A 115,343-nucleotide genomic window follows, 5' to 3' on the forward strand; every position below is an offset into this window, starting at 1 on the left:
AAACGCTACGCACAACGAGGCGTATCAGCATCTAAAGAAGATGTTCATAATGCAATAAAAAATATCGATAAAGGATTATTTCCAAAAGCCTTTTGCAAAATCGTACCTGATTATTTAACCAATGATGAAGATTATTGCCTAATAATGCACGCCGACGGAGCAGGAACAAAATCTTCGTTAGCCTATATGTACTGGAAAGAAACAGGTGATATCTCTGTTTGGAAAGGAATTGCACAAGATGCTTTAATCATGAATATTGATGATTTATTATGTGTTGGAGCTACCGATAATATACTGCTTTCTAGCACAATCGGACGTAACAAAAGTAAAATTCCTGGTGAAGTTTTAGCAGCAATTATCAACGGAACGGAAGAGTTAATCGAAGATTTAAAAGGTTTTGGTGTAACAATTCATTCAACAGGTGGCGAAACTGCCGATGTTGGTGATTTAGTTCGTACCATTATTGTCGATTCGACCGTAACAGCACGCATGAAACGTAGCGATGTTATCGATAATGCAAACATTAAAGCTGGTGACGTAATTGTTGGTTTGGAATCTTTCGGACAAGCAACTTATGAAACACAGTACAATGGCGGAATGGGTTCTAATGGATTAACATCGGCACGTCATGATGTTTTTGATAACTATTTAGCAACCAAATATCCAGAGAGTTTTGACGATGCAGTTCCTGCAGATTTAGTGTATTCTGGGAAAATGAAATTAACAGATGCTGTTGAAAATTCTCCAATTGATGCTGGGAAATTAGTGTTATCGCCAACAAGAACATACGCACCAATTATTAAAGAAATTTTATCAAAATTTAATGCCGAAACCGTTCACGGAATGATTCATTGTTCTGGTGGAGCGCAAACTAAAATTTTGCATTTTGTTGATGAATTACATATTGTAAAAGAGAACATGTTTCCAGTTCCGCCTTTATTTAAACTGATACAAGAACAATCGAAAACAGATTGGAAAGAAATGTATCAGGTATTTAATTGTGGACACAGAATGGAACTTTATGTATCGCCAGAAGTTGCCCAAGATATTATCGCAATTTCAAAATCATACAATGTAAACGCACAAATTGTAGGACGTGTAGAAGCATCAGCAACTAAAAAATTAACCATAAATAGTGAATTTGGAACTTTTGAATATTAATTTTTTAGCTTATTAATAAGCTAATTTACTAAAAAAAACTTCTAGAGAAAATCTAAAAAAACCCAAAACCCAACAATTATTAAACTTAGTTGTTGATTTTTGGGTTTTTTAGTATCAAAAATTATCAACAAAATAGCAATAGAAAATTTAAATAGATAATTTAGTAAAATGAATTTTAGAATTAATTCCGATAAAATCCGTAAATTCGCACACCAGAAAAGCTAGAAGATGTTAGACAAATTAAGAATTATAAAGCAACGTTATGACGAAATTTCGGATTTAATTATCCAACCAGAAGTTATAATGGATCAAAAACGCTACGTTGCGTTAAGTAAAGAATATAAAGATTTAGGTAAAGTTGTTAAGAAAGGAGAGGAGTATCAAAGCTTAACCGATGCAATTGAAGAAGCAAAAGAAATTATAGCTGACGGAAGTGATGCCGAAATGACCGAAATGGCTAAAATGGAAATGGATGAGGCTAAAAAACGTATTCCTGTTTTAGAAGATGAAATTAAATTCATGCTTATTCCTAAAGATCCTGAAGACGCTAAAAATGCCGTTGTCGAACTTAGAGCAGGAGCAGGAGGAGATGAAGCAAGTATTTTTGCTGGTGAATTATTTAGAATGTATACCAAATACTGCGAAGGTAGAGGATGGAAAGTATCAACAGTAGATTATTCTGAAGGAACAAATGGAGGTTTTAAAGAAATTCAGTTTGAAGTTTCTGGTGATGACGTTTACGGAACACTAAAATTCGAAGCAGGAGTACACCGTGTACAACGTGTGCCACAAACCGAAACACAAGGACGTGTACATACTTCAGCAGCTACCTGTATGGTTTTTCCAGAAGCAGAAGAATTTGATGTAGAAATTAATCCAAAAGAGGTACGTATTGACTTTTTCTGTTCATCAGGACCTGGAGGACAATCGGTAAATACAACGTATTCAGCAGTGCGTTTAACACATATTCCTACTGGTTTAGTTGCGCAATGTCAAGACCAAAAATCACAACATAAAAATAAGGAAAAAGCCTTTAAAGTATTGCGTTCTCGTTTATACGAAATGGAGTTAGCAAAGAAAAATGCTGAAGATGCCTTAAAACGTGGAACAATGGTTACTTCTGGTGATAGATCTGCAAAAATTAGAACCTATAATTTCCCGCAAGGACGTATGACCGATCATAGAATTGGTTTAACGTTATACGATTTATCAAATATTATGAATGGCGATATTCAGAAAATTATCGACGAATTAATGCTTGCCGAAAATACATCAAAATTAAAAGAATTAGGAGAAACTATTTAATAAAATAGTACTTACTATTATATATAAAAAAACACGTAATCAACTTGATTACGTGTTTTTTTTGGAAAATAATGATACAATACTTAAAATTAGTATCGAGAATTTGAGTTTCTCCGCAAAGTTCTCGATACCGTTTTGAAAAAAACTAGCACTAATAATTTTTATTTATCGGATTATAGTTCTTCAAAAGAATCTTCATCTTCTAAATAATCTTCCATAGTTTGTTCTAACATTGCACTGATTTTTACAAGATATAGTGTATCATCAGTTTTAACTTCTACCGCTTTTGTAGTTTCTCCTTTGCTGTTTTTAAAGGAAATAATATCACTATAATCATAACCGTCAGGATATTTTTCAATTAATAAGTCTAAAATATCTCGGGTTAATTTTTTATAATCTACAAGTATACGTTTCATGCTTACATTTCTAAAAGATACGCGAAAATTAATGGCGCAACAATAGTCGCATCACTTTCAATAATAAACTTTGGCGTGTCAACATCTAATTTTCCCCAAGTTATTTTTTCATTGGGAACAGCACCAGAGTATGAACCGTAACTTGTTGTTGAATCTGAAATTTGACAGAAATAACTCCAAAAAGGCGTGTCTTCTCTTTCCATATCTTGATATAACATTGGCACTACACAAATAGGAAAATCACCAGCAATACCACCACCTATTTGAAAAAATCCGATACCATTATCAGAATTATCAGTATACCAATCAGCTAAAAAAGTCATGTATTCGATACCTGATTTCATCGTACTAGCCTTTAATTCGCCCTTCATCACGTAAGAAGCAAAAATATTTCCCATCGTAGAATCTTCCCATCCAGGAACAACAATCGGTAAGTTTTTTTCGGCAGCAGCATACATCCATGAATCTTTTAAATCGATTTCATAATACTCTTCTAATACGCCTGAAAGTAATAATTTATACATGTATTCATGTGGAAAATAACGTTCATCATTATCTTCGGCATCTTTCCATATTTTGAAAATGTGTTTTTGTAATCTTCTAAATGCTTCATCTTCAGGAATACACGTGTCTGTAACTCTGTTTAATCCTTTTAACAATAAATCCCATTCATCTTGTGGGGTTAAATCACGATAATTAGGAATGCGTTTGTAGTGAGAATGTGCAACTAAATTCATCACATCTTCTTCTAGGTTTGCACCTGTACACGAAATAATATGTACTTTTTCTTGGCGAATCATTTCGGCAAATATTTTACCTAATTCGGCAGTACTCATTGCACCAGCTAAGGAAACTAACATTTTTGAACCTTCTGCTAATTGTGTTTCATACCCTTTGGCAGCATCTACTAAAGAGGCTGCGTTAAAGTGTAAAAAGTATTTTTCTATAAAATTTGTAATTGGTTTTTGCATTTTTTTAGTTGTTTTTTTGAAGTTTACGTACCTCAAATATATCTGTTCTTCTATCTTTTAAATTTCGTACACTACCAAATTTATTTAAATCTTTTAATAAATCTAAATCGACATCAGCAATTAAAATCATTTCGGTATTTGTGGTAGCTTCGGCTTTTATTCCATTGGCAGGAAATGAAAAATCACAAGGTGTAAATACCATAGATTGTGCATACTGAATATCCATATTATTTACTTTTGGTAAATTTCCTACACTACCTGCAATGGCAACATAACATTCATTTTCAATCGCTCTTGCTTGTGCGCAATGTCTTACTCTTGAATATCCGTTTTGTGTATCTGTTAAAAAAGGAATGAATAATATATCCATACCTTCTTCGGCTAATAATCTACTTAATTCAGGAAATTCAGAATCATAACAAATTAAAACACCTATTTTTCCACAATCGGTATCAAATGTTTTAAGTTCATTTCCACCTTGCATTCCCCAAACTTTTGCTTCATCAGGAGTTACGTGTAGTTTTTCATAACGTTCTGTAGTTCCATCTCTTTTACATATATAACCTACATTGTACAATAATTCACCTTTAATCTCTGGCATACTTCCAGTAATAATATTGATGTTGTATGTAATTGCCAACTCCGAAAATTTTTGAACAATTTTAGGCGTATACTTTGCTAATTCTCTAATTGCTTCGGATTCAGGCAAGTGATTATTATCAGCCATTAAGGGAGCATTAAAAAATTCTGGGAACAATGCAAAATCAGATCTGTATGCCGAAACGGCGTCTACAAAATACTCTGCTTGTTGCATTAATTCTTCTAAGTTTTTATACAAACGCATTTGCCACTGAATTAATCCTAAACGAACAACTGTTTTTTTAGTCGTTGCTTTTTTTGATATTTTCTTGTAGTAAATGTTATCCCATTCTAATAGTACTGCAAACTCTCCAGAATTATTATCACCTTCTAAATAACCATTTAAAATTTTTGTTGGATGAAAATCATTTGAAATTTGAAAGTTTAAAACAGGATCATAAATTTCTTTTCGTTTTACTTTTGTTATGTATTCCTTTGGTGATAAGGTTGCTGCAAACTTATGATAATTAGGAATCCTTCCTCCAAAGGCAATTCCTCTTAAATTTAATTTTTCAGCAAGTTCTTTTCTATAATCATATAGTCTTCTCCCTAGGCGTAAGCCTCGGTATTCTGCTTTTATAAAAACATCAATTCCGTATAGAACATCGCCGTCTTCTTTATGAGTATCAAAGGTGTATTTTCCTGTAATATCTTGATATGTGTGTTTGTCATCAAAACTATCATAATCCACTACAATCGATAAGGCACAACCCGCTAATTCACCATTAATTTTGATAACAACTTGTCCTTTAGGAAATTTATCAATCAATCGTTTTATTTGTGATTCTTTCCAGTAAGAATCAGGCATGGTTGAATAAGCTTCAATCATTGCTTTTTTTAAAGCTTTGTAATCATCAAGCGTTAAAAACTGAAGTTCTATATTTTCTATATTTTGAATCATTTGTAACGTTTAAAAACTTATTAATGTGCTAGATAGTTTCGTTATCATCATGATTTTTAAATTTAGCAATCTTAAAAGTACGTTGTGTATTGGTGTCTTTTTCGTTGTCTTCATCAATATCATTTGAAGAAAATTTATAACTCAACATTTTATAGTACAATTTAGCGGCTAAAAAATCTGATGATTTATCAATTGTATTAGGGCATAATTCTACGATATCAAAACCAACAACATTTTTCTCTGTAAATACTTTTTTCAAGAACTCTAGTGTTTCATAATAAAACAATCCTCCAGGTTCAGGTGTTCCTGTACTTGGCATTATTGATGGGTCTATGGCATCTAAATCAAAAGTAATAAAGACATTTTTTGTTAATTGATCGATAACATCTTCCATCCAATATTCATTGACAGCCATATCATGAGCAAAAAAAGTTTTATCCATGTTCATAGCTGTTTTTTCTGAAGCGTCCATACTTCTGATACCCACTTGTACTAAATTGGTATTTTGACTAGCCTCGTAAACAGCACAAGCATGATTGCATGATGAGCCTTGATATTCTTTACGTAAATCAGCATGTGCATCAATATGTAATACCGTTAAGTTGTTGTAACATTCATTAAAAGCTCTAATTGTTCCAATAGAAATTGAGTGTTCTCCGCCAAAAAGAGTTACAAATTTATTTTTATTGATGTACTTTTTAGTTGTTTGATGAACCGCTTCTACCATTTTTTCTGGTGATGCGTTTTCAAGTACAGCATCGGCTAAATAAATTCCTTCTTTATAAACTTCGCTATCAGTTTCGATGTCGTATAATTCCATATTTTCAGAAGCTTTTAAAAATGCTTCTGGTCCTTTATCGGCACCTTTTTGCCAAGTACTTGTACCGTCGTAAGGCACAGGAATTAAAACGATGTTTGCTGTTTCTAATTTTGCGTAGTTTTCAGGAATCCCTGCGTATGTTGTTTTATTTTTCATATCCTAAAATAGCAAGTAATGCTTCACTTTTTTGTTGTTCTTTAAATAATTTAGTTGTTATATTTCCGTTGATATCTTTTGAAATTAACAGGTGTTTTGGATGTGGAATTAAGCAATGTTGTAATCCGCCAAAACCACCAATAGTTTCTTGATAAGCACCTGTGTTAAAAAATCCGATATATAATGGATTTTCTTTTTCGTAAGCAGGCAGATAAATACCGTTTACATGTTGTTCAGAATTGTAATAGTCATCACTATCACAAGTTAAACCACCTAATAAAACACGCTCATATCTATGATTCCATTTGTTTAAAGGAAGCATAATAAAACGTTTGTTAATCGCCCAAGCATCAGGTAAAGTGGTAATAAAAGAGGAATTAATCATGTTCCATTTTTCACGGTCGTTTTGTTTTTTCTGATACAATATTTCATACACAGCACCTCCAGCTTCTCCTACTGTGAAGCTTCCGAATTCGGTAAAAATATTAGGAACATCTACTCCAGCTTCTTTACAGGTAAGGTTTATCTGATTTATGATTTCATCAACCATATATTCATAATCATACTCAAATGCTAATGAATTTTTAATAGGAAAACCACCACCGATATTTAAACTATCTAAAGTTGGACATACTTTTTTTAAAGCAGTATAAACGTTTAAACATTTTAATAATTCGTTCCAATAATAGGCGTTATCTTTTATACCTGTATTGATGAAAAAATGTAGCATTTTTAATTCTACCTGTGGATTTTTGGCAATTTCACGTTGATAAAACGATACAATGTTTTTATATCCAATTCCTAAACGACTGGTGTAAAATTCGAATTTTGGTTCTTCTTCTGAAGCAATACGAATTCCTACTTTAAAGTTGCTTTTAGTTTCTTTTAAAAGTAAACTTAGTTCTTCATAATTATCAATAATAGGCACACAGTTTTTGTGTCCTGAATCAATTAAATTCGCAATATTTGTAACATATTGATCTCTTTTAAAACCGTTACATAACACAAAAGCATCGTTGCTTAACTTGCCTTCTTTCTTTAGATTTTTAACAATATCGATATCAAAAGCCGATGAGGTTTCTATATGGATATCATTTTTAAGAGCTTCTTCCAATACATATTTAAAGTGCGAACTTTTAGTACAATAACTGTAATTATAAGTTCCTTTATATTGGTGTTTTTCCATTGCTTTATGAAACCAATTTTTTGCTTTATGTATATTTTCTGATATTTTTGGCAAATAAGTAAATTTTAATGGCGAACCATATTGCTTTACTAAAGCCATCATATCAATATTATGAAAAAATAAGTTATCATTTTTAGTATGAAATTCTTCTTGCGGAAAATCAAAAGTTTGTTCGATTAAATCTTTATATCTGGTATTCATTATCTTTGGTTTGGCTGTGTTTTAAGCACAGCAGGATTTGTTCAAAAAATAGTAACAACAAAATGCTGTAACTTTTTCAAATTAATAAAATTTTAAAAAACAAATAATACGGCTATCTTATAGCGAATTTGTTAGACCAAAAAGAAAATGAATAGTTAGAGTCTTAACGCAAGACAATCACCAGACTGATTATGAAAATTCAGTGGTAATGAATAATTGTACGAAGAGGAAGAAACCTTAATTTTTCCGTTGTGTTTCCAAAACACAAAATAACCTTTTATCTCCCAACAAAAGTTATTTTCGAAATAAGTAAAACGTTGCATTGAACCTATCTAATAAGATGTGGTAAATGTAAACTTTTTTTTAATATGACAAACTTTTTTTTATTTTTTTTGATAAAAATAATGCTATCTTTTTTTTGAACTACTTTTTATATCTAAAATATTGATTAGTAATTGTTTAATTTAGGTTTATTTTACAGATTACTACGCTTTAAATAATTTACTGTTGCTGTATTAAAGACATTATTTAATCAATTTAACTACTTTTTAATGATGAAAAGAGCTGGAAAATAGTATCAAAAATTTTTTAATATTTCTGAAAATCATTTTGTAGCTTGCCAATACAATTGAGTATTTTTTTCAAATTTAAAAAACAATGAATTTAATCTCTATTAATACTATTTTCAAAAATACTACTAGTAGTTATAAATATTACTGGTGGTTATCTATCATAGAAATATCTTTTTTAGAGGATAAAGAAAACATTTCTTATAATGAGATTATATTTAAAATTAATTAATAAACTATGGAGTTTTCAGAGACAATGTTAAAAATACTTTTAAAAAAAGCAATGTTAATTTTCGTAATTGTTGTAGCATATTCTTTATTAAAGGATAATACTAAAGAAAATTATGAAGATTATTTGCGTATGTATGAAAATGACTTTTATGAAGGGGGTGTTATTAAAAAAAGTAGAGATAAAAAAAATCATAATACAGCTATATTAATACTTAAAAATAAAAGAAAAATTGCTATGGAGGAAGAGTTTTATGAGAAAATAAAAGTAAATGATTCTATTGTAAAAAAGAAAGGATCTTTATCAGTTAAGGTATTTAGTAATAAACATATATATGAATTTAACTTTGTTACTCCTCCTAAAGTAGATACTTATAAAGCGTTTAATTTTTAAAATATGATTTCAGAAAAAAAATATGATTTTTATTTAGAGATTCTTTTAGGAGTAGTTTTTTTTTGTATTATTGGAGGGTTTCTTTATAAAGAAAATTATCCTAATAAAATAATTAATGAACTTCATCAAGAAGCTTTAGTTTATAGTAGTAATATGGAATTTAATGGAATTGTTGTTAAAAAAAGTGTAGATGAATTAAATAATAATAGTCCTGTATTAACACTTAATAATGGAAAAAGAGTGTATGTTTATAATTATTTTTTTCAAAAAATAAAATTAAAAGACTCAATAGTGAAAAAAAAGCACACACATAAGTTCAAAGTTTTTAGAGGAGTAAAAGTATTTAATTTTAATATGAAAGAATTTATAGATTTACAAAAACAATTAAAAACAAAAAAATGAAATATTACTTTTTTAGATTAGGAAGGTTTAGTTAAAATTTATTTTTGCTCTGAATCTTTTGGTTTTTGAATATGTTTTTATGGACTGAGATATTATCTCTCTCTTGGAAGTAAAAGTTTTAAAAAATAAAAAGTTAGTAAATTAGTAAAATTGTCAGTATAAAATAACAAACCCTGTAAATATAAAATTTACAGGGTTTGTTATTTGTGGAGACGCCTGTTTGTATGGTAGGTAGAGGACACATTAATAATACGTTTTCAAGAAATGTAGGTTTAGTTAAAACGTTTCTTTTCTGGGCATTAAAAAATGGATATACTTATAAAGCTGATTTTATAAATTTTAAAAAGAAACCAAAAGTAATTACAAATCAAATAGCACTTAGAAAAGAGGATTTAGAAACGTTATTAAAAGTAGAAATGAGTTCTGAGAAATTAGAAAAAGTAAAAGATGTTTTTATTTTTTCTTGTGTTACAGGTATGAGGTTTGGAGAACTAAAGTTTGTTTCTAAAAATAACATAAATGGAAAAACATTATTACTTAAAGAAGAAAAAGGATCGGGTAAAAAAAGTAGAGAAATTCCTTTAAGTGGTATTGCGTTATACATTTTAGAAAAATATGATTACAGTTTACCTTTAATAGCAAATCAAAAATATAACGATTATATAAAAGATGTTTTTGAATATGCTGGTTATACTCATAATGTAGAGAAAACATCTACTAGAGGTAAAGAAGTAATAAGAGAAGAAATTCCTTTTTATAAAAGAATAAGTTCTCACACAGCTAGAAGAACATTTATTACGATGATGAAAAGAAAAGGTAAAAGTGATAAATTAATTGCAGAAATTTCTGGTCATAATGATATGAAAACATTGAATCAATATTATCAAGTTACAAATGAAGATGTAAAAGATGCTGTTAATGAAACTTTTGATTTAATTATTCCTGAAAAAAATAAATCTTAAAAAAAAATAAAAATGAATTACGGAGAAGAATTTGTTAAATTATTTAATGATAAGTTTAAGGAGATACTTTCAGAGTCTACTATTCAGTTTGAAAGTTATTATAGTACTAATTATTCCTTTAGAAAAGCTAAAGAATTAATTGAAGAGCCTTTATTGAAAGAGATGGAATTAATTATTAAATCATTAAATAATAGGTCAGATATATTTGAAAAAAGTCATAAATTTCTAAATAATTATACTTTTGATATAACAACTTCATTGATTAATGATGAAATAAAGGAAGGTTTTATACTAGAAAAAGAAAAAGGTAATCTAAAAATAAGTTATTTAGATTATCTCATTTTATTTTCTGAATGGGAAGCAATTCGTCGTTATTTTACATTTATAAGAAGTAATAATAAAGCATTAAATAAAGGGTTTCTTTCAAGGAATATTGGAGATTTTTCAACTATTGTAAAGAAAAAAAAAGAATTACATACTTTTACTAATATTAAAAAAACTAAGACACAAATTGAAGTAAGAAAAGAATCAATGTACGGTTTAACTGAAAATGAAAAGATGATTATTTTACATGTATTATTACATAGATTTAAAGATTCAGGCTTACATCGATTAAGTACAGAGTATTTAGGGTTTTAGCTTTAACATCGGGTTCTCTTATAGAAAAAGCAAATACTAATTATACAAAATACATTTATTTTTATAAAGGAGTTAATGCTTCTGATAAGCCATCTTTTGAAAAAGTTAAAATGATTGAAGATATTTTAATTAAAATAGAGAGTTTAAAAACGATAAAAAAGTTTAAACAAGCATTAATTAGATATAAAAACTTAAAATAATCTCCATTAAGAAAACACTATATAAAAAGTATGACGGATTTACTACTATTCCTGCACATCAAAATTATAAACAGGAAATAAATTCGTTTTATAATCAGTATGAAAAAATAGAGCATAAATTAGTAAAAGGTAATTTTGATAAAACCGAAGAATTTTTAAAACATATTTTTAAAGAACAGTATGAATTAGGGTTAGATTATTTGACCATATTATGGCAACAACCAACGCAAATTTTACCAATTTTATGTCTGGTTAGTAATTCTAGGAATACAGGAAAAACATCTTTTTTAAATTGGTTGAAATTGTTGTTTCAAGGAAATATGACAATTAATAAAAATGAAGATTTTCGAAGTCGATTTAATAGTGATTGGGCATCTAAATTAATTATTTCTGTAGATGAGGTTCTTTTAGATAGGAGAGAAGATAGTGAGCGTATTAAAAATCTTTCTACAGCGGGTTCATATAAAACAGAATCTAAAGGAAAAGATAAAGTTGAATCTAATTTTTTCGGAAAATTTATATTGTGTTCTAATAATGAATAAAATTTTATTCAGGTAGATGAAAAAGAAATTCGATATTGGGTAATTAAAGTAAATTCTTTTAAGGAAGAAGATGTTGATATGCTAAAAAAACTTAGCAATGAAATTTCGAGTTTTTTATATTTTTTAAATAATCGAAAAATTATATCAGAAAGAAAAACAAGAATGTGGTTTACAAGGCAACAAATTTATACACCTGCGTTAGATAAAGTTGTAAAAGGAAATAAAACATATTTAAGTCAAGAAATTAGAGAGATTTTAATGGATGATTTTATCACTTTTGAAGTTGATGTATTAAAATACACCGCAACAGATTTATTTGATAAATTAAGTAAAGGTTTTAAAACTACTCGTTTTAAAATTACTAAAAGTTTAAAAGATGATTATAACTTAACTTCTTTAAATGGAAGTTATCAAAAGTATTTTCTTTCTTTAAATACGTTGCAAAAAACAATGGTAAATTTTGAAACTAAAAAAGGACGATATTACGAGTTTCAGAAAAGTGATTTTATAGAAATGCCGTTGATTGTTGACAAATACCAATAATTAGCATATACAGAAAGAGTTTTAGTAGATAACAGTAGTTCAACAAACTGTCAACAAGTTTAAATTATTTTATTGTTGACGGATTGTTGAACTACTGTTTTTAGCTTGCGCCCTTTTGTAGTATTGGTTTTAGTGATTTATTCAACAGTACAACATGAATTTTAGTTTATCTATTTTAGTGTTGTTATTAAATAGTAATTTCCCGAAAAAGCAGAATTTATCTAAATTTATAGAAAATAGTATAAAAAAGATACATTAAAAATTAAACTTATTCTAATAGAAATATTTTGACATCTACTTACTATTACTTAGATTTATAGACTTTATCATAATTAAACTACAATTTTTTGGATTTACTAGAAAACGAAATAACATATTTAGATACAGCATCAACAACAAAAACAGATGCTAGGGTACTTAAAGAAATGATTCCATATTTCACTGAATATTATGGTAATTCCTCAAGTAAGCATCATTTTGGTGTAAAAGCAAAAAATGCGATTGAAAAAGCTAGAGTTCAAGTTTCAAATATTCTTAATTGTGATAGTAAAGAAATAATATTTACCTCTGGAGCAACTGAGTCAATAAACCTTGCTATAAAAGGGTTTGTAGAATCTAATTCAGATAAAGGAAATCACATTATTACTGTAAAAACAGAACACAAAGCGGTGTTAGCTACTTGTGAATATTTAGAAACTAGAGGATATGAAGTTACGTATTTAGATGTTGATGAAAACGGTGTTATTTTATTTGACCAATTACAAGAATCTATAAAAGTAACCACTTCGCTATTAGTAATTATGTATGTAAATAATGAAACAGGAGTAATTCAACCTATCAAAAAAATAGGGAAGTTTGCTAACGATAATAATATCACTTTTTTCTGCGATGCCACGCAAGCAGTCGGTAAAATTAATATTGATGTTGAGAATCAATATATTGATATGCTTTGTTTTTCTGGGCATAAAATTAATGCACCAAAAGGTATTGGTGTTCTTTATAAAAGAAAAGAAATAAGATTAACGCCTTTATTTCACGGCGGTAGTCAAGAGAACGAATTAAGAGCAGGAACATATAATACACCTTCTATTGTCGGCATAGGAAAAGCATGTGAAATTGCTAAATACGAAATGAAAGAGGTTCATTTACATATGAATAAATTAATGGAATATTTGATACATAAACTAAGTGAAATCACAAATTTTTCGATAGTATCAAGTGAAAAATTAAGAGTTCCAAATATTATAAATTTAATTATTCCTGAATTAGAATCGGATATTTTTATTGGTCGTTTTAAAAATATTTCAGTAAGTAATGGCTCGGCTTGTAATTCTGAATTATTAGAGGAATCACATGTGTTAAAAGCGATGAAACCTAATGGATTTAATAAGAATAATTCGCTAAGAATATCAATAGATAAATTTTGTTCAATAGAAAATATTGATTCATTTTGTTTTGCTTTGAAAAGATATTTAAAAAATGCTTAAAAAAGTAAATTGGGCAATAGATAGAGATTATAAAACAGGAAGCGAAGACGAACCGTTACAATTTTATTTAGATGCCTTATGTAATAGTACAACTTTTGATTTATTATTAGGATATTTTAGTTCTTCAGCTATTAAATTATTGTCATTAGGATTTGCTAATTTTATTTATTCTGGTGGTAAAATGCGAATAGTTATTAATAATGTACTTTCAGAAGTTGATAAAAATGCCATTGCTAATGGACAAAATAAAGATTTTATCTCTACAAGATATAATCTTGAAAATATTAAAGATTTACATAAGTCTTTAGACGAAAATAGCACGCATTTTTTTGAGTGTTTTTCTTGGTTAATTCATCAGAATAAAATAGAGATTAAAATTATAAAACCTAAAGGAACTAATGGAATTTCTCATTATAAATCAGGAGTTTTTTCAGATGGAAAAAATAGCATAGGATATAAATCTTCTTGTAATTTTACGTATTACGGTTTTATTGAAAATTTAGAAGAATTAGATTGTCGTATGTCTTGGGATGATGAAAGGTCTAATAAAGTAATAGTAAAGCAAATTAAATATTTTGATGAGGTTTTTTCAGGGAATTCTAAAGAAGTAGAATATCTAGATATTGAACAAGTAAAAATTGCTATAATGGATGAATTTGGAAATAAAAATATAAAAGAATTATTAAAGAAAGAAAAAGAATTATTAAATAAAAAAGATAAAATTTTTAATAATCCTAAAATAAAAGAGTCTATGAATTTTGCTCTTGAAAAAATTAATAATTTCGAAAGAGAAGAGGATTTACCGCATTTTCCATATTTTGACAACAAGTTAAGTAAGCCTAGAGAATATCAACAAAAAGCATATGAAAAATGGGTTGAAAATGATAGGAAAGGGCTTTTTGCAATGGCTACAGGAACAGGTAAAACAATTACGTCTTTAAATTGTGTATTGAATGACTATACAATAAATAATTATTATAAATTTATTGTATTAGTTCCCACAACAGCATTAGCTAAACAATGGATTGATGAAACAAAACGTAAATTTAATTTTTCGGAGACAACTATTTGCTGTAGTATTAATAATAATTGGAAAGATGAACTCAAAGCTATAGGTAAAAATGTTGTTTTTCAGCGAGAAAGGAATTACGCTATCATAACAACTTATGCTACTTTTAAAGGTCTTAATTTCCAAACGATATTCAAAGATTATTTTTTAAATGATTTTGATAAAATAACAATGATAGCAGATGAAGCACATACGATGGGGTCTCAAGGTTTTTTTAAAGTCTTGCCTAATTATTTACAGAAACGTATTGGGCTATCAGCAACACCAGAAAGACAGTTTGATGAGGTAGGTAATCTAACTTTAAATAAATATTTTTCAGTTTCTCAAGATGAATATACTTTTGAGTATAATATGAAAACAGCTATTGAAAATAAAATATTATGTAAATATTATTATTATCCAAAAATAGTTAGTTTAGAGCAAAGTGAGCAAGATGAATATTTAAAAATCTCTAAAAAATTACTAAAATATATAGATCCTAAAACTGGTAAATATAGGGAGTCAGATTATGTAAATAGTTTATTGATTAAGAGAAAAAATATAATACATAAGGCATCTAGAAAAGTGAATGAACTTGTTTCGGTAATTGAAGAAATAGGTTCAGAAAATTTCAATAATGCATTTATTTACGTACCAGAAGGTATAGAGGTAGATTATGTTGATAATGATGAGTCTTTTGATTTAGAAATTGATAATGATAGATTAATAGATAAATATATTTCTGTGTTATATAATAGGTTTCATTTAAGGATGGCTAAATTTACAGGTGAAACTAAAAATAGAGATCAAATATTTGAACAATTTAAAGCTGAAAAAATAGATGCTTTACTTGCTATGAAATGTTTAGATGAAGGTGTAGATATACCACAAACTAAATATGCTATTTTTTGCTCTTCTACAGGAAACCCAAGACAATACGTACAAAGAAGAGGTAGAGTACTACGTAATTTTAAAGGTAAAGATTCTGCAATAATTTATGATTTAATTGTAAAACCAACTTTAGATTATACGAATACTGATGAAAAACTTTCTAAAATAGAAAAAAATATATTTAAAACAGAATTAAGACGCTTAGTAAATTTTGCGGTATTAAGTGAAAATAAAGACTCTTGTCTAAAAAAACTTGAAAAAATGTGCTATGACTTAGATATAGATATTTATGAATTAGCGAATAAAGAACTTGAAAATTATAAATGAAAATGAAATCATTAAACGACTCATTAAGAGAAGAATTTAATAAAATTTTAAAAGAAGACACAATAAATGAAAAGGTAGAATTAGATAAATTAGATCCTATAATTTTAAAGAAAGCTTTTGATGTTTTATTATTATTTAAATATAAATCAGACTTAAAAGACAAAGCACGAGGTGAATTTGAAAATTATTTAATTAACGACCTTAAAACTTCTAATTAAAATGATAATTAATAAAGTAGAAATAGAAAACTTTTTTTGTTTTGTAAACCATAATGAATTTCTTTTTGAAGAAGGTCTAAATATAGTTTCTGCAAAAAATTCTGGAGGTAAATCTCATTTGTTTAATGCTTTTCATTGGACATTTTTTAATAACGTGTACGTTGATAAAGAAGATGATTCTACAAAAAAAGAATGGAGGTCAGCTGATAAAATTATAACATTACCTGACTCTATTATATCTGAATCAAATATTGATGACTTAAATAAAACAGCTATTAAGATTACACTTACAGCTGAATATCATCAAAATGAAGAACCAAAAGGAGAGCTTGTAGAATATCATTTTGAAAAAGAAGTTTCTTTTAGAAAAGGAACAGATAATATTTTTCCTATATCAAAACCTGAATTACAAATTTGGTATGTGAAAGACGGTGAGACAAATTATCTAGATAAAGGTGAACATAAGTGGTTTTTAGACCATATATTTCCTGTTAGTATAAGAAAATTCATGTGGTTTCAGGGAGAAACAGTTGATGAATTATATGATTTTAGTAATCCTTCAACTTTAAATTATGCTATAAAGGAAATTTCTTATTACCCTATTTATGAAAATCTTGTAAATGTAACAAAAGCTTCAGTTACTAGTATAGAAAAGAAGGTTGATAAAGAATTAACAAAAGCAAAAAAGTTTACTGTAGTACAAGAGAAAATCATTTTAGATATTGATGAATCAAAAAGGAAGATTTCATCTTATGATGATAAATCTATAGAGACAAAACAAGAATTATTAGATTTAAAGGAATCAATTTATAAGGAAGAGAATAAATTAAAAGGGTTTGAGAAATATTCAGAATTAAAAATTAATTTAAATAAATTAGAATATGATATAAAATCTGTTAATGATAAAATAGATTATTTATCTACTTCTGGTAAAGAGAAGTTTATTTCAAAATGGATGCTAAATAAATGTGATGACTTAATAAAAAACTCATCCAAAAATCTAGATGTTTTAAGTAAAGAGATTAAATCATTTCAAAAATCAGAAAACCCAGTTCCAATTACTTTACCTGGACCTGAATATGTACAAAAAATGTTAGATGATAATATTTGTTATATATGTGAAAGAGCTGTAGAACATGATACTTTAGCATATCATGCATTAGAGTCACGAATGGAGGATTTTAAAAATAATCAAATTCAAAAAACGCTATCAGATAATTTTACTGAACTTAACCGATTTAAACGAAACTTATTAAGTGAACTACCAAATATCTCAAAAGAAGCTAAAGAAAATGATAATGAGATAGAGAAACTTATAGAAAAAAGAAAAAAACTAGTTAAACGTAAGGACAATCTTTATATTGAATCGGGAATTGAAAATCGTTCTGAAATTACTACTGGGTCAATAAATGCTGAACAAGTATTGAATAAAATTAGAAGTTTAAATTCAAGTAAATCAAGTACAGAAAGAAAGGTTTTAAATTACAATAATGAGAAGATTTTTGAAGAAAGGAATCTGCAAGAATTATTAGAGCGTAAAGCTAAAATTATTCAAATTGATGACTCAACTAATATTCCTGAAATTCAAGCAAAAAAATACATTAATGTTATTAATATAGCTTTAGAAAGATTAAAAAACAAAGCTTATTCTAATTTAATAACAGAGATAAGTAAAGAAAGTAATATACTATATTCAAAATATTTAGGAGGAAATCCTCAAGGGGAGATTGAAATAGATAAAGGTGTTAGAATCATTGATAAAGAGACAAGAAAATTGTTAACAAATTTAAATACAGCAGAACTTACAGCTCATAAACTAGCAGTGGCGAATGCTTTTTTATCTTTGAGTGAAAAAAAGATGAATCGTTCATTTCCTTTATTGGCAGATGCACCAACCTCTCAATTTGATGATGAAAATACATTATCTTTAACTAAAAATCTTTCAGATTCATTTGGTCAAATTATAATAATGTCTAAAGATTATAATAAACTTAAAGGAGAAAATAGGAATAAATTTATTACTGAGGCTAAAATTAGTAAATATTATGAGTTAAATAATGACCTAATTAATAAAGCAGGTGTAGATTCTAGAATAAATAAAAAAACTTATATCAATACAATTAAATAATGGAAAAGCTATTTGTAGAAATTAATAAGAGAAAGGTTCATTATGGCAGTTATGTTGAACAAATAAGAGATTTATTTGCTCGTAAGCAGGAATCTTTAAAGAAGAACGATGATAAATTCTTTTCAAAATATTGGCAAGTGTATGCTTGGTCAGCTATTATTGGATTTATTAATGATAAGAGAGAAATAAAGGCTAATTTACACAATAAATCATCCTTTGAATATCAGATGATAACTAATGGTTCTGATTCGATAGCTCATGCGCTATTATTAATGGCAATAGGGAAAATTGATGCTGAAAAATCTGAAGACTTTTTAAAATCGCGTGAAATTCTAACAATTATAAGTGAATATGCTGAAGGCGGAGCAAAGCATATATTAGAAATACGACAGACTCCTGGATATGAGAGGAAATTCAACAGTCCAGATGATTTTTTAATGGAAGTTGTACAAAGAGATAAAGTAAAAGCATCTTTGGTTGCTCATTAAAATATCTAGTCTTTTATAAAAAACATACCTATATTTAATTAAATAGAGGTATGTTTTTTATATTAAATAAAACAACTAGCACAGCCTTCACCTTCAGCGTCTAATATTTCATCTTGCCAAGACTGTCCTGTTCTAGATTTCTTTTTTTGCCTGTTCATTCTTAAAAAATGTTCTTTTTTTATAGATGCAACACGCTCGGGTTTATTAAGAACCTCTAAAGATTCTGCCATCCAAGTATATCCTTCTTTTTCATATTCAATTGCTTTTGCATATAATTCAGGATGTTGCTCTAATAACCAAACCCATTCTATTTTTTGCTGATAAAAACAAAAGAAACAACCAGAACGACTTCTAGAATACGTTCCTTTTTTTATTTCTCCATCAATTTCAACTTGATATTCAATAGGTTTGTAATAAGCAGGAATACCAACTCCTGATTCTTCCAAAATTTGAAAAACATCATCAATCCCAATAATTTCATCATTTTCAATTAAAGGAAATACCTCTAATTTACCAATTGGATAATCGGTAGTTTTTAGAAATTCAAAAACTACTTTATTGAACAATTTTAAATCGACATCCATTAAAGCATTTAGCTTCTGTGTTTGCGTAAATTTAGGAGAAATAGGTTGCTCAATATATTGTAATGCATTCGCTAATACATTTTCTTCTGCATAATTATTATAATAACCTTTAAGGGCTTCTATATTTGAATTAGATAATAATTTTTTGATAACATCTTCACTCCAAATATTCTTTCTAAAAGGAAATATAGTTTGTATATTTTCTTTTTTAGAAATATAACCCTCTCTATTTTCATCGCCTCTAATTCCAACATAAGAAATAGTAGGTTCATCTCCAACATAAGATTCAAAAGGTTGTAATTTCATTTTATTAGTACACCATCTAGCAGTTGCAGAAGGTAAGTAGCCTCCATACATTGCTAAAAAATGGTCAAAAGGATTTTTCATTGGAGAATTATCCTCATTCATAGATTTGTATAACTCAATATCTTTACCTAAAACAGAATTTAACCGACCTATTAAATCATAGGTTTCTTTGAGCTCTTTTCCAGTATCACAGGTGTAATATTCTGTATCAAGTTCTGGATATTTTTGACTCATATAGATAGCTAAAGCAGCGCTGTCTTTACCGCCTGAAATACCTAATAAATGTTTTACCTTTTTCATTGTTAAATATGCATTTCTTTAGATAATAATTCAATTAAAAGTTCTTTTCTTTTAGCTATATCTAATTTGTTAATAGTGTCACTTATCGATTTTTTGATTGATTTAAACTCTTTAGAAGTATTTGTATTTACAACTAATGTATTATCAATAAATTCTCCTGTTTCGCCAAAAAATCGAATAGAATATAAAGTTTCTTTATTAGAGTTACTATTAAAATCACGAATTTCAGAAGCTTTTATCAATCCTAAAGATAAATCTTTTATTGAGTTCATTAATAAAGGCTCTTCTTCATCGATTAATGTATCTAAACCTTTACCTAAAGCAACATCAGCAACCGATTTAATCCAACTTATTCTATCATCTAAAGGAGATATTAGTCGCTTATAAAAAACATTCTGTGTTTTACCTAAAGTAGCAGGGTTAATTCCATTAATTTTAGCTTGAATTTCATCTTTATAAACATCAAAATTAGATGATTTACAATAAAAAGAAGCTGTTATTGTTTTTTCTACTCTATTTAACAATTCACCATAAGCATTTCGTATTTCTCTAATGGCATCTTGTGTGTGATTAGTAAAAGATTGAAGTACTTCGGTGTCTTCTTTTATAGCTAAAGAGTGAAATCCTAATGCGGTAGGAAATAAATTAAATAATGCATCTTCTGGGTCTTTTGCAATTAGAATAGCTTCTCTTAATTTTGTAGCTTTTATTGATAACTTGCTTGTTTTTAGTGTGTATTTATTTAATCCTCTTTGAAATTTTAAAAAGTTTCCAAAAATAGCTAAAAAAGTAGATTGTGTACCTTTTAAATTTGAATCACCAATTTGAACTAATTCTTTATAACTTTCTAATAAATTAACTTTTAAGCCAGAAACATCGTAGCTTTTAATTAAAAAATCTTGTGGTTTTTTATAGATTAAATCGATAGTATCATCTGTAATGAAAGGGACAAATCCTCCGTTAGTATGAAATAAAGCATAATCTTCTTTTTTAGCAATTAAAAAGATAGGAATCCAAAAAGTTATAAATCCTTTTTTTAGCTTGTATGGCTTTTGTTCTAGTATTTCATAAAACTCAAGCAAGTTTCTTTTATTAGATAACGAACTTTTTAAAAACTGTTCAGATAAATTCCATAAATCATATAAATTACTATTTTTATCTGGTTGATTTAATTCATAATAACCTAATTTTTCATTTTTCTGATGAATACCTGACTCTTTCAATAAGCTAATATAAATTGCTTTTTGGGGAGGGAATTTATCTGTTGGGAAATTTAAATCTTTTAGGTGTTTATTTGCAAGTAAACTTCTCGTTAAGTATTTTCTTGCAGTATTGATAGGAGTACTTAGAAATTCTTTATTTATAAGTTCATTATTGAAAATTGGTGTTTTTTCATAAATTTGGTAACATATTTTAGTTAGCCATTCATACAATTTATGTTTACTTACAATTGGCATTATTTCGCCATTATTAATCCAAATATTTTTATCATTATTAAATAATTGATTAATAACAAGATTTTCTAGTTGCTGTAAATGAAATTTACGTTCAGAATTTAAAAGTTCTAAAGCATTTTTATCATTTTGATGTTTTTCTAATAAGTGATTAAACTTAAGAATCATCAAAATTTCATTTTTAATTTGTGATGAGTTTTTATATAAAACAAAAATGTTAGCAACAAATTCCTTTGATTTATTTTTGACATCAGAAATATTCAAGTCATCAAAAACTAAATTAATATAACCATCGATAATACCTTCAGGTTTTGTTATTTCTTGAAATCTATTAAATATTCTATATTCAAAAAAACGTCTTGTACCTGTTTCAAAAGAATATCTTTTAACAAGTAAAACAGGTAAGTTTATAAGGTTTTTAATTTCTGAACTAATAGAAAAGTTTGGGTTAATTTCTCGACTAACAGTAATTAATTCTTGTTCAAGGTCTAAATCTGTTCCTTCTAAGAAATTTATTTTATTACTATGTTTATAAAATCTAATTATCCCAGCTTTTTCTAGTTTTTCTAAAGAAGATGATACATTACCATTTTTAGTTAAGCTAAAATAATTAGTTATAAACTCTTTGTCAAAAAGCCCACCTATTTTAGAAAAAATATTTACTAACCCTATAGTTTTTATAACTTTAGAAACCTGTAAATAATCTTGTTTAAAGATTAATTCGGCTCTTTCTAAAGCTCTAAACGTTGTTAGCCATTGAGTTCTGTGTGGGTTGTTAGAATTATTAATTTCTGTTGATAAAGTATTTACTAAATAATCATATACATTAGAAACAGTATAAAAATCGTCATCTAATTTATGAATAGAATAGTCTGTCGTATCATTTAAAAATGAAAATAAAGACCGTTCATTTTGACCGTAACGTTGCAAAGATTTAACAAGAATATTTGAAGATAGCCAATCTAGTGGATATAAAGATGCTGTTAATTTTTTATTTACTAATTTATTATGACTAACGAGTTTAGAATCTTGAATTAATAGCGATAATTTTTTAAAATCACCTTGAATACTCTTAGGTAGTGAAATTTTTTTTAATTTTTTACTAGCAAAATAAATAAGTTGTTCTACGGGTTCATTAAAAACTAAATCAACAAAACGACCTTTTACTTTTTCCCATTCAGATTTATCTTGACTAGACAAATCATTACCATAACTAGCAAAATTTTGATGTAATGTTATTATAAAATAAGTATCATTTAAGTCATTATTTGCCCATTCTGAAATTTGTTGAAGTAAAAATAATTCATCTAAAGAATTATTTTTTGAGGCATATTCTAAGAGTTTTCCAAATTCATCTATAACTAAAACAATACCCTTTTTAGCTGTTTCTGCTTTTTTTCTTATCTTTTCTAAAGCAACAATTATTTTAGAGTTATTAATAACTCCATCAATTTTTAATTTCTTACCTATTACATTTAAAAGAGAATCATTTTCTCCTATTATTTTAATGAAATCATAATCTATTACATTATTTTTTTCAGCGTCTATATTATTAAAAAATATTTTTTCTCGCTTTAAATTTTTTTCAAGAGCCCAGATAAAAGTTGATTTACCTGTTCCATAATTACCAATTAAATTAAATGATTTATTTGCACTGTGATTATTAATAAAAATTCTATCAAAAATTTCTTTAGTATTTGGTGTAACTACGTAATCTATTAGTTTAGATTCGTCCCTAACGATATTGGTTGAAATATTATTACTGTACTCCATAGTGTTTTTTCAAAAGTTCATTTTTAAACTCTACCGAGTTATTTTTAAATTGTATTTGTCTAATTCCTGCATCATCTTTATAAATAAATTCTTTATGTTTTTCACATAATTTATCTATAATAATTTCTAAACCTTCATTAGATAAACATAAATAAGCTCCAACTTCTTTTCTGATATTGTCATAACTTACAGAGCTTTCATTGTTGAATTCATTTAATAAACAGTATCCAAAAATTTCACAAGAAAGACTATCGTGGTTATTTCTATTTAACCTGTAAACGGTTTGATTTGCATTATTTTTTCTGCCTGTATCTACGACTAAATTTAGGCTAAGTAGCGGGGTATTAAAATCATCTTCTATTGTTTTGTCATTTTTAATAGGCGAAACGTATGTTCTAATAAATACTTTAAAATCTGAATTTAAAGTTTTTTCAGCGACTTCTTTTAGGTTTTTATCAATAAGTATTCTATTGATGAAATTAAAAATCTGATATTCAGAAAACTCTAAAGTAGCTTTGTCTGAAAAGTAATTAGAAAATATTAATTTAAAAATTGATGCGTGATTTGTTTTGCATAAATAATATTGTAGTAACCATAAAGAACCATCATTTTCTAAATAAGGGTCTAGTTTTTTTGTTACAAAAAGCAAGTTAGCAAATTCACTTAGATTATTTTCTTTATTTAAAATACCAAAAGCTTTTAGCCAATGATGAATTGATCTAACCATATTTTTACCAACACCTAATAAAGGTATTGCTTTTTCTTCGTTTGAAAAACCCTCAATCTCTTGATTTTTAATTAGTTCTATTCCTTTTAAAATCCATTGTTCTTTACAATGAAAAGTGTCATGTCCTGAGAATCTATAAGACTTTTGATTTAAAATCATATATTTTAATATATATTAATTACAGTGCAATTTAATATATATAATTGAATATGGATGAACTTATCCATATAGATTTTTTTTGTAATTTTTTTAGACTAAAGTCCCTTAATAATATATCAAATACTTTTTAAACTTAGTTAGATATGAGGCTGTTTTAAGATTTCCCTACACAAAAACACTACTTAAATAGTACTAAGAAAAGAGTTTAGTTAGTATTTTTTTTGACACCTAAATTGACACCTAAAAATAAAAACCCTGTAAACACAAGGCTTACAGGGTGTAATTGTGGAGACGCCGGGAATCGAACCCGGGTCCAAACAAGCAGTTCAAATGCTTTCTACATACATATTTCTTTCTTAGTTTTCGACTAGTAACTGATTAAGAACAATCTGTTAAAAGCTTATCTTCTTTAGTTTCAAAAACCTGCCGAAGCTTCAGGTTTTCTATATTTACTTTTACGATATCCAAAAGTGAAGCGCCGTAAATCAAGGCTATTCGTGGACATAAAGCTTGCACACCTTGTGTGCCTAGGCCAATCCTACTGTGATTCGGATTAAGCAGCTAAAGCGTAGTTATTCTCGCCGTTTAAAAAGTTGAAATAAAGATTAACGAGTTTCTATTCACTGCTCGGCATGCTTACATTATCGCTGATCTCGCTGTCAAAACCAGTCGTCCCCAAAATGTTAAAAAGTATACCTTTAAATATACCTTCAAAAATAATATTATTATTAATATCTTTGAGCAAATAGTTGTTTTACAAGGTGAAAAACAAATTTAGTAATCCAAATTATTTAATAAAAATACATTTAGGAAATGCAAAGATAACAAAATACTATTTGTACAATACATTTAAATCAAGTATTTTCGCTTAAATTGTTATATTTTTAACAATTATAGTTTATTTGTTTAATTTTACACAAAATACATACATGAAATTCGGAATTATTAAAGAACGTAAAAATCCACCAGATAGAAGAGTTGTTTTTTCACCTGAAAAATTACAAGAATTTAAAGAGCAATTTCCATCCGCTGAAATCGTGGTAGAAAGTTCCGATATTCGTGTTTTTAGTGATGAAGCGTATCAAAAAGTAGGTATAGAGGTAGTTACCGATATGTCAGATTGTGATGTATTATTAGGTGTCAAAGAAGTTCCTTTAGAGGCTTTAATTCCGAATAAAAAATATTTTTTCTTTTCACATACAATTAAAAAGCAACCTTACAATCGCAAGTTGTTACAAGTAATATTATCCAAAAATATTCAAATGTATGACCATGAAACCATTATCAAAGAAGATGGAGCTCGATTAATTGGTTTTGGTCGTTATGCAGGTTTGGTCGGCGCTTACAATGGTTTTAGAGCTTTGGGTTTACGTGAAAAATTATTCACTTTACCAAAAGTAGAAACACTTACCGATTTAGATGCTGTAAAATCGGAATTAGATAAAATTACGGTGCCAAATATCAAAATTTTATTAACAGGAACAGGGAAAGTAGCACAGGGAGCAAAAGAAATTTTAGAGCATCTGAACATAAAACAAGTAAGCGATGCTTTATATTTAACGGCGGATTTTACCGAGCCTGTATATTGTATTTCTGATGTGATGGAATACAGCAAGCGTATCGATGGAAAAGTAGGGAATAAGTTTGCTTTTTATAAAGATGCAACGGGTTATGAAAGCAATTTTATGCCGTATGCGAAAGTAACAGATTTCTTTATCGCAGGTCATTTTTATGGCGATGGCGCGCCGTATTTATTTACTCGAGAAGATGCAAAAAATCCTGAGTTTAATATTAAATATGTCGCTGATATTTCTTGTGATGTCGATGGTCCAGTAGCTTCAACAATTCGTTCTTCAACAATTGCCGAGCCTATTTATGGTTACAATCCTCAAACAGAAAAAGAGGTTAATTTCACTGATGAAAATGCTATAACGGTAATGGCGGTGGATAATTTGCCGTGTGAATTACCAAAAGATGCGAGTGAAGGATTTGGAGAAATGTTTTTAAAAAATGTAATTCCAGCTTTTTTCAATGATGATAAAAACGGTGTTTTAGAACGTGCAAAAATGACGACAAGCGAAGGGAAATTAGCTGAACGTTATGCGTATTTACAAGATTATGTAAACGGAATATCAGAATAATAAAAAAGCATAAAAAATAAGAATAAAATCCCGCAATTGCGGGATTTTTTATAAGTAAAAAAAGTAAAATAGATGTTACCAGATAAACAATTTTTAATGGATACTGCTCAAATGAGAATGCCTTTTGGAAAATATAAAGGCTATTATTTAGATAATTTGCCCGAACATTATATTGTTTGGTATAAAAACAAAGGGTTTCCTGCAGGAAAATTAGGTAAAATGATGGGTTTGGTTTATGAAATGCAATTAAATGGTTTAGAAGATATTTTACGAAAAATCAGAAATTAATTTTTGATAATTAATCATAATAAAACTTAGAAGAGAACATTTTTTTGGCATTTTCCAGCATTTTTTGTTGATTATTTTTATCGTTTACGGGCTTGTTAGATAGTTTTTCAATATCAATATTAGGGTTTTCAAAAAGTTTCGCTAAATCAACATTAATCGTAGCGGTATTTACAAAATACCAAATTTCAAAAGTATCGAATGTAATTTGTATTGGATTAATTTCATCATTTTTTATCGGTGCGATATCGTATTTAAAAGCGGTTTCTGTGTTTATTTTAGTGTTTATTTTTTTAGTATTTCCTTCAATTTTAAAAGAAGATTTTTCAAAGACTAAATTAAGTCCTAAATTAAATTGCAGGGTATAATCTCCGCCTTCCAAATCATCGGCGTATAAGTTGTTATTTCTTTCTTTTACAGGTATTTGTATTGTTTTTAGACTGCTGATATCAGTCGTATTTTTACTCTTTTTATGTATTAATTTCACATTCGAAATAGTATATTTTATGTTTTCAAATTTAATACTATCAATAACATTAGGAGTATTTATATTTGTTTTTGGGTGTTGAAATTTATAGTATTTATTGAGTTCTATTTCTTCACCGTTCCATTGGTGTTCAAATTCGATACTTGCCTCATGTTTTGTATCAGGAGAATCAAAAATATTACAAGAAGTAAGCAAGATACTATTAAAAATCAGTAGTATTATTCCAATTTTTGACACATTTTTTTTGATAATAATCATTTTCATTTTTTTTTGGAGCTATTTCCCGCTTTCCGCACTCGCTTTTTTTTTGAAGAAAAATCAAAAAAAAGAGCTCAAACAATTGCTTCAATCGGGGCTAAATAAACCTCACAGGTTTTAAAAAAACTGTGAGGTTTGAGATTAACTAAAAAATTCAGGTTTTTTCTATCTTTTTGAAAATAAAGTTGCTTTATATCAAGTATTTAAAACAACTTTATTTATAGTTATCAAATTATAAATTATTCACCGTTTTTCTGATTGCGACTAAGTTTGTCAATAATTTTTCTAAATAATCGAGATGTAACATATTTGCGCCATCGCTTTTTGCGTTTGCGGGGTCGAAATGTGTTTCAATAAATAAACCATCGACATTATTAACGACTCCAGCTCTTGCGATTGTTTCAATCATATCGGGTCTTCCGCCAGTAACACCGCTTGTTTGATTGGGTTGTTGAAGTGAATGTGTCACGTCTAAAATGGTCGGAGCAAATTGACGCATGGTTGGGATTCCTCTAAAATCGACAATCATATCTTGATATCCGAACATCGTTCCACGATCGGTAATCCATGCTTTTTCGTTTCCTGCATCGTGTACTTTTTTCACGGCGTGTTGCATTGCTTCAGGACTCATAAATTGTCCTTTTTTCAAATTAACGACTTTTCCAGTTTTGGCGGCGGCAACGACCAAATCGGTTTGACGCACTAAAAAAGCAGGAATTTGTAAAACATCGACATATTCGGCGGCTTTGTAAGCGTCTGAAACTTCGTGAATATCGGTAACGGTTGGCACATTAAAAGTTTCGGAAACTTTTCTTAGAATTTTCAAGGCTTTTTCATCACCGATTCCTGTAAAACTATCGATTCTACTTCGATTTGCTTTTTTAAAACTTCCTTTAAAAATATACGGAATTGCTAATTTATCGGTAATTGTAAGTACTTTTTCGGCGATTCGCATTGCCATTTCTTCACTTTCGATAGCACACGGACCTGCTAAAAGAAAAAAATTATTAGCCTCGGTATGTTTTATATTTGGGATATGTTGTAAATCCATGATTGTAAGTTGTGGGTTTTTAACAAAATTAAGAAATTAAATTGGCTATATTTAGCCTTTATAATAAATAACATCAAATGAAAATCAATATTAAAATAAATTTCAAAAATAATTTCAAAAAAATAATCTATATATCGGCATTTTTGCCAGTGTTTTTGGTATCCTGTAAAACGGTAAAATATCAAGAAAAAACAACTTCAAAAAAAGCGTTTATTATCGATAGCGTTCTTGTAAAAAAACATTTATATACGTTGGCTTCGGATGAAATGCAAGGGCGAAAACCTGGTACAGAAGGTATGGAAAAAGCGACGGTTTATATTGAAAATGAATTTAAGCGTATTGGGTTAAAAACGTATGCTAATTTAGCGACTTACCGCCAGAATTTTACGCATGAAGGCATCAAAATGAGCAATATTATTGGCGTTTTAGAAGGAAAAAGTAAAAAAGAGGAGATTGTAGTAATATCGGCACATCACGACCATTTAGGCGTAAAAAAATCAGGAAAAGGCGATGTTATTTTTAACGGTGCAAATGATGATGCTTCTGGCGTTGTTGGCGTGTTAGCATTGGCGGAATTTTTAGCGAAAAAAGGTACGAATGAACGTACTATTTTGTTTGTCTGTTTTACGGCGGAAGAGATGGGTTTAATCGGTTCTAATTTTTTTGGAAAAGGAATTGACCCAACAAAATTTGTCGCAGGAATCAATTTAGAAATGATAGGGAAAACACCAAGTTTCGGGAAAAATACGGCGTGGCTAACAGGTTTTGAACGTTCTGATTTTGGTAAAATTATTCAAAATAATTTAAAAGGTACAGATTATCAATTATTTGCGGATCCGTATGAAAAATTTAATTTATTTTTTAGGTCGGACAATGCGTCTTTAGCTCGTTTGGGAGTTCCTTCGCACACATTTTCGACCACGCCAATTGATGTTGATAAAGAGTATCATAAGGTTTCTGATGAAGCTGAAACTTTAAATATGAGCGTAATTACCCAAACAATTAAAGCCGTAGCAAAAGGAACAGAAAGTATCATTAATGGAAAAGATACGCCGACAAGAATTGTGTTAAAAGAGTAAATGTTATAAACAATTTCTAAATGATGAAATACGTACAAAATAGTTCAATATTATTAATTTTAGTATTCTCTATAATTGGTTGTTCTTCTTCCAAAGTTGTTTATGATTATGATACGAGTATCAATTTTGAAAATTATAAAACATTTCAGTTTTTTGAAGATGCAGGAAAAGGTTTAAATGCACTCGATATTAAGAGAGTTACGGGTGAAATAATATTTTTATTGGAGCAAAAAGGTATGAAATTATCCGATAATCCTGATATGTATATTGATGTTTTATCCAAAGAAAGTATTGTTGAAAATAATAGTACCATCGGTGTGGGAATCGGTGGAGGCGGTCGTGTTGGTTTTAATATTTCAGGAGGAATCCCTCTTGAAACCAGAAAAATAAAACAAGAATTAACCGTTAATTTTATTGCTGGTAAAAATGATGCGTTATTATGGCAAGGAATCGCCAATACGAATATCAAAAAAAACCTAAGTCCGCAGGAAAGAACAGCGTATTATCAGAAAATAACAGCTAAAATTCTTGAAAAATATCCGCCAGAAAAATAATAGTAAAAATTAAAAAAAAATACTCGAATTGACAGAAATTATAAAAAAGATAAAACTGTCAATTTGAGTAAATTCGAGTAAAATTGTTCCTGAAAATTTGAGTGAATTTTTACTTTAAAACCTCTTCAATAACTTTTCCAGTTGTTCCATTTGGAAATTCAATTTGCAATAAATTCGCCAAAGTAGGAGCAATATCAATAATTTCATATTTCTTTTTAGAGTTTCCTTTTTGGATACCATTTCCATAAAAAATTACAGGAATATGCGTGTCATATGAATATCCAGAACCGTGCGTTGTTCCTTTTTTAGGATAACTAACCGTTGATGGATTTGGAACAAGTAACACATCGCCTGAAAATTTTTGATTATAGCCATTTTGTAATGAGTTTAAAATCCCTGAAGTAAATGATGTTGTTTGCAAGGTTCTTGCCGTTGCTGATTTGTAAATTCCTGGGTAATTAATTACTTCATCGGCTATTTTTTGAGCAACTTCATTTTTACTTAAATTTAAAGATTCAATTTTATTTTTATCTAAAAAAATCTGAAAGTTTGAAATATTTTCAACCAACGCATCTGACTTAAAATATTTTTTAGTGATGTCATTTACAAAAGTTCTGAATTTTGTATAACTGAAATAATTTGCAGGAATTTTAACCGATTGCAAATAAGCAGGAACTTGAACAGCAGCGTGGTCGGCTGTTAAAAATAAGGTGTAATTTCCTTTCCCAACTTGCGTATCTAAAAAATTGAAAAGTGTTGCTAAATCTTTATCCAAACGTAAATAGGTATCTTCAATTTCTTTGGAAGCAACCCCAAATTGATGTCCAACATAATCGGTTGAAGAATAACTAATCGCTAAGAAATCGGTATAGTTAGTGTTTCCTAAATTTTCGCCAATAATAGCCGATTTTGCAAAATCCGTAGTTAAAGAATTTCCCGCAGGAATTGCTTTTATAATACTATAATTGTTGTTTTTATGTCTTAATTCAGGAATATTATGCGGAAAAACAGGCGTTTCCTCTCCTTTAAAAGGTGCTTCAAAATTATTGTTATCAGCAATACTTTCGGTGTAAGAATTGATGTTGTGTAAGGTTTTCCAAGGTTTACTTAAATAAGTATCTACAATTTTTGCGTTGTTAAAATCTTGCACCCATTTTGGCAATTTTTTCATATAATACGACGAAGTAATCCAATCGCCTTTACTACCGCCATCAAACCAATATGCACCGTTTGCGGTATGTCCAGCAGGTAAAATTGCCGAACGGTCTTTAATAGCAATACCAATTGTTTTCCCTTTCATATTTTGGGCTAATCTTAATTGGTCGGTAATGGTGGTGGTTAGCATTCTGTGGGGCGATTTTTCACCACCTTTTCCATCGTTTCCAACGGTTTTATAATTCGTATCATCAACACAATAAATTGTTTTTTTTAAGAATTTATCGTACCAATTATTACTGATAATCGCATGATTTACAGGTGTTGTTCCTGTGTAAATCGACGTATGTCCAACAGCGGTATAGGTCGGAATGTAATTATAATGTGCGTTTTCAAGTGAAAAACCATCTTTTAATAAACGTTTAAAGCCGTTATTTCCGTATTTATTGGCAAAACGAATTAAGTAATCATAACGCATTTGGTCAATAACAATGCCGACAACGAGTTTCGGTTTTTTAGGTGGATTTTTTTTCTTCGCAGTTAATGAAGTAAATCCTGATAAACAACATATAGCAAGAATTGCTAAAGGAATAATTTTTTTCATTATTTTTTTTTACTATAAAATTAAGAAGGTTTTTAATCAAAATAAGTTCAAAGATACTCATCTTAAGAGTAAAATAGGTGTCAAAAAATATTAAAAGAATATTAAAAGAATGTCAAAATACATACTAAAAGCGATAAAAAAGCCGAGAGTTAATCGTTTTTTAATACTTTAGCCAAAAGAAAAACAGAGTATTTAAATGAACTACATTGAGCATATCGGTAAGTATTTTTTGATGCTAAAACAAGTTTTTACAAAACCCCAGCGATGGCGTATTTTTCGGGAGGCTTTATTTACTGAAATTGACGAACTTGGGCTTAAATCATTAGGGATTATTTCTTTTATATCTTTTTTTATAGGAGGCGTAATTTCCTTACAAACTGCTCTTAGTTTAGACAGTCCTTTTATTCCAGATTCCTTAATAGGATTCGCGGCAAAACGCTCTATGATTTTGGAATTTGCACCTACTTTTTGTTCCATCATTTTAGCGGGAAAAGTAGGTTCTTATATTACGTCAAGTATTGGTTCTATGCGTGTTACCGAACAAATTGACGCACTAGAAGTTATGGGAATTAATTCCTTAAATTACTTGGTATTGCCTAAAATAATTGCCACTGTATTTTTTTATCCATTTTTGATAATTTTAGCCATGTTTTTAGGGATTTTTGGCGGTTGGCTTACAGGGATTTTATCAGGATTATTTGCTGGAGTTGATTATATTACAGGAGTACAAATGGATTTCGACCCGTTTTTAATAAGTTATGCCATGATAAAAACATTAATTTTTGCTTTTATAATTGCGACAGTTCCTGCATATCACGGATATTATGTAAAAGGCGGTTCGTTAGAAGTAGGGAAAGCAAGTACGCAATCGGTAGTTTGGACAACGGTTCTTATTGTAATTGCGAATTATTTATTAACGCAAATGTTATTAACATAAAATGATAGAAGTAAATAATTTACATAAAGGATTTAATGGCGTTGAAATTTTAAAAGGAATTACGACTTCTTTTCTTCCAGGACAAACGAGTTTAATTATCGGTCAGAGTGGTTCAGGGAAAACGGTTTTTTTAAAATCATTAATAGGATTGCACATTCCTGAAAAAGGAACAGTTACCTATGATGGTAGAGTAAATACCGAAATGACAATTGATGATAGACGAAATTTTCGAAAAGAAATCGGCATGGTTTTTCAGGGAAGTGCTTTGTTTGATTCGCAAACTGTAGAAGAAAATGTAATGTTTCCTTTGAAAATGTTTACCAAACAATCACAAGCGGAAATGTTAGAAAGAGTAAATTTCGTGCTAAAACGAGTAAATTTAGAGAATGCGAATAAAAAATATCCTGCGCAATTATCAGGAGGAATGCAAAAACGAGTAGCGATTGCTAGAGCCATTGTTATGAAACCTAAATATTTGTTTTGTGATGAGCCAAATTCTGGATTAGATCCGCAAACTTCGATTGTAATTGATAATTTAATTAAAGAAATTACTCATGAATATCAAATAACAACGGTTATCAATACACACGATATGAATTCGGTAATGGAAATAGGGGACAAGATTGTTTTTCTTCAAAATGGAAAAAAAGCGTGGGAAGGTTCTCATAAAGAAATTTTTAAAACCGATAATAAAGCTGTTGTCGATTTCGTGTATTCCTCAAATTTATTTAAAAAAGTACGAGAAGCCTATTTATTAGACGTATAAAATTATTTATTTTGAAGATTTTTGAAAAATAAATAAAAGATAAGTTTCTGTAAAATAGCGAACTATAAAAAGTGATTAAAATTATTATAATTTTTTCAATAAAAAATTTTGCAGAACTCTAAAAACCTTGTATATTTGCAACCGCTAAGGAGAAAATAATAAATGACCTGGTAGCTCAGTTGGTAGAGCATCTCCCTTTTAAGGAGAGGGTCCTGGGTTCGAGCCCCAGCCCGGTCACTAAGCTTTTCTTGTAATTAAGAAAAGCTTTTTTATTTTTTTCGAAAGCTTTGGGGAGATACCAAAGCGGCCAACTGGGACGGACTGTAACTCCGTTGTCTTACGACTTCGCAGGTTCGAATCCTGCTCTCCCCACAAAACCTCTGTCTTTTGATAGAGGTTTTTTTGTATTTTAGCCAGAAATTAAGCTCGCTATTTTATGAAAAAGATATTCTTAAATTTATTTTTATCGTTATTTTTATTGATACTTTTACTACAAGTATCTACTGTTGTAAGTCAAAATAACGATGAAAATCAAAATAAAGGCGTTGTTTCAGGGAAAATAATCGATGCCAATACAAGAGAAGCCATTCCCTTTGTAAACATCTTAGTTTACGGAACTTCTATCGGTAGTGCTTCTGATGAAAATGGTACGTTTACAATTGCAAATATCCCGCTAGGATATAATAAATTACAAATCTCATTTATAGGATACGAAACCTTCATTTCAGATGAATATTTAGTAACCAACGGTAAAACTACTTTTATAAATATCGAACTAAAAGAACGAGAAACAACCCTGAAAGAAGTAGAAATAAAAGCAAGTTTGTTTAAAAAATCCGTAGAAAGTCCACTTTCTTTACAATCCTTAGGCGTTGCCGAAATTGAAAAAAATCCCGGAGGAAATAGAGATATTTTAAAAGTTATTCAATCGTTTCCTGGCGTGGCTTCTAATCCTGGGTTTAGAAATGACATTATAATTAGAGGAGGGGCAACATCTGAAAATAAATTCTATTTAGATGGCATTGAAGTTCCTGTAATCAATCATTTTCAAACCCAAGGCGCTACGGGAGGTGCTGTCGGAATTATGAATGCCGATTTAATCCGTAAAGTTGATTTCTATTCGAGTGCTTTTCCCGTAAATAGAGGAAATACATTGAGTTCCGTTATCGAATTTACCCAAAAAAGAGGAAATCCAACCCAGCTTAAAACAAGAGCAACGCTAGGAACTTCCGATGCTGGAATTACTTTAGATGGTCCGTTGGGAAAAAATACTACTTTTATGTTGTCTGTTCGGCAATCATATTTACAATTTTTATTCAAATTGATAAAATTACCCTTTTTACCAACTTATAATGATTTTCAATTAAATGTAAAATCACAATTATCAAAAAATAGCGAATTATCAATAATTGCTTTGGGAGCAATCGACAATTTTAAATTGAATGAATCTGTAAATGATAGCGAAACAGACCAAGAAACTCTAAAAAGAAATAAAATAATTTTAAATACCGTTCCCGTAAATAGTCAATGGAACTACACCGTTGGAGCTAGTTATAAATATTTTGCAGATAAATCGACACATTTAGTAGTGCTTAGTCGAAATGAACTCAAAAATACAGCAGAAAAATATTTTTTGAATCAAGAACAACCCGAAAATTTATTGTTAGATTATAGTTCAAAAGAAATAGAAACCAAATTTAGATACGAGAATACTTTTAAAACGAGCAATAATTATAAGTTCAACTTAGGAACAAATGTTGAAGTAGCGACCTATTTAAATGATACGTATCGAAAAGTAGCCAATTCACAAGGACTTTTTGAAGATACGTTTAATGCTAATATTGATTTTGTTAAATATGGCTTTTTTGCCAATGTATCCAAAGAATATTTAGATAATAAATTAGGGGTTTCCTTCGGATTTAGAACCGATGGTGTTGATTATAATCCGCAGATGAAAAATCAATTACATCAATTTTCACCAAGACTTTCATTAAATTACAATCTAAATGATAAGGTTTCATTAAGTGCATCGCTAGGACGTTATTATCAATTGCCGTCTTATACCGTATTAGGATTCAAAAATAATACAGGCGAATTTATCAACAAAAAAGGATTGAAATATATACAAGCCGACCATCTTGTGAGCGGTTTTGCATACAAACCCAATACAAGTGCTAAAATTACCTTAGAAGGATTTTATAAAGCGTACAAAAATTATCCATTTTCAGTTCGAAACCAAGTAAGTTTGGCTAATTTAGGCGATGGTTTTGGGGTTGTTGGTAACGAAGAAGTACTTTCAAATTCAAAAGGAAGAGCCTACGGAGTTGAGATATTGGCTCAAAAAAAATCGTATAATGGTTTGTACGGATTGGCTTCATATACTTTTGTACGCAGTGAATTTAAAAATGCCTTAGGAAATTACATTCCATCGACTTGGGATAATAAACATCTGTTAACGGTAACGGCAGGGAAAAAATTAAAGAAAAATTGGGAAATAGGCGCAAAATTCCGATTAGTTGGCGCAAGACCACATACGCCTTATGATACCAATGCTTCTTCTTTAAAAGTAAATTATGATATCGTAAATGGCGGTATTTTAGATTATACAAAATTAAATCAAACACGTTTTAGCACTTACACGCAGTTAGATGCACGACTCGATAAAACATGGTTTTTGAACAATGTTGCTATTAATTTGTATCTTGATATTCAAAATATATATGGAAGTAGTGCGGAACAAAATCCGTTTTTATTAGCCACTGAAGATGCTACAGGAAGAATTACCGATCCAAACGATACTTCAAGATATGTTTTAGAAGAAATCGAAAGTAGTAAAGGAAGTGCCTTGCCAAGAATAGGCGTAATTATCGATTTTTAAAATATTTTTAGAAGATATTTTAGATGATATTTAACGTAAATTTAAAATAAAATAAAAGACTTTTAGAAGATTTTAACTTTTAAAATGATGCTAAAAATAATCAAAAAGAATATATTGCTGATTAAATTAAAATATACCACTATACTATATGAAAAATTTGTTGATAGGTGCCATTTTTGCCTTTTTAAGTATCGGTTCAATAACTGCTCAAAAATATAAGTTTAAAACCGTAAAAGATATCGAAAGTAGTCACGTTAAAAGTCAAGGAAATACAGGAACTTGTTGGAGTTTTTCGACAAGCTCTTTCTTAGAGTCTGAAATTATACGATTAACAGGTAAAAATATCGACCTATCTGAAATGTATACTGTACGTAATACTTATTCAGAAAAAGCTGAAAATTATGTATATCGTCAAGGGAAAGCGCAATTTAGTCAAGGCGGTTTGGCACACGATGTTTTAAATTCAGTAGCAAATTACGGACTCGTGCCAGAACAAATTTTCTCGGGATTGGATGCCGGAAAAGATATTCATAATCATGCAGAATTAATAGCGGTTTTAAAATCGATGTTGGATACGTATATCAAAAATCCAGCAAAACAATTAAGCCCGAAATGGAAACAAGCAACACAACGAGTTTTAGATGTGTATTTAGGTGAAAATAAAAATGAATTTAGCTTCGAAGGAAAGAAATATACACCGAAAAGTTTTGCAGAATTTACCAAAATAAATCCTTCAGAGTATTTAACGATTACTTCTTTTGAGCATCAAAAAATGTATGATAAGTTTATTTTAAATATTCCTGATAATTTCTCAAATGGTTCATTTTACAATGTATCTTTAGATGAATTAACAGAACTTACGCAAAGAGCTGTCGAAAAAGGCTATACTTTAGCGCTAGATTGTGATGTTTCTGAAAAAACATTTTCAGCAGAAAACGGTGTCGCTTTTATTCCTGCAAGTAGCTCAGAAAGTGAAAAAGGATTGACTGAAATCGTAAAAGAAAAAACAATAACACCTAGTTTTCGTCAAGCAGAATTTGAAAATTTCAATACCACAGATGACCATTTAATGCACATCGTAGGATTGGTAAAAGATCAAAAAGGAAATAAATACTTTAAAGTAAAAAATTCTTGGGGAGCAAAAAAAGGAAATAACGGTTATGTATATATGTCTGTTCCGTATTTTAAATTGAAAACGATTTCGGTTTTAGTACACAAAGATGCTGTTACAAATAGTTTGAAAAAGAAATTAAACATTAAAAAATAAATATTAAAAACTAAATATTATTTTAGTATTAATTTAAAAGCTTGAAGAAAATATCTTCAAGCTTTTTTAATTTAATAAATCAAGAAATTCAATAAATTCAACAAATTGAGTAATAAGGAATTTCGTATCTTTCGCCCATTATTAATAATTAATTTAGATGGAAGAAAAGATAAAAAAAGAGCAAGATGTTGCACAATCTAAACAAGCTATTCAGGAAGATGCTAAAGGATTATGGGAAAGCATCAAAAAATTTCTAGTAGAATTATTAGATTTCCGAGAAGATACCGATCAGGAAGCAACCATAGAAGCCATAAAAGTCGATATTCCGTTTAAAGGAGCTACCGCTTGGATTTTAATTTGCTCAATATTTGTAGCATCAATTGGATTAAATGCCAATTCAACAGCCGTGGTTATTGGAGCCATGTTAATATCTCCTTTAATGGGACCTATTTTAGGAATCGGAATGTCATTAGCAATTAATGATATTGATACGTTGAAAAAATCAATGATAAACTTAGCAACTATGATTGTTTTGAGTTTATTAACCGCATTTTTATTCTTCTTTTTATTTCCTTTAAAAGAAGAAACTTCCGAATTATTAGGAAGAGTAAAACCCGATATTCGAGATGTTTTAATTGCTTTTTTTGGTGGTTTAGCCTTAATTATCGCCCGAACAAAAAAAGGAACTATAGCATCTGTAATATTTGGAGTTGCTATTGCAACTGCCTTAATGCCACCTTTATGTACCGCTGGTTATGGCTTGGCAATCGGTAATTTTGACTACTTTTTTGGAGCGATGTATTTATTTACAATCAATACTATTTTTATCGCTTTAGCTACTTTTTTAGTGCTTAAATTATTAGGATTTACCATGATTCGATATGTAAATTCTGAAAAAAGAAAAAGAATCGCACAGATAGCTTCTTTTGTCGGTTTCTTAGTGATGGTTCCTGCCATGTTCACCTTTGTAAATGTTTATAAAGAAAGCGTCGTTACTGCAAATTATGATAAATTTTTAAAAGAAGAAATTCTAGCGAATAAAGATTTATGGTTACAAAGAGAAAATATCGATAAAAAAAATAAAAAAATTAGCCTGTTTTTTAATGGTGATGTAACCGATGCTACCGAAACTTTTTTAAGAAATGAACTAAAAACATATCCTAAATTAGATGTTTATGAGTTATTTATCAATGAAAATAAAGCTAGAAGTGTCGATAGAGTCGTGGATGCCTACGATAGAGCAATTGTTGATTTAGATTTAAAAGATAATATCATAAAAGGATTACAGAAAGAAATTGAAGATTTAAAACTTACAATTTCTAGTCTAAATAATAATATAGAGCAAAATGCTTTAAAAAGAGATGAAAATAGTATTCCGTTTAGTAAAATAGCGAAAGAAGCTAAAATCAGATTTAATGATATTAAAGGAATTAGTTTTTCTAAAAAATTATCTTCTACGGATTTTATAAAAATAGATACAATTCCTGAATTATCAATAGTTTGGAATAAAAAATTAGCAGATTCAATAGTTAAAAGAAAAGAAAAAGAACTTAAAAGTTGGTTCGAAAAAGAATTGAAACTAGAAGTTGTATTACTTAAATAAGTGTTTTTTTTAAATTAAAAATATCCTCTATAAATCTAAGATTTTCTTATTTTATAGAGGATATTTTGTTTGTATATGAAAAGTACTGTTTTGTTTATGAGGATTTTTCGCAGGAAAATTAGATGTAATAAAATGGCACTGACTTTTGTTTTTAAGACTAAACTAAACATTTTTTATAGATGTTTTTTAAGTAGTTTGTTTTAGTTTATAATTCTGATTTAATTTTCTATTTTTTAATTCAACATTTGAGTAATTTTGACAAGTTTTTCAATTCTTGTTTTCTGTTTTGCTCAATTCTACGAACGTTATAAATTTAAATTTCACGTAATAATTCGGTCAATTTTATTTTCAGATTTAAAGTAAATTAAAGTATTTTTAAATTTCTTTTTTTTGAGAATTACTTACAACGTTTAGAAATGTTTACCAACGAGTATATAAGTTTAAAATTTGTCTTTAATTTATCTTGAGGATTGTATCGAAAAATAATTATCTGATTATCCAAAGTTTAAAATCACTCGAATTGATATAGAATTAAGAAGCTAAAAAATTAAACTTCATCAATAGTGAAAATACAAATTAAGATGCTAAGAGCTTGTTTAAAAATTAAATAAACTGTCAGTTCGAGTGATTTTTTTCCTTCAAAAAATTGTATCGAGAACTTTTTTAGCATCAAAATCAATCAAAATTCATCAACATAAAAGAATTCAAATTCTCGATACAATTTTAATTCCTTTTAGTCATTAAAATCACTCGAATTGACAAGAATCATCAAAAAAAGCTAAAAAAAACACATAAAATCAGGATACGAACCTGAAATAAATTCAGTTTGACGGATTCTATTTCTTATTTTTCTGTGATGTTTTTTTCAGATGAAATTTAAACAGGCTCTAAGCTGATATAAAATTTCTTTGAGGTGGTTTGATCTATTTTTACTTTTTTTAAACAATAGTTTTTTTAATCTCTTGCCGTATTTTAATATTATTTTAGATTGCTTTATATCATTCTATAAAAGCAGAAAACCGAGCAAAAGCTCGGTTTTCTTATTTTAAAAATACTAATTAAAAGTATGTTTAATCAATAATTATTTTTGATTAATTACTCTAAAAGTAGTTCTACGGTTTGCAGCATGCTCACGTTCTGTACAAGAAACGCCATCAGCACATCTGTTTGTTAATTTAGTTTCACCATAACCGTTAGCTGTTAATTGACTAGCATTAACTCCTTTCGAAATTAAGTAGTTTACTACTGAACGAGCTCTTCTTTCTGATAAAGATTGGTTGTTTACGTTACTACCTCTAGAATCTGTATGAGATTCAACGGCTGCAGCTACACCAGTTTTTAAAATTGGTAATAATCTAGTATCAATTAAACGTTTAGCACCTGAAGTTAATGTTGAACTTCCTAAATTCCAGTTAATTGGTAATGGAGTGTTTACTGTTAATTTACATTCTACTTCTTTCCAAGATGTTAATCCACCTTTAGATACTAATACTTCTTTAGTAATTGTTTTGTATTTAGCTGCTACAGGAACTTCTTCTTTCCAAGCATCTTTTTCTAAAACAGTTTTCTTTAAAGTTCTGTAAACAGGCTCTCCTTTAATCGCTCTAGATGTTGGAGGAGTTGCCATTACAGTTTTTGTTAAAGTTGTCGTTACTTCAGGAATAGCGATCACTTTTGTTGTTGTAACTGCAGGAATAACTCTTGTAATAGTTGTCGTTACTTCAGGAATAGCGATAACTTTTGTTGATGGAGGTGTTGCCATTACTCTTTTCTTGATAACTTTCGTTACTTGAGGAATATCAATTGTTCTAGTTGATGGAGGCGTTACCATTACTGTTTTCTTAACAATTTTCGTTACTTCAGGAATTGCTACTACTCTAGTTGATTCTGGAGTAATTACCGTTCTTTTGATAGTTTGAGTTACCTCAGGAATTGCAATTTTTCTAGTACTAGGAGGTGTAGTCATTACACGTTGTTTGATAACTTTCGTTACAGCAGGAATATCAATAGTTCTTGTTGTAGGAGGAGTTACCATTACTCTTTTCTTAACTACTTTTGTAATTTCAGGAATTGCTACAACTCTTGTACTTGGAGGAGTTTTAACAACTCTTTTTGTATAGGTTCCATTACCACATCCATTAGGTGAAGTACTTTCATTACATTCAGGAGTAGAAACAATACTAGCATCTTTTTCTAAAACAGTTTTATTAACCGTTTGAAATTGTGCAGGGATTTCTTTATAACACCAGTAACGACAGTCGTTAGGATCAGAAGATTCACAATCAGGCGCTTTTTCGCTCATTTGCCATCTTGCCGATTTTGCTTTTACTTCAATAGTTTCACTATCGTTATTAAAAGATGCAGGAATTACACTTAATTTATTTCCGTAATCTCTTTTCTTATAAGAAATAGTTTCAGTTCCATATACTGCAGGAACGACAACTAAACGTTGCGATGCTTCTTTTACCATTACAGTAACGTCACGCATTTCGTATTTTGCAGGAACAACTTCAATACGTTGTGATGCTTCTTTTACAGTAACAACAACATCACGCATTTCATATTTTGCAGGAACAACTTCTAAACGTTCAGCTGCTTCTTTTACAACAATAGTTTCAGTAACTACACTTGAAGTAGCAGGTACTTTTACTAAACGTTGCGATGCTTCTTTAACAACTACAACAACATCTTTTATTTCATATTTTGCAGGGATAATCTCTAAACGTTGTGTCGCTTCTTTGGTTACTACAGTAACGTCACGCATTTCATATTTTGCAGGAATTACAACTAAACGCTGAGCAGCTTCTTTTGTAATTACCGTTTCAGAAGCGGTAGAAGGTTTTGATAACGATCTTTCAATACGTTGGCTAGCTTCTTTAGTAACGATTGAATAGGTTTGAGGTTCATATTTAGCAGGTACAACTACTAATTTTTGACTTCCTTCATCAACTAAAACACTTTCAGTAACGGTTTTATATTGAGTAGGGTGCGTTACAATTCTTTTGTAAGCAGGAGCAATTTCAATAGTTACATCTTGATTTTTCCATAAAGCAGGAGTTTTACAACGGACATAACATTTTCCGGGTTCTGCATTGGTAGGCAAATCCTGTGCCGATGCAGTAAAATAGAAAGCTAATAAGGCTCCCGTTAATAGTAATTTTTTCATAATAGATAAAAATTTGTTTATGATTACTTAGTTTAATTATATGACACACTTTTTTTATGAAAGTCACACCTAAACAAATATAAGTATTTTTCTATAGATGTTAATGAAATGTTAAAAGAATATTGAGAGTTATAAATTATTGAAATATAGGCTTTTAATGATCCCGTCAGAAAGTCCTATTTTAGGAACAAATATTTTTCGAGCACCGCTCCATTTCATTGCTGATAAATAAATTTTAGTAGCAGGAACAATAACATCGGCTCTATCGGGGTTTAAGCTTAGTTCCGAAATACGTTGTTTATAGCTCATTTTTTTTAAAAACTGATATTGAGCATTTAAATAAATATAAGAAATTGGTTTTCCAACTTCTCTGCCCGACATTTTAAAAATTTTATTGATATTTCCTCCAGAACCGATTAAGGATATACGTTTATAGTTTTTAGTATTTTCTTCTACCCATTCTTGTACTTGTTTAAAAATGGCATTATTTTCAGTTTTTTTATTATTGATTAGTCGAACGGTACCTATTTTAAACGATTTTGATTTTACAATTCGTCCTTTAGAAAACAAGGTAAATTCGGTACTACCACCGCCAACATCTACATAAAGATATGTAAAATCAGAATCAATTAAATGATGTAAATCAGTAGAAAATATAATTGCAGCTTCTTTTTTACCATCAATAACATCAATAGCAACATTGGTTTCTTTTAAAATAGTACTAACAACTTCGGCGCCATTTCTGGCTTCTCTCATGGCAGAAGTAGCACAGGCTTTGTATTTTTCAACACCGTGAACTTTCATGATTAATTGAAATGCCTTCATGGCATCAATCATTCGACTGGTGTTTTCTTTGGATATAATTCCATTAACAAAGGCATCGGTTCCTAATCTGATAGGAACTCGAACTAAGGATGATTTTTTAAATAATGGTTCTTTATTTTTTTCTTCAATAACATTTGCTACTAAAAGTCTTACAGCATTAGAGCCGATATCAATAGCGCCATATTTTTTTATTTTCAAAATACTATAATTTTATCTATGATTTTTTGGGAAATCGACTAAAATAGTGCGTCCCTTTTTTAAGTTTTTCCAGTGTTTGTCTTTAAATTCGATGCCTATAATTCCGCAAGTAGGCACGTGAGCTATTGGTTTATCGCCAAAATTATTTACAAAACTATTAATACCGTGGTCGTGACTAAATATAATAGCACTGCTAAAATTATCATCTAAAGCATTTACGGTTTTGACTAAATAACCATCACTAAAATTATATAATTGACGTTTTATTTGCAGGTTAGAAAGCGGATATTTAAAATTTTCACAAAAAATAATAGCTGTGTGTAACGCTCTATTTGCACTGCTGGAAACAAATACATCTGGCTTTACTATTTCTTGGGATAGAAACTTAGAAAAAAGATGTGAATCTTTAATACCACGCTCTTTTAAAGGTCTATCAATATCTTTAATACCTTGGTATAGCCAAGAAGATTTTGCGTGACGAACAATATAAAGTGTTTTCATTTAAATTATTAAAATGTATGTAAATATAAAATTATGGGGCTAAACGTGCTAATTTCCACGAAAAATCTTTTTCTAAAGTATATCGTATTCGGTCGTGCATTCTGTTGGGGCGACCTTGCCAAAATTCAATAGAAGTAGGTTTTACCATAAAACCTCCCCAGTGTGGCGGACGTGTAATTTCTTTGTCTTTAAATTGATTGGTTGTTTTTTGAAGTTGTTCATCGAGCACTTCACGAGAAGCAACAACTTCACTTTGGTTAGATGCCCAAGCACCTAATTTGCTACCATCGGGTCTTGATTCAAAATAACCATCAGATAAATTTTCGGCTAATTTTTCAGCTTTTCCTTTGATGATTATTTGTTGTTCTAATCCAGGCCAAAAAAAAGAAAGACATACTTTATTGTTATTTAGAATAGCTTTTCCTTTTTCTGAATGATAGTTTGTGTAAAAAATAAACCCTTCCCAAGTATATTTTTTTAACAATACAATTCTGTTTTTAGGAAAACCGTCAAGTCCTATTGCGGAAACATTCATAGCGTTTGTTTCCTCTACTACTTCAGAGGCGTCTGCTGTAAGAAACCAGTTTCTAAATAATTCCATCGGATTTTCAGGACAGTTCTTTTTAAGTAACTCCTTTTTCTCGTATGATTTTCTATAATCGCTTAAATCGTGTGACATAATGATTTTTTATACCCCGTAAAAGTACATTTTTATCAAATGTTTTAGGCTATTTTATCAAAAGAATTCCCAAAATATTTAATCAAAATATAAATTACAGCGTGCTTATTTTTTGATAATACTAAATTTTTAAATTCTTAAAATAGATTGTTAATTTTATATAAATAGAAACGAATCATAATGTTAAAATTAAAAAAATAGTAGTATTATTACTGCAATAATACACGAAAAAGATACGTAATATATCGCTAAAAAACAAGAAGCAAAAAATAATCAAAAAAAGGATATATAATAATGAGTTGTTTTTTACGTTCAAATAGCAATCAAAATCAATCAAAAATCAATCAAAATAATTTATAACAAGAAGAAGTATGCTCCACTATATCTCTAAAATAATTTTAATATTCGCTTTCTTTTTTAGTAATATAGCAATGATAACATCACAAGAAAAACACACGCTTACTTTGGGTTTTGAAGGAATGAAATCATCAAAAGGAAATTTATATATCGCACTTTATAATGCCGAAAAAAGCTTTTTGAAAACACCTTTTAAAGGAGTAATTGTAAAAATAATAGCTAAAAAAGCATCCGCAGAAATAACAAATATTCCCACAGGAACGTATGCTGTATCGGTTTTTCATGATGAAAATGAAAATGAAAAAATGGATACCAATTTTTTAGGAATCCCCAAAGAACCTACAGGAATTTCGAACAATGCAAAAGGATTTATGGGACCTCCGAAATATAAAGATGCAAAATTTGATATAATACAGCCGATGAAAATGAGTATCCGTATAAAATAAATTTCACAAAATAATTCATATAAAGTGATGCTTAATAATTGCAATCAGTAAAGGGCAATTGATTATTTTTGTAGGAAAATAGAAAATCATTATTATGGCTTTAAAAGCAGTTTTATTCGATATGGACGGCGTAATTGTAGATACCGAACCGTTACACAAAAAAGCATATTTTTTAATGTTTGAAAAAGTCGGGATTCAGGTTTCACAGGAACTTTACAATTCGTACACAGGGCAATCAACCTTAGAGATTTGTAAAGATTTAGTGGCGAAATTTGATTTAACACTTCAGGCAACCGAATTGGTAGATTCTAAAAGAGCTTTTTTTAAAGAACTCTTTTTTTCTGATGATAATGACTTAGCATTATTAACAGGAGTGTTAGAATTGATTAAAAATTATTATGAAAATGGTGTTACTTTAGTTTTGGCATCGTCGGCATCGATGGTTACTATTGATAATGTTTTTAATAAATTCGATTTAAATAAATATTTTAAAGGAAAAATTAGCGGAGCCGATTTAAAAGCATCAAAACCACATCCTGAAATATTTTTAAAAGCAGCCGATATTGCTGGTTTTGATAAAAAAGAATGTTTAGTAATTGAAGATTCTACCAACGGAATTAAAGCCGCTTACGATGGCGGAATTTATTGTGTTGCTTATAAAAGTGAACATTCAAAAGAACAGGATTATTCGTTAGCGCAAAAAGTAATTTCTAATTATGATGAAATAAAATACGACTTAGTAAAAGATGTTGTGTAAAAATCAGATTTTCGTCATGCTGAATTTATTTCAGCATCGCATCAACAGGAAAACTACGGAAAATCAGGATGCGAAACTGAACTAAATTCAGTTTGACGGATTCATATTTTAATAAAAAACTCGTTACAACAATTGTAACGAGTTTTTATATATTTAAAAAGAATTATTGTTCTTAAAATATTTTTAGAACATCTCTCTTCCTGAAAAGTGAAAAGCACCTTCGATAGCAGCGTTTTCATCAGAATCAGAACCGTGAACAGCGTTTTCACCGATAGAAGTAGCAAACATTTTACGGATTGTTCCTTCAGCAGCATCAGCAGGATTTGTAGCACCGATTAAAGTTCTAAAATCTTCAACAGCGTTATCTTTTTCTAAAATAGCAGCCACAATAGGACCACGAGTCATAAATTCAACTAACTCTCCGAAGAAAGGACGTTCGTTATGTACCGCATAAAAAGCTTCTGCATCACGAGTTGTCATTTGAGTTTTTTTCAACGCTACGATTCTAAAACCTGCAGCATTAATTTTGTCTAAAATTGCGCCAGTGTGTCCGTTTTCAACACCATCTGGTTTAATCATTGTAAAAGTTCTATTTGTTGCCATTGTAATTGAGTTTCTAATTAATAAATGTAAGTGCAAACTTCGCACAAATCGGCGCAAAAATACACTTTTTAATGTTATTACAAAATTAAGGATATACTTGGTTGATTTCCTGTAAAATAACCTTGTTTTTACCACGAATCTGAAAGGTAACTTCGTTTGATTTTATATCAAAAAATAACACGCCATAACTCAAATCACTTATAACTTTACCAATTCGATACTTATTTTTTTCCGAAGAAAAAGAACTATAAGCATGCGTTAATCCGCTTGACGTAAAATCGATAATAGGATACGAAATAGTATTTAGATTTGTTTTTGAAAATTCAGAAATGTGTCTATCTCCAGAAAGAATAATGACATTTTTTGCTTTTGAAGTTTCAATCAATTTAAAAAATTTATGTACTTCATTTGGGAAATTTCCCCATTTTTCAAAACCATGCTCTTTCGAAAGTACTTGAATACTGCTCACAATAACAGTAAAATTTGCTGTAGAATTTGTCAATTCTTTTGCTAGCCATTTCCATTGTGCAACGCCTAAAATACTTCCTGTTAATTTTTTTGTAGGTTGATACCTATTTTTACCAGTACCTTTTGTTAAAGCGGTTCTAAAATATCGCGTATCTAAAACAATTATTTTGATGCTTTTATCTTTAATTTTAAAGGTTTCGGAATGATAAATTCCTGCTTGCTTTCTTCTAGGAGAATTTTTAGGAACGTTTAGAAAATCTAAAAATAATTGCTGACTTTCTTCTTTTTTTACGTGTTCAATTCCTCCATCATTTATGCCGTAATCATGATCGTCCCAAGTAGCTAAAATAGGCGTGTTTTTTATCAGTTTTTGATACGAAGTATCTCTTTTTTGTTGCTGATAAAATCGCGCCATTTTAGTCATATTATTGGTGTCAGCATAAATATTATCGCCGCCCCAAATCCAAACGTTGGGTTTTAAAGAAATAATATCTTCCCAAAAAGGGTTTACTTTTCTCTGATTATCACACGAACCAAAAGCTAACGTAAACTTTTCTTGACCATAACAATTATCAATAGAAAGAGATATCAAACTAATTAAAAACAACAAAATATAAATAGAAAATTTACTAAAAATCATGAATGTAATTTTTAGTAAAAGAACAAAAATAAAAGCATAAAAAGATTAATAAATCATTAATTTGTATATTTGTCATCTATGATTTTAAAACACTTTACACAGCTTCAAGAATTTTTATCACAACCCAAAAATATTGTGATTATAGGACACCGAAATCCTGATGGAGATGCCGTTGGTTCAACCTTAGGATTGAAACATTATTTAGATAAAAAAGGACATACTGCGCAAGTTGTAATGCCAAATGAATATCCCGATTTTTTACATTGGATACCAGGTTCTGAAACGGTGTATCGTTTTGACCGTCAAAATAAACAAAGTGTTCGTGCTTTAGAGAAATCAAATATTGTTTTTCTGTTGGATTTTAACGCCTTACATAGAGTCGGTGGCGATATGCAAAATACCTTAGAAAAATATAAAAATGAGTTTGCTTTAATTGACCATCATCAACAACCTGATGATTTTAAGTATATGTATTCGGATGTTTCGATGTCATCAACCTGTCAAATGGTGTATAATTTTATTGAAATGATGGGCGATGTTGCCTTGATTGATGAAAATATTGCGACCTGTTTATACACAGGAATTATGACCGATACAGGTTCTTTTCGTTTTCGTTCAACCACAAGTAAAACGCATCGAATTATTGCCGATTTAATTGATAAAGGTGCGCAAAATGATAAAATCCACAGTAATGTACACGATTCAAATTCGTATAATCGCTTATTATTATTAGGACAAGCCTTGAGTAATATGAAATTATTACCCGAATATAAAACCGCTTTTATTACGTTATCCGAAGAAGAAAAGAAAAAATTTAACTACGAAAAAGGGGATACCGAAGGCGTTGTAAATTATGCACTTTCGCTAAAAGGAATCGTATTTGCGGCTATTTTTATTGAAGATAAAGAACAAGGAATTGTTAAAATGTCGCTTCGTAGTAAAGGGAATTTTTCGGTAAATCAATTTGCCAGAAATCATTTTGATGGTGGCGGACACGATAACGCCGCTGGAGGAAAAAGTGATGTTTCCTTAGAAGATACTATTGCTACTTTTACAGCGTTATTACCTGAATATCAAAAAGTATTAGAAACGTCTTATGAAGGATAATCGTATTGTTATTAAATTTTTTAAAGTGTTTGTTTTTTTGATGATTTCAACCTTGTTTTCTTGTTCAGAAAACCAAGCGAGAAGACCCAAAAAACAAGGAACAACTAATTTTTATAAAGAAGTTATCGCTAAAAATAAAAAGTTAAACGCCTTAGAGAAAAAACGCCTAGAAAAATGGATTTCCAAAGATACACTCACTAAATATGAGGTTTCTCAAAGCGGTTTTTGGTATACTTATCTTGTGAAAGATTCTATAAATAATCCTGTAAAGAACCCAAAACCAACGCTTGAAAATACCGTGGTTTTTTCTTTTGATATTTCAGATATTAACGGAAATATCATTTATCAAAAAGAAGAACGAAGCTATAAAATAGATAAAGAAGATTTTATTCCCGCATTACAAGACGGAATAAAGTTGATGAAAAAGGGAGAAATTGTTACTTTTGTAATTCCGTCATATCGCGCTTTTGGCGTTGTGGGCGATGGAAATAAAATAACCGTAAATCAACCCATAAAAAGTACCGTTGCATTACTAGAAATTAAATAATAAATCAAAATAAACAACTAATATAATTAAAATGAAATTAACTAAAATTTTAGCAGGAGCTGTTTTAACGTTCTCTGTAGTATCGTGTGGAAATAGTCAATTTAAAACTAAAAGTTCATTAGCTACAGAAATGGATTCTGTAAGTTATAGTTTAGGGTTAGATATGGCAACTAAAATTAAAATGAATTTAGATGATGTCGATCAAGATTTATTTGTTCAGGGATTTAAAAATGGAATGGATTCGACAAACTTTTTAGTAGAAACGAAAGATGTCAATACTGTTTTAAGAGTGTTTTTTCAGAAAAAACAAGCTGAAAAAATGAAAGAACAACAAGAAGCACAAGCTGAGAAAGCAGCAGCCGATTTTGGAGATTATAAAAAAGAAGGAGAAAAATTCTTAGCCGAAAATAAAACGAAAAAAGGAGTAAAAACAACTTCTTCAGGATTACAATATCTTATTTTAAAAGAAGGAAAAGGAGAAGCACCAACTAAAGAATCACGTGTAAAAGTGCATTATCATGGAACGTTAACTGATGGAACTGTTTTTGATAGTTCTGTGAAAAGAGGAACTCCTAGTGAATTTGGCGTAGGTCAAGTTATCAAAGGTTGGACAGAAGGATTACAATTGATGAAACCAGGAGCAAAATATAAATTTTTCATTCCGCAAGATTTAGCCTACGGAGCACAACAAAGAGGTCAAGATATCAAGCCTTTTTCGGCATTAATCTTTGAAGTAGAATTGCTTGAGGTTAAGTAGTTTTTCGAAAATTACTTTAATTCATTACTTCAATTTATTCCGTTAATTATCTTAAAGAATCTATGGAGATAATTAACTGAAATACAATTAGGTTAGCGCTCGTTGCTAACCTAATTGATTGTTTATAAGCGTATCTAAAAGAATAAATAATAAATATCAAAATAATGAAGTTTTATAAAATTTTAATAGCCGTTATTGTATTGTTTTCAGCGTGTAAATCGGTTAAATATCCCGATTTAGAAAATGGATTATATGCCGATATCCAAACCAATAGAGGCGATGTTTTAGTGAAATTACACGCAAAAGAAGTGCCAATGACCGTGGCAAATTTTGTGTCGTTAGCAGAAGGAAATCACCCTAAAATAGCCGATTCATTAAAAGGAAAACCGTATTATAATAACACCGTATTTCATCGTGTAATTAAAGATTTCATGATACAAGGTGGCGATCTAACAGGTACTGGTAGAGGAAATGCAGGATATAAATTTGCAGATGAATTTCCAGTTGATGAACAAGGTAAATTACTTTATAAGCATGATAGTCCAGGGATTTTATCAATGGCAAATTCTGGAAAAGCAACCAATTCAAGTCAGTTTTTCATCACGCATAAAGCAACGCCTTGGTTAGATGGAAAACATTCGGTTTTTGGTAAAGTATTGGTCGGTCAAAATGTTGTTGATGCCATCAAACAACGTGATTTTATCAATGAAGTAGCAATTATCAGAATTGGAAAAGATGCTAAAAAATTTAAAGCAGCAACTGTTTTTGAAACTGAATTGGCCAATGTAACAAAAAATCAAGCGGAACGCATAGAAAAAATTGAAGCCCTAAAACGTAAATTTCAGCAAGAAAAAGGAATTGAGAAGGCTGTTAAAACAAATTCTGGTTTGCAAATTTTACAACTAAAAAAAGGAACAGGTAAAAAAGTAAATCCAGCAATAGCAACCACGGTTCATTATTCGTTATTTTTAACTGATGGAACAAAAATAGATTCAAGTCTAGATAAAAAAACTCCTTTTACATTTACGATTAATGATCCAAATTTTCCGTTGATAGCAGGTTGGAAAGAAGGTGTACAAACCATGCAAGAAGGCGAAAAATCTAGGTTTTTTATTCCTTATTATTTAGGATATGGCGAAAGTGGATTAGGACCAATTGCACCAAAATCAGATTTAATTTTCGAAATTGAAGTATTGAAAGTAGGAAAATAAATCAACAAGAATCAACAAGAATTAATAAGAATCAGTAAGAAAAAAGTAAGCGGGCAATTTTATGGAAGATTTAATGCAAGAAATTATACAAAAAGACCAACAACTTCTCATTTATTTAAATAATTTAGGAAGCGAAAAATGGGATTGGCTTTGGTTAACAATAACGAATCAATTTAATTGGATTCCTTTATTTATTTTTTTAATTATTCTGATTTTTAAATATCTAGGATGGAAAAAAGCCGTATTTACCTTGTTGTTTATTGCTCTTTTAATTACTTTTTCAGATCAATTTACAAACTTAATTAGACGTACTTTTGAAAGATTACGACCAAATAATAATCCTGCAATACAAGATTCTTTAAGAAGATTAATAAATCCTAGGAATTATAGTTTTACCTCTGGACATGCTACAACTTCTACAGTTATAGCTGTTTTTTTAATCATGTTGTTAAAAAAACACGTGCCAGCTATTAAATATTTAGCATTATTTCCCTTAGTTTTTGCATATAGTCGATTGTATTTAGGCGTGCATTTTCCAATCGATATTTTATGCGGTTTTATAAACGGAATGATTATTGGTTTTTTAGCATCAAAATTATACGAATTTTTATCGAGTAAAATATTTAACGAATTAAAAATTTTATAACAGAAAAAAGAGGGTGGCAAGAGTTAAAACCCTTGTTAAAAATAGCATTCAATCCTGACTTGCCGAAGTTCTTCTATTTGTGCGATGCTGAAATAAATTTAGCATGACCAAAATATATAAGAAATATCAGAAAATAAAAAGACTATCCATTTTTAAATAAGTGGATAGTCTTTTATTTTGATAATTATATTCTTTTTTATAAAAAAAAAGTCCTACCGAAGCAGGACTCAAGATTTTCATCTACGGCATATAGCCTTATTGTGATAAGATTAAAAGATTAGAGTAATTTTTTCACATTTCAAATATAGTGAAATTTTGCTGATTATCAGAATAATATCTTAATTTAGAGCAAAATAATAATTGCTAATTATGTCAAAAATACTTGGATTAGATTTAGGAACAAATTCATTAGGTTGGGCTATTGTAGATAATAATAATGAAGACAATAAAGAAACTTTTGAATTAAAAGATAAAGGAGTTGTCATTTTTTCGGAAGGAGTGAAATTAGAAAAAGGAAATGAAATTTCAAAAGCAGCAGAAAGAACTGCTTTTAGAGGAACAAGAAGGTTGAAATTTAGAAGAAAACTCCGCAAGTATGAAACTTTATTAATTTTATCTAAAAATGGAATGTGTCCTTTAAGCGTTGAAGAAGTTATTGCTTGGAAAAAATCTGGTTTTAAAAAATACCCTTTAAATGAAGATTTTTTAAACTGGCTAAAAACTGATGATGACAAAAAGAAGCATCCTTACTTTTTTAGAGATAAAGCAAGTAAAGAAAAACTAAATAAATTAGATTTAGGTAGAGCCTTTTATCATTTGGCACAACGCAGAGGTTTTTTAAGTAACCGTTTAGACCAAAGTGATAAAGGTGCAATAGAAAAACATCAACCAAGAATTTCTGAAATTCTGGAAGAAAATAAGACTAAAACAGGTTTAATTATTGCTATTGATGAGTTTTTTAAAGAAGAAAGTATTATTGACTTTAAACTAAAAGAAATCAAAGATTTAGATGCAGGAGGAAAAGAATTATTAAAACTTTACAAGGCATTTAAAAGGATTATTAAAGAAAATGATGATTTAAAAAGCCTAAAGATTAATATTCACGAAAGGCTTAATAAAAAGGGAAATTCAGGAGCTGTAAAACAAGGAATTGAAAATTTAGATGACAATATTAAAAATGGGAAGTTTGAAACATTAGGACAGTATTTTTATTCTATTTATGGTAAAAGTAATCAACGTATTAGAAACCAATATACCGCTAGAGAAGAGCATTATTTAGATGAATTTGAACAAATATGTACCATTCAAAATTTAGGCGAAATAATTGAAAAAGAAAATGAACCAAATAAAAAATACAAAGGTTTAACGCTAGATTTATACAAAGCTATTTTTTATCAAAGACCTTTAAAATCTCAAAAAGGATTGGTTGGAAAATGTACTTTAGAACCAACAAAATACCGTTGCCCAATTTCTCGACCAGAATTTGAGGAATTTAGAATGTATCAATATCTGAATAATTTTAAAATTAAATTTCCTGAAAATGAAAAACTAAGAGCTTTAACTGTTGATGAAAAACAAAAAGTTGAATATCTATTTTACAGAAAAACAAAAACAAGTTTTGATTTTGAAGAAATTGTAAAAAAACTAATTCCTAAAAATGAAAAAGCTGTTTACTATAAAAATAAAGACGCTAAAACGGCTAATTATGTAGTGAATTTTAGTTTAAATACTTCGTTGAGTAATTGCCCTAGCATTGCTCATTTTAGAGCTGTTTTTGGTGAGGATTGGAAAAACCTTAAATACACTTACAAAACAATAGACACAAAAGGTGTAGCAAAAACAAGAAGTGTAAATTATCAAGATATTTGGCATGTTTGGACAACTTTTACAAGCAATCCTAAATTATATGATTTTGCAATTACAAAATTAGGTTTAACAGAAAAAAAAGCAATAGAGTTTTCTAAAGTAACCTTAAAAAAAGACTACTCATCTTTAAGTTTGAAGGCTATAAATAATATTTTACCGTATTTAGAAGCTGGTTTAATTTATTCGCATGCTGTGTTTATGGCGAATATGAAAAATGTTGTAAATGAAAAACATTGGAATAATCAAGAGGATAAAAAATTAATACAATCAGCGGTTAAAAAAATAATAGATACGCATCAAATAGAAAATAAATTACAATTTGTAATTAATGGCTATATCAAAAAAAATATTAAAAGCTCCTATTCTAAAGAAGCAGATTATATTTATAGAAAAGAATTAGAGCAATCTTTTGAAGATGAATTTGGAAAAAAGAAATGGCAAACTTTAAATACCAATGATATTTTTGAAGACAATTATCTTCTTTTTGTAGAAAAATTTAGTACTTCAGAAAATAGGTTTCTGAAAATTAAACGGATAGATGAAAAAGTATTGGATTTTTTAAAAGGTGAAAATGAAACTGGAGAAGTTTTTTTAAGCGATGAAAAAAAGTTATATCATCCGTCGGATATTGAAAAATTCAAATTAGAAGAAGCCAAAAATAAAGAAGGTATCACATTTACAGTTCTTGGAAGTCCATTATCTAATTCTATTAAAAATCCTATGGCAATGAAATCATTGCACAAGATTCGAGAACTAATAAATACCTTAATTTTAGAAGAAAAAATAGACGAAAACACCAAAATACATATTGAACTTGCTAGAGAATTAAACGATGCCAATAAAAGAATGGCAATACAAAAATGGCAATACGATAAAGCAGAAGAACGTAAAATATATCGTAAAAAAATACAAGAATTATATAAGCCAGATTTTGAACCTACTTTAAACGATTTAGAAAGGTTTAAAATGGTTTTAGAGCAACGAGAAGATAAAAAAATTGTTTCAAAAGACGATGTTTCAAAATATAAACTTTGGACAGAACAAAGACATATTTGTTTATATACAGGAAATACAATAAGTTTAACGGGGTTTTTGAGTGAAAATCCAGCTTATGATATTGAACATACCATACCAAGAAGTGTTTCTATTGATGATTCGCAAATGAATAAAACCCTTTGTGAAAAGAAATTTAATAGAGATATAAAGAAAAATAAAATCCCTTTTAAATTAGTTAATCATGCTGAAATAATGGGTAGAATTTCGCATTGGAAAGATAAATATGAGAAATTAGATTCCGAAATAAAAGGATTGCTAAAAGCATCTAAAACAGCCACAGATAAAGAAGCAAAAGACAGAATTATACAAAAACGCCATTATTTAAAAATGGAGTATAATTACTGGAAATCAAAATATAATCGGTTTGAATTAGAGGAAGTAAAAGCAGGTTTTAAAAACAGCCAAATAACCGATATTGGTATTATAACAAAATATGCACAACAGTATTTAAAATCATATTTTAAAAGTGTATATTCTGTAAAAGGTACAATGGTTGACCAATTTAAAAAAGCATGGGGAGTTAAAAAAACCATTATAGATGAAGATGGCATAGAAAAGAAAGACCGTTCTAATCACATACATCATTGTGTAGATGCGATTACTATTGCCTGTATGACCAAAAATAAATACGACATTTTGGCAAACGCTTGGGGATTAGATGAGAAGGCACAATTTAACAAAGCCAAAAAAGAACTGGAAAACAGTAAGCCTTGGAAAACATTTTCTAAAGATGTGAACAATATACAAAATGAAGTTTTAATTGTACATAGCCACAAGGATAAAGTGCCTATTCAAAGTAAAAAGAAATTGCGTATTCGTGGTAAAATACAGTATCGTGTAACGTATAAAAAAGATGCTCAAGGGACGTTTGTTAAAGATAATAGTAATCAAAAAATTGTTGAAAATTATCATTATTTAAAAGATATACAGGAGAATAAAATTCCCGTTTTAGGTAAAAAAGATAAAGATAATCCTGATTTTATCTTACATACATTTTTAGATGAAAATTCAAAAGAAATAAAACAAGAAGTTTTAAAACCTGATTTTCAAATTATAAAAACAGATAAAACCAAAGCGATTGAATATCGAAAATATGTAATCAGTAAAAAAAACAACGAAATAATTTATCAAAGACAACCGCTATTTATACAAGGAGATACCGTTAGAGGTTCATTACATAAAGATACTTTTTATGGCGCAATATTAGAGCAAGACTTTGAAAATAACAAAACTTTTGCAGAAGATAAAGAAGGTAATGGTATTGTGAAATATGTAGTTAGAAAACCTTTAGATGGCATTAAAAAAAGTGATGTAGCTAAAATTGTTGATGAGGTTGTAAAAGGAATTATTCAACAAGCCATAACGGATAAAATTTTAGTAGCCAAAAAAGATGTTTATAAAATTGAAACGGATAAAACCGTTTGGATGAATGAAAAAAAGCAAATACCAATACGTAAAGTTAGGGTTTATACTCCTTCAATTAAAAACCCATTAAACGATTTTAAAAAACACGCTCTAAAAGATGTGTCTAAACATCCGCATAAAAGAGAATATTACGTGCAAAATGATGAAAATTATTGTATGGCTATTTATGAAGGAAAAAACAAGAAAGGAGAATTAAAAAGAGAGTTTGAGATAGTTAATCTGATGGATGCTGGAAATTATTATAAATTAAGTAATGCTACTTTTAACAAAGAAAACCCAATTACTCCAATAAACAAAAACAAACTACCTTTAAAAACGAACCTATTAAAAGGTCAAATGGTTTTATTTTATAAAGATAACCCTTTAGAATTATGGGAATTGTCTAAGTTAGAAATTTTAACACGCTTATATAAAATAAAAACGATAAATAAAGATGGTAGAGTGAAGTATGTATATCATCAAGAAGCAAGAAATGAAGAAAGAGTAAAAGAAGATTATTTTACTGCAAAAAACATTAAACCTCCAAAATCACTAACTAATGGGTTTTCTGAATTTAACTTTATAAATATTGATGAAAAATATTTACCTTTTTTATTATTGAGCAAAGAAAAACATAGATACCTTATTGAAAATGTTGATTTTAAAATTACAACCATAGGTAAAATAGTAAAGTTATGAAATGTAATGAGTTTATAAAAGGATTCGGTTTGGGTTCACTATCTTTAACTCAAATTTATGACAACTATTTACGAGGTTGGTTGGTTGTGGTTTGATTAAAGATTAGAGAAAACGATATTCGTAAGCAAATGAATGAAGTAGTTAGCCTTGTTGTGGTTTGATTAAAGATTAGAGAAAACGATATTATATGCACGTCCAACTGGGTGTGATTCATGTTGTGGTTTGATTAAAGATTAGAGAAAACGATATTAAATAGACTTGTCGCTGCGAGATATGGACAGTTGTGGTTTGATTAAAGATTAGAGAAAACGATATTAAAGAACACAAATTGACCTCCTTTATTAAAGTTGTGGTTTGATTAAAGATTAGAGAAAACGATATTGAATATGCTTATTTTAAGATAACGGCATGGTTGTGGTTTGATTAAAGATTAGAGAAAACGATATTTAAAAAAGGATTGGTAAACTGGGACAAATTGTTGTGGTTTGATTAAAGATTAGAGAAAACGATATTCAGATAGTAGTGGGCTTAAAAGTGGTGTAGGTTGTGGTTTGATTAAAGATTAGAGAAAACGATATTTTTCTACAAAGGAACAGGAACGTGCAAAGTGTTGTGGTTTGATTAAAGATTAGAGAAAACGATATTAGATAGAGTTGCTACTCAATTAGTAAATAGGTTGTGGTTTGATTAAAGATTAGAGAAAACGATATTTCCGAAGTCTTTAAATATCTCTTTTGATGGGTTGTGGTTTGATTAAAGATTAGAGAAAACGATATTTTTTACAGCTAAAGAAACTGTAGCCTTAATGTTGTGGTTTGATTAAAGATTAGAGAAAACGATATTAAATGAAGTATAAAAAACTTTTATCAAATAGTTGTGGTTTGATTAAAGATTAGAGAAAACGATATTTTTCGGTGGTATTTCTACAGACGTATTTAGTTGTGGTTTGATTAAAGATTAGAGAAAACGATATTGATGGATTTGTGGTGCGAACTAACCGAAAGTTGTGGTTTGATTAAAGATTAGAGAAAACGATATTATCAATCCAACAGATGATTGGACGATTAAAGTTGTGGTTTGATTAAAGATTAGAGAAAACGATATTTTTTTTTAACATACACAATACCAAGTATTAGTTGTGGTTTGATTAAAGATTAGAGAAAACGATATTAGATGCTATTTTTCGCTTTCCAATTTGGATGTTGTGGTTTGATTAAAGATTAGAGAAAACGATATTGTGCCAAACAACTCTTTTGAACCGATCGTAGTTGTGGTTTGATTAAAGATTAGAGAAAACGATATTACTTGGTCATATATTTTAATAAATAGCTACGTTGTGGTTTGATTAAAGATTAGAGAAAACGATATTCAATTCCTTTTTCATTCTGTTGTTTAGCAAGTTGTGGTTTGATTAAAGATTAGAGAAAACGATATTAGCAACTTATGTAACCATTGCTAATACTCGTTTTAGCAAGAAAATATCGTATATAAAAATGCTTCTTATAAAGACATAATAGCTTTATTTGAAGCATTTTTTCATTCCTATTAGAATAATTCTAATTGAGAAGGGCTTGGTTCTTTTGGCGTTTGAACCTTGCCCCAAAAATTCATAATATTACCAAATTGTTTATCGGTAATTCTTAAAATACTTACTTTTCCAAAAGGAGGAAGTAAATTTTTTATTCTTTTTTCATGTACATCAGCACTTTCACTACTCGCACAATGTCGCATGTAAACAGAAAATTGCATCATTGTAAAACCATCTTTTAAAAGGTTTTTACGAAACTGTTGCGCATTTCTTCTGTCTTTTTTTGTTTCGGTAGGTAAATCAAAAAACACAAATAACCACATAATTCTATAAGCGTTTAAATCCATAATTTTGGATAGATTAGTTTTCTGGTTTTTCCAGAAAAACATTGTTGTAAAGAGTTTGTTGTTGAGGTTAAACCAACCATTAAAGGGCTTTTTTTATCTTCAAAATAAACCGTTTGTGTTAGTGTTTTTAAAAGTTCGGCTTTAATAGGAGTAATTAAATCGTGTTCATCATAATTTTTTATAATTGCTAAAACTTTTATGTCAATTAAAGATTTGTTTCCGAAGAAAAGAGTTCTTTTTAACATTATTTTTGTTTTAAAAAGAAATAATTAAATGATAATGTAATGTGTTGGTTTACAGTTTTTTAGTAGATAAAATAAAGTTTTATATTTGTTGAAAATAAAATAGGTGTAGAACCTGTTTAAAAATTAAATAAACTGTCAGTTCGAGTGATTTTTTTCCTTCAAAAAAATTGTATCGAGAACTTATTTAATATTTAAAGTTAATTAAAAATCATCAACATAAAAGAATTCTAATTCTCGATACAATTTTAATTCCTTTTAGTCATTAAAATCACTCGAATTGACAAGAATCAGGATGCAAAACTGAAATAAATTCCCTTTGACAAATTCGATTTCTTATTTTTCTGGTACAATTTTTTTAAATGAAATTTAAACAGGCTCGTAGAATGATTATATGTAAAAAAAACATTAGTAAGACCGCTGAAAAAGTAGTAATTTTATCGGTCTAAAAAAAAATACCTAAAAATGGCATTTAAAAAATTCCAGCGATACAATCTGACAACAGAAAAAATTACGATTGTAGTAAAAAATTAATGTATGGAAATGATAACAGCATATGATTTTGAACTAAATCTGGAATTAAAAGGAATTAAAAATCCATCAAAAGTATTCAATCATTTAGCCGATTTTTATGACAAATTACTAATTTTAGACAAACACATTGTTTATAATATTTCTGTAGATACTTCCGTGGAATATAATTTAGTAGCGGTAGATTTTGAAACAATGACTACTAAAATAAAGCAAGTATTTTTAAATGTGCCTGCTAGAAATCAGAGAGATATCGATAATGTAGCTTGGTTAGGAGCTTTGTTGGTTTATATAAAATACAAAACTTTAAAGGCGATAGAATTACAACAAATATCTTCTAAAAAAGGTTTAGACAAACTTACTGATGAAATAAATCGAAAAATAAAAAAAGAAGCGCCAAGTCATTTATTATTATTTTCAGTAAATAATTATTATGTTCTAAATTGTGTAAAAGCCTTTTCTGTGCAAGCAAGTAAATTGAAAAGAGGCGAGTATTTTTGTTTTAAAATAGGTAAAAATAAAGCAAAATTGACCAGTAAAAGTTTTATCGATGTACCAAAGATTTTAAACGAATTAGGCGATGGAACTATTGCACAAGAACGTGTAGAGGTCTTAAAAATAAATACGATGGATTTATTATCAGACAGTTCTTGTTGGACACTAAAAAGAGAAGGTACGCCTATTGATGTTAAAATTACAGATGAATTTTGGTTATCAGAATATCACGCTCGTAAATTTGTAATTCAACCAAATGATTATTTAAAATTTAATTTAAAAATAATTCATACAACCTCGTCCAATACTCAAAAACCACAGATTCGTTATGAGGCGACAAAAATAATGGGAGTTATTCCGCCAAGTCATATCGAAAATCACGGACAATTAGAGATTCCATATTAATTAAAATATTTTGAATATTCAAAATTTTTATAAAAAATAACACGAAATAACACAAAAAAAACTCCAGTTTTACTGAAGTTTTTCGTGTTTTTTTATAATTTTTGATATTATTTTTTTCGATGCCAATACGCGGTTCTACCAAAAACAGCAAAACCGATATAGCCTCTAATTTTTAATTTATCAGCATTTTCAAGTTCGATATAACATTTATATTCTTTCCCGTTCTTAGGGTCTACAATAGTTCCACCGCTCCATTCCTTGCCATCTTTTTGTAAGCCTGTTAAAATATTCATGCCTAAAATCGGCGTATTTTTACGTTTTCCTTTACATTTATCACATACTGCTTTTTGCCTATTTTCGTCTGTGATTTTAATGATTTTAGCAAAAGCTTTTCCGTCTTTTTCATATACTTTAATTACAGAATCAACAGTGTTGGTTTCTTCATTACGATTTTCCCATTCGCCAAAAATAGATTGTGAATTCATCGATGTTGTAATCATCAGTATTAAAATACTTAAAAATAATTTTTTCATGTTTTTAGGTTTTTTTTAGGGTTTTATTAATAATTAATTAAAATAACTTCAAAAATTGCTCCAAAAAATTCATTAATCATACTGAGCATCAAAATTTTCAGCCCATTTTCCTTGTACTCTTAATACTTGTTCTAATACATCGCGTGCGCAACCTTCGCCACCATTTTTATCAGAAATATATTTTGAAATTTGCTGAATTTCTCGAACAGCATCATTCGGACAACACGGCATTCCAACTAATTTCATTACAGGATAATCAGGAATATCATCGCCCATATATAACACATTTTCTGGGTTTAAATTGTACTTGCTGATAATTTCATTAAATTGTTTAATTTTATCATGAGCGCCTAAATAAATATCGGTAATTCCTAAATTCGCCAAGCGAGTACGCACGCCTTCATTTTTTCCTCCAGAAATAATACAAACTCTAAATCCTGCGTTTACGGCAGTTTTTAAGGCGTATCCATCTTTAATATTCATTTGACGGACTAATTCACCATTTGGGAAAACGGTAACAATTCCGTTTGTTAATACGCCATCGACATCAAAAATAAAGGTGTTTATTTGCGGTAATATTTCTTTATAACTTTTTTCCATTTTATTAATTTTTTGTATTAATTTATTTTTGAATTGAATCTTGAATTGAATCTTGAATTGAATTTTGAATTGAACTTGTAATTAGTTGATATATAGTTTGTTGTTCTTTATTTAATAATTCTAAATGATTTGCAATTGTTTGTGTGTCATTTCTTTTAGCAGGACCAGTTTGTGCTTTTTCTGGTGATAATTTTTGAATCTTCAGTGCAGTTTCTTCAATTAAAGGATGTAAAATTTCAAAAGGAACGTTATTTTCTTTACAGATATCATTTCCGATTTTATACATATGATTGGTGAAATTATTTACAAAAACAGCCGATACATGTAAAATTTTTCGTTGTTCGGAATTGATAGTGTATATTTTTTTTCCAATTGAAGATGCTAATTTTATCAATAATTTTAAATCTTTTTTTGTAGAGGCTTCTAAGCAAAACGGGATTTTATCAAAATTAATCTTTTTATCTTTTGAAAAACTTTGCAATAAATAAAAGACACCTTTTCTGCTATTATTTTTCAACGAATCCAACGAAACACTTCCTGAAGTATGTAGCACTAAGCTATTTTTTTTATTAATTTTTGAAGAAACTGCTGAAATAGCATCATCAGAAACGGCAATAATATAAATATCTGCATCGGCTAATAAATTAATGTTATCAGTAATCGCAACGCGTTCTTTCAAATGGATAATTTGCTGTATATTTCTAGCATACATTTGTGTTAATAAAACTTTTTTAGTTTTATAAAAAGCGTTTGCTAAATGTATGGCAACATTTCCACCTCCAATAATTACAATTTTAATCATAAGTACGAAGATATTGAATTTATGTGATGTTTTGTAGTGGTTTTTGTAAATTAGCCTATCAAAATAAAGAAACATGAAGTTAGATATATTAGCATTTGGAGCGCATCCAGATGATGTTGAATTAGGTTGTGGCGCTACGATTTCCAAAGAAATATCGTTTGGTAAAAAAGTAGGAATTATCGATTTAACTAGGGGAGAATTGGGAACTCGTGGTTCTGCGGAATTGCGACATATAGAGGCTACCAATGCAGGAGCTATTTTAGGAGTTTCGGTGCGTGAAAACTTAGGCTTTGCTGATGGTTTTTTTATCAATGATAAGGAACATCAATTGGCGGTTATACAAATGATTCGAAAATATCAGCCTGATGTGGTGTTGTGTAATGCTGTTGATGATAGACATATTGACCATCCAAAAGGTAGTGATTTGGTATCAAATGCTTGTTTTTTAAGTGGTTTAATCAAAATTGAAACGACATTGAATGGTAAAATTCAGGAGAAATGGCGACCAAAACAAGTTTATCATTATATACAATGGAAAAATAGTAAGCCAGATTTTGTAGTTGATGTAACAGGTTTTATGGATAAAAAGGAAAAATCGGTGTTAGCGTATGCTTCTCAATTTTTTGATCCGAACAGTAAAGAGCCTGAAACGCCGATTACAAGCAAAAATTTTACAGACAGTATCAATTATAGAGCAAAAGATTTAGGAAGATTAATTGGTGTTGATTTTGCAGAAGGCTTTACATCAGAACGTTACGTTGCTGTTGATAAAATAACGGATTTGATTTAAAATAAAAATTAAAAAAAAATCAAAAAAACTTAAAAAAAGTTTTGCAGAACAGATAAACTGTTATATATTTGCACTCGCAATTAAATGGTGGTTGTAGCTCAGTTGGTTAGAGTATCGGTTTGTGGTACCGAGGGTCGCGGGTTCGAATCCCGTCTTCCACCCAAAAATAAAAATCCTTCTTTTTTAAGAAGGATTTTTTTGTGCATAAAATTTAAATTAGACAAAAAAAGGGCAGACCTATGTATGTGTCTGTCCTTTTTATTTTTTATGATATTAAAAAGTTATTTCTTTCTGATTTTAAGCCATTCTTCATATTTGTTTTTGTGCTTAAAACGTTTATGCGACCATAAATAAAAAGCGGGTTGTGCTTTAATATTTTTTTCTGTGATAGCTAAAAATTTATCTGTAATTTGATAATTTTCAAAATCATTAGGCGTATCAGTGATTAATTCAAATGTTGTTTCAAAATATCCTCGTTTTATTTTAGTGGTATTCATATTGATAACCACTAAATTATATTTTTTAGCTAAAACTTCAGGACCTGTGTGTACAGGTACTTTCTCGTTTAAAAAATGTGTCCAATATCTGGCTCTGGCTAATTGTGGCGATTGATCGCTTAATAAAATATATAAACTTTGAATATTTTCAGCTTGTCTTTGGCTAATTTTTTTATAAAATAACTGTGTTGGTACGCCGTCAAAACCGTATTTACGTCTTGATTTTTTTAATACTTTTTCAAAATAAGGATTCTGTAATTTAGTATAAGCTCCATAAGAACTGATATTAATTTGTTGTGGTAAAGCGAAAACCCATTCCCAATTTGCCTGATGCGCACCTGTTAAAACAATGCTTCGCCCTTGCTTAGCATATTTGTTTATTAAATCGGCATTTACATATTTGTAGCGTTTGTCTAGTTCTTTTTTACTGATAGCAAAAGATTTTATACTTTCAAAAATAATATCAACAAAATGACTGCTAAATTCTTTGGTTAATTGTTTAATTTCAGCATCACTTTTAGTAGGAAAAGCTGTTCTTAAATTGCTTTCGATTACTTTTTTTCGATAGCCGATAATATAATATAAGATGTAAAAAAAGAAATCTGAAAAAAGATACAATACTGGCATTGGCAATCTTGAAATTATCCAAAGAATAGGATATACGAGTGCAAAAACTAAAAACTTCATATATTAAATTTTAAAAATGCAAATATCGTATTAAAATATGAATGATTTACTTTATTAAGTTTTGATTATGTTTGTAGCTCTAAACAAAAAATATGAATCAAATTATTGTACTATTAATAGTTGTAAATGTTATTATTTCCTATAAAGGATTTAATGATATTATTTTTTTTAATCGCTATAAATTTCAAATTCAGCAAATTATCAATGGTGAGAAAATCAGAATGTTAACTTCGGGTTTTTTACATGCCGATTGGATGCATTTAGGATTTAATATGTATGCGTTGTATCTTTTTGGAAAAACAGTTTTAGTTAATTTTGGAGTTCCTTATTTTTTGATTATTTATTTTGGAAGTTTGTTTGCGGGAAGTGTTTATACGTTATATCAGCATAAAAAAGATTTTTATTATAGTGCTGTTGGAGCATCTGGAGCAGTTTCTGGTGTGGTGTTTTCGGCAATTATGTTGTATCCTGATATGACTTTAATAATGTTTCCAATTCCACTTCCTTTGCCAGGCTATGTTTTCGGAATTGGGTATTTATTATATTCGATTTATGGAATGAAAAATCAGGCAGATAACATTGGTCATTCGGCACATTTGGGCGGTGCGATTGGTGGTTATGTACTTACTTTATTACTTAAACCAAGTGTTTTTGAAAACAATATGATAATGATTGGTATTATCGGAGTAATTATTGTTGGATTATTTTTATTTGGCGATAAACTGAAGATAAAATAATTTTATTACCGTTTTTAAAGATTTTTTTTTGAAGCAATTTCCCGCTTTCTGCACTCGCTTTTTTTTGAAGAAAAATCAAAAAAAGAGCTCAAACAAATGCTTCAATCGGGGCTAGGCATTTGTACTAAAAACTAAAAGATAGGGTTTCAATTAAAAATTAAACAAATTATTATTATTTTAAGAGTCTTTTTAAATTTTATTTCAATAATTTTTGTAACGTCAAAATTGCAAGGCAAGGGGTTAAAACCCCTTGTTTTAAAAATAAAAATGCGTCAAAGGGATTTTATTTCAGTTTCGCATCCTTATTTGCTGTAGTTATTCCGTTTTTTTGATGATTATTGTCAATTCGAGTGATTTTAATGACGAAAAGGAATTAAAATTGTATCGAGAATTTGAATTATTTTTTTTGATAAATTTTAATTGACTTTACTATTAAATAAGTTCTTGATACAATTTTTTTGCTGATATATTTTGTAGATGTGAACAGGCTTTTAAATTGATGACTAAATTTAGTAGATAAGTCTAGCCCCGATTGAAGCAATTGTTTGAGCTCTTTTTTATTTTTCTTTTGAAAAAATAAAAAAAGCGAGTGCGGAAAGCGGGAAGTAGCTACAAATAACTTTTCTATTGAAATATATGTAAAACAAAAAAATCCGAAAACATAATGTTTTTCGGATTTTTGAGCGAAAGACCAGGTTCGAACTGGCGACATTCAGCTTGGAAGGCTGACGCTCTACCAACTGAGCTACTTTCGCATTGGTAAATAAAGATTTTTAAAGTCTATCTTCTAAAGACTTGAGCGAAAGACCAGGTTCGAACTGGCGACATTCAGCTTGGAAGGCTGACGCTCTACCAACTGAGCTACTTTCGCATTGGTAAATAAAGATTTTTAAAGTCTATCTTCTAAAAGACTTGAGCGAAAGACCAGGTTCGAACTGGCGACATTCAGCTTGGAAGGCTGACGCTCTACCAACTGAGCTACTTTCGCATTGGTAAAGATTTAATTGCAATTTCTTGCAATGCTTACTGAATGTATTTTAACTGTTATTAAAACAATAATAAAAGACTATCGCTAAGCGGTTGCAAATATATAACAGTTTTTTAAAATTACAATAACTTTTTGTGTAAAATTAATAAAATTTCTCATCTAATCTCATAACTTTCAGAAAATGAAAGCCATAGATTTCAAAACCTTCATTATAATAAAATTTATGCGACTTTCTGTTTCCTGTATAGGTGTTTAATTCCATTACTTCACAGCCTTTTTGTCTCGTGTAATCATAAATCCAATTAAAAAATTGTTTTCCTAAATTTTTTCCACGGTAAGTTTCATCGATAAAAACATGGTCAGGCTCTACGCTTTTACCAATATAATGGCGGGTACTGTACCATAAACCACAAATACCGATTAATAAATCAGCATCAAAAAGACCGATACATTCATAAGTTGGATAATTTGCCATCTCTAAAACACGTTCTTTTAAAATATCGTGTGGCGTTTTGGTATTTGCCTTTTTTAATAATGGAAGAATTATGAGTATTTCTTTAGTTGGAATTATCCTGAAATTAATGTTCATCTTAAATAAAAATAAAATATTCTACAAAAATAATTAAAAAAGTTAAAAATAGTGTTGAAATTCATCAATTAACTCATCGTCTTACTTGTATTTGGTTATTTTTTTAATTTAAGTCTTTTAAAATGCTTTAAAATACGTTTTATGAAAAAAATATAAAAATTTGAAATAACTAAAATAATGTGACTTTATTTTAAATAAAGTGTCAATACAGATAAGTATTATTAGGTATCAAAAAATAAGATTATCTAAATAAAATATTTTTTAATGACAAATTATTAAAAAATAACCACTCAATTCAATGTGTGTTATTTCACCTTAAATAGATATTATATTTGCCAGTTAATAACGATAGTTATATATTTATAGCGTTAAAAAGACTTTTTTAGTATTTTTTTTAGAAATCGAGTGTTAGGTAAATAGATATATTATATTATAATTAACTAAATTTGTTTTGAATATAATTTATTCTTACGTATAAGAATATTGTGAAAAAGTGATAATTAATAAAAAGTATCGTATAAAGAAATAAGTTGTTGTAGTTTAATTTTAAAATAAAATTTTATGAAAAAAAGTTACTTAAAATTATTAGCTAATACGTTTTGTTTAGCATTTTTTTTATTTCCTATAATTGTTAATTCCCAGGTTATTTCAACTTGGGGTAATTTATCAGGGGCTATACCTGAAAATAATTTTTCAACAAGTAGTTATTCATCTATAGCGGATGGAACATCATTTGTTAAGGTTGATGTTACTAGAACAAATTCATCAACAGTTGGAGGTACTATAAATGCAATAGCTCCAGCATTAACTTTGGCAAATAGTTTTAATAATGGAAGAGCTAATGTTGGTGTTTCTGGTAACACTTATACTTATACTTTTAGTGAACCTGTATTTGTTAAAATTAGTTCAGAGGAACATAGTGAGTTTTTTAAAAATGAAAATATAAAAATTTCAAGCACAACAGCAGGGGTTCAATTTTCTGGTAGTTTTGTAAATGGACAAGCAGGGCATTCTATAGAAAGTAACAACACGTCATCTGTTCATTTTATTTCTGATGGTTCAGCAACTACAGCAGGAACTTACTGGCAGGCAGAAAGTAACATTGCTGTAACAAGTATATCAGTTGAGTATTATGTAACTAATGGAGTAGAAGCAGTTTCTTCAGAGCCATTTACATTAAATTTAGCACCAACTCCTTTTATTCGTTTAGATAGTGGTAATGTTACAGGAGCGGGAGGTATTGACTTAAATTCATCAGCTTGCTCGACAGGTTCTGAAATTTTAGACAATACCAATACGGGAGCAACTTCTATATTAAACGCTCCTTTTGGAATACAATCAATGACTGTTACGCTAACAAACGTACAAAATGCAGGTGAAGAAGAACTAACAATGAAAGGTGCTTTTTCAGGTTTAATAGTTTCAGGAAACAATACAACTTCTTTAACATTTACAAATGACGGAACAGCAACTAATCAGGCTTTTAGAAGTTCGTTAGATGATGTTTTTTATACAAATAGCGCAGGAGTACCAAATACAACAGTAAATAGAATTTTAGATATTCAATTAACAGATATAAATGGTGTTGTTTCAAATATTGCAAAAACGACATTTCCTGTTTTTAGAGGACCTGTAGTAGGTTTAACAAACGGGCCTCTTTTTGTGCTAGAAGGCTCTGGTAATATAGATTTGTTTACAGCTTTAGATGGCTCGCAAGATGCAGGCGGTACTTGGGTTGATGTAGATACTACAGGAGCATTATCTGGTAGTGTTGTAGATGAAAGTTTATTACCATTAGGTGGAACAATTTTTAGATATGAAGTAAGTGGAACATCTCCTTGTAATAAAGCAACAATCACGATTGTAATTATAAAAATAAGTAATAATGAAATAGGGCTAACTTCATCAACCTCATGTGGAGAATTGTTAACAGAATATACAGACCCATTATATTCAGCCAATTCTGATGATCCTATTTTCTTATTTACAAGTGGTAGTGGTGAGTTAACTTCTCCACAGGGAACTGCAGGTACTATATATGATTGGTATAAATTTAATCCAGCATCTAACTCTTATGATACTTATGCATTAAATTCAACAGCAACTCAAACAGGTTTAACTGATGGAGGTTATTTAGTTGTTAGAAATGATGGAGGCACAGTTGTAGAAGGAAGAGCTTGGGTATGGAATACCTCATTAAGTTTAGATATTGGGGCAGACCAAACCGTTTGTGCTGGAGATACTCTTAATTTAAACGGAGTAGGTTCTGTTACAAACCCAAAATACACCTATTACGACCCAAGACCAAGGCCTTTAATTTTAACACCAACAACAAAAATAACAGTAACTTTTGATGCAACGCATACTTATATATCAGATCTAGCTTTTTATTTAATACCTCCAGGTGGTGATCCAAGACCAATTATAGATGGAGGAAATGCAATAATGTTAGCACCTAAGGGTAGTAGCTGTAATAGCGGTGATAATGTATCAGGATTAACATTTACTAATGATCCAGGGGCAGGTACTTTTACTATGTGTAGTTCTCCAAAACCAACTACACTTTCAGGTATTTTTAATAGTTATTATGAAGATCGTGACTCTTCTAATGCTCCAACTTTTATCGATTGGTCTACTCTTAATAGTGAAGATGCTCGTAAAGGAGGATGGGCTGTTCAGATATATGACTGTGTAGGTCAGGATGTTGGTCGTTTAAAAGGAGCTGTTATTAAATTTGATGACGGTTTAGGGAATGTCGTAACGTATTCAAGTGGTTCTATAGATGTAGAAATAAAGGATAATTCATGTACTGCTTCTAGTGCTTCTATATATGTGGTTCCTTTTGTTCCTCCTGTACTTAATATAAATTCAGTTGTTTCTTTAGTTGATGGAATTGGTTTAAGTGGTACTTCAGGTGGTTATCAGTGGTCTTATAGTACAGTTGGTGCTACAGGTCCTTGGGCACCTTTTGAAAATACAACCTTAAGCCCTTCTCGAATATTTAATGAGGATACTTGGGTTAGATTACAAGCCGATAATGGTGTTAGATGTGTTACAGAAGTAATAAAGAAAATTACAGCAGTCGCTAAACCTAAAGCAGGTGTTGGTTCTGACAGTTATGTTTGTGTTGGAGATGCTTCAGTTAATTTATCATCATTATTAACAGGACAAGATGCAGCAGGAGTATGGAGTGTTTCAGTTGGTTCGCCAAATAACCCAGCAGCAGATTTTAATGCAAGTACCGCTACATATAGTCCAACGGTAAGAGGTGTTTATCAATTTGATTATACCGTTACAGCAACAACGCCTTGTGTAAATGATGTAAGTACAGTAACTGTATTTGTATCAGGTAATTCTGTGACAGCAGCTTCAAACACACCAACTTTATGTATAAATGAAGCTCTTACAGATATAACACATCAAACAACAGGGGCTACAGGTATTGGAGTTGCACAAAATTTACCTACGGGTATAACTGCTGTTTTTACTTCTGATAATATAATTACACTATCAGGAACACCAACGGTTAGTGGAGTATTTAATTATACAATTCCATTAACAGGAGGTTGTGGTACTCTTGTTAATGCTACAGGGAAAATTACAGTAACAGCAGATATGACTGTTACAACTGTACCACAAACAGTAACAACTATAAATACGGCACTTACAAATATAACTCACACAACTACCTTGGCTACAGGAATCTCAAATGATGGTATTTCAGGAGCTAATGGATTACCACAAGGGGTAAGCGCTAGTTTTTTATCGGATAAAATAACAATTAGTGGTACGCCAACAGTTTCAGGAACGTTTAATTATGAAATAGACTTAACTGGGGCATGTAAGCCTTTAAAAGCAACAGGAACGATAATTGTTAAGAATGCTTTATTAGCTGATAATGAAACTTTAGGAACAGCTTCAGCACCATTAGCATCAGGAACAACGGATGTTTCAGCGGGTGAAGTTTTAACCGGTGATACCTTAAATGGTGTTCAAGYAACGACGGCAAAYACAGATGTAACGCCAATAACGACAGGAAATATCTTAATTGATGCCGACGGAAATGTAACGATTGCAGCAAATACGCCAACAGGAAGTTATCCTGTAACATATACGATTTGTGAAAGTGGGGTTAATCCAGCAAACTGTACAACGGCAACAGTAACAGTGGAAGTAGTAGGAGAATTATTAGCTGATAATGAAACTTTAGGAACAGCTTCAGCACCATTAGCATCAGGAACAACGGATGTTTCAGCAGGAGAAGTTTTAACCGGTGATACCTTAAATGGTGTTCAAGTAACAACGGCAACTACAGATGTAACACCAATAACGACAGGAAATATCTTAATTGATGCCGACGGAAATGTAACGATTGTAGCAAATACGCCAACAGGAAGTTATCCTGTAACATATACGATTTGTGAAAGTGGGGTTAATCCAGCAAACTGTACAAAAGCTACGGTAACGGTAGAAGTAGTAGGAGAATTATTAGCGGATAATGAAACTTTAGGAACAGCTTCAGTACCATTAGCATCAGGAACAACAGATGTTTCAGCAGGTGAAGTTTTAACCGGTGATACCTTAAATGGTGTTCAAGTAACGACGGCAACTACAGATGTAACGCCAATAACGACAGGAAATATCTTAATAGATGCCGACGGAAATGTAACGATTGCAGCAAATACACCAACAGGAAGTTATGATGTAGAATATGAGATTTGTGAAAGTGGAGCAAATCCAGACAACTGTACAAAAGCTACGGTAACGGTAGAAGTAGTAGGAGAGTTATTAGCCGTAGTCGATAAATTTACTTCAATCAACGGAAAATATGGAGATATAACCGTAAGTGTTTTAGAAAATGATACCTTAAATGGTGTAAAAGTAATTCCATCAGAAGTGAATTTAACGGTTGTAAATATAGCTAAAGGCTTAACATTAAATTTTGATGGATCTATAACAGTTGCTCCAAATACATCAGCAGAAACTTACGAAGTAGAATATAGTATTTGTGAGAAATTAAACCCATCTAATTGTAGCACGGTAATTTCAAAAGTAGTTGTAGGTGAAGCACCTATTTTAGCGGTATCAGAAACATTGCCAACGATAAATGGAATTACAGGTGCTGATAGTGCAAGTGTTTTGGCAGGAGATTTATTAAATGGAACTCAAGTTATTCTAACAGATATTAATTTAACGCCAGGAACAGCACCAACGCCAGCTAACGGTAGTATCACCATGAATACTGATGGAACTATAACAGTAGCTCCAGGAACAACGTCAGGAACGTATGATTATTCATATGAGATTTGTGAGAAATTAAATCCATCTAATTGTAGCACGGTAATTTCAAAAGTAGTTGTAGGTGAAGCACCTATTTTAGCGGTATCAGAAACATTTACAGAAATCAACGGAAAAGATGGTGGAAAAACGGCAAGTCTTTTACAAAATGATAAATTAAATGGACAACCTGTTGTTATAGCAGATGTAAATTTATCAATACTAGGAACTTTACCAACGGGCTTAACTTTAGATGTTTTTACAGGAGAAATCATAGTTGTATCAGGAACGGTAGCTGGAGATTATAATGTAGAATACAGTATTTGTGAGAAATTAAATCCAGTGAATTGTAGCACGGTAATTTCAAAAGTAGTTGTAGAATCAGTGGTGACAATTATTCCTGTAATCGATGATTATACAGAAACACCTGTGTCGATAGGAGGTGTAATAGAAAATGTAACAGCAAATGATATTTTAAATGGAAATCCTGTAGTAATAGGAACAGCAGTTGGAGAGGTAACCTTAACACCTGATCCAAACGGAACAAACCCTGATGGATTTATTTTTGATGAAAATGGAAATATTACAATTGCTCCAGATACTGCGGCAGGGGATTATATCATAGAATATGAAATTTGTGAAAATGGTTTAATTTCAGGAAATTGTGAAACAACAACAGTTAAAATTACTGTAAAACCAGTTTCAACAATAGATCTAATAATAGATGATTATAATCAAAACCCTACAGGAGTAGGAGAAACTACTGAAGCTGTGACAGATAATGATACATTAAACGGTAATCCTGTAGTAATAGGAACAGAATTAGGAGCGGTAACATTAACGCCAGATCCTAACGAAACTAACGAAGATGGTTTTACGTTTAATGCTGATGGAACTATTACAGTAGCACCTGATGCTACACCAGGAACATATGATTTAGAGTATCAAATCTGTGAAAATGGAGCAAATCCAATAAATTGTAAAGTAGCTACAGTAACCATCGTAGTTGTATCAGAATCACTTCCTTGTGGAACGCCATACAATATTATGACGCCTGACAATGATGGTGAAAATGATAGTTTCTTTATCTCTTGTATTGATAAACCAGCGTATAGTAAAAATACGGTAGAGATTTTTAATAGATGGGGAAATACGGTTTATAAAGCCTCAGGATATAATAATTCGGATGTTTCTTTTAAAGGGATTTCAAACGGACGCGCAACAATCACAGTAGATGAGAAATTACCACCGGGAACTTATTATTATGTTATTGATTTAGGAGATGGATCAGCACCGAAAGCAGGTTGGTTATACATAAATAGATAAAAAAAAGAGATATGAAAATTAGATATACACTGCTATTAATTCTTTGCGTTGTACTTGGAGTTACTGCTCAGCAAGATCCACAATATACGCAATACATGTATAATACGATGAGCGTTAATCCAGCGTATGCTGGTTCTAGCGGACATTCAATTATCAATTTGTTAGGACGTACGCAATGGGTTGGTTTAGATGGCGCACCCGATACACAAACGCTAAGTTATGATACTCCGCTAGGTTATAGCGGAGTTGGTTTAGGAATCAATTTAACGAACGATAGAATTGGACCTGCGAGTGAATTATTTTTAGATATCAACGGATCTTATACGATTCGTACGAGTGATGAAGGAAATTTATCCTTCGGATTAAAATTAGGAGGTCGTCATTTAAACGTAGATTGGAGTAAAGGACGAGTTAAAAATGTAAACGATAAAAAAATACAAGGAAATATCAATAAGTTTCTACCAACGATAGGAGCAGGATTGTATTACTATACGAATACATGGTATGTTGGAGGAGCGATTCCTAATTTCATAAGTACGGATCATTATGATGATGTAAGTAATGGTGGAGATATCGCAACCGAACGCATGCACTTATTTTTTATCGCAGGATATGTTTTTGATTTAAGTGATAATATCAAATTTAAACCAGCAGCTTTGGTAAAGGCAGTAAAAGGCGCTCCTTTATCAGTAGATGTATCAGCAAATTTTATGTTTAATGAAAAAGTAACAGCAGGATTAGCGTGGAGATGGGATGATTCGATAAGTGCTTTATTAGGTTTTCAAATCACTAGAGAATTGTATCTAGGTTTTGCTTATGATTTAACCTCTTCAAATTATAGCAATTACAATTCAGGAACATACGAAGTAATGTTACGATATGAAATGTTTAAAGAACAAGCGATAAAATCCCCAAGATTCTTCTAAATATTTTTAAAGAAAATTAAGCGATATGAAAAACACACTATATATATTAATTTTATTGATAAGTACTGCTAGTTTCGGACAACGAAAATACGCAGCAGATAGGTATTATAAAGAATTTGCGTATAAAAAAGCAGCAGAATTATATGAATCTATCCATAGAAAAGGAGATACATCTTATTTAGTTTTAAGCCGTTTGGCAGATGCTCAATATTTTAATTTTGAGTTTGAAAAAGCGGAAAAAAACTACTCAAAATTAATGGATTTTCATGAGAAAATAGCTTCTAGTAAACATTTATTTAGATACTCACAAGTATTAAAAACGAATGGAAAAATAGCGGAATCAGATAAATGGCTTTTGAAATTACGAGGCGAAAATGCGATGGATAGTCGGGTGAGATCATTAGAGCAAAACAAAAATTATTTTTCAGAGTATTCTAATAAACCGAAAACGTTTATAAATATTCATAATATATCAACGAATACAAAATATTCAGATTTTGGCGGTTTTATTTATGAAGATGCACTTTATTTTGCATCAACAAAACCGAAAGTAAAGAGTGATAAAAAGCTTTATAAATGGAATAAACAACCGTTTTTAAACATCTATAAAGCGAAGCAAAAAAACATGATTGCTAAGAAAATGTTGGATGTTGAAGAAGCAACAATGTTGGAGGATTTAAGCTCAAAATATCATGAATCGAATATGATTATCACCAAAAAAGGTAAAAAAGCCTATTTTACACGAGATAATTATGATGGTCGAAAATTAAAAGGTGATGAGGATCAAGTCTCACATCTTAAGATTTATAGTGCAGATAAAATAGGTGATTTTTGGGGAAATGTTCAAGAATTACCATTTAATAGTGATGCTTTTTCATGTGGTCATCCAGCGTTAAGTGCTGATGAAAAAACGTTGTATTTTGTATCAGATATGCCCAATGGATTTGGAGGTACAGATATCTATAAAGTAGCGATTTTAGAAAATAATAAGTTTGGGAAACCTGCGAATTTAGGAAAAGCAATCAATACGGAAAGTAGGGAAATGTTTCCTTTTATCGGAAAAGATAATGAGTTGTATTTTTCATCTGATGGTCATTTAGGTTTAGGAGCTTTGGATGTTTTTGAAGCGAAATATGATGGTGAAAATCATTTGAATCCAGTGAATTTAGGAAGTCCAATAAATGGTTCTTTTGATGATTTTTCCTTTGTGATAAACAAAGAACATTCGCACGGATTTTTCTCATCAAATAGAAAAGATGGAAAGGGAGATGATGATATTTATAGCTTTATCATTTATCAATGTAAAGAAGATATCAAAGGAATAATTAGTGATTCTCGTACAGGTGAACCAATTTCGAATGTTGTGGTTCAATTAATGAATCCTGCAGGAGAAGTGGTTTCTTCTATAAAAACAGGACGAACAGGTGCGTATCTTTTTGAACAAAAAGATTGTGAACATAATTTTGTAGTTGTAGCATCAAAAGATGGTTATAAAAATGTGAAAGAAGAAACGGAAACGCTTGATGTAAATCAACAAGATGTTGTTGTGAATCTTAATTTACAATCGTTAATTGTTGGAAATCAGATTGTAATCAATCCCATTTATTTTGATTTTGATAAGTCAAATATCCGAGAAGATGCGGAATATGAATTGGAAGATATTGTAACGGTAATGAATACGTATCCAGAATTGGTGATTAAAATCGAATCGCATACGGATAGCCGAGGAGGTAAAGATTATAATAGGAATTTATCAGATAGCCGAGCAAAATCAACCCGTGATTATATAATTTCAAGAGGAATTGCATCAAACAGAATAGAAAGCGCGATTGGTTTTGGAGAAGATAATTTACTAAATCATTGTGATGATGCGAATAGTAGCAAGTGTAGTAAAGAAGAACATCAGAAAAACAGGCGTTCTTACTTTTACATCATCAAAGGAAATGAAAGTGTAAAGGCAATAAATGAGTAAGAAATCAGTAAAAAATAAATTATTAGTCAAAATAACAAAAACACGAAGTTCGCTTCGTGTTTTTTGGTTTATAGGTTTATTTTTATTTTGTGATTTTGTCTTTTCAAAAATAAAAAGACAAAGGAAACTATTGTTATCGCAATCATTATCGAGCTTATTGTACTTACAATGATATTTCCGTATGCTGTTATTTGTAAGCCGTTAAAAAATCGAATTATTAAAATAACAATTGTTACTAAACTGATAGCTATCCAATAAGTACGATTAGGTTTAGATACTATTATTTTCTTTTTTTCTTGCTTTTTAAAAGACCAAATAATGACTAATCCGCCTACCAGCGTACTTAAATGTTGCAATACTTTAAAGTATGAAATTTGAGAATTTAATATTTTTTTATTCAGTTGAAAATAGTTCGTAAAAAAAGTGTTTTGGTGTGTAAAAGAATCCCAAAATAAGTGAGAATACGCTCCAATTAGAATAGATAAACAAACAATAAACCAATTTTTAATAAAATAATTATTCCAGTTTAAATTTTTTAGGTGAGTTGTTCGTATTTGAATATATTTAGGTGAGTTTTCTAGCAGTGGTTTTTTAATAATAAGATGAAAAATAAAACATAAGAACAGTCCTAAAGGAAGGTTAAACCATAGCGTTCCAAGTATGGTATGACTGAAGTTACTTTGAATTTTTATTCGTATAAAATATTCAAAATCAGGCATTAAACTACCAATTATTAATGCGGTTAAAGAAATCCATTTTCCAAAGATATTTTTAAGCGGTAAAACAATTGCTGGATGCGAAAAGGTAAACGGCATTTTTTTATATTGATTTTATTTTATAAAAAGTAGTTTAAATAACTCGAAAGATAAGGAAATTACCTGATTTAAATATTAAGCCTTGCTTTTTGAATATTTCCACTCGCTTTAAATGCTGTTTTTGGTAGATATTCTTCGGTTTGCTTAATTGAATAATGCCTTGCTTGGTTTCTAACGTCAATTGTTGGGATTCCTAGATGCAAATAATTGGTAATTCCTGTATCTTTTAAAGAATACCATTGATAAAATTTACTAAATTTTAGCTGTTTTTTGTATTTGCTCCAAGTATCCGATATTTTTTTTGGTTCTAATTGAGTTTCTCCAGGTTTAAAATTATCATCAGAAAATAGAAAATCCGAATTTTTAGCATTTTTTAAATGTTCAATCAAAACGTGTATTAATTGGCTTGGAATAGTTACGATTTGCGATTTTCTGTTTTTGCTTACATCAGCAGGAATGCTAATAATTCCATTTTTTAAAATAACATCAACAACTTTTAATTTTGTTAATTCAGTTCTTCTGATTAAACAATAAAAAGCGGTATAGCATAAGAAAAAATAATGTTTGTCGTTTTTTTCTAAATAATTAAAAATTTCTGTTCGTTCTTTTAGTGGAATGATAGTTCTTATTTTTTCTGATACTTTAATTTTATCAATAAATCCTGTAAAATCTACTTTTATATAATCTCTTTTGATTAGCCATCGATTAAAAAGACTGATAAATCCTAAATAATTGTTGTGTGTTCTGGCTGAATTTTTACGTTCATAAAAAATCATATCTAAAAAACTACGACAAAATTTTTGATTAAAGTAAGAAACTTCACAATTTGCTTGTTTTTTAAAAGTTAAGTATACTTTTAGATTTTTGATGTAACTTGTGTAGGCTCTTAACGTATCAGGGCGTAAAGAATCCTTGATTGTTTGTTGATTTATTTGATGTAAATAAATATCAAATACATCAAATAATTTTATTTTTTCAGTTGGTTTTTCTTGTGCTTGTTTGTAAGGAGTCCAACCTCTCATTAATTGGTCGTTTAATCTAGCTATAATAGATTTTGCATATATTCTTCTTTCTCTTTTATTCTTAATGTATTTTACCCGATGTCTTTTTCTTTTTAATCGTCTGCTTGGATCAGATTCGTATGGATCTATGGCATAATAAACAATTTCCCAAACTTTATTTTCTTTTAATTCGGCAGGAACATAATTGATAAAAGGTAATAGGTTGCTCTTTTGAAGTTTTGACATTTTTTTTTACGTTGATTTTAAGAACAAAATTAACGGTAAAAAAGAATATATTTTGGCGAGCTTTTGACGCATTTTTTTGTATACAAAAAGAAACCCTTTAAAATAAAGGGTTTCAGAGTGTATTGTAGCGAGAAGCAGATTTAATTCCTCGCGTAAAAAGCAAACCAATCTCTGATTATCAGCAACTTACAATTAAAAAACGGTGTTTTTTTTGCTTGTAATGGTGCGTTTTTGGTGCGCGTTAAACGCTTGTAAATGTTTTATTTACAGGTACTTAGGTTGATAACTCACTCTTCTTCCGTGTCAATTTCGTCAATTAAACGCTCTAAATCGTTTGCTAAATCGCCATTTTCATCACCGATAATTAAGGTTATTGTAGTGGTGTTATCTTTCATGTTTTTTATGTGAATAATTCAATGAAATCATTTTCATTTAAAATTTTTATTCCATAATCTTCTATTTTTTGCATTTTAGAAGGTCCGGCATTTTCTCCAACAATCGCAAAATCTAAACTCTTAGACATTCCTCTATTATGACCGCCAACATTTTTTATTAAATCTGCCATAGAATTACGGTTTTGATAATTCTGAAAAGTTCCAGTTATTAATATTTTTTTATCATAAAATAAATGACCCTTATCTTCAATTTCTAAATCTGTACTTTTTAATTCTTTATCTATTACTTTTGAAGCGTATTCTCCTTGTTTTTCAAAATCATAATTAGGGTTTTTTCTCTTTTTTTTAGTTCTTAATTTAAAACCTTGATATTTTAAAAGACTATTAAATGATCTTTCTTTAAAAAAAGCTATTTCTTCTTCTAATTTTTCAAAGCGATGTATTAATATTAAGTAAATAGCCGTAACAGATAAATAAGATATTTCACTTCCTTCAAAAGACAGATTCCTTGTAAGTGTAGTTTTTAAACCATATTCCGAACACCTATTCCCCGTTTGCTTTACATGGTGATTAAAAACTTCGTCATTAACATTAAGCATTATCTTGAAGCTATCAACACTCATATATTCCATCCAGAAATTAGGTTCTAATTCTTTAATAAAGAATAAATCTTCTAAATTTTCAATTTCTTTTTCTTTCATTTCTTTTTCTTATAAACAATTTTTAACCGACATCTTTACTAAAAGAATCTCCTTCTATGCACGCCAGTAGCTTTTCATGGAGTAACATATTTTTGTCTACTTGCTCATAATACATCTGTTTGTAATTTTTCATTTCTTTTTTCATTGTATCTAATTTTTGTGTTTTTTCTTCTTTTTCAGATGAAACAATCATTTCACCTTCGTTAGTAATTAACCAACGTAGATTTAATTCGGGATATTTAGATATAATTCTCTCTATAGAATTGGAGTTAATACCTGATAACTTCTGTTTTCCTTTGAAGTTAGAGTAGTTTAATTCTAATTCATCAAAAAATTTTTGATAGCTAATACCTTTAAAATTAGCTAATTGAAGTATTCTTTCTTTTATGTTGGTGTTTTTTGTATCCAATTATTTGTTTTTTAGATAGAAAAGTATCTATATTTGTACCATCATTATATCACTAAAGTAATAATAATAATAACACTAAACAATAGGGCATTTATATGATTTCAACAGCAGACAAAGAAAAGATACAGGACGTAATTGGTTTTCGATATGTGAAACCAATTCAAGAGCATTTAAATAATCAAGGTTGTTTAAATAAAGATGGAAAACCACATTCATCGAGAATGGTTACAAATGTTATGAACGGTGTTCCACACGCTGTAATTGAAAAAGCTATTTATGAAGTAGTAGCGATCAAGCAAGAAGAAATTAAAAAGAGAAAACAAATTTTAAAAGGATAGAAAATATGACAGTAGAAGCAGAATCAATAGTTGAAATGTTTAACGAAAACTTTCCGGTAGGAAGTGTAGTTAGACAAAGGAATGTAGGTGTGAAAACATTTCCATTTAAGAATAGAATTGTAAAAACAAAAGCTTTTTTAAGTCAAAATGGTGAACCTGTAGTGTTCTTTACAGGGGTGTCGGGTTACTACTCTATTCTTCCTGACTTTATCGATTACACGAAAGTAGGTATATGATTATAATATAACCAAACTCCCGCCACGGCTTTGTATGGTTTTGACACCATAGCGGGAACTAAAAATATAAATAAGATGGATTTAAGCAAGAAGGTTACAAAACCAGATTGGTTAGTCGCAAGATTAATCTTAAGAACTCAAGAAAAAAGCGAGGGAAGTTTATTTGCTTCGCAAATGTCAAAGGAATTAGAAAAGTGCCCTAAAGGTGCAAGTATAAAAATCAAATATAAATAAGATGGATTTAAGTAAGAAGATTAACGAAGTAGCAACAGCATTAAAAGCTGAAATTTTAGCAGGTAATTTTAAGGTAACGGATGTTCATGAAGACACCTTCTCAAAAGAAAATGTAGTTATTGAAATAATAGTAATGAAGAAATATCAATTTAATCTCTACGATCATGCTTGTTTAACGAAAAGTTTTATTACGGATGAAATGGCATTCAGTAATGCAGAAAAGACTTCTTTCAAGGAATTGTTAGACTCCAAAATACCAGCCTATAATCATGAGTTGATTTTGAGTAAAGAAGCGGATATCCAAAAGATTCAGTCTGAAATCGAATCTTTAAAAGCTAAATAAATATGAATGAACTGATAGAAAGTCATAATGAATTACTTGCAATTGTACAGGCTTATGCAGCTACAAATCAAAGTATTTTGTCAAAGTCTAGTTATTTAAAAGATAAGATAACAAGCGCCATAGCGAATGGTATAAAAACAAAAAAATCCGTAGTTGTAGCTACGGATTCTTAAAAGTATTATTAACATCTAAATTTCAATAAAAATGAATAACAGTAGCAAAATTACAACTTTTTCAACAACTCCACAAATTGCAGGAGTAATGCCAAATGACAACAATATCGAGTTTGTAGGCATTAGAGATACCAAAAGAGTTTTGTGGATACAAAATGGGTCAACAAGATACTTCACTGATTTGCCCATTCGTTTTTTCAAACTATTAAAGTCAGCATACTTAGCTGATTCTAAAGCCGTGGAATTTCTATCGGAAGTTACCGAATCATTGCATCATCAAGTTGAATTATTCACTTACTATATGTGGGGCGATTTAGACAGCGTTCCTGATATCAAAGACGGAAAACTTTCAGCTTCGGAAAATTTTAGAGACCAACAAAATTGCCCATCGCTTTTATGGAACTCAAAAAACATAAACATAAATGCCCATGTTTTAACACCACGTCAAATTATTATTATGGATTTAATCGGCGAAAACGCACCAGACAAAGCTATTGCAGCTGTTTTGGGAATTTCGCATAAAACGTTTGATTTTCATAAGTCAAAATTACTAAAAGCACTCGGAGTTCATAATAAAATGGAACTTTTAAAGCTTTCGTTAATTCATAAAATTATAGCATAATGGAATATTCAGAGAATAGAATTGCTGTTGAGTTGATTAAATATTACCAACAGCAAGAAGCTTTAAAAGCTAATAAAAAAGAATATACAAATACAAGCTTTGCTATTTTAAATAGCAAATACACTTTAGAAATAATGAGGTTAAGAATATTGCTCGATGAGAAAAATCCAAAAAGATTGCAGGAAATTGACACCAAAAGCGCAAATGAGATTACAGTTACAGAAGGAATTGAATATGTCTCAGGCAAACAAATCAAGTAAATATATTCCTGCAGGAATAAAAAGAAAAGCAGATAGGTATTTACAGGAGATTTTAGAAAATATTGAAACACCGTCAAAAAAAACGCTCACCATTAAAGAGTATATAGAATTAGTAAAGAAAAATAAAATATGTACACCCAACAATCCATAGATAGAGTTCGTGAAGCTGATATTGTTACTATTATCGGTAGTTTTTGCCGAGACTTAAAGAAAAAAGGAGCGAATTATTTTTGCAAATCGCCGTTTAAAGATGAAAAAACACCCAGTTTATCAATATCACCATCAAAAGAGATATTTAAAGACTTCGGAACAGGAATAAGTGGCGATGCAATTACATTCGTAATGGAACATGAAAAATGTGATTTTATCGAAGCTGTTAAAATTATAGCAGGTATCTGTAATATTCTTTTAGATGAAGAAATTCAATCGAAAGAAGTAATTCTAGCGAAAAAAGAAACACTTTCGCTAACGGCACTAACAACTAATATCGCTAAAAAATATCATCAAAATTTTAAAGAACTACCAGCCGATCATTGGGCAAAAAAGCATATTGCTAATTTAGGATATGATGATGATATTTTGTTAGAGTTCAATATTGGTTTTGCCCACAAAAACAACGAAGTAACAAAGGCATTAATTGATAATGCTAAGCTTACTGAAGGTGTTAAGATTGGTGTTTGTAAAGCTGATAATAATAAAACATACGACTTTTATCGGGAACGAATTATGTTCCCGATTACCAATAAAAATGGTGAAACTATTTCATTTGGAGGTCGCAGACAAAATGGTGAAGCTTTTGAAAAATATGCAAAGTATTTAAATGGCCCAGAAACAGAAATTTACAATAAATCAGAAGAATTATACGGTTTTCGTCTAGCTAAAAGAAGTATTGCAAAAAGTGGTTTTGCTATTATATCTGAGGGATATACCGATGTAATTACGATGCATCAAAAAGGTTGCACGCAAACAGTCGCAACCTGCGGAACAGCTTTAACAGAAATACAAGCAAAAAAATTAAAGCGTCTTTGCGAGCATGTTATTTTATTTAGAGATGGTGACAAAGCTGGTGTAAAAGCTTCGGAACGAGATTTAGAAATATTATTAAAGCATGGTTTTCGAGTGTCGATAGTTCCACTACCTAATGGAACTGATCCTGATGATTGTGCCAGAGGGCAAATAGATATGCCAACTTTTATTAAAAATAATAGAGTAGATGCTTTTGAGTGGCGTGTTAAAAATTTAGACCTTATTTCTGAAGAGTATATTTTGCTGAAAACCGATTTGGATTTAGGTTTAAAAACAGCTGTTATAGGGTTATCTAAAGAAAAAGTTTCTGTAGAAAAAATTAAAACTTTAAAAGATAAAGAACTTAGAGATGCGGTTAAGAAAAATGGAAATGTTAACAAAGAAATTGAGCGTTTAAAAAAGGAAGTCGCTGTTGAATTGAATAAATGCGAAAAAGAAGATCCTTATAAAAAGGAACATGCTATTAAAATTATTGCTGAATTATTATTTAAAATAACCAGCGAAGTTGTTCAAGAAAGTTATTTGAAGCACGCTGCAAAACTGTTAAATCAAAAACAGCAAGTTTTTAAAAGCTTGCTGAGCGAATTAAGAATTGAAAAGCAAAATAAAATTGAAAAAGCTTCAGGAGGAAAAGGAATTTCAAAAGATACTTTAGGTTTACCAGAAGGAGCAGATCAGGCGCAATTTTTACAAGATAGATTTTGCATTATCGGTAATACCTACCATTTTACAAAAGGTGACGGATTTTTCCAAGGCACACAATTCAAATTAACCCCGTTATTTCACATAAAAGGTAGAAAGGAAAACAAACGTCTTTGCGAAGTTATAAATACCCAAAATAAAAAAGAATTAATCGATTTAGAATCAGATTCTTTTGTCAATTTTAATGAATTCAAAAAACAATTAATACGATTAGGGTATTTTATATTTCTATCTGGAGCAACGGCCGCACAGTTTGAATTATTGGCGCAAAAAGTTTTACGAGAATTCAACACTGCTTTAGAGCTCCAAAATATGGGGTGGAACAGCAAAGGATTTTTCGCCTTTGCTAATGGTGTTTACTGGCAAGATAAATTTCAAGAAGTAAACAAATACGGAATTATTCATTTAGAAGGTATTGATACATCTGATGAAGATGAAGAATTTAACGAAAAGGTTGATTACTATTATTCGCCTGCATATTCAGCAATGCACGTCAAAAATCAAGATGGTGATGATCCGTACGAAAACGATAGAAAATTTATCTATAGAAAAGCAACAATCACCTTACAAGAATGGATGCAACAATTTTTAACGGTGTTTGAAGAAAAAGGAAGGGTTGGCATTCTATTCAATTTCGCTGTGTTATTTCGAGATTTATTTTTAACGAATTATGATTTCTTTCCATTATTAGGTGGGTTCGGAGAAAAAGGTTCTGGTAAATCTGCTTTTGGTAAAATGTTACAGAATTTTTTCTTCTACAAAGAAGATCCTTTAGAATTGAACACCTCGACATTGGTTGGTTTTAGTAGGCGATTATCAAGAACTAAAAATGCAACAGTTTTTTTAGATGAATATAATGACAATGCTATTGACGAAAAGATGTTTCAAGGATTGAAAGGAGCGCATCAAGGAATGGGGCGAGAAAAAGGAATGGCGACCAGCGATAACAGGACTAAAACTGATAAAATAAACTGCGGGATTTATTTAGCAGGTCAATATTTACCTACGAGAGATGATAATTCGTTACAAAGTAGGCTCATTAGTCTACAGTTTCCTTTAGGTAATAAAACAAGTGTTCAGCGTGAAAACTTCACAAAATTAATGAACGCCAGCACGCAAGGTTTAAGCTCGTTAATATTAGAAGTTGTTCAGCACAGAGAGTTATTTGAAGATGCTATTGGCAAAACATATAATGAAGTGATTCGTGAATTAAAAGCTGTTATGGATGCGCCAGGTGAAGAGCAAGAATATGAAGAACGAATTTTAGGAAACTATGCAGTTTTACTAATCACTTATAAAATCTTAGAAAGCAGAATCACTTTTCCCTTTAACTATCAAAGTATTTTTAAACAATGCGTTGCTGGTATTATTGAAAATAGCGAATCGATACAAGACTCAAATGGTCTTTCTGAATTTTGGAGCATTATCCAATGGATGCACGAACACAAGCATATCGCGGAAGGTTTTCAATTTGCGATTGATACAAAGTCAAATGTAAATTTGATTGGTAAGCAAAAGAAAACGCTAGTTCACGAAAACAAAGACATGCGTAAAATACTCTATTTACGTTTGAATTCCGTGCATCAAGACTACACGAAAGAGTGTACGAAGCGAGAAGGCGTACAAGCTATTGGTGAAGTTACTTTGCGTAATTATTTCAAAAGTAGAAGCTATTTTATTGGTTTGGTAAAAGCTCGGAGGTTTAAAACTGGAGGTTCTAGTTGTTATGCTTTTGATTACGAAGCGATGAAACGAAATAACATCGTTTGTCTTGATAAAATTGAAGATATAGACAGTGATAGTGATAGTGACAGTGATAGTGTATTAGAAGAAGCAGGAATTTATTAATAAAAAAAAACAAATGGAAATAATATCAGAAGGATTATTAGGTATTGAAATTCGGTCTATTTTTTTAAGAAAGTCAGATACATGGCTAAACGGTATGTATCGTAACAATGTATTCATAGGGTTGTGTTGGGATTCTGAAATAGAAGATGCTTCATTATTGCTTGACGCTGGTAATAAATTATTCCCGAAAAACTTAAAAGATTGGGAGGAATATGAATGTAAATATAGCGAGCGTGTTAGTTATCACCCGCAATTACTTGATGATCATTTCTTTTTACCGAAAGAAACTTTAGAAGAATATAGAGCAGGATAAATAGTTAAATAAAAAAAACATGTTAAATCAAATAAAATCATTTAGAGAAAATCAGCAAAAAAAACAGCTTTATAAATCGTTAACATCGATGCGTTCGTTAGCTGTATCTATTCAAAGTTATAATCTGTTTTACGCAATAAAATTTGCATCCTTCTTTTATTTATTGGCAGTTTCGTTTATTCCGAATGATTATGTTCGAGTTCTTTCTGCTGTGTTTTTCGGCTTTTTCACATCAAAAACCATGAAAGATATCGGTATTCACATCGAAAAAGGCAAAGAATGGGTGATTGTTTCCCTCGCTGTGTTTGACTTCTTAATGCTGTGTGTTATACTAGATGTCTTTCACAAAAATGACCACATTGACATCTTGAACTTATTGATTTTTTGCTTGTTCGTGCCTTATTTAGGCTATTGGTTAAATCATGTTTTTGTTTTAAAAGTTAAGGAAAATGAAGCTAAAGAAATAGCAGACACCCAGAAGTTAATAGTATCGTTAGAGCAACGCCTTGTTACTTATGAAATGCAAGTATCGGAATTTGAGAGAAACGGAACAGATGCCGACCATAGTCAACCAAACACCGACCATGGTCAACCAAATACTGACCATGGTCAACCAAGTACCGACCATGGTCAACCAAATACCGACCATGTAAAAGCAGGTAATCAAACTAATTTACTAGACAGTATTGATAAGACTTGCCCGCATTGTAAACGTGTTTGCCCTAGTAAGAGGTCCAGAGATTCTCACAAAGGAAAATGCAAAATGAATCCAAAAAATATTGCGAAATGAAACAAGACGTAACCAGAAATTATTACAATGAAAAATGGGCAGAAATACAATTTGATGACGCTATTTCTAAATCGGAAAAATTTATAATATCAACTTATGGTCGGGTTATAAATTGCAAAAACGAACCTTTTTTAGTTAAAGAATCATTTACTAATGGCTATCGTAGTCTAGCGGTTAAAAAAGAGAATGGCAATCAAACAGGACGTTATGTTCATAAGTTAGTTGCTCAAACCTTCCTGGACAACACAAATGGTGTTTTCGTGATCCACCTTAATTATGATAAATCGGAAAATCATATCAGTAACTTGAAATGGGCCACTAAAAGAGAAAAAGAAATTCATCAGCATAAAAACCCAGAATATAGAGAGATAATGCAAAATATAAGTAATGCAAAATTAACAGAAACGGAAGTGATACACTTGAAAAAACGTATTAATAACCCAAATAGAAATTCCACTTTTAAAAGAATTGCAAAAGAATTTGGCATCTCCGAAATGCAACTATACCGAATTAAAGTTGGTGTCAATTGGGCAAGTGTTAAATAAATAGTTCCTAAATATTTTAAAAAAAACAAGTATGAAAATTTATAAAAGACCAGCTAATTTAGTTTTTGACACTGAAAATCAAGATATAATAATTCCTGAATTTATTCCACCATTAGAAGTCATGGAAAATCCAATGGTGCATGAAGTTACAGATATGATGACTATCGATTTTTTAAGTCAATTTTTTGAAAAATCAAAAAAACGTACACATCTTATTTTTGAGAATTTTGGCTAATCGTATTATTATGTATTAAATAAGTAAAAAGAATGGAGAATTTAAAGAACAACCTAGAGAAAGCTATAATGGCTGTTATAGCTAAATTTGAAGAAAAGCAAAGCAAAGATTTTGAATTCTTTGTCGGAAACGACATATTAGGAACGGCATCTTTCGGTGGTATTGAATATTTTAATATCGATGATATTTATTTTGATATTCTAACTAATCAACCAGTAGGTCGTATATCAGAATGGATAGACAGTATTGAGTTACATACAGAAATATTAAACTTTCCAAGTTATCGTTCCTTCTGCAGCGAGTTAAATATAAATAACACAATTATCAATTGTAGTAATGATACTAAAGATGTCACTGAAAATAAACTCTATTTAAAAGATAATACCCCTTATTAATTATAACATTCAATTCCATTTATAATGGAGTGGATTAAAAAACGAACTGTCAAATATTACTTGACAGTTCGTTTAAATAACTAAATTAAAAAAAGACCGAAACACCGCTTTAAATTTTATAAGGTGTTAGGCAACGTTATATTATGAAGCTAGAAAACATACAAGAAGTAGAGTCTGAAATAAAAAGATTTCTTAAAAAATTAAAAGAGTTTAAAAACAGTGAAAACAATAAACATCTTTTCGATAAAAACTCAGACGATAAATGGATAAGCGGTGATAAAACATCTGGAGCATTAAAACGTAGTTCGATGGATTTAACAAGGTCTCTATCTAAAATGAGAAATGATAATTGGTAATGTTGCCTAACGCCATGTGTATAAGAATTGAAGCGTGTTGTAAACTTTAATTCCCCCGAATTAAGGGGAATTAAAAAAGAAAATATCTGCCCTCGGTAATACCGATACGAATTTGTATAAGATTAGAACGGTTAACAGTGCGAGGAATTTCCGCCAGGAAATTACAAGCCTAAGTAAATAAAAATTAATAAAAAATAAAGCACAATACCGTTTTGATTTTATACGGTGTTGGCAAACGTTTTTTTATTCGCAAGGTTTTCACTCCGCCGATTTTAAAGTGAGTGAATAAATTCAAAATATTATGGCAGAAATTATAACTTTTGAAAGTAAGAAATTCGCGATCATCCCAGACGATGACGAAAAATTTACTATTTATGTTTTGGAGGATTTTAAAGCGGGTAATTACAATGAATTTTACATAAGGGAAACGGGTATATATTTTTACTTATATATTTCTACGGTGAAGATGCCGAACGGATTTTACGCTTATGGATTTGAAAGCAACATTTTAGAGTTGAGCCATCAAAAAGTGCATGGTACAGCGATGGATGGGTTTAATACAGAATTGGAAGCTTTACAAAATTGCTTAAATAAATTTATTAAGTATGGGGTTACTGCGTATAAGTATGGTTTGCCAATTTTAGAACAGTTTGACGAATATGTTAATCCAAAAACATTGTTTGGCTAGTAATGTTTGCCAACGGTTAACTTGTATGGTTAGTAGCGACGATTTAGAACGAAAACCAATAGATAAACACTATCTTATATTTAAAAACAAAAGAATATAAACAGACAGGAAACAAGCTATTAATAATACAAATTGTTAGCTTTAGTTTCCTTTACAAACAAATACCAATTATGATTTCAGAAGCAAGACTGTTAGAATTAGGTTTTAAGCCTCAATATAAACCAACTGACGAAAACAATGTCAGAATAAATGACCAGTTTGAATACGATAAGGGCAATGTTTTAATAGGAAGGTGTAAAGATGAATTTTATATACATATTTATCCCCCTATCACAAGTAGTTTAGATTATTCTCCAAAAGTTGAAGGTGTTAAGAATGAGGAAGATTTAATTAAATTATGTGAATTAGTAAACGGAAAGTATTAATTAAAGCTAACGGAATTGTATAAGATTAGGTGCGAAATTCGGCAGAATTTCCACCGTGTAAATAAAACAGTAAATTTGAATTAAACACTAACCTTAATAAAGACACTTTAGCACTTAATTTTATACGGTGTTAGGGTGCGTTATTTAATATGAATGAAATAATAGATAAATTAAAAAATATGCCTTTTGTAACTGGATTAAGAGAAGGTTCTGTAAAAACAGAAAACCCAAATAGACACTTAACAATTGATATTAGTAAAGGACTAATAATAGAGAAAGATTCTATACCAAAACTTTATGATTTATTAAATAGCCAAAACTTTTTCGATTGGACTGTTAGTATGAATGACTAATGCACCCTAACACTAATATATATGTAATAGTACATAATACATCAACTAAAATAAAGACCAGGAGTTCGTTCTCTTGGTCTTTATTGCGTTTAATATAAAAAGTCTTTCTAAAAAAACCTTTAAAGTTATAAAAACCCAACGTTTTTGGTTCAACGGTTCAACGGTACAACATTATATATATTATTAATCATATATACTTATAAATCAATACTTTATGTAATTATATAAAGTGTTTTTTGTGTTGAACTTGTTGAACCTTTAAAAAAACGTTCCAACAAATAAAGGTGTAGTTCAACAAGTTCAACGCTTATTTGCAGTTGTTCAACGTTGTAATTAACTGTTCTTTAAATAGTTATATTTATTTCGTTATTTGTTGACCTTTGTTTGTTTAAAGTAAGGGGGTAGGGTTCAACAAAGTGTTTTTTTTTAAAAAAGTGTCCTATTTTAATATTTACAGCAATTATATGTTTGTAGTCTACATTAATAAATCTAAAAAACATTTTTTATGAAAAGTTTAAAATTATTCAAACAAGTTCAAGTTTCAAGTAAAACAGGTTCCTTAAATGAAATGAAGGAAGTAATTACAGATGGAAGTATTAGTTCTATCGAAAAAGAGATTGTCAAACTTAAAAAATTAGGGGTAAAAAAAATAGAAACTATCAATAGCTTAAAAGGGTTTAAAACCACATATATCAGGCTATTATCTGGAGTTAATTACGCTGTTAAATCGGAAAAATTAACAAAGAATTAGTATCTTAACACCTCTTAAAAAAAAACTATGATTACGTTAGAAATACCTATTAAACCTTATCTCAAAAAATATTTAACTAAAAAATATGGAGAAGTCCATACGGTGAAAAAGACATCATTATTAGGAGGTGTTATTATTGACATACTTGACAAGGATTACAAGAAAGAAAATATTCAATTACAACAAAAAGATACTTACAGAGTCTGTATACCAGGAACTATTGTTCAAAGAATAGGGTTCGAAATTTCTTTCGTGAAATTAAAACAGTTAGCAGATAGGGTTTATAAAATATTTTATAACGATTTAGAATCGTACATAAACGTATCAATTGATCAAGATTTAAAAATCATTAATGAAAAGCATCAAACGATAAATAAGCAAAATAAAATTAAAGCAATTCAACAATTCTTATTTTACTATGGGATTTCTGAAGATGAAATAAGTGCCGATTCAGTATATCGAGCAATGACTCGAATGTTAAATTCGGACAAACCTAAAGACAAGTAAAAGACAATGTGCTCGCAAGCCTTGTAAGTATTGACTTGCGAGCTAGGACACTTTTGTCTAATGTTTTTTTTGTCCTAAAATGAGATATATGAACACAACTATTATTGATAATTTAGAGCAGGTTGGTGGATGGTATAATGTTCAGATTATACCTGTTAATGAGATAATCTACTGCCCGCACATCCTAACAAACGCCAATTCGAACGAACTTATTATTTCGGATACTGATACAGGTTTAGATGTTATGCCTGTGACGGAAAATATTAAAATATCAGAAACACCTAAAAGAACAAAGTCTGGTACTATTCACACGGTAATAGCTGAGTTTGAGTTAAGAGTTCAGTTAGTAGAAATAGATACTTATTTTAACGACTTCATAAATAATAAAGTTCTTGTTATCGGAACGAAACATTATGGACAAGAAAAACTATACGGCTCGAAATTATTCCCTTTGGATTTTTCCTATCAATTTGTGAATGGAAAAAAGCTAGAAGATGGTAGTTTAATTCGTATTAAAATAACAGGTAAAATACCTCAGAAACCTGTATTCATCAACAGATAGTAACACTTCAAAATAGCTGTCCTATTTTAAAACAGCCTGTAAAATTATGTTTGTAACGTGCTAATCACAAAAGCACGTTACAAATATGAATTCAAATAATTACAAAGGTTTCTACAATATAGTCTCTAATACAGCAAAGACAGAAGCTACCATTTATATCTATGGAGTTATTGGCGGGTATGATTATGAAGAATGGAAACCAATAAACACAGCTAATACATTTACGAAAGACTTCAATGCTTTAAAAGCTGATATTGTTCGTGTTCGAATTAATTCACCAGGAGGGAATGTTTGGGACGGATTACCTATTTACAACACTTTAAAGAATTCTAAAAAAACTATCTACACTTATGTAGATGGTATTGCTTTTTCAATGGCTGCTTTAATTGCATTATCTGGTGATAAAGTTTACGGCTACGCTAACAGTATGCTTATGTACCATAACGGTAGTTGCTATGCTTTTGGTAATGCAGATGAAATGCGAAAAGAAGCAGATACTTTAGATCAGTACGATAAGGCATTAGGCTCTATTATTGAAGAAAAACTAAGTATTTCAGCGGAAGAAGTAAAAGAAAAGTACTTGAATTATACTGATAATTATTTTGTTGGAAATGAAGCTAAAACGCTTGGTTTTTTTGATGAAATAATTACAGGTGAGAACAACGATGTTAACGTTCCTGATAACATTAAAAAAATGTCGCCTACAGATTTAATTAAGCATTATGCTAAGCTTAATTTCAAGGAAGAAACTCCAAAAACTAGAAAATCAATTTCAAATCAAAATACAATGAGCAATTTAAAAACGCCATTGATTGAAGCGGTTATAGGCGCTAATTTCAGTGATGCAAAAAATGAAACTGGAATCTTATTAACAGACAACCAGGCGACTGCGATAGAAAACAAGCTATCAGCAAATGATGCGGAAGTTTTAAAATTTAAAAATGAAGCAACCGCTGCAAAAGATGAATTAAGAACTTTAACAAGTGATAGTGCAGCAGTAACAAATGCCGTTCAAAATGCTTTAAAAACAGCAGAAGTTGAAAACGCTGCGACCATGACAAACGAAGCTGGTATTATCGCTTTAAGCAACTTAGTTGCTAAGTATGGTGCTAATGATGGCGGAAAAGGAACAAATCCTTTGTTGAATTTAGGTGGGAATGCAAATGTTGCTGACCCAGTAGCGAATAAATTAGAATCAATCTTAAAAAATATTTAAAATGGCAGATACATCAATTACTATTACAGATATAGTCGAGTCTTACGGGGCTTTCTACATACCTGGACAAGGTAGAATTAGTGATTTAATCAGATTACAAAAACAACCAACAGTTACAACAAGTTTTGCAACTCCTATAATTACAGATGCTACTGTTTATAGAGCTCCCCAAGCTTACATGAATGAACTTATTCAGCCATGGCAAGGAGATTTCACAGCAAAAGGAGGAGTTGTATTCAAACCGAATGATATACCAACTTTCAAAATTAAGATTGATTCTGGATTTCAGGCAGATATTTTAGAAGAAAGTTATTTAGGCTTTATGACGCAATTGAGCGAAGCCGATAGAGCTAAATGGCCATTCAGTAAATGGTTTGTTGAGATTTACGTTTTAGAGCAGCAAAAAGAAGATTTAGAGCTTCAAGCTTATGGTAAAGGTGTTTCTAAAGCGCCAGTAAAAGGTGTTCCTGGGTCTGCGAAAGACGTTATGGACGGAATTGTTAAATTAATTGATGATGGTATTGCTGGTGTTCGAACACCGCATAGTTTAATTAATGCAGTGGCATTATCTGCTCCATTTTCTAGATCTACTGCTTTTGATGGTATTGAGGAGTTCATCGAAAATATAGATGAAAAATTATTAGATAAACCAATGCTTTTAGGTTGCGACCCTAAGATAGCGAGATGGTACTTCAAAGATCGTAGAGATACTTTAGGTGCGAATGCGAATTATTCAGATAGTAACGCTAAAAGAATTGATGATTACGAAAACATTAACTGGGCACCAATGCCTTCGTTAGCAGGTACTGGACTTATTTTCGCGACTCCGAAAAAGAATTTTGTACATATCCGTCCTAAAAAGCAAATGAACCCGATTAAGGTTGAGTCTGGCAAGAGAACTGTTGATGTTATGGCTGATTGGCGTGAAGGTTTAGGATTTTTGTTTAATGAGTTGGTTTACGCTTACAAACCAACGGTTTAATCTCTTAAAAAATAAAAAAAATGAGTAAAGAAAAATTAACAGCACAGATTCAGGAACTTCAATTTGAAGTTCCTGAAAATGCTACAGTAACGGAAATGACTGATATATTAATCGAAGGTTTGAGTAACGTGAAAGCGTTACTAGAGGAAAAAACAACACAATGTGATGCTTTAACGGAAAATATAGCGGAAGCAAATGAATTGATTCTAGGATTAGAAGCTGATTTAAAAGCTGAAATTCAAAAAAACACAAAACAAGTTTCTATTGAATTGTGTCTTTATAAGTCAAAAAAGGGAATCGAATACCAATTAGAAGTTCCATCTTTTAGATTTCAGGGCGAAAAGCACATTTCAAAAGAGGTTAATACTAACATTGAATTGATGGAAGCTTTAATTAAAGCTAAGTTCATTCATTTAAAACAGATTACTGATGTCTAATATAAAAATAGAAACAATTGGAGGTCCTTCAGATTGTGAAGTTGCAGGTGCTTTTTCACACACTGAGGTTTATATTGGTTTTTTGGAGAAATTCGAAACGGTCCATGCTCCAAAAAAAACTTGTGGAACAGCTGCAGCAACTAACTTAGATGATCTTGTTACAATTAATGAAGGTCATGTTTTTAAAACTGGTTTTGGTTTTATGAATTTTAAAGCGATTGAACAAACCGTCGGCTTAGAAACTTCTCAAATAGGTGATCCGACGAAATCGCCAGTTCAAGAAAATAAGTTAACGCTACAATTATTAGGTTCTAAACCTGAAATACTAGGAGCTAAACGTCTTTTAAAGGGGAGAGAACTTATCGTTTTAGTTCCTGAATTCGGTAGTGGTAATTTAAGGCAAATTGGTTCTGCGAAATATGCAGCTAAACTATCTGAATCTAATTCTAAAATAGAGCCAGCAAGTGAAGGGGAAAACACTACTACGTTAGTTTTTACAGATAAACAGATGTACGACGCTCCTATTTATAAAGGTGATATAGTTAAACAACCTGTAAGTTAATGTTATAAGTAAATATTTTAAAACAAAAAACCACTCTATTATGAGTGGTTTTTTTATATTTGAGTATGGGAAAAGATGAATATATAGAGTTTAAAAACGGTACTAAATTTAAAATTATAACTCAAGAAAACTCAGGTACAGGAGAAGGAAACACACCTTTACATCCTAATGTGTTTTTTTTTGATGAAGTTACTTTGATTAATTCAAGTATGATTAATAGACTTGGTAATAGAATATCAGCGTCAAGACGAATAGGTTTAGATTATCACTCCATGGAATGCTTAAAGCGTAAGTCTATCACCGTAGATAAACATAATCTTGAAACATTCATAAAGGAAAAATGCCGATGTGAAGATAATTTAGATCTGAAACATAGGACTTATTTCGTGAATGATACACCATTATTATTGCATAAATATAGAACTGAAGTTAGTCCAGTTATGACAAGCGATGGTGAAATAAGTATTAAGGCTGATTTAGGAAGCTTTATTTATTTATAATTTTTTAAAGAAAAATATAAACTTCATTAACCACTCTATTATGAGTGGTTTTTTATTGTCCTATTTTAACATATTGACAATTACCATTTTTACACTATGCAAATAGAAAAATGGTTTAAAAATGGCTGTGATTACAGCGAAGGTGTTTTATTATATATTTCAAAAAAAGGACATAATACAAACTTAGCGCGTTTATTTTCCAGAAAAGAAAGTGTTTATAATTTAGAGAAATTAAAACATGAATTACGGAAATTTACAGATACTGAAATTAAAACAATTGCGGTTCCTGAAAGTAAAACACCGCCAATTACAAGTAAAAAACTACCAGAAAAACACAAAACCATCCGTGGCTTTTATCGGTTAAATGAATTAGCTGTAGAACTACATCCGTTATCTATTAAGCAACGGAACGACTTTCAAAAAGCAATTTCTTTAAAATTAAAACTAAACAATCTACACGCATCTGAAGAGGGTGTTGCATTAATGTTGTGTTTGGATATTGAGAATTTATTTGATGCTATTGATACAGCGCAAAGTGTGTTAGATCACTATGTAAATCACAAAGTAATATTAAATATTACGCCAAGAAACTACACTAATTTAAACGCTGCGCAATTACTTCAAGCACGTAACAATAAAAGAGTAGCAGTTTCAAAATACCAAACAAAAGTAGCTAACCTCACAATTGATGTTTCAAAAAAACAAGCAATAGCCGTAGCTACCAAAAAAGAGATTTCTCTAGGTAAAGCTAAAAGTAAGCTGCTCGAACACCAATTAGATCTACAAGCTTTAAATGAATTGATTAATCAACCCAAAAATAGTTAAAATGGAAAATGGTCTGCAATTAAAAAAGGGGCGAGATTCTTCTTTTGATAAAATCTTCGCCTTTTATAAAAATCCCGAAAAATACGAATTAACACCCAAACAGATAACTATTAAAAATCGTTGGCTTGCTGCGTGGACGTTAAGATTAGAAGGGAATACACCGACAAAAGCGGCTGAAAAATTACAAGAAGTTTACAAAGAGGAAAAACTATCCAGAGCGCAGGCATTTAGAGATGTTCAAAATTCCGAAAAACTATACGGAAGTATTATTAATGCTGACAGAACAGGAAGAATGGCAATTCATTATGAATATGCTTTAGATGCGTATAACAAATCAATGGAAGCGAAAGATTTTAAAGCGGCTAAAGGTTTTTTAGCTGAAATGCGAGAATCTATGCCGTTTGAAGATAGTCAGTCTTTTAATCCTGAGAAACTTGAAAATAAACCTGTTAAACTGACTGTTGAAAATGCTGTTGAGCAAGCAATCAAAAATCATTTAAAAACGGGTGTTTTAGATTTTAACACTTTAGAAGTTGAAGATGTAAATCACGAAGATATAACCGATGAATAAGTTTTTAAAGATAATTTTAAACGCCGCGCAATTAGCGGCGGTTATCGCAGTAACAGTATCAGGAAAAACAAAAATATATTTAGAATGGGGGCGTGGTACAGGTAAATCATTTATTCTAGCATTCTTTATAAAAGAGATGGTAAAGCAAATGCCAGGCGCTTCTTTTGCATTAGTTGGATCAACATATCAGCAAATCTTATCAAGAACGTTGCCATCAACGAAAAAAGGATTAGCTCTTTTAGGTTTATACGAAGGTGTCGATTATGTAGTCGGGAAAAATGGTGCTTCGTTAGGATTCGCCGAACCCATTTATGCGCCGAATAAATGGGGGAATATTATTCATTTTAGCAATGGTGCAACTTTTCAATTAGTTTCATTAGATAATCCAGAAAGTGGTCGTGGTTTAAATTCTTTTGGAATCGTTTCGGATGAAGCAGCATTATTAGACCCTATTAAATTATACAATAATGTAAAAACAACCAACCGAGCAAAGGAAGCACGATTTGAAAAATGTTCAATGCTAGGAATTGAAGTGTACGCATCGTCAACGCCAATTACTAAAAAAGGTAAATGGTTCACGGATATGGAAGATGTGGCGCGTAAAAACCCTAAAAAATACGCATTTATAAAAGCATCGGCGTTAATTAATAAGTTGAATTTACGGGCGGAATGGTTCGAGGAAATGAAAAACGAATCGCCATCAGTTTTAATATATAATGCTGAGATATTAAATATCCGACCTAATGAAATACTGAATGGGTTTTACCCGCAATTGAACGCGAAGAAGCATTATTATACTGATTATGATAATGAATATCTAGAAGGGATTACAAATGAATATACAAAAGCTTCTTTTAATTGTAAGCAAGATAATGACATAGATAATTCAAAGCCATTGATAATATCGATTGACTGGGGTACCTTTATTTCAGCTGTTATTAGCCAAAAACTTCCAAATAAATACCGTGTTCTAAAATCGTTCTGGGCAAGTCAGTCTTCGGAATCAAGAGATTTGGAGGACTTGATTAATGATTTCGTTGAGTATTACGCGCCGTTATCGAGTAAGATTGTGCATTTATACTATGGGCATGATGGTAATGCTAAGGTCAAGCGTGGAACTAATGAGACTTATGGTGATGTGTTAGTTCGATTACTTCAGAATAAAGGGTGGACTGTTTACGACAAGAGTAAACGAAAACCTGTAGCTCCACACAACGATAAGTATATATTGATTAATATGATGTTGAAGGCCACCAGTTCGCGCTACCCAACCATTGAAATCAACGAGCAAAATAACCCTGATTTAATTATAGGATTGGAGCGTTCGGAAGCTTCCGAAGGCAAGAACGGTATTCAAAAGGTAAAGAAAGATGAGCGAAATTCGAGTATGAAGCAGGAGCATACCACTCACTTGCCAGATGCGTTTGACATACCATTGTATTCATTATATAAAGATTTATTGAAACCTGAAAGAGAATACTGGAGTTTGCCGACGACGCTTTAAAATACTATGTCGATTTTCATATATCGCTGTTTTCAAAAAGGGTAATTGTCAAACTTCAAAGGTCAGGGCGATTAAGAAGAACGCTTAAAGAGATTTTTAAATAAAAAACAAGAATCGATTTCTTAGGTTTTATAGGTGTTTCAGCTTGTTTTCGTCTTTAAGAATGAGATTATCGCGTAAAAAAACACCTAAAACACACTGTTTTTATCCGTAATCGGTTCGAAATAGTGTGTTTTAGGTACAAATCTACCCTTTTACGAGACTAAACCTGCTAAATAAAAAGCTGTCCTATTTTAAAAGTCGCTGTTGTCTGAATTTAGCATTATGAAAGAAATATCACTAAAAGAAGCGCTTGCGGTTATGAATCAAAAAGATAAAGAAGGAAATGCGTTTCCTTTTGATATTACTTTCAGGTCCTTGCAGCGAAATTCTAAAACAGGTGGTCATTTATACGAGTATTCCCAAGTTAAAAGATTAAGGCCTAAAATTAACGTATCAACAAAAGGTTCGTTAATAAAAGCTGTTCAATCAGCTGAGGGAAACAAAAAAAACGCTAATCATTTCACGAATAGAACTCGAAATTTAGAGCTTCAAAATGGCGAAATTAAAAAGATTCACATCCGATTAATAATTTCAATTAACGGTCAAAACGTAATATACTAATATGAGTGTAATATTTCAAGGCGATTTCGCTATAGCAGGAGGTACGACAAAAGCCGTTGTTTCATTTGCTAAAAAAACAGCAGACGCTACAGTAACAAGTGTTTTAGTAGAGTCTGAAAATACTTCAGGAATGGTTGCATCATGGGGTGCAAATAATGACTATCCGCAGCAATTAATAAAAAAAACAAGACCAGCTGGATCACTTCGTTCAGGTTTAAGAGTGAACCGAAAAGCACATTATGGTTCTGGGCTTATTTTGGTTAAAGAAACCAATAAAGACGGTAAAAGAGAAATTAAGCAACAATGCTTACATGAATTAAAGGATGTTCATGCCTTTTTTAAGCGAAATAATATGAAGCGTTTTTTTAAAGAAATTATCGCTGATTTAGAATACTGGGAACTCGCCTTCCCTGAATACCTTTTGTCAAATGATTTCAAGAAAATTAATAAAGTAAAACGGCAATTTACCGCCGATTCTCGCTTTGAGATAATGAGTGAAAAAAATCGCAAAATAAACAATGTATATGTTTCGTCTAAATGGGCGGAAGGTGTTGATGTTGCATCAAAATATGTAGATAAAATTACTTTAATTGATAGCAATTTGTCCGCAATAGAGGTTAAAGAGTATTGCCGAAAGCATAATATTCATAATTTCATTAGAACTGTCGGTTATCCGTTAATCAATAACGGTTATTACCCTGACCCTGAATGGCAATCAATAGAAAGTAGTGGTTGGTTGGATATCATCAATTCAATACCGAAGTTTAAAAAAGCATTTTTGGAAGATAAAATAAACATCAACTACAGTATTGAAGTGTACGAAGAATATTTTGAACGCCAATATAAAGAGGATTGGCAGTCATTTACTCCAGATAAGCGCGAAAGTATCAAGACTGATTTTGTAGAGAATTTAGACAAAGCTCTACGAGGTGTAGAAAATGGAGGTAAATCAATCATGTCTATAATCTACAAAGATGATAACGGTGTTCCACAGCCAGGTTTAAAGATTACGGAAATAGGAAATTCAAATAAAGATGGCGCTTATTTAGATGATACCGCTGCAGGTGTTCAGGCAGCTTTAACAGCTGCAGGTGTTGACCCGTCATTAATAGGTGCGGGTATCCCTGGTGGTTTAGGTGCAGGTTCAGGTTCTGATAAGAGAGAAGCTTGGTTGATTTTATCAGCTTTGAAGAAATCTGATCGTGAAACTACTTTAGAGATATTCGAATTTATTCAAGATTATAACGGTTGGGACCCTGCGATAACAGGAGCTTTCGAAGATACTGTACTAACAACTTTAGATAAAAATCCAACAGGAACACAAAAAGCAGCGCAAATATGATAATTAAAACAACAGAAAAGCTTCGTGATTTCATTCGGGTGAATGGATCGGTGGATATTGAAAACCTAGAACCTTATTTATTAAAAGCAGAACGTAATTTATTAAAACCTTTAATAGGAGTGGGGCAAATATCTGTTTTTGAACAGGAATTAACCGACCCTGTATTGATATACGCTCAGAAATTAGCACAAGATGCTGTTGCTAATTTCGGGTATTATTTATACTTACCTATTGGAGCTGTTCAAATTTCCGATGCGGGTATTTTAGTAGTCGAATCGGATAAGGCAAAACAAGCTTCGGATAAAAAATTTAAAGAATTACAGCGGTCTTTTAAGAAGTCTGCGCATGAAGCTTTGGATGATTTATTAGATTATATGGAGCAATATGCGGATAAATTCCTCGATTGGTTCAATTCTGATTATTACACAGTTTACAAAGAGTTGTTAGTGAATAGAACTAGCGTATTCAATAAATACTATTACATTTTTAATAGCCGTCAAACTTTTATAGCAATGATGCCGACGATTCGAATTGTTGAAGATCAGTTTATAAAACCTGTAATCGGTAAAAAATTACTAGACGATTTGAAAAGCAATCAAACCATCCAGGAGCGAAAAGAAGTAAAAGAATATTTGCAGCAAGCAATTGTAGCGTTTACAGTTATGAAAACAGTAGATAATGGGATGTTTGTTTTAGATGCACGAGGAATGCACATGAAATTCGACGTGTTACCTTACGAGAAATCGGTAACAAATGTCAATCTAAAAGTAAATGACTTTTTAACCCGAACGAAAAGAAATAAACAAGTAGCAGGCGAAGAGTATTTGAAAATGGCAAAAGAAGTTATTTTAGATAATACAGCTCTTTTTCCTGAGTTCGAAATTAAGGCTGTAATGAAGCATTTGAAAATCACCACAACAAAAGGAATTGTCGGTGTTTAAAACCTGTCCTATTTTGAAATCTGTATCAATTATATATTTGATGAATAATAGAAAGAAAAATGATTAGGATTTTTAGTGAGTTTTATCAGGTTGCAAGAAAAAAGATAACTTCTTTTTTCAAAACAGACTCAGAGATAATTACCTGTGATAGAGAAGATATAACCTGTGATATAGATTGATTAAATGGCATTTACAAAAGAAATAAATACAGGTATTGAACCAAATGACCGCAAAGGAGCAGGTTTACGAACTAATATGCGCATATTGATAGCTAATGACGTTTATCTACGTGAGTTATTGAGGTGGAGTATAGATAATTTAGAATCTTTAAAGACAGGTTATAATACTCATAACCACGACGACAGATATTACAGAATCTATCAAATAGATGATTTTATTAATGCCAAACTTGGCGTAAACGAAACGGCAAAAAACGCATTAAACGCTGGTAAACTTGGCAACCACCCGCCAGAATATTACGCCAATTCAGCAACGACTTATTCTAAAACAGATGTTGATAACGCTATTCTAACATCTATGAATGAAGTTGTTCAGATATTGCTAAATAATCCAGATGTTGAAATTAATTCTATTCAAGAATTGTTATCCGAAATGACCACAGCGGATAACGCTTTAGTCGCGTCAATTGCTAATAAAGTGAGCTATGTTGTATTTCAAAATTTATCCGAAGAACAACAAAAAATTGCCCAAAAGAATATTGGTCTTTTGAACCATAACCACGATGACCGATACCCTACAAAAGACCTTGTGAATAGAACCTTTTATTCTCGAAATTACATAGATTCGAAGTTCATTCATTCTAATAATGCTTTCAATCAACTAAAAGCTGAGGGAATTTGGGATAGAGATTTACCTGAAGGTATTACATTAATAACAAATGGAGATGGTTCTGTTGGATTTCCTGAGTTAAATGGTGCGACTGCCCATTTTAATTTTGGAACTGACACAGGAACTTCAGAAAGTCAACTGAGAAGTTTCAGCTTATGGAAAGGAACATTATCTAATGATTTATATGTACAGTTTTATGATTTAGACGGTACTTCGAGGGGGTTTAAAAAAATATTTACGGAAGAAAATTTATCAAAAAAAAATATTGATATTTTACAAATCAACGCAAAAACTTTAGAAGGTAAAAATGCTAGTGATTTTGTGGTCAGTAAAGGAGGCTTTGATTTAGATACCGCTATGGCCACTTTTGATAAAGATGTTTATTCAATCAGTAATCTTGAAGTATCATTTCCAGATGGAAATAGTAAATACCCTCATTACTATGGCGCTATAACACACTTTAACTGCAAAACAATATCAGATTTAAGTTCTCAGTACAAAAGCTTCTCTATATTCAAATGGTCGGGAAAAGACAGATACTTCTTACAAGGTTATGGAGCTGAGGGAGCTAACGGCTTCAAAGAAATAGCACTTCTAGAAAACGTGCAACCAAAACAAACCGTAAAACCAACATCATCAGTAACAAGCTACACGGCAAAAGCTTCGGATGTTGGTAATATCGTACCGTTAGATAACGCAAATACTGAAATTATCTTAAACACCGCATCATTCCCACGAATTGGCGACAAAGCGCAGTATTTCTACAAAGGAATAGGAACGTGCAAAGTAGCTAGATCAGGAACGGTAACTGAATTGTGCAATATAAATGATACGCTCGAATTTGATGGGCAAAATTCAATGGTAGAAATTACAAAAACAGGAGCAAATGAGTATTTCGTTTGCGGTCAATTAATACGTGCGTAATTATGGGAATGGCAAGTAGTAGAAGATATGGAATGCAGGAAATTACTATGGTTACTACGAGTAATGCGAGTGATTGGAGTGTTAGTTCTGTAGAAAGTCAAAGCCCTGTTAAATGGTATGCTTTAGGTAATGTTTATACTCAACCTATAATGAGTGCGTTTAATACACCTATTATTGATTTTAGCAGTAACACAGGAAGTGAAACGGTTATTGTTAAATCTAGTAAGGGTTTGACTAGGTTTCATTGCATACGGTCGGAAGTAACAGTTTTAGATGTAACTAAGAATGTTATATTGACTCATTTAAGTTGTAATAACAACCTGCTAACAACTATAGATGTTTCTAAGAGCGTTAATTTAGTTTACTTGTATATATCTTTTAACCAACTAACAGGTAGTGTAGATGTCTCTAAGAGTGTTGATTTAATTACATTTGATTCTGCCGCTAACTCGCTAACAACAATCTACGTAAATCAAAATCAATTAGATATTTTAAACGAGGTAATACCGAATCCAACAGATTGGTGGTGGCGTAAAGACACACACACAACCTACGTACTAAAGCAATAACAAAATCATCAAAAGAAAAAAAAAATGAAAGATTATTTAGTAAAATTCGTAAACAACAATGCAGAGTATATTATTGCTGGTTTAATTGGCGCTATTGTACATCGCATCAGAAATACGATGAGTTTTAGAGCGTTTCTTGGTGTGTTATTTATATCGGCGTTTATTGGTTTTTGCGTAGGTGTTTTACTTCGAAATTACCTAAACGCAACCGATGAAGTAATATTCGTTGCTTGTTCTATATCAGGTGTTTTTTCAAAAGATATTTTAACCGAAATAGAACAGCTAATTGCGTTTATTTCTGTTTTTGTGAAATCTAAATTAAAAACAGGAACAAATGAATAGCCCGCTAAAAACAATAATCGACAGAGGAAACGACCCAACAGGATTCGGTCATTTTGGAGCAAAAAGAGGTTGGCGAAATGGCAAACAAAGATTTCATAAAGGACACGATATTATTTCCGTTCCTAATGAAAGTGTAACTTCCATGATTAACGGAACAGTTACAAAAGTTGGGTATATGTACAATTCGCCGAAAGCATCACATTTGCGATATGTAGAAGTTACCAACGATTTATTTAGAATAAGACTTTGCTATTTGGAAGCTTGTGTAAAAGTAGGCGAAGTAGTTTGTGCAGGGCAACGTGTTGGATATGCCGAAAATGTGGCTAAGTATCACAATAAAAACAAGAAAAAAGGGCAAGATTTAATGCTTAATCACTTGCACGTAGAAATGTATAAAGATGGTGTTTTAATTAATCCTAAAGACTATTTGATATGATACTAAATTGGATAGTCGCTACTTTTTGGAAAAATCAAAATTGGATTGGTAAAATACAGTCGATTTTCATTGTTTTATTAGTGCTTTTGATGATATATTATAAATCATTATTTGGGATTTATAAACATAAATACGTTTCAAAAATCGAAAGTGAAAAGGAAAGATTAACGGTGCAAGTCGATAGCTTAAAAGCGATTAAATCAAGAAACACAAAGCAAATTAAAAAGAACGTTTCACGGCTTAGAATCGACAAAAATAAAATAGAAACTAAACGCAAAAAAGATGAAGAACTTATTAATAATTCTAGTATTTCTGATAGGCAACGCAACGCTGTTATCTCAAAATACGAATCAAAATAAAATTGCAATTTCAGTTCGAGCCTTTGATTTTATGGTGAAAGATTTAGTCAATTGCGACAGCTTAAAAGGAAGCTATCGAGATTTGCAATTAAAAGTTGATGATTTTTCTAAAAGCAATTTAAAGTTGCTGAAAAGAAATGATAGTTTGCAGGAATTAGAAAAGCTTCATTTAGATAAAATTAACAATCTAAATAAAGATATTGTAAAAGTTAAAAAACGTCCGAAATTATCAGTTTTGGAAATAATTCTAATAACAACAAGTGCATTTGCCTTTGGATTGGCACTGTAAAATAAACAAATAAGCATGAAGCAACATTTTATTGAATTCGAGGGGGTTTTGTCAAATGTTGTGGAGTGCTTATTAATTGATATTATATGAAAAAAACTATAAATATTCCAACGTCTTGGAATGAATTATCCGATTATCAATTAAAAAAAATAGCTAGTATTATGTATTTAAACCAAAGTAAATTAACCGAGGTTAGAATATTTTTTACACTTTTAAATATCCGATGGTGGAATTTCCTGAAAAAGAAAACAGCACGTATTGTTTTAAGAAATGTTAGTTTATCAGAATTGAAGAAGCATTATTCTTTTATTTATGAAAATCAAAAACGCACTAATTTTATAAAATCATTTAAAGCGAAAAATAAAACTTTTTACGCTCCAGGTGATCGCATAAACAATTTAACGGTTGATGAATTTTCGCACGCCGAAGATTTATATTTAGGATGGATGCGAACGCAAAACATAGAGTTTTTACATTATTTAACTGCCGTTTTGTATCGAGTTAAAGACAAGGGCGGAAAGCGTATTTTTTTCGATAAAACAACTTTAGATGCTGATGTAAAACACATTTCTAAAATTGATAAAAATATATTTTATGCAATATTAGTAACTTATCAAGGTTGCCGTGAACATTTATATTCGCAATTTCCAATTGTATTTCCTAAATCTACTACAAAAAACCCTAAAATGCCAAATTCGAGCGGTTTCGGGAAATTAGCATTGCATCTGTCTGGAAAGAAATTCGGGACACATCAAGAAACCATTAGCACTAATATTTATGTCTTTTTAAGCGAATTTGAAGAACAATTAAAAGCCCAACCAAATGGCTAGAATAGATTTTAAAGTGATTACGGATTATTTAGAAAATTTGGCAGATGCTAATATTGATATTGCATCCAAATACCGATGGAATGTCACGGAATTTACAGGTAATTTAAGAAGTGGTATTGATTTACCTGTTAAATTAATTGACGCTGTAGAAGTGCAAACTTCAGGAAATAACACGCAACGTTCGCATAATAATATTGTAGCGTTTACTGTTTTAGACAAGCCAAATACAAGAACAGGAAATGCCAACGAATACGATGCGCAAAACGAGGTTTTAAACCGTTGCCAGAATATTTGCTTTGATATTGAAACAAGAATTTTACACGATGCAACCAATATTAAAGATGCTGATGGAAATAGAAACTGGTTGTACGGCCGTGTTGAAGAAGGTTCTTTTCGCTTTTACAAGATAGGCCCCATTTTTATAGATGCTTTATATGGTTATCGGTGTGAATTTGCATTAAAAAATCAAGTTTGTAAAATTCCTGATGCGTCTAAATGGAATGATATGTCATAAATATATGTTTTTCGAGTTCAACAGTTCCGTAGATTTAATAAATTATCTTTAAACCTTGTTTTTTAGTTATTTATGTAGCTTTTAATCTTGAAAATTATGTTGAACTTGTTGAACTTATTTTAAAAACCACAAAAAAACCACTCAATTACGAGTGGTTTTTTATTTAATGGTCGTTTGGTATAAATATCAGCAATAAACATTTTAACATATACCGAATATACCGATACCAATACGCTTCTTTTTTTCTTCGATTACTGACGGTTACTTCTTTATTTTGACGCATTTAGCAAATATACATTATTGTTTAGCAATTTTAAACACAAAAAAAACTCTCTTATTGAGTGTTTTTTTTGTGTCCTATTTTAAAAAAACGCACGCACTTAAATTGCAATAAATTAAAAGCCAAATGAGTAATAAAGTCGATTATGAAGCGATAAAACAGCAAGAACAACATATTGGTAATGTTGCGTCTAAGATGGTGCAAAGTCGTATTACTCAACAATTACGTGCCTACGGATTAATAGATACTCATAAGTTAGAAAAATCTATAAAAACAAAACCTGTAATGGGTGAATTGCGTTTGTTTAGAATTAGTACCAGAATGGCTAGATACGGTTATATACTTCAGCACGGTGTTAATGATGAACGAACAGGGCACACCCGTCATAACGAAAAATCAAAATTGTTCTATACCGTAAAAGAACATCGAATGATGATGCAAGGAAAATCATTTATAACCGAAGGAATTGAGAACTCTGGAGCTTTTGAGTATTTATTTAATGAAATAGGAAAACTTAGGATGAAAGAAATTCCTATTGCTTTTAACGGTGCTAATATCGATATAAAATAATGGCGTATAAGAAAAAAGGAGTTTGGGATATTGATATTGTTATCAATGGAAAAAAAGTAAAAAATACTTTAAATGGTATTGGCGCGGAAGTCGGTAAACTTAATCGAGATTTAAAGAAATTAACACCAGGGACCGAAGAATTTATTAAAAAATCCGAGGAGCTTAAAAAAGCAAGGGAGCATTATCAATCGATTAAAGATGAAATTAATGGGACAAATATTTCACTTCAAGAAGCTAAAGGACATTGGAATGATTTATTTGATGGTATTTTATCTGGTGATTTTGACGCAGTAAGTTCTGGTTTAAAAGGAATTACTGGTAATATAAAAGGAATGGCAAAGGCGGCTTGGGCTTTTATAGCTACACCGATAGGTGCTGCAATAGCTACTCTTATAGGTGTTGCAGCTGCCACTAAAGAATGGGCGAACTATAATGAAGAAGCGGCAAAAGCTAACTTAACGGTAAATAGTATTACGAGTTTAGTAGGTAAAGAATTAGATGCTGTTCGAGTAAAAGCACAAGCTTTAACTGAAATATTTGGTAAAAGTACTTTTGAAGAAAACATAGAGACAGCAAGGTCATTAGTAAAAGGGTTTGGAATTTCATACAAAGAAGCTTTTGATTTAATTGAAGATAGTTACGTAAGAGGTGCAACGGCAAATGATGAATTTAACGACTCTATCGTTGAGTTTTCAGCAATTCAAAAAAAGGCAGGTTTTACAGCTAAAGAAACTGTAGCCTTAATAAACAACGCTTATTCAGAAGACTTATATAAAGATAAATTTATTGATGCTATTCACGAGGTTGATACAGCATTAACCGAACAATCTAAATCAGCAAAAGAAGCTTTAACGGGTGCTTTCGGGGATAAATTTACAAGTAGTTTATTCAAAAAAGTTAAATCAGGAGCTATTAGTACAAAAGATGCTATTGCTTTAATTTCTAAACAAGCATCTACCGCAAGTTTAGATCAACAGCAGTACGCAAAATTAACTGCGGATATTTTTAAATCTGCGGGTGAAGATATTGGAGGTGCTAAAAAAGTATTAGAAGTTTTTAATAAAGCGTTAAATGAACAAGCTAAAGCGTTAACACCTGTTCAGTTAGAAACAAAAAGATTGTCTGATGCTCATTTAGAATTGAAACAAGCACAAGATGAAGCTTTAAAATCAGATGATTATGCTAAGTTTTCAAACGATGTAACTATTGTATGGACTAAAACAAAAACATTTTTTTATAAATCAGTAGGAGCTGTTGTTAGTTATTTTCAAGATTGGTTTTTAACGCAAAAATTAGGGTTTTCTGATATGATGATTTCGTTTAAGGCAATTCCTATGCGATTTGATGAAACTAAAAAAATATTAATTACAGCGGTTGGCAATATTTTAGATGCGTTTAAGCATTTAGGGAACGCTTGGGAATCTTTAAAGAATTTAGACCTTAAAGGAGTTCGAGCCGAAGTAGGAAATTTTAATAGTTCCATAAAAGATGCGGCAACAGGTGCTTCTGATGCTTATGATAAAATAGGTAAAAAGATAGATGAAGTTAGTAAAAAAGCAAGAAACAAGATTATAAAAGAACACTTTGATTCTAAAACAGGAGCTGGAGAAATTAAAAATTCTGAAGATATAGTTACTCCAGTAGTAACAAATCTAAATACTAAAAAAACAACGATAACTCAAAAAAGTTTAGATAAAGAGAAGGAACTTTTAAAAGAGCGAAATAAAATATTTGATAATGGTGAAAAAGAGCTTAATACAATTATTGCCAAGCAAAAAAAATCAAGGCTTTTAGCATCAAAAACAGGTATTGACAAAGAGCTTTTAGCAGTAGATCAAAAATATGCAACTTTAAAAGAAAGATTCATCCTTTCAGAAGCTGATAAAACAAATTTAACGTTAGCACAAAAAACAGAAAGAGAAGCGAAAATAAAAGAGCTTGATGAATTTCAGCGAATTGAAAAAGAAGAGCTTCAGATAGCAAATGACGCTATCTTTAAAGAGCGACTGAAACTTATTGAAGATGAAAATCGAATTGAAGAAGAAACGCAAAAATTTGATAGAGATGCCTTAGCTGCTGAAACTGAAGAACAACGCATTCAGATACTACTCGACAAAACAAGATGGATTGCAGATGAAGAAATAAAAATTGCCGAAGCAGCTGCATTAAAAAAAGCGAAACTCGCAGGGGCTACTGAAGCAGAAATTGCAGCGATAAAAAAGAAGTTTGGTCTTGAAAAAACAAAAGTTGAAACTACTTTTCAAAAAGAAAAAACAAAAGCAGATAAACAAGCCAGTACTCAAGAAAAGGCAACGTTAAAAGAACGGATGCAAGCCTATGGTGCTATGTTTGGTAATATAGCGCAATTATTAGGTGAACATACAGCAGCAGGAAAAGCAGCAGCAATTGCGCAGGCAACTATTAATACTTGGCAAGGTGTTACTGAAGTTTGGAAAGCTCCAGCCGTTTTACCTGAACCATTTAATACTGCATCAAAAGTTTTAGCAACAGCAACAACAGTTTCAAGTGGTTTAAAAGCGGTTGGAGTTATAAAAAAAACTGACACAAAAGGGTATTTTGAAGGTGGTCATACAGGAAGTAAAGCATTATACCACGATGGACAAGATGGCGTAACAGGACCAGTTCACGTTGGCGAATGGGTTGCACCAAAATGGATGAACGATAACCCACGATACGCACCAACTATTCAATTTTTAGAGCAAGAACGAATAAAAGGACCAGGGTATTTTGATGGCGGTCATGTAGCGCCACCAACATCATCAGGAACTGATTATGATGAGCCAGACGAATCAGAAACATTTGTAAATAATGATTCACCAATGTTATTGGAGCAATTAACGCGCTTAAATAATCATTTAGATAGCGGTATAATTTCATACGCCTTAATTGGAGATGATGAAATTCAGACTTTGAAAGAACGTACCAAAAAAATTAATACTTCACGCGAAAACGCTAAAATTCAATAAAAATGGCAATTACACCATCAGAATTAATATTCAATTATAAAAAAGGTACATCGCTTCCGCCTAGTAGGGTTGTGAGCTTGAATATTAAATATACACATCAACATATTAGTAAAATTACCTATGATAATAAAGCAACTAGTTGGTTGACTATTGCTCCAGAAACAGGTGTTTCAATAATCTCTTTAGGTGATACGGACAATGAATCTATTCATTTAAGAGAATTAACGATATCATTAAATGATATCGTTAAAAATTTAGAATCAGGAAAACATTCTATTGCCTTAAAAGTGTACAATAGTTACCCTGATTATCACTTCTCCGTAAATGATGAGCGTTCAACTATATTTAACGACCTGATTGGGTCTTTAAATATTACTGTTCATGTAACAGATGATTTACTAATCATATCGCCAAGTACTTTAATTTATGATAGCAAAATAGGTGATACTCCTATCTTAACGAAAAAAATAAAAATAACATCTAATAGTGATTGGGTTGCTGATTTCTCTAACTGCAATTGGATTACGGAAAGTTCGAAGTCAGGTATTGCTGGAGTTGATAAAGATTTAAGTATAACGGTAAACACGACAGGGTTACAAGTTGGGAAATATACTACAGGAATACCTATTGTCAATTCAGGAGGTTCTACTCGGATACTAAATGTTACACTAAATATCACATCTGGAGGGGAAGATTACTTGTATGCTGCCCCAAAAAAACTACTTTTTAATTACACTATTTCAGGTGATTTACCGCTATCAAAAAGAATAGAGCTAAACGCTTCAAAACAATGGACCGCGACAACTGAAGCTGCTTGGTTGTTGTTAAGTGTTACTGAAGGTGTTGCTGGTGTTGGTTTTTTTGATATCGGTATTCAAAATGTAGCAGAATTTACAGCTGGAGAATATTCAGCTGTCGTAAAAATAACCGTTGGAAGTGTTGAAGAAATAATCAATGTAGTATTAGTTGTACGTTCATTTACTAAAGAAACATTATCAGAAAAAACACTCTATTTTTCAGACGACCAAAACAATATTATTATTTCATCTGAAGGAGTAGCTACTTATTTATCTATTGATATTTCAGTTAAATATAATAGTGAAATATTCAAGTACGCATCAGGTGTTCCTTTTTTTAATGGAACTGCAAAAAAGAGAATTGGTGCAGTCGTTAATAAAATAATCAATAATGAACCTGATTTACTTTTAAATACTGTTTCTTTAAAAACATCTTATCTACCAGCGTTGCTAACTATTAACGTTCAAGAAGCTGAAATATATTCTGATGAAATAATTGAAGGTATTCAGTTAAAAAAAATTCCATTTGTAAAAGGAATTACGCCTTTTGATAATTGGCTAAGTGACAACAATAAAGAAATGTATTTGACAAATAAAGGAGTCGTGTCTTTTTCTTTTTACAACCCATTATTAACAGCAGTAACGGAAATAGTAATAACAGGTTCGGTTACTAAAACAGTTACATTTCCTGCTGTTTCGAGTTATTTTAATACTGTTCAAATCCCTTTAAATTTATTGAATTTAAAAGAAGGTGATGCTATTATTATAACCGCTCACAATACTATTGTAACCGTATTTATAAAACCAAACACTCCAGATAATGCGCTTGTTTTTTGGGAAAATAAATGGGGTGTTTTTGATTCTGTCGAATTTACAGGCGATATCTCAGAAAAAGACAATTACAAATCAAAAGATTTTAGCTACCGAAAAGACCATTTAACCACGGAAACAAAAGTGTTATCCGTAGAAAATAAAACCAGTTTCAAATTAAATACAGGGCCGTTATATACTTATGAAAGTATTGATGTCGTCAGTAAAATGTTAAAGTCAAGAAACATAAAATTAATATATCAAAATGAAATTATCGCCGTGAAATCGACAACAAAAACACTTTCACGTCCAAAAATTTCAGAGAATAACAGAACTTTTGATTTAACGTTTGAAAAATTATTAAAATGATAGAGTTTTTAAGTCGCACACCGAAATCATTTCGTTTAGACCTGACCGAAGTAAATATTACGTTTATTGAAGAAAATCCAATGTTTTTTAATTATTTAGTTAAAAAATATACCTGGCCGTTTACGAAGGAATTAGATAATGAAACTACTGCTATTTTTGATTTCTTAGATCTTGATAATGCAATTAAGTACGCTACTAAATTTTATGGCACATTAATAATTGATAACGAATTTAATGAAGCATATTTAGAAATGTCGCAATTAAATAACGGTAAAATAGAAGGTAGTATCTATTACGGAAAAGAAACAAATGTGTTGTTTTCTAAAAAGCTTTCAACGTTACCATTTAAGTTGATTTCTACAGATCATTTATTTGTACACGCGAAAGAGATTATTTCAAAAAGCTATCCAAAAGTCGGTTATAATTTCCCCATGGTTATTGATTTAGAAAAAAAAGAAAATAGTAATTATGAATATTTTGAAGGGATTATAAATAATTTTGAAGACGGAAATTTTAAAACAAATAATAGTGAGGTTATTGAAGGTGAAAACGTCATTAAAAACAGGAATCTAATCGTTCCGATGCCTTATTTAATGGAAGTTTTAAAAGTTGGTTTTGCTAGTGACAATACCATAATGAATGGTAGTTTTGTTAGTGATACTGTAAATAATAAAATTTTAATCTATACGGATAAGATACTAGAAAAGTTTTATTCAGGAATCCCTGATACCTTTAAGTTTACTACGGTAAGTGAGCTTTGGAATAATAACTACATTTCAGCAAATCACTTTGAAACATATAGTGTTACGGAAAAAGGTACGTACTCAATAAATATACTAATGTCTTTACCTGACGATATTCAAGTGCTGGAATTCAAGGTTGTTTATGGCGGTCAAATAATCTACACTTCTAAATTGAATAATTTCAATAAGAAATTAATAATTAATTCTGAAGATGTTGATGGTTCTAAATCGGTGCAATTTCACTTGAGTTTACAAAAATACAGTACTGATGGCTCCGTAGCTATTGGTGATATTTCTGCCTACAATAATATTTCTTTTAATTTAACGGACGGTGAATTAAATACTTTCCCAAATAATTTTTCCTTGAGCGAACTAATGCCAGATATTACTTTTGGAGCGTTTTTAAATAAAGTAATAAACTGGTTCAATTTAGAAGTTACGTTTGATAAAAACGTTGTCAACATCAATTATATTGAGCAGAAATTTTTAGGAACAAATTTAAAAGATGAGCGTCATTTAGAGCCAGTAAATGTGAGTAGGGTATTTAATCAAAATAAATTATATGAATTAACCGATAAAACAAAAGCATTATATATTTCATCAAGTGGTTTAGAAGCTGATAGCACTAATTACAAAAAAGAAGATATCACCTCTATTGACGTAGGTTTCAAGAAAATGAGACGAACATCTTTAAATGGTGTATTTACAGCGACAAAAACAAAAGAAGAAGATGGTTTTTCTTTTGTTTTATTTGACGGCTTGCAAAACGGAATGCCCGTTACTGTAGATGAGATTGATGGGCGTAATTTTTCACTGGAAGAAAACTACAAACGAAATTGGCGTAAATGGTTGCAATTCCGTTTAAATTCTGAAACGTACAAAGATAAATTCCCAGCGCATAGTTTAGAACAATTTAATGTTGGTGATGGTCGATTCAAATACAATAAAAAACATCTGTATAAATCTATAAAGAAACAAAGAATGTTCTTTCCGAAGAATTATTGGATGTTAGATGTTGAAAGTGAGACAATGCTTTAGAAATTTAATTTCGCACTTTGAATATTGCCGACAGCTTTTAATATGTGTTTCGGTAAATATTGTTCTGTTTGCGAGATTGAGTAGTGTCTAGCTTGATTCTTCACATCTACTGTCGGTATTCCTAATTGTAAATAATTGTTGATACCTGTATCTTTTAAAGAATACCAATGATATGTATCATTAAATTTCAGTTGTTTGCGTGTTTTTATCCAAACATCTGAAATTTTCTTAGGATTTAAAATCGATGTTCCTGGCTTAAAATCATCCGCAGAAAATAAATAATCAGTATTGTTTGCTGATTTCAAATGAATAGCTAAGTCATTTATTAACTCTAAAGGAATTGTTACAATTTGCGATTTTCTATTTTTACTTGCTTCCGCAGGTACATTAATAATTCCATTTTTTAAAATAATATCAGAAACTTTTAATTTTGTAAGTTCAGTTCTTCGAATTAAGCAATAAAAAGCTGTTTTACACAAAGTAGCGTACGCAGTATTTGTTTTTGTTAAGTAATTGAAGATTTGCTCACGAGCTTCTTTTGGAATAATTGTTCTTTTTTTGTCGCCTTGTTTTATTTTGCTAATTAAAGAAGTGAAATCCACTTTTAAATACCTTCTCTTAATTGCCCATCTCGTAAATACACCAATAAAAGCAAGGTAATTATTGTGTGTTCTTGCTGAGTTGTTTCTTTCGTAGAATATCATATCTAGAAATTCACGACACAACCCTTCTTTAAAATCAATAACAAAACACCCTTCTCTGTTCGTTTCCTTTATAAATGCCTTCATGTTGTTGATGTAGCTTTTGTATGCTCTTAAAGTATCTGAACGCAATGAGTCTTTGTCAACCTGTTGTTCTATTTGACGAATATAGATATCAAAAACATCAAATAACTTAGTAAATAATTTAGTGTTGTCGTCTTGAATAAATGGTGTCCATCCTATTTGAAGTTTCTTGTTTAAATTAGCTACAATCTGTTTAGCGTATTTACGTCGCTCTCGAATATTCGACATAGGTTTTACCCGATGGCGTTTTCTTTTTAGTTGTTTTGTTGGGTTTATTTCGTAAGGGTCTTTAGCGTAAAAGATGATTTCCCAACGATTATTCTCTTTTAATTCAGCAGGAACGTAATCGATAAACGGAATAATATTTTTTGAAGTTTGGCTTTTTTGCATTTTTTTTTTACATCAACCGCGTTGGATTAATTGTAAAGTGCATGAAATCGGAATGGTGAGTTATTGGTGCGCTTTTTTCTAAAAAACAACTGCATCCCTTTGTTTGTAAGGGATGCAGAGTTTGGAGTGGCGAGAAGCAGATTTGAACTGCCGACCTCAGGGTTATGAATCCTGCGCTCTAACCAACTGAGCTATCTCGCCATTGCGGGTGCAAATATACATCTTATTTTTAGATACACAAATTAAAATCTAATA

109 protein-coding genes, 7 tRNA genes, 1 other RNA gene and 1 CRISPR repeat array (1 of these 118 running past the window's edge) are annotated in these 115,343 nt (G+C 30.3%); of the genes, 83 read left to right on the plus strand and 34 right to left on the minus strand.

Going from position 1 to position 115,343, the window contains the following annotated elements; genetic code table 11:
- On the plus strand, window positions 1–1,161 hold the 3' portion of the coding sequence (locus tag L0U72_RS02175; protein WP_233898288.1) for an AIR synthase related protein. The gene continues 18 nt to the left of window position 1, outside the view; the window shows 1,161 of its 1,179 coding nt (coding positions 19–1,179); its start codon lies off the left edge, out of view; the stop codon is at window positions 1,159–1,161.
- A gap of 228 nt (window positions 1,162–1,389) precedes the next feature.
- Window positions 1,390–2,466, plus strand: coding sequence for a peptide chain release factor 1 (gene prfA / locus L0U72_RS02180; protein ID WP_233898289.1), 1,077 nt, complete (start codon window positions 1,390–1,392; stop codon window positions 2,464–2,466).
- A gap of 173 nt (window positions 2,467–2,639) precedes the next feature.
- Here prfA and L0U72_RS02185 read toward each other — a convergent pair whose 3' ends face one another.
- From L0U72_RS02185 to L0U72_RS02205, 5 genes are read right to left on the minus strand one after another with little or no spacing between them, the layout of a single operon-like run.
- Window positions 2,640–2,882, minus strand: a complete 243-nt coding sequence (locus L0U72_RS02185) for a hypothetical protein (RefSeq protein ID WP_233898290.1) — start codon at window positions 2,880–2,882, stop codon at window positions 2,640–2,642.
- Window positions 2,883–2,884: 2 nt separating this feature from the next.
- Window positions 2,885–3,853 (minus strand): deoxyhypusine synthase family protein, encoded by a 969-nt coding sequence (locus tag L0U72_RS02190; RefSeq protein WP_233897060.1) that lies wholly within the window; start codon window positions 3,851–3,853, stop codon window positions 2,885–2,887.
- A 4-nt stretch (window positions 3,854–3,857) separates the two neighbouring features.
- Window positions 3,858–5,393 carry a carbon-nitrogen hydrolase family protein gene (locus L0U72_RS02195; RefSeq protein WP_233884029.1) on the minus strand — a complete coding sequence of 512 codons (1,536 nt, stop codon included), beginning with the start codon at window positions 5,391–5,393 and terminating at the stop codon, window positions 3,858–3,860.
- A 28-nt stretch (window positions 5,394–5,421) separates the two neighbouring features.
- A complete protein-coding gene (speB, locus tag L0U72_RS02200) occupies window positions 5,422–6,369 on the minus strand; it encodes an agmatinase (protein ID WP_233897062.1) in 948 nt (315 codons plus the stop codon).
- A complete protein-coding gene (locus L0U72_RS02205) occupies window positions 6,359–7,756 on the minus strand; it encodes a type III PLP-dependent enzyme domain-containing protein (RefSeq protein ID WP_233898291.1) in 1,398 nt (465 codons plus the stop codon). Before L0U72_RS02205 ends, speB begins: the two co-directional genes overlap by 11 nt.
- 807 nt (window positions 7,757–8,563) lie before the next feature.
- On the opposite strand from L0U72_RS02205, the gene L0U72_RS02210 reads away from it, so the two are divergent.
- The 11 genes from L0U72_RS02210 (at window position 8,564) to L0U72_RS02260 (ending at window position 18,822) form a co-directional block, all read left to right on the plus strand.
- On the plus strand, window positions 8,564–8,947 hold the full coding sequence (locus L0U72_RS02210) for a hypothetical protein (protein WP_233898292.1): 384 nt from the start codon (window positions 8,564–8,566) through the stop codon (window positions 8,945–8,947).
- A gap of 3 nt (window positions 8,948–8,950) precedes the next feature.
- Window positions 8,951–9,349 carry a hypothetical protein gene (locus tag L0U72_RS02215; RefSeq protein ID WP_215046123.1) on the plus strand — a complete coding sequence of 133 codons (399 nt, stop codon included), beginning with the start codon at window positions 8,951–8,953 and terminating at the stop codon, window positions 9,347–9,349.
- Window positions 9,350–9,555: 206 nt separating this feature from the next.
- The gene (locus L0U72_RS02220) at window positions 9,556–10,311 is read left to right on the plus strand and encodes a tyrosine-type recombinase/integrase (protein ID WP_233898473.1); all 756 of its coding nucleotides are present in this window, start codon (window positions 9,556–9,558) and stop codon (window positions 10,309–10,311) included.
- A gap of 12 nt (window positions 10,312–10,323) precedes the next feature.
- A complete protein-coding gene (locus L0U72_RS02225) occupies window positions 10,324–10,950 on the plus strand; it encodes a hypothetical protein (protein WP_233898293.1) in 627 nt (208 codons plus the stop codon).
- Window positions 10,951–11,350: 400 nt separating this feature from the next.
- On the plus strand, window positions 11,351–11,692 hold the full coding sequence (locus L0U72_RS02230; RefSeq protein WP_101916439.1) for a primase-helicase family protein: 342 nt from the start codon (window positions 11,351–11,353) through the stop codon (window positions 11,690–11,692).
- 78 nt (window positions 11,693–11,770) lie between these two features.
- Window positions 11,771–12,235: a hypothetical protein gene (locus L0U72_RS02235; protein ID WP_233898294.1), complete on the plus strand. Its 465-nt coding sequence runs from the start codon at window positions 11,771–11,773 to the stop codon at window positions 12,233–12,235.
- A gap of 347 nt (window positions 12,236–12,582) precedes the next feature.
- Window positions 12,583–13,722 carry a cysteine desulfurase family protein gene (locus tag L0U72_RS02240; protein ID WP_233898295.1) on the plus strand — a complete coding sequence of 380 codons (1,140 nt, stop codon included), beginning with the start codon at window positions 12,583–12,585 and terminating at the stop codon, window positions 13,720–13,722.
- Window positions 13,715–15,988 carry a DEAD/DEAH box helicase family protein gene (locus L0U72_RS02245; RefSeq protein ID WP_233898296.1) on the plus strand — a complete coding sequence of 758 codons (2,274 nt, stop codon included), beginning with the start codon at window positions 13,715–13,717 and terminating at the stop codon, window positions 15,986–15,988. Before L0U72_RS02240 ends, L0U72_RS02245 begins: the two co-directional genes overlap by 8 nt.
- Window positions 15,985–16,206, plus strand: coding sequence for a hypothetical protein (locus L0U72_RS02250; protein ID WP_232124684.1), 222 nt, complete (start codon window positions 15,985–15,987; stop codon window positions 16,204–16,206). The genes L0U72_RS02245 and L0U72_RS02250 overlap by 4 nt, the downstream gene beginning before the upstream one ends.
- A gap of 1 nt (window position 16,207) precedes the next feature.
- Window positions 16,208–18,334 (plus strand): hypothetical protein, encoded by a 2,127-nt coding sequence (locus L0U72_RS02255; RefSeq protein WP_233898297.1) that lies wholly within the window; start codon window positions 16,208–16,210, stop codon window positions 18,332–18,334.
- Entirely contained in the window at window positions 18,334–18,822 is a 489-nt protein-coding gene (locus L0U72_RS02260) for a hypothetical protein (RefSeq protein WP_232124682.1), read from the plus strand. The genes L0U72_RS02255 and L0U72_RS02260 overlap by 1 nt, the downstream gene beginning before the upstream one ends.
- A 62-nt stretch (window positions 18,823–18,884) precedes the next feature.
- On the opposite strand, the gene L0U72_RS02265 is transcribed toward L0U72_RS02260, so the two are convergent.
- The 4 genes from L0U72_RS02265 to ssrA all read right to left on the minus strand — a co-directional run bounded on the left by L0U72_RS02265 (window position 18,885) and on the right by ssrA (window position 24,802).
- Window positions 18,885–20,012, minus strand: a complete 1,128-nt coding sequence (locus tag L0U72_RS02265; protein ID WP_232124681.1) for a phosphoadenosine phosphosulfate reductase domain-containing protein — start codon at window positions 20,010–20,012, stop codon at window positions 18,885–18,887.
- 2 nt (window positions 20,013–20,014) lie between these two features.
- Complete coding sequence (locus L0U72_RS02270) at window positions 20,015–23,239, minus strand: ATP-binding protein (RefSeq protein WP_233898298.1); 3,225 nt, start codon at window positions 23,237–23,239, stop codon at window positions 20,015–20,017.
- Window positions 23,226–24,125 carry a DUF4007 family protein gene (locus L0U72_RS02275; RefSeq protein WP_233884054.1) on the minus strand — a complete coding sequence of 300 codons (900 nt, stop codon included), beginning with the start codon at window positions 24,123–24,125 and terminating at the stop codon, window positions 23,226–23,228. Before L0U72_RS02275 ends, L0U72_RS02270 begins: the two co-directional genes overlap by 14 nt.
- 283 nt (window positions 24,126–24,408) lie before the next feature.
- Window positions 24,409–24,802: a transfer-messenger RNA gene (gene ssrA / locus L0U72_RS02280) on the minus strand.
- Between the two features lie 252 nt (window positions 24,803–25,054).
- Here ssrA and L0U72_RS02285 point away from each other — a divergent pair.
- Window positions 25,055–26,266 (plus strand): NAD(P)-dependent oxidoreductase, encoded by a 1,212-nt coding sequence (locus L0U72_RS02285; protein WP_233898299.1) that lies wholly within the window; start codon window positions 25,055–25,057, stop codon window positions 26,264–26,266.
- Window positions 26,267–26,338: 72 nt separating this feature from the next.
- On the plus strand, window positions 26,339–26,554 hold the full coding sequence (locus L0U72_RS02290) for a DUF3820 family protein (protein WP_101916447.1): 216 nt from the start codon (window positions 26,339–26,341) through the stop codon (window positions 26,552–26,554).
- Window positions 26,555–26,564: 10 nt separating this feature from the next.
- Here the strand turns inward: L0U72_RS02290 and L0U72_RS02295 are convergent, their stop codons facing one another.
- Entirely contained in the window at window positions 26,565–27,296 is a 732-nt protein-coding gene (locus L0U72_RS02295; protein ID WP_233898300.1) for an MbnP family protein, read from the minus strand.
- A 232-nt stretch (window positions 27,297–27,528) separates the two neighbouring features.
- Window positions 27,529–28,347 carry a 3-deoxy-8-phosphooctulonate synthase gene (gene kdsA / locus L0U72_RS02300; protein ID WP_101916450.1) on the minus strand — a complete coding sequence of 273 codons (819 nt, stop codon included), beginning with the start codon at window positions 28,345–28,347 and terminating at the stop codon, window positions 27,529–27,531.
- A gap of 77 nt (window positions 28,348–28,424) precedes the next feature.
- On the opposite strand from kdsA, the gene L0U72_RS02305 reads away from it, so the two are divergent.
- Both L0U72_RS02305 and L0U72_RS02310 read left to right on the plus strand, forming a co-directional pair.
- On the plus strand, window positions 28,425–29,426 hold the full coding sequence (locus L0U72_RS02305) for a M28 family peptidase (RefSeq protein ID WP_233898301.1): 1,002 nt from the start codon (window positions 28,425–28,427) through the stop codon (window positions 29,424–29,426).
- Window positions 29,427–29,446: 20 nt separating this feature from the next.
- A complete protein-coding gene (locus L0U72_RS02310) occupies window positions 29,447–29,980 on the plus strand; it encodes a DUF4136 domain-containing protein (RefSeq protein WP_233898302.1) in 534 nt (177 codons plus the stop codon).
- Window positions 29,981–30,089: 109 nt separating this feature from the next.
- On the opposite strand, the gene pafA is transcribed toward L0U72_RS02310, so the two are convergent.
- Window positions 30,090–31,739, minus strand: coding sequence for an alkaline phosphatase PafA (gene pafA, locus L0U72_RS02315; RefSeq protein WP_233898303.1), 1,650 nt, complete (start codon window positions 31,737–31,739; stop codon window positions 30,090–30,092).
- A 196-nt stretch (window positions 31,740–31,935) separates the two neighbouring features.
- Here pafA and L0U72_RS02320 point away from each other — a divergent pair, with 196 nt between their 5' ends.
- The 7 genes from L0U72_RS02320 to L0U72_RS02350 all read left to right on the plus strand — a co-directional run bounded on the left by L0U72_RS02320 (window position 31,936) and on the right by L0U72_RS02350 (window position 39,190).
- Window positions 31,936–32,676 (plus strand): MlaE family ABC transporter permease, encoded by a 741-nt coding sequence (locus L0U72_RS02320; protein WP_101916454.1) that lies wholly within the window; start codon window positions 31,936–31,938, stop codon window positions 32,674–32,676.
- Between the two features lies 1 nt (window position 32,677).
- On the plus strand, window positions 32,678–33,442 hold the full coding sequence (locus L0U72_RS02325) for an ABC transporter ATP-binding protein (protein WP_101916455.1): 765 nt from the start codon (window positions 32,678–32,680) through the stop codon (window positions 33,440–33,442).
- Window positions 33,443–33,606: 164 nt separating this feature from the next.
- Window positions 33,607–33,679, plus strand: a tRNA-Lys gene (locus L0U72_RS02330).
- A gap of 52 nt (window positions 33,680–33,731) precedes the next feature.
- Window positions 33,732–33,814 (plus strand) — tRNA-Tyr (locus tag L0U72_RS02335).
- 64 nt (window positions 33,815–33,878) lie between these two features.
- Window positions 33,879–36,320, plus strand: coding sequence for a TonB-dependent receptor (locus tag L0U72_RS02340; protein ID WP_233898304.1), 2,442 nt, complete (start codon window positions 33,879–33,881; stop codon window positions 36,318–36,320).
- Between the two features lie 148 nt (window positions 36,321–36,468).
- Window positions 36,469–37,587, plus strand: coding sequence for a C1 family peptidase (locus L0U72_RS02345; RefSeq protein WP_233884068.1), 1,119 nt, complete (start codon window positions 36,469–36,471; stop codon window positions 37,585–37,587).
- Window positions 37,588–37,744: 157 nt separating this feature from the next.
- On the plus strand, window positions 37,745–39,190 hold the full coding sequence (locus L0U72_RS02350) for a DUF389 domain-containing protein (protein ID WP_233861140.1): 1,446 nt from the start codon (window positions 37,745–37,747) through the stop codon (window positions 39,188–39,190).
- A 1,081-nt stretch (window positions 39,191–40,271) separates the two neighbouring features.
- On the opposite strand, the gene L0U72_RS02355 is transcribed toward L0U72_RS02350, so the two are convergent.
- The 4 genes from L0U72_RS02355 to pdxH form a co-directional block, all read right to left on the minus strand.
- Window positions 40,272–42,356 (minus strand): OmpA family protein, encoded by a 2,085-nt coding sequence (locus L0U72_RS02355; protein ID WP_233898305.1) that lies wholly within the window; start codon window positions 42,354–42,356, stop codon window positions 40,272–40,274.
- Between the two features lie 129 nt (window positions 42,357–42,485).
- Window positions 42,486–43,382 carry a Ppx/GppA phosphatase family protein gene (locus L0U72_RS02360; protein ID WP_233898474.1) on the minus strand — a complete coding sequence of 299 codons (897 nt, stop codon included), beginning with the start codon at window positions 43,380–43,382 and terminating at the stop codon, window positions 42,486–42,488.
- Between the two features lie 9 nt (window positions 43,383–43,391).
- Window positions 43,392–43,880 carry a SixA phosphatase family protein gene (locus tag L0U72_RS02365; RefSeq protein WP_101916465.1) on the minus strand — a complete coding sequence of 163 codons (489 nt, stop codon included), beginning with the start codon at window positions 43,878–43,880 and terminating at the stop codon, window positions 43,392–43,394.
- A gap of 31 nt (window positions 43,881–43,911) precedes the next feature.
- A complete protein-coding gene (pdxH, locus tag L0U72_RS02370) occupies window positions 43,912–44,559 on the minus strand; it encodes a pyridoxamine 5'-phosphate oxidase (protein ID WP_233884073.1) in 648 nt (215 codons plus the stop codon).
- A 431-nt stretch (window positions 44,560–44,990) separates the two neighbouring features.
- On the opposite strand from pdxH, the gene L0U72_RS02375 reads away from it, so the two are divergent.
- Window positions 44,991–45,362, plus strand: coding sequence for a DUF2141 domain-containing protein (locus L0U72_RS02375; RefSeq protein ID WP_233898306.1), 372 nt, complete (start codon window positions 44,991–44,993; stop codon window positions 45,360–45,362).
- 94 nt (window positions 45,363–45,456) lie between these two features.
- Window positions 45,457–46,119 carry an HAD family hydrolase gene (locus L0U72_RS02380; RefSeq protein WP_233898307.1) on the plus strand — a complete coding sequence of 221 codons (663 nt, stop codon included), beginning with the start codon at window positions 45,457–45,459 and terminating at the stop codon, window positions 46,117–46,119.
- A 183-nt stretch (window positions 46,120–46,302) separates the two neighbouring features.
- Here L0U72_RS02380 and L0U72_RS02385 read toward each other — a convergent pair whose 3' ends face one another.
- Window positions 46,303–46,722, minus strand: coding sequence for a nucleoside-diphosphate kinase (locus L0U72_RS02385; protein ID WP_233884077.1), 420 nt, complete (start codon window positions 46,720–46,722; stop codon window positions 46,303–46,305).
- 85 nt (window positions 46,723–46,807) lie between these two features.
- Window positions 46,808–47,830 carry an alkaline phosphatase D family protein gene (locus L0U72_RS02390; protein ID WP_233898308.1) on the minus strand — a complete coding sequence of 341 codons (1,023 nt, stop codon included), beginning with the start codon at window positions 47,828–47,830 and terminating at the stop codon, window positions 46,808–46,810.
- Window positions 47,831–47,908: 78 nt separating this feature from the next.
- On the opposite strand from L0U72_RS02390, the gene L0U72_RS02395 reads away from it, so the two are divergent.
- From L0U72_RS02395 to cas9, 6 genes are all read left to right on the plus strand, one after another.
- The gene (locus L0U72_RS02395) at window positions 47,909–48,937 is read left to right on the plus strand and encodes a DHH family phosphoesterase (RefSeq protein ID WP_233897093.1); all 1,029 of its coding nucleotides are present in this window, start codon (window positions 47,909–47,911) and stop codon (window positions 48,935–48,937) included.
- A 37-nt stretch (window positions 48,938–48,974) separates the two neighbouring features.
- A complete protein-coding gene (gene gldI, locus L0U72_RS02400; protein WP_262909828.1) occupies window positions 48,975–49,484 on the plus strand; it encodes a gliding motility-associated peptidyl-prolyl isomerase GldI in 510 nt (169 codons plus the stop codon).
- 31 nt (window positions 49,485–49,515) lie between these two features.
- Window positions 49,516–50,241, plus strand: a complete 726-nt coding sequence (locus tag L0U72_RS02405; protein WP_101916473.1) for an FKBP-type peptidyl-prolyl cis-trans isomerase — start codon at window positions 49,516–49,518, stop codon at window positions 50,239–50,241.
- A 164-nt stretch (window positions 50,242–50,405) separates the two neighbouring features.
- Window positions 50,406–51,452 carry a peptidylprolyl isomerase gene (locus L0U72_RS02410; protein ID WP_193700284.1) on the plus strand — a complete coding sequence of 349 codons (1,047 nt, stop codon included), beginning with the start codon at window positions 50,406–50,408 and terminating at the stop codon, window positions 51,450–51,452.
- Between the two features lie 61 nt (window positions 51,453–51,513).
- The gene (locus L0U72_RS02415) at window positions 51,514–52,098 is read left to right on the plus strand and encodes a phosphatase PAP2 family protein (RefSeq protein ID WP_233897096.1); all 585 of its coding nucleotides are present in this window, start codon (window positions 51,514–51,516) and stop codon (window positions 52,096–52,098) included.
- Window positions 52,099–52,467: 369 nt separating this feature from the next.
- Window positions 52,468–57,123, plus strand: coding sequence for a type II CRISPR RNA-guided endonuclease Cas9 (gene cas9, locus L0U72_RS02420; protein ID WP_233898309.1), 4,656 nt, complete (start codon window positions 52,468–52,470; stop codon window positions 57,121–57,123).
- An 83-nt stretch (window positions 57,124–57,206) separates the two neighbouring features.
- Window positions 57,207–58,558: direct repeats of the CRISPR family, unit length 36 nt; unit sequence GTTGTGGTTTGATTAAAGATTAGAGAAAACGATATT.
- Between the two features lie 110 nt (window positions 58,559–58,668).
- Here cas9 and cas2 read toward each other — a convergent pair.
- Window positions 58,669–58,998, minus strand: coding sequence for a CRISPR-associated endonuclease Cas2 (cas2, locus tag L0U72_RS02425; RefSeq protein ID WP_233898310.1), 330 nt, complete (start codon window positions 58,996–58,998; stop codon window positions 58,669–58,671).
- On the minus strand, window positions 58,989–59,243 hold the full coding sequence (locus L0U72_RS02430) for a hypothetical protein (RefSeq protein ID WP_233898311.1): 255 nt from the start codon (window positions 59,241–59,243) through the stop codon (window positions 58,989–58,991). The genes cas2 and L0U72_RS02430 overlap by 10 nt, the downstream gene beginning before the upstream one ends.
- Window positions 59,244–59,777: 534 nt before the next feature.
- Between L0U72_RS02430 and L0U72_RS02435 the strand changes: the two genes are divergently transcribed.
- Window positions 59,778–60,671, plus strand: a complete 894-nt coding sequence (locus L0U72_RS02435; RefSeq protein WP_101916477.1) for a hypothetical protein — start codon at window positions 59,778–59,780, stop codon at window positions 60,669–60,671.
- A gap of 107 nt (window positions 60,672–60,778) precedes the next feature.
- Here L0U72_RS02435 and L0U72_RS02440 read toward each other — a convergent pair whose 3' ends face one another.
- The 3 genes from L0U72_RS02440 to L0U72_RS02450 form a co-directional block, all read right to left on the minus strand.
- Window positions 60,779–61,204, minus strand: coding sequence for a DUF2147 domain-containing protein (locus L0U72_RS02440; protein ID WP_193700286.1), 426 nt, complete (start codon window positions 61,202–61,204; stop codon window positions 60,779–60,781).
- 72 nt (window positions 61,205–61,276) lie between these two features.
- The gene (locus L0U72_RS02445) at window positions 61,277–61,804 is read right to left on the minus strand and encodes a KdsC family phosphatase (protein ID WP_101916478.1); all 528 of its coding nucleotides are present in this window, start codon (window positions 61,802–61,804) and stop codon (window positions 61,277–61,279) included.
- A gap of 22 nt (window positions 61,805–61,826) precedes the next feature.
- Complete coding sequence (locus L0U72_RS02450; RefSeq protein ID WP_233898312.1) at window positions 61,827–62,606, minus strand: Rossmann-like and DUF2520 domain-containing protein; 780 nt, start codon at window positions 62,604–62,606, stop codon at window positions 61,827–61,829.
- A 73-nt stretch (window positions 62,607–62,679) separates the two neighbouring features.
- Here L0U72_RS02450 and bshB1 point away from each other — a divergent pair, with 73 nt between their 5' ends.
- Together bshB1 and L0U72_RS02460 are read left to right on the plus strand one after the other, a co-directional pair.
- Window positions 62,680–63,396, plus strand: a complete 717-nt coding sequence (gene bshB1, locus L0U72_RS02455; RefSeq protein ID WP_233898313.1) for a bacillithiol biosynthesis deacetylase BshB1 — start codon at window positions 62,680–62,682, stop codon at window positions 63,394–63,396.
- Window positions 63,397–63,482: 86 nt separating this feature from the next.
- A tRNA-His gene (locus L0U72_RS02460) sits at window positions 63,483–63,558 on the plus strand.
- A 119-nt stretch (window positions 63,559–63,677) separates the two neighbouring features.
- On the opposite strand, the gene L0U72_RS02465 is transcribed toward L0U72_RS02460, so the two are convergent.
- Entirely contained in the window at window positions 63,678–64,580 is a 903-nt protein-coding gene (locus L0U72_RS02465) for a lysophospholipid acyltransferase family protein (RefSeq protein WP_233898314.1), read from the minus strand.
- 92 nt (window positions 64,581–64,672) lie between these two features.
- Here L0U72_RS02465 and L0U72_RS02470 point away from each other — a divergent pair, with 92 nt between their 5' ends.
- Window positions 64,673–65,317 carry a rhomboid family intramembrane serine protease gene (locus L0U72_RS02470; protein ID WP_233884111.1) on the plus strand — a complete coding sequence of 215 codons (645 nt, stop codon included), beginning with the start codon at window positions 64,673–64,675 and terminating at the stop codon, window positions 65,315–65,317.
- 682 nt (window positions 65,318–65,999) lie between these two features.
- Here L0U72_RS02470 and L0U72_RS02475 read toward each other — a convergent pair.
- The 4 genes from L0U72_RS02475 to L0U72_RS02490 all read right to left on the minus strand — a co-directional run bounded on the left by L0U72_RS02475 (window position 66,000) and on the right by L0U72_RS02490 (window position 66,894).
- Window positions 66,000–66,072: transfer RNA gene (locus L0U72_RS02475), tRNA-Gly, on the minus strand.
- Window positions 66,073–66,115: 43 nt separating this feature from the next.
- Window positions 66,116–66,188: transfer RNA gene (locus L0U72_RS02480), tRNA-Gly, on the minus strand.
- 44 nt (window positions 66,189–66,232) lie between these two features.
- Window positions 66,233–66,305 (minus strand) — tRNA-Gly (locus L0U72_RS02485).
- 142 nt (window positions 66,306–66,447) lie between these two features.
- On the minus strand, window positions 66,448–66,894 hold the full coding sequence (locus L0U72_RS02490) for a GNAT family N-acetyltransferase (RefSeq protein ID WP_233898315.1): 447 nt from the start codon (window positions 66,892–66,894) through the stop codon (window positions 66,448–66,450).
- Window positions 66,895–67,455: 561 nt separating this feature from the next.
- On the opposite strand from L0U72_RS02490, the gene L0U72_RS02495 reads away from it, so the two are divergent.
- The 3 genes from L0U72_RS02495 to L0U72_RS02505 are packed head-to-tail and all read left to right on the plus strand — an operon-like array spanning window position 67,456 to window position 76,395.
- On the plus strand, window positions 67,456–73,497 hold the full coding sequence (locus tag L0U72_RS02495) for a gliding motility-associated C-terminal domain-containing protein (protein ID WP_233898316.1): 6,042 nt from the start codon (window positions 67,456–67,458) through the stop codon (window positions 73,495–73,497).
- Window positions 73,498–73,508: 11 nt separating this feature from the next.
- Entirely contained in the window at window positions 73,509–74,423 is a 915-nt protein-coding gene (locus L0U72_RS02500) for a PorP/SprF family type IX secretion system membrane protein (protein WP_101916825.1), read from the plus strand.
- A 25-nt stretch (window positions 74,424–74,448) separates the two neighbouring features.
- Window positions 74,449–76,395, plus strand: a complete 1,947-nt coding sequence (locus tag L0U72_RS02505; protein ID WP_233898317.1) for an OmpA family protein — start codon at window positions 74,449–74,451, stop codon at window positions 76,393–76,395.
- A gap of 68 nt (window positions 76,396–76,463) precedes the next feature.
- On the opposite strand, the gene L0U72_RS02510 is transcribed toward L0U72_RS02505, so the two are convergent.
- The 4 genes from L0U72_RS02510 to L0U72_RS02525 form a co-directional block, all read right to left on the minus strand.
- Complete coding sequence (locus tag L0U72_RS02510) at window positions 76,464–77,210, minus strand: DUF4184 family protein (protein WP_233898318.1); 747 nt, start codon at window positions 77,208–77,210, stop codon at window positions 76,464–76,466.
- 68 nt (window positions 77,211–77,278) lie between these two features.
- The gene (locus L0U72_RS02515; RefSeq protein ID WP_233898319.1) at window positions 77,279–78,457 is read right to left on the minus strand and encodes a tyrosine-type recombinase/integrase; all 1,179 of its coding nucleotides are present in this window, start codon (window positions 78,455–78,457) and stop codon (window positions 77,279–77,281) included.
- A 400-nt stretch (window positions 78,458–78,857) separates the two neighbouring features.
- Complete coding sequence (locus L0U72_RS02520; RefSeq protein WP_233898320.1) at window positions 78,858–79,553, minus strand: BRCT domain-containing protein; 696 nt, start codon at window positions 79,551–79,553, stop codon at window positions 78,858–78,860.
- 22 nt (window positions 79,554–79,575) lie between these two features.
- Window positions 79,576–79,962 carry a hypothetical protein gene (locus tag L0U72_RS02525; protein ID WP_233898321.1) on the minus strand — a complete coding sequence of 129 codons (387 nt, stop codon included), beginning with the start codon at window positions 79,960–79,962 and terminating at the stop codon, window positions 79,576–79,578.
- A 95-nt stretch (window positions 79,963–80,057) separates the two neighbouring features.
- On the opposite strand from L0U72_RS02525, the gene L0U72_RS02530 reads away from it, so the two are divergent.
- The 44 genes from L0U72_RS02530 to L0U72_RS02745 all read left to right on the plus strand — a co-directional run bounded on the left by L0U72_RS02530 (window position 80,058) and on the right by L0U72_RS02745 (window position 113,913).
- Window positions 80,058–80,300: a hypothetical protein gene (locus tag L0U72_RS02530; protein WP_233898322.1), complete on the plus strand. Its 243-nt coding sequence runs from the start codon at window positions 80,058–80,060 to the stop codon at window positions 80,298–80,300.
- A gap of 5 nt (window positions 80,301–80,305) precedes the next feature.
- Window positions 80,306–80,536, plus strand: coding sequence for a hypothetical protein (locus L0U72_RS02535; protein WP_233898323.1), 231 nt, complete (start codon window positions 80,306–80,308; stop codon window positions 80,534–80,536).
- A 75-nt stretch (window positions 80,537–80,611) separates the two neighbouring features.
- Window positions 80,612–80,770 (plus strand): hypothetical protein, encoded by a 159-nt coding sequence (locus tag L0U72_RS02540; protein ID WP_233898324.1) that lies wholly within the window; start codon window positions 80,612–80,614, stop codon window positions 80,768–80,770.
- A 1-nt stretch (window position 80,771) separates the two neighbouring features.
- Window positions 80,772–81,113, plus strand: a complete 342-nt coding sequence (locus tag L0U72_RS02545) for a hypothetical protein (RefSeq protein WP_233898325.1) — start codon at window positions 80,772–80,774, stop codon at window positions 81,111–81,113.
- 2 nt (window positions 81,114–81,115) lie between these two features.
- The gene (locus L0U72_RS02550; protein WP_233898326.1) at window positions 81,116–81,286 is read left to right on the plus strand and encodes a hypothetical protein; all 171 of its coding nucleotides are present in this window, start codon (window positions 81,116–81,118) and stop codon (window positions 81,284–81,286) included.
- A 31-nt stretch (window positions 81,287–81,317) separates the two neighbouring features.
- Window positions 81,318–81,908, plus strand: a complete 591-nt coding sequence (locus L0U72_RS02555) for a helix-turn-helix domain-containing protein (protein ID WP_233898327.1) — start codon at window positions 81,318–81,320, stop codon at window positions 81,906–81,908.
- A complete protein-coding gene (locus L0U72_RS02560; RefSeq protein WP_233898328.1) occupies window positions 81,908–82,168 on the plus strand; it encodes a hypothetical protein in 261 nt (86 codons plus the stop codon). The genes L0U72_RS02555 and L0U72_RS02560 overlap by 1 nt, the downstream gene beginning before the upstream one ends.
- Complete coding sequence (locus tag L0U72_RS02565) at window positions 82,143–82,319, plus strand: hypothetical protein (protein WP_233898329.1); 177 nt, start codon at window positions 82,143–82,145, stop codon at window positions 82,317–82,319. Before L0U72_RS02560 ends, L0U72_RS02565 begins: the two co-directional genes overlap by 26 nt.
- A complete protein-coding gene (gene dnaG / locus L0U72_RS02570) occupies window positions 82,298–85,744 on the plus strand; it encodes a DNA primase (protein ID WP_233898330.1) in 3,447 nt (1,148 codons plus the stop codon). Before L0U72_RS02565 ends, dnaG begins: the two co-directional genes overlap by 22 nt.
- A 13-nt stretch (window positions 85,745–85,757) precedes the next feature.
- Complete coding sequence (locus tag L0U72_RS02575; protein ID WP_233898331.1) at window positions 85,758–86,057, plus strand: hypothetical protein; 300 nt, start codon at window positions 85,758–85,760, stop codon at window positions 86,055–86,057.
- Between the two features lie 19 nt (window positions 86,058–86,076).
- Window positions 86,077–86,847 carry a hypothetical protein gene (locus tag L0U72_RS02580; RefSeq protein ID WP_233898332.1) on the plus strand — a complete coding sequence of 257 codons (771 nt, stop codon included), beginning with the start codon at window positions 86,077–86,079 and terminating at the stop codon, window positions 86,845–86,847.
- The gene (locus tag L0U72_RS02585; RefSeq protein ID WP_233898333.1) at window positions 86,844–87,392 is read left to right on the plus strand and encodes a helix-turn-helix domain-containing protein; all 549 of its coding nucleotides are present in this window, start codon (window positions 86,844–86,846) and stop codon (window positions 87,390–87,392) included. The genes L0U72_RS02580 and L0U72_RS02585 overlap by 4 nt, the downstream gene beginning before the upstream one ends.
- A gap of 31 nt (window positions 87,393–87,423) precedes the next feature.
- Window positions 87,424–87,627 carry a hypothetical protein gene (locus L0U72_RS02590; RefSeq protein ID WP_233898334.1) on the plus strand — a complete coding sequence of 68 codons (204 nt, stop codon included), beginning with the start codon at window positions 87,424–87,426 and terminating at the stop codon, window positions 87,625–87,627.
- A 32-nt stretch (window positions 87,628–87,659) separates the two neighbouring features.
- Window positions 87,660–88,022, plus strand: a complete 363-nt coding sequence (locus L0U72_RS02595; RefSeq protein ID WP_233898335.1) for a hypothetical protein — start codon at window positions 87,660–87,662, stop codon at window positions 88,020–88,022.
- 143 nt (window positions 88,023–88,165) lie between these two features.
- Complete coding sequence (locus L0U72_RS02600; protein WP_233898336.1) at window positions 88,166–88,378, plus strand: hypothetical protein; 213 nt, start codon at window positions 88,166–88,168, stop codon at window positions 88,376–88,378.
- Between the two features lie 301 nt (window positions 88,379–88,679).
- Entirely contained in the window at window positions 88,680–89,066 is a 387-nt protein-coding gene (locus L0U72_RS02605) for a hypothetical protein (protein WP_233898337.1), read from the plus strand.
- Window positions 89,067–89,236: 170 nt separating this feature from the next.
- Window positions 89,237–89,491 carry a hypothetical protein gene (locus L0U72_RS02610; protein ID WP_233898338.1) on the plus strand — a complete coding sequence of 85 codons (255 nt, stop codon included), beginning with the start codon at window positions 89,237–89,239 and terminating at the stop codon, window positions 89,489–89,491.
- Between the two features lie 179 nt (window positions 89,492–89,670).
- On the plus strand, window positions 89,671–89,844 hold the full coding sequence (locus tag L0U72_RS02615; protein ID WP_233898339.1) for a hypothetical protein: 174 nt from the start codon (window positions 89,671–89,673) through the stop codon (window positions 89,842–89,844).
- Between the two features lie 505 nt (window positions 89,845–90,349).
- Window positions 90,350–90,595, plus strand: a complete 246-nt coding sequence (locus L0U72_RS02620) for a hypothetical protein (RefSeq protein WP_233898340.1) — start codon at window positions 90,350–90,352, stop codon at window positions 90,593–90,595.
- A 27-nt stretch (window positions 90,596–90,622) separates the two neighbouring features.
- Complete coding sequence (locus L0U72_RS02625; protein ID WP_233898341.1) at window positions 90,623–91,102, plus strand: hypothetical protein; 480 nt, start codon at window positions 90,623–90,625, stop codon at window positions 91,100–91,102.
- Window positions 91,103–91,190: 88 nt separating this feature from the next.
- Window positions 91,191–91,664, plus strand: a complete 474-nt coding sequence (locus L0U72_RS02630; RefSeq protein ID WP_233898342.1) for a hypothetical protein — start codon at window positions 91,191–91,193, stop codon at window positions 91,662–91,664.
- Window positions 91,665–91,749: 85 nt separating this feature from the next.
- Entirely contained in the window at window positions 91,750–92,880 is a 1,131-nt protein-coding gene (locus tag L0U72_RS02635; protein WP_233898343.1) for a head maturation protease, ClpP-related, read from the plus strand.
- Between the two features lies 1 nt (window position 92,881).
- Window positions 92,882–93,862: a hypothetical protein gene (locus L0U72_RS02640; protein WP_233898344.1), complete on the plus strand. Its 981-nt coding sequence runs from the start codon at window positions 92,882–92,884 to the stop codon at window positions 93,860–93,862.
- A gap of 20 nt (window positions 93,863–93,882) precedes the next feature.
- Window positions 93,883–94,299 carry a hypothetical protein gene (locus L0U72_RS02645; protein WP_233898345.1) on the plus strand — a complete coding sequence of 139 codons (417 nt, stop codon included), beginning with the start codon at window positions 93,883–93,885 and terminating at the stop codon, window positions 94,297–94,299.
- Entirely contained in the window at window positions 94,292–94,861 is a 570-nt protein-coding gene (locus L0U72_RS02650) for a hypothetical protein (protein ID WP_233898346.1), read from the plus strand. Before L0U72_RS02645 ends, L0U72_RS02650 begins: the two co-directional genes overlap by 8 nt.
- A 65-nt stretch (window positions 94,862–94,926) precedes the next feature.
- On the plus strand, window positions 94,927–95,361 hold the full coding sequence (locus L0U72_RS02655; protein WP_233898347.1) for a hypothetical protein: 435 nt from the start codon (window positions 94,927–94,929) through the stop codon (window positions 95,359–95,361).
- A gap of 96 nt (window positions 95,362–95,457) precedes the next feature.
- Window positions 95,458–96,186, plus strand: coding sequence for a hypothetical protein (locus L0U72_RS02660; protein WP_233898348.1), 729 nt, complete (start codon window positions 95,458–95,460; stop codon window positions 96,184–96,186).
- Between the two features lies 1 nt (window position 96,187).
- Window positions 96,188–96,757 (plus strand): hypothetical protein, encoded by a 570-nt coding sequence (locus L0U72_RS02665; protein WP_233898349.1) that lies wholly within the window; start codon window positions 96,188–96,190, stop codon window positions 96,755–96,757.
- Window positions 96,750–98,261 carry a hypothetical protein gene (locus tag L0U72_RS02670; RefSeq protein WP_233898350.1) on the plus strand — a complete coding sequence of 504 codons (1,512 nt, stop codon included), beginning with the start codon at window positions 96,750–96,752 and terminating at the stop codon, window positions 98,259–98,261. The genes L0U72_RS02665 and L0U72_RS02670 overlap by 8 nt, the downstream gene beginning before the upstream one ends.
- A 324-nt stretch (window positions 98,262–98,585) precedes the next feature.
- Window positions 98,586–98,924 (plus strand): hypothetical protein, encoded by a 339-nt coding sequence (locus L0U72_RS02675; RefSeq protein WP_233898351.1) that lies wholly within the window; start codon window positions 98,586–98,588, stop codon window positions 98,922–98,924.
- A 1-nt stretch (window position 98,925) separates the two neighbouring features.
- Window positions 98,926–100,266: a hypothetical protein gene (locus tag L0U72_RS02680; protein WP_233898352.1), complete on the plus strand. Its 1,341-nt coding sequence runs from the start codon at window positions 98,926–98,928 to the stop codon at window positions 100,264–100,266.
- Window positions 100,263–101,207 (plus strand): DUF6712 family protein, encoded by a 945-nt coding sequence (locus tag L0U72_RS02685; protein WP_233898353.1) that lies wholly within the window; start codon window positions 100,263–100,265, stop codon window positions 101,205–101,207. The genes L0U72_RS02680 and L0U72_RS02685 overlap by 4 nt, the downstream gene beginning before the upstream one ends.
- A 183-nt stretch (window positions 101,208–101,390) precedes the next feature.
- Window positions 101,391–102,980 carry a cupredoxin domain-containing protein gene (locus tag L0U72_RS02690; protein ID WP_233898354.1) on the plus strand — a complete coding sequence of 530 codons (1,590 nt, stop codon included), beginning with the start codon at window positions 101,391–101,393 and terminating at the stop codon, window positions 102,978–102,980.
- Window positions 102,981–102,982: 2 nt separating this feature from the next.
- On the plus strand, window positions 102,983–103,549 hold the full coding sequence (locus L0U72_RS02695) for a leucine-rich repeat domain-containing protein (RefSeq protein WP_233898355.1): 567 nt from the start codon (window positions 102,983–102,985) through the stop codon (window positions 103,547–103,549).
- A 24-nt stretch (window positions 103,550–103,573) separates the two neighbouring features.
- On the plus strand, window positions 103,574–103,891 hold the full coding sequence (locus tag L0U72_RS02700) for a hypothetical protein (RefSeq protein WP_232118698.1): 318 nt from the start codon (window positions 103,574–103,576) through the stop codon (window positions 103,889–103,891).
- Complete coding sequence (locus L0U72_RS02705) at window positions 103,884–104,327, plus strand: M23 family metallopeptidase (protein WP_233898356.1); 444 nt, start codon at window positions 103,884–103,886, stop codon at window positions 104,325–104,327. The genes L0U72_RS02700 and L0U72_RS02705 overlap by 8 nt, the downstream gene beginning before the upstream one ends.
- On the plus strand, window positions 104,324–104,686 hold the full coding sequence (locus tag L0U72_RS02710) for a hypothetical protein (RefSeq protein ID WP_233898357.1): 363 nt from the start codon (window positions 104,324–104,326) through the stop codon (window positions 104,684–104,686). The genes L0U72_RS02705 and L0U72_RS02710 overlap by 4 nt, the downstream gene beginning before the upstream one ends.
- Window positions 104,610–104,975: a hypothetical protein gene (locus L0U72_RS02715; RefSeq protein WP_233898358.1), complete on the plus strand. Its 366-nt coding sequence runs from the start codon at window positions 104,610–104,612 to the stop codon at window positions 104,973–104,975. The genes L0U72_RS02710 and L0U72_RS02715 overlap by 77 nt, the downstream gene beginning before the upstream one ends.
- 86 nt (window positions 104,976–105,061) lie before the next feature.
- The gene (locus tag L0U72_RS02720; protein ID WP_233898359.1) at window positions 105,062–105,805 is read left to right on the plus strand and encodes a hypothetical protein; all 744 of its coding nucleotides are present in this window, start codon (window positions 105,062–105,064) and stop codon (window positions 105,803–105,805) included.
- Window positions 105,798–106,319: a hypothetical protein gene (locus L0U72_RS02725; protein ID WP_233898360.1), complete on the plus strand. Its 522-nt coding sequence runs from the start codon at window positions 105,798–105,800 to the stop codon at window positions 106,317–106,319. The genes L0U72_RS02720 and L0U72_RS02725 overlap by 8 nt, the downstream gene beginning before the upstream one ends.
- Window positions 106,320–106,725: 406 nt before the next feature.
- On the plus strand, window positions 106,726–107,169 hold the full coding sequence (locus L0U72_RS02730; RefSeq protein ID WP_233898361.1) for a hypothetical protein: 444 nt from the start codon (window positions 106,726–106,728) through the stop codon (window positions 107,167–107,169).
- On the plus strand, window positions 107,169–110,156 hold the full coding sequence (locus tag L0U72_RS02735) for a phage tail tape measure protein (RefSeq protein ID WP_233898362.1): 2,988 nt from the start codon (window positions 107,169–107,171) through the stop codon (window positions 110,154–110,156). The genes L0U72_RS02730 and L0U72_RS02735 overlap by 1 nt, the downstream gene beginning before the upstream one ends.
- Before the next feature lie 2 nt (window positions 110,157–110,158).
- Window positions 110,159–112,132: a hypothetical protein gene (locus L0U72_RS02740; protein ID WP_233898363.1), complete on the plus strand. Its 1,974-nt coding sequence runs from the start codon at window positions 110,159–110,161 to the stop codon at window positions 112,130–112,132.
- Entirely contained in the window at window positions 112,129–113,913 is a 1,785-nt protein-coding gene (locus tag L0U72_RS02745; RefSeq protein WP_233898364.1) for a hypothetical protein, read from the plus strand. The genes L0U72_RS02740 and L0U72_RS02745 overlap by 4 nt, the downstream gene beginning before the upstream one ends.
- On the opposite strand, the gene L0U72_RS02750 is transcribed toward L0U72_RS02745, so the two are convergent.
- Window positions 113,910–115,088, minus strand: a complete 1,179-nt coding sequence (locus L0U72_RS02750; protein ID WP_233898365.1) for a tyrosine-type recombinase/integrase — start codon at window positions 115,086–115,088, stop codon at window positions 113,910–113,912. The two genes, L0U72_RS02745 and L0U72_RS02750, sit on opposite strands and share 4 nt — an antisense overlap.
- Window positions 115,089–115,215: 127 nt before the next feature.
- Window positions 115,216–115,289 (minus strand) — tRNA-Met (locus tag L0U72_RS02755).
- Window positions 115,290–115,343 lie beyond the last annotated feature (54 nt).

Source organism: Tenacibaculum piscium, from assembly GCF_021390755.1.
GTDB lineage: Bacteria > Bacteroidota > Bacteroidia > Flavobacteriales > Flavobacteriaceae > Polaribacter > Polaribacter piscius.

What these genes read in the sequence shown, in the direction of transcription:
- L0U72_RS02390 (WP_233898308.1), bottom strand. Translation starts at nt 47,830, where the DNA reads ATGATTTTTAGTAAATTTTCTATTTATATTTTGTTGTTTTTAATTAGT.
- L0U72_RS02660 (WP_233898348.1), top strand. Translation starts at nt 95,458, where the DNA reads ATGCAAATAGAAAAATGGTTTAAAAATGGCTGTGATTACAGCGAAGGT.
- L0U72_RS02340 (WP_233898304.1), top strand. Translation starts at nt 33,879, where the DNA reads ATGAAAAAGATATTCTTAAATTTATTTTTATCGTTATTTTTATTGATA.
- L0U72_RS02510 (WP_233898318.1), bottom strand. Translation starts at nt 77,210, where the DNA reads ATGCCGTTTACCTTTTCGCATCCAGCAATTGTTTTACCGCTTAAAAAT.
- kdsA (WP_101916450.1), bottom strand. Translation starts at nt 28,347, where the DNA reads ATGGATTTACAACATATCCCAAATATAAAACATACCGAGGCTAATAAT.
- L0U72_RS02245 (WP_233898296.1), top strand. Translation starts at nt 13,715, where the DNA reads ATGCTTAAAAAAGTAAATTGGGCAATAGATAGAGATTATAAAACAGGA.
- L0U72_RS02450 (WP_233898312.1), bottom strand. Translation starts at nt 62,606, where the DNA reads ATGATTAAAATTGTAATTATTGGAGGTGGAAATGTTGCCATACATTTA.
- L0U72_RS02730 (WP_233898361.1), top strand. Translation starts at nt 106,726, where the DNA reads ATGAGTAATAAAGTCGATTATGAAGCGATAAAACAGCAAGAACAACAT.
- cas9 (WP_233898309.1), top strand. Translation starts at nt 52,468, where the DNA reads ATGTCAAAAATACTTGGATTAGATTTAGGAACAAATTCATTAGGTTGG.
- L0U72_RS02595 (WP_233898335.1), top strand. Translation starts at nt 87,660, where the DNA reads ATGGAGAATTTAAAGAACAACCTAGAGAAAGCTATAATGGCTGTTATA.
- L0U72_RS02550 (WP_233898326.1), top strand. Translation starts at nt 81,116, where the DNA reads ATGAATGAACTGATAGAAAGTCATAATGAATTACTTGCAATTGTACAG.
- L0U72_RS02350 (WP_233861140.1), top strand. Translation starts at nt 37,745, where the DNA reads ATGGAAGAAAAGATAAAAAAAGAGCAAGATGTTGCACAATCTAAACAA.
- L0U72_RS02380 (WP_233898307.1), top strand. Translation starts at nt 45,457, where the DNA reads ATGGCTTTAAAAGCAGTTTTATTCGATATGGACGGCGTAATTGTAGAT.
- L0U72_RS02205 (WP_233898291.1), bottom strand. Translation starts at nt 7,756, where the DNA reads ATGAATACCAGATATAAAGATTTAATCGAACAAACTTTTGATTTTCCG.
- L0U72_RS02735 (WP_233898362.1), top strand. Translation starts at nt 107,169, where the DNA reads ATGGCGTATAAGAAAAAAGGAGTTTGGGATATTGATATTGTTATCAAT.
- L0U72_RS02720 (WP_233898359.1), top strand. Translation starts at nt 105,062, where the DNA reads ATGAAAAAAACTATAAATATTCCAACGTCTTGGAATGAATTATCCGAT.
- L0U72_RS02635 (WP_233898343.1), top strand. Translation starts at nt 91,750, where the DNA reads ATGAATTCAAATAATTACAAAGGTTTCTACAATATAGTCTCTAATACA.
- cas2 (WP_233898310.1), bottom strand. Translation starts at nt 58,998, where the DNA reads ATGGATTTAAACGCTTATAGAATTATGTGGTTATTTGTGTTTTTTGAT.
- L0U72_RS02385 (WP_233884077.1), bottom strand. Translation starts at nt 46,722, where the DNA reads ATGGCAACAAATAGAACTTTTACAATGATTAAACCAGATGGTGTTGAA.
- bshB1 (WP_233898313.1), top strand. Translation starts at nt 62,680, where the DNA reads ATGAAGTTAGATATATTAGCATTTGGAGCGCATCCAGATGATGTTGAA.
- L0U72_RS02650 (WP_233898346.1), top strand. Translation starts at nt 94,292, where the DNA reads ATGTCTAATATAAAAATAGAAACAATTGGAGGTCCTTCAGATTGTGAA.
- L0U72_RS02555 (WP_233898327.1), top strand. Translation starts at nt 81,318, where the DNA reads ATGAATAACAGTAGCAAAATTACAACTTTTTCAACAACTCCACAAATT.
- L0U72_RS02255 (WP_233898297.1), top strand. Translation starts at nt 16,208, where the DNA reads ATGATAATTAATAAAGTAGAAATAGAAAACTTTTTTTGTTTTGTAAAC.
- L0U72_RS02585 (WP_233898333.1), top strand. Translation starts at nt 86,844, where the DNA reads ATGAAACAAGACGTAACCAGAAATTATTACAATGAAAAATGGGCAGAA.
- L0U72_RS02415 (WP_233897096.1), top strand. Translation starts at nt 51,514, where the DNA reads ATGGAAGATTTAATGCAAGAAATTATACAAAAAGACCAACAACTTCTC.
- L0U72_RS02665 (WP_233898349.1), top strand. Translation starts at nt 96,188, where the DNA reads ATGGAAAATGGTCTGCAATTAAAAAAGGGGCGAGATTCTTCTTTTGAT.
- L0U72_RS02615 (WP_233898339.1), top strand. Translation starts at nt 89,671, where the DNA reads ATGCCTTTTGTAACTGGATTAAGAGAAGGTTCTGTAAAAACAGAAAAC.
- L0U72_RS02545 (WP_233898325.1), top strand. Translation starts at nt 80,772, where the DNA reads ATGGATTTAAGTAAGAAGATTAACGAAGTAGCAACAGCATTAAAAGCT.
- L0U72_RS02655 (WP_233898347.1), top strand. Translation starts at nt 94,927, where the DNA reads ATGGGAAAAGATGAATATATAGAGTTTAAAAACGGTACTAAATTTAAA.
- L0U72_RS02600 (WP_233898336.1), top strand. Translation starts at nt 88,166, where the DNA reads ATGAAGCTAGAAAACATACAAGAAGTAGAGTCTGAAATAAAAAGATTT.
- L0U72_RS02305 (WP_233898301.1), top strand. Translation starts at nt 28,425, where the DNA reads ATGAAAATCAATATTAAAATAAATTTCAAAAATAATTTCAAAAAAATA.
- L0U72_RS02435 (WP_101916477.1), top strand. Translation starts at nt 59,778, where the DNA reads ATGGAAATGATAACAGCATATGATTTTGAACTAAATCTGGAATTAAAA.
- L0U72_RS02625 (WP_233898341.1), top strand. Translation starts at nt 90,623, where the DNA reads ATGATTACGTTAGAAATACCTATTAAACCTTATCTCAAAAAATATTTA.
- L0U72_RS02445 (WP_101916478.1), bottom strand. Translation starts at nt 61,804, where the DNA reads ATGGAAAAAAGTTATAAAGAAATATTACCGCAAATAAACACCTTTATT.
- L0U72_RS02575 (WP_233898331.1), top strand. Translation starts at nt 85,758, where the DNA reads ATGGAAATAATATCAGAAGGATTATTAGGTATTGAAATTCGGTCTATT.
- L0U72_RS02190 (WP_233897060.1), bottom strand. Translation starts at nt 3,853, where the DNA reads ATGCAAAAACCAATTACAAATTTTATAGAAAAATACTTTTTACACTTT.
- L0U72_RS02605 (WP_233898337.1), top strand. Translation starts at nt 88,680, where the DNA reads ATGGCAGAAATTATAACTTTTGAAAGTAAGAAATTCGCGATCATCCCA.
- pdxH (WP_233884073.1), bottom strand. Translation starts at nt 44,559, where the DNA reads ATGTCACACGATTTAAGCGATTATAGAAAATCATACGAGAAAAAGGAG.
- L0U72_RS02505 (WP_233898317.1), top strand. Translation starts at nt 74,449, where the DNA reads ATGAAAAACACACTATATATATTAATTTTATTGATAAGTACTGCTAGT.
- L0U72_RS02295 (WP_233898300.1), bottom strand. Translation starts at nt 27,296, where the DNA reads ATGATTATTATCAAAAAAAATGTGTCAAAAATTGGAATAATACTACTG.
- L0U72_RS02395 (WP_233897093.1), top strand. Translation starts at nt 47,909, where the DNA reads ATGATTTTAAAACACTTTACACAGCTTCAAGAATTTTTATCACAACCC.
- L0U72_RS02750 (WP_233898365.1), bottom strand. Translation starts at nt 115,088, where the DNA reads ATGCAAAAAAGCCAAACTTCAAAAAATATTATTCCGTTTATCGATTAC.
- L0U72_RS02535 (WP_233898323.1), top strand. Translation starts at nt 80,306, where the DNA reads ATGACAGTAGAAGCAGAATCAATAGTTGAAATGTTTAACGAAAACTTT.
- L0U72_RS02215 (WP_215046123.1), top strand. Translation starts at nt 8,951, where the DNA reads ATGATTTCAGAAAAAAAATATGATTTTTATTTAGAGATTCTTTTAGGA.
- L0U72_RS02700 (WP_232118698.1), top strand. Translation starts at nt 103,574, where the DNA reads ATGAAAGATTATTTAGTAAAATTCGTAAACAACAATGCAGAGTATATT.
- L0U72_RS02195 (WP_233884029.1), bottom strand. Translation starts at nt 5,393, where the DNA reads ATGATTCAAAATATAGAAAATATAGAACTTCAGTTTTTAACGCTTGAT.
- L0U72_RS02640 (WP_233898344.1), top strand. Translation starts at nt 92,882, where the DNA reads ATGGCAGATACATCAATTACTATTACAGATATAGTCGAGTCTTACGGG.
- L0U72_RS02275 (WP_233884054.1), bottom strand. Translation starts at nt 24,125, where the DNA reads ATGATTTTAAATCAAAAGTCTTATAGATTCTCAGGACATGACACTTTT.
- L0U72_RS02185 (WP_233898290.1), bottom strand. Translation starts at nt 2,882, where the DNA reads ATGAAACGTATACTTGTAGATTATAAAAAATTAACCCGAGATATTTTA.
- L0U72_RS02520 (WP_233898320.1), bottom strand. Translation starts at nt 79,553, where the DNA reads ATGAAAGAAAAAGAAATTGAAAATTTAGAAGATTTATTCTTTATTAAA.
- L0U72_RS02695 (WP_233898355.1), top strand. Translation starts at nt 102,983, where the DNA reads ATGGGAATGGCAAGTAGTAGAAGATATGGAATGCAGGAAATTACTATG.
- L0U72_RS02440 (WP_193700286.1), bottom strand. Translation starts at nt 61,204, where the DNA reads ATGAAAAAATTATTTTTAAGTATTTTAATACTGATGATTACAACATCG.
- speB (WP_233897062.1), bottom strand. Translation starts at nt 6,369, where the DNA reads ATGAAAAATAAAACAACATACGCAGGGATTCCTGAAAACTACGCAAAA.
- dnaG (WP_233898330.1), top strand. Translation starts at nt 82,298, where the DNA reads ATGTACACCCAACAATCCATAGATAGAGTTCGTGAAGCTGATATTGTT.
- L0U72_RS02745 (WP_233898364.1), top strand. Translation starts at nt 112,129, where the DNA reads ATGATAGAGTTTTTAAGTCGCACACCGAAATCATTTCGTTTAGACCTG.
- L0U72_RS02210 (WP_233898292.1), top strand. Translation starts at nt 8,564, where the DNA reads ATGGAGTTTTCAGAGACAATGTTAAAAATACTTTTAAAAAAAGCAATG.
- L0U72_RS02515 (WP_233898319.1), bottom strand. Translation starts at nt 78,457, where the DNA reads ATGTCAAAACTTCAAAAGAGCAACCTATTACCTTTTATCAATTATGTT.
- L0U72_RS02325 (WP_101916455.1), top strand. Translation starts at nt 32,678, where the DNA reads ATGATAGAAGTAAATAATTTACATAAAGGATTTAATGGCGTTGAAATT.
- L0U72_RS02470 (WP_233884111.1), top strand. Translation starts at nt 64,673, where the DNA reads ATGAATCAAATTATTGTACTATTAATAGTTGTAAATGTTATTATTTCC.
- L0U72_RS02235 (WP_233898294.1), top strand. Translation starts at nt 11,771, where the DNA reads ATGCTAAAAAAACTTAGCAATGAAATTTCGAGTTTTTTATATTTTTTA.
- L0U72_RS02560 (WP_233898328.1), top strand. Translation starts at nt 81,908, where the DNA reads ATGGAATATTCAGAGAATAGAATTGCTGTTGAGTTGATTAAATATTAC.
- L0U72_RS02250 (WP_232124684.1), top strand. Translation starts at nt 15,985, where the DNA reads ATGAAAATGAAATCATTAAACGACTCATTAAGAGAAGAATTTAATAAA.
- L0U72_RS02260 (WP_232124682.1), top strand. Translation starts at nt 18,334, where the DNA reads ATGGAAAAGCTATTTGTAGAAATTAATAAGAGAAAGGTTCATTATGGC.
- L0U72_RS02705 (WP_233898356.1), top strand. Translation starts at nt 103,884, where the DNA reads ATGAATAGCCCGCTAAAAACAATAATCGACAGAGGAAACGACCCAACA.
- L0U72_RS02365 (WP_101916465.1), bottom strand. Translation starts at nt 43,880, where the DNA reads ATGAAAACACTTTATATTGTTCGTCACGCAAAATCTTCTTGGCTATAC.
- L0U72_RS02320 (WP_101916454.1), top strand. Translation starts at nt 31,936, where the DNA reads ATGAACTACATTGAGCATATCGGTAAGTATTTTTTGATGCTAAAACAA.
- L0U72_RS02225 (WP_233898293.1), top strand. Translation starts at nt 10,324, where the DNA reads ATGAATTACGGAGAAGAATTTGTTAAATTATTTAATGATAAGTTTAAG.
- L0U72_RS02725 (WP_233898360.1), top strand. Translation starts at nt 105,798, where the DNA reads ATGGCTAGAATAGATTTTAAAGTGATTACGGATTATTTAGAAAATTTG.
- L0U72_RS02565 (WP_233898329.1), top strand. Translation starts at nt 82,143, where the DNA reads ATGTCTCAGGCAAACAAATCAAGTAAATATATTCCTGCAGGAATAAAA.
- L0U72_RS02290 (WP_101916447.1), top strand. Translation starts at nt 26,339, where the DNA reads ATGTTACCAGATAAACAATTTTTAATGGATACTGCTCAAATGAGAATG.
- L0U72_RS02265 (WP_232124681.1), bottom strand. Translation starts at nt 20,012, where the DNA reads ATGAAAAAGGTAAAACATTTATTAGGTATTTCAGGCGGTAAAGACAGC.
- L0U72_RS02500 (WP_101916825.1), top strand. Translation starts at nt 73,509, where the DNA reads ATGAAAATTAGATATACACTGCTATTAATTCTTTGCGTTGTACTTGGA.
- L0U72_RS02430 (WP_233898311.1), bottom strand. Translation starts at nt 59,243, where the DNA reads ATGTTAAAAAGAACTCTTTTCTTCGGAAACAAATCTTTAATTGACATA.
- L0U72_RS02540 (WP_233898324.1), top strand. Translation starts at nt 80,612, where the DNA reads ATGGATTTAAGCAAGAAGGTTACAAAACCAGATTGGTTAGTCGCAAGA.
- L0U72_RS02580 (WP_233898332.1), top strand. Translation starts at nt 86,077, where the DNA reads ATGTTAAATCAAATAAAATCATTTAGAGAAAATCAGCAAAAAAAACAG.
- L0U72_RS02310 (WP_233898302.1), top strand. Translation starts at nt 29,447, where the DNA reads ATGATGAAATACGTACAAAATAGTTCAATATTATTAATTTTAGTATTC.
- L0U72_RS02490 (WP_233898315.1), bottom strand. Translation starts at nt 66,894, where the DNA reads ATGAACATTAATTTCAGGATAATTCCAACTAAAGAAATACTCATAATT.
- L0U72_RS02465 (WP_233898314.1), bottom strand. Translation starts at nt 64,580, where the DNA reads ATGAAGTTTTTAGTTTTTGCACTCGTATATCCTATTCTTTGGATAATT.
- L0U72_RS02710 (WP_233898357.1), top strand. Translation starts at nt 104,324, where the DNA reads ATGATACTAAATTGGATAGTCGCTACTTTTTGGAAAAATCAAAATTGG.
- L0U72_RS02645 (WP_233898345.1), top strand. Translation starts at nt 93,883, where the DNA reads ATGAGTAAAGAAAAATTAACAGCACAGATTCAGGAACTTCAATTTGAA.
- L0U72_RS02610 (WP_233898338.1), top strand. Translation starts at nt 89,237, where the DNA reads ATGATTTCAGAAGCAAGACTGTTAGAATTAGGTTTTAAGCCTCAATAT.
- L0U72_RS02690 (WP_233898354.1), top strand. Translation starts at nt 101,391, where the DNA reads ATGGCATTTACAAAAGAAATAAATACAGGTATTGAACCAAATGACCGC.
- L0U72_RS02375 (WP_233898306.1), top strand. Translation starts at nt 44,991, where the DNA reads ATGATAACATCACAAGAAAAACACACGCTTACTTTGGGTTTTGAAGGA.
- L0U72_RS02345 (WP_233884068.1), top strand. Translation starts at nt 36,469, where the DNA reads ATGAAAAATTTGTTGATAGGTGCCATTTTTGCCTTTTTAAGTATCGGT.
- L0U72_RS02285 (WP_233898299.1), top strand. Translation starts at nt 25,055, where the DNA reads ATGAAATTCGGAATTATTAAAGAACGTAAAAATCCACCAGATAGAAGA.
- L0U72_RS02675 (WP_233898351.1), top strand. Translation starts at nt 98,586, where the DNA reads ATGAAAGAAATATCACTAAAAGAAGCGCTTGCGGTTATGAATCAAAAA.
- L0U72_RS02685 (WP_233898353.1), top strand. Translation starts at nt 100,263, where the DNA reads ATGATAATTAAAACAACAGAAAAGCTTCGTGATTTCATTCGGGTGAAT.
- L0U72_RS02590 (WP_233898334.1), top strand. Translation starts at nt 87,424, where the DNA reads ATGAAAATTTATAAAAGACCAGCTAATTTAGTTTTTGACACTGAAAAT.
- pafA (WP_233898303.1), bottom strand. Translation starts at nt 31,739, where the DNA reads ATGAAAAAAATTATTCCTTTAGCAATTCTTGCTATATGTTGTTTATCA.
- L0U72_RS02405 (WP_101916473.1), top strand. Translation starts at nt 49,516, where the DNA reads ATGAAATTAACTAAAATTTTAGCAGGAGCTGTTTTAACGTTCTCTGTA.
- L0U72_RS02715 (WP_233898358.1), top strand. Translation starts at nt 104,610, where the DNA reads ATGAAGAACTTATTAATAATTCTAGTATTTCTGATAGGCAACGCAACG.
- L0U72_RS02270 (WP_233898298.1), bottom strand. Translation starts at nt 23,239, where the DNA reads ATGGAGTACAGTAATAATATTTCAACCAATATCGTTAGGGACGAATCT.
- L0U72_RS02530 (WP_233898322.1), top strand. Translation starts at nt 80,058, where the DNA reads ATGATTTCAACAGCAGACAAAGAAAAGATACAGGACGTAATTGGTTTT.
- L0U72_RS02620 (WP_233898340.1), top strand. Translation starts at nt 90,350, where the DNA reads ATGAAAAGTTTAAAATTATTCAAACAAGTTCAAGTTTCAAGTAAAACA.
- L0U72_RS02680 (WP_233898352.1), top strand. Translation starts at nt 98,926, where the DNA reads ATGAGTGTAATATTTCAAGGCGATTTCGCTATAGCAGGAGGTACGACA.
- L0U72_RS02630 (WP_233898342.1), top strand. Translation starts at nt 91,191, where the DNA reads ATGAACACAACTATTATTGATAATTTAGAGCAGGTTGGTGGATGGTAT.
- L0U72_RS02670 (WP_233898350.1), top strand. Translation starts at nt 96,750, where the DNA reads ATGAATAAGTTTTTAAAGATAATTTTAAACGCCGCGCAATTAGCGGCG.
- L0U72_RS02355 (WP_233898305.1), bottom strand. Translation starts at nt 42,356, where the DNA reads ATGAAAAAATTACTATTAACGGGAGCCTTATTAGCTTTCTATTTTACT.
- L0U72_RS02410 (WP_193700284.1), top strand. Translation starts at nt 50,406, where the DNA reads ATGAAGTTTTATAAAATTTTAATAGCCGTTATTGTATTGTTTTCAGCG.
- L0U72_RS02740 (WP_233898363.1), top strand. Translation starts at nt 110,159, where the DNA reads ATGGCAATTACACCATCAGAATTAATATTCAATTATAAAAAAGGTACA.
- prfA (WP_233898289.1), top strand. Translation starts at nt 1,390, where the DNA reads ATGTTAGACAAATTAAGAATTATAAAGCAACGTTATGACGAAATTTCG.